116 protein-coding genes and 3 tRNA genes (2 of these 119 only partly in view) are annotated in these 113,776 nt (G+C 67.9%); 100 read left to right on the plus strand and 19 right to left on the minus strand.

Annotation, left to right across the window (positions count from 1 at the left end):
• Window positions 1–806: the 5' portion of a GNAT family N-acetyltransferase gene (locus DMH01_RS26160; RefSeq protein ID WP_125679928.1), read on the minus strand. 133 nt of this gene lie to the left of the window's left edge; only the first 806 of its 939 coding nucleotides appear in the window; its start codon is at window positions 804–806; its stop codon lies beyond the left edge, outside the window.
• A gap of 280 nt (window positions 807–1,086) precedes the next feature.
• On the opposite strand from DMH01_RS26160, the gene DMH01_RS26165 reads away from it, so the two are divergent.
• From DMH01_RS26165 to DMH01_RS26190, 6 genes are all read left to right on the plus strand, one after another.
• A complete protein-coding gene (locus tag DMH01_RS26165; RefSeq protein ID WP_034304169.1) occupies window positions 1,087–3,702 on the plus strand; it encodes a bifunctional diguanylate cyclase/phosphodiesterase in 2,616 nt (871 codons plus the stop codon).
• Between the two features lie 79 nt (window positions 3,703–3,781).
• Window positions 3,782–3,854, plus strand: a tRNA-Thr gene (locus DMH01_RS26170).
• A gap of 49 nt (window positions 3,855–3,903) precedes the next feature.
• A tRNA-Met gene (locus tag DMH01_RS26175) sits at window positions 3,904–3,976 on the plus strand.
• 45 nt (window positions 3,977–4,021) lie between these two features.
• Window positions 4,022–4,186, plus strand: coding sequence for a 50S ribosomal protein L33 (gene rpmG / locus DMH01_RS26180; protein ID WP_005152047.1), 165 nt, complete (start codon window positions 4,022–4,024; stop codon window positions 4,184–4,186).
• Between the two features lie 88 nt (window positions 4,187–4,274).
• Window positions 4,275–4,724: a MaoC family dehydratase N-terminal domain-containing protein gene (locus tag DMH01_RS26185; protein ID WP_125679929.1), complete on the plus strand. Its 450-nt coding sequence runs from the start codon at window positions 4,275–4,277 to the stop codon at window positions 4,722–4,724.
• Window positions 4,721–5,125 (plus strand): MaoC family dehydratase, encoded by a 405-nt coding sequence (locus DMH01_RS26190; RefSeq protein WP_125679930.1) that lies wholly within the window; start codon window positions 4,721–4,723, stop codon window positions 5,123–5,125. The genes DMH01_RS26185 and DMH01_RS26190 overlap by 4 nt, the downstream gene beginning before the upstream one ends.
• 338 nt (window positions 5,126–5,463) lie before the next feature.
• Here the strand turns inward: DMH01_RS26190 and DMH01_RS26195 are convergent, their stop codons facing one another.
• Complete coding sequence (locus DMH01_RS26195) at window positions 5,464–6,396, minus strand: SGNH/GDSL hydrolase family protein (RefSeq protein WP_125680384.1); 933 nt, start codon at window positions 6,394–6,396, stop codon at window positions 5,464–5,466.
• A gap of 117 nt (window positions 6,397–6,513) precedes the next feature.
• Here DMH01_RS26195 and DMH01_RS26200 point away from each other — a divergent pair, with 117 nt between their 5' ends.
• On the plus strand, window positions 6,514–6,729 hold the full coding sequence (locus DMH01_RS26200) for a hypothetical protein (protein WP_125679931.1): 216 nt from the start codon (window positions 6,514–6,516) through the stop codon (window positions 6,727–6,729).
• 33 nt (window positions 6,730–6,762) lie between these two features.
• Here DMH01_RS26200 and DMH01_RS26205 read toward each other — a convergent pair whose 3' ends face one another.
• Window positions 6,763–7,659 (minus strand): TIGR03619 family F420-dependent LLM class oxidoreductase, encoded by an 897-nt coding sequence (locus DMH01_RS26205; RefSeq protein ID WP_125679932.1) that lies wholly within the window; start codon window positions 7,657–7,659, stop codon window positions 6,763–6,765.
• Window positions 7,656–8,885, minus strand: a complete 1,230-nt coding sequence (locus DMH01_RS26210) for a pyridoxal phosphate-dependent aminotransferase (protein WP_125679933.1) — start codon at window positions 8,883–8,885, stop codon at window positions 7,656–7,658. Before DMH01_RS26210 ends, DMH01_RS26205 begins: the two co-directional genes overlap by 4 nt.
• A 206-nt stretch (window positions 8,886–9,091) precedes the next feature.
• Between DMH01_RS26210 and DMH01_RS26215 the strand changes: the two genes are divergently transcribed.
• The 6 genes from DMH01_RS26215 (at window position 9,092) to DMH01_RS26240 (ending at window position 12,715) form a co-directional block, all read left to right on the plus strand.
• Window positions 9,092–9,164, plus strand: a tRNA-Trp gene (locus DMH01_RS26215).
• Between the two features lie 27 nt (window positions 9,165–9,191).
• Window positions 9,192–9,644, plus strand: a complete 453-nt coding sequence (gene secE / locus DMH01_RS26220) for a preprotein translocase subunit SecE (protein WP_007031001.1) — start codon at window positions 9,192–9,194, stop codon at window positions 9,642–9,644.
• Window positions 9,645–9,720: 76 nt separating this feature from the next.
• Window positions 9,721–10,563 carry a transcription termination/antitermination protein NusG gene (gene nusG / locus DMH01_RS26225; RefSeq protein ID WP_125679934.1) on the plus strand — a complete coding sequence of 281 codons (843 nt, stop codon included), beginning with the start codon at window positions 9,721–9,723 and terminating at the stop codon, window positions 10,561–10,563.
• Between the two features lie 78 nt (window positions 10,564–10,641).
• Window positions 10,642–11,076, plus strand: a complete 435-nt coding sequence (gene rplK, locus DMH01_RS26230) for a 50S ribosomal protein L11 (protein ID WP_020633284.1) — start codon at window positions 10,642–10,644, stop codon at window positions 11,074–11,076.
• Window positions 11,077–11,159: 83 nt separating this feature from the next.
• Window positions 11,160–11,873, plus strand: coding sequence for a 50S ribosomal protein L1 (gene rplA, locus DMH01_RS26235; protein ID WP_007031003.1), 714 nt, complete (start codon window positions 11,160–11,162; stop codon window positions 11,871–11,873).
• 77 nt (window positions 11,874–11,950) lie between these two features.
• Window positions 11,951–12,715: an alpha/beta fold hydrolase gene (locus DMH01_RS26240; RefSeq protein WP_125679935.1), complete on the plus strand. Its 765-nt coding sequence runs from the start codon at window positions 11,951–11,953 to the stop codon at window positions 12,713–12,715.
• A gap of 87 nt (window positions 12,716–12,802) precedes the next feature.
• Here the strand turns inward: DMH01_RS26240 and DMH01_RS26245 are convergent, their stop codons facing one another.
• Entirely contained in the window at window positions 12,803–13,648 is an 846-nt protein-coding gene (locus DMH01_RS26245) for a hypothetical protein (RefSeq protein ID WP_125679936.1), read from the minus strand.
• A 328-nt stretch (window positions 13,649–13,976) separates the two neighbouring features.
• On the opposite strand from DMH01_RS26245, the gene rplJ reads away from it, so the two are divergent.
• The 13 genes from rplJ to DMH01_RS26310 all read left to right on the plus strand — a co-directional run bounded on the left by rplJ (window position 13,977) and on the right by DMH01_RS26310 (window position 26,863).
• The gene (gene rplJ, locus DMH01_RS26250; RefSeq protein ID WP_125679937.1) at window positions 13,977–14,528 is read left to right on the plus strand and encodes a 50S ribosomal protein L10; all 552 of its coding nucleotides are present in this window, start codon (window positions 13,977–13,979) and stop codon (window positions 14,526–14,528) included.
• 47 nt (window positions 14,529–14,575) lie between these two features.
• Window positions 14,576–14,962, plus strand: coding sequence for a 50S ribosomal protein L7/L12 (gene rplL, locus DMH01_RS26255; protein WP_061979981.1), 387 nt, complete (start codon window positions 14,576–14,578; stop codon window positions 14,960–14,962).
• A gap of 501 nt (window positions 14,963–15,463) precedes the next feature.
• Window positions 15,464–16,633: an ABC transporter ATP-binding protein gene (locus DMH01_RS26260; RefSeq protein ID WP_125679938.1), complete on the plus strand. Its 1,170-nt coding sequence runs from the start codon at window positions 15,464–15,466 to the stop codon at window positions 16,631–16,633.
• A 38-nt stretch (window positions 16,634–16,671) separates the two neighbouring features.
• Window positions 16,672–17,424 (plus strand): ABC transporter permease, encoded by a 753-nt coding sequence (locus DMH01_RS26265; RefSeq protein ID WP_020633292.1) that lies wholly within the window; start codon window positions 16,672–16,674, stop codon window positions 17,422–17,424.
• 3 nt (window positions 17,425–17,427) lie between these two features.
• Entirely contained in the window at window positions 17,428–18,264 is an 837-nt protein-coding gene (locus DMH01_RS26270) for an ABC transporter permease (protein ID WP_016331063.1), read from the plus strand.
• On the plus strand, window positions 18,261–19,604 hold the full coding sequence (locus DMH01_RS26275; protein WP_199745634.1) for an MCE family protein: 1,344 nt from the start codon (window positions 18,261–18,263) through the stop codon (window positions 19,602–19,604). Before DMH01_RS26270 ends, DMH01_RS26275 begins: the two co-directional genes overlap by 4 nt.
• Complete coding sequence (locus tag DMH01_RS26280) at window positions 19,601–20,632, plus strand: MCE family protein (RefSeq protein WP_125679939.1); 1,032 nt, start codon at window positions 19,601–19,603, stop codon at window positions 20,630–20,632. Before DMH01_RS26275 ends, DMH01_RS26280 begins: the two co-directional genes overlap by 4 nt.
• Window positions 20,629–21,615, plus strand: a complete 987-nt coding sequence (locus DMH01_RS26285; protein WP_034304202.1) for an MCE family protein — start codon at window positions 20,629–20,631, stop codon at window positions 21,613–21,615. The genes DMH01_RS26280 and DMH01_RS26285 overlap by 4 nt, the downstream gene beginning before the upstream one ends.
• Window positions 21,612–22,790 carry an MCE family protein gene (locus DMH01_RS26290; protein WP_125679940.1) on the plus strand — a complete coding sequence of 393 codons (1,179 nt, stop codon included), beginning with the start codon at window positions 21,612–21,614 and terminating at the stop codon, window positions 22,788–22,790. The genes DMH01_RS26285 and DMH01_RS26290 overlap by 4 nt, the downstream gene beginning before the upstream one ends.
• Window positions 22,790–23,992, plus strand: a complete 1,203-nt coding sequence (locus DMH01_RS26295; protein ID WP_125679941.1) for an MCE family protein — start codon at window positions 22,790–22,792, stop codon at window positions 23,990–23,992. The genes DMH01_RS26290 and DMH01_RS26295 overlap by 1 nt, the downstream gene beginning before the upstream one ends.
• On the plus strand, window positions 23,992–25,257 hold the full coding sequence (locus DMH01_RS26300) for an MCE family protein (RefSeq protein ID WP_125679942.1): 1,266 nt from the start codon (window positions 23,992–23,994) through the stop codon (window positions 25,255–25,257). The genes DMH01_RS26295 and DMH01_RS26300 overlap by 1 nt, the downstream gene beginning before the upstream one ends.
• A gap of 31 nt (window positions 25,258–25,288) precedes the next feature.
• Entirely contained in the window at window positions 25,289–25,810 is a 522-nt protein-coding gene (locus DMH01_RS26305) for a hypothetical protein (RefSeq protein ID WP_125679943.1), read from the plus strand.
• Between the two features lie 84 nt (window positions 25,811–25,894).
• Window positions 25,895–26,863 (plus strand): hypothetical protein, encoded by a 969-nt coding sequence (locus tag DMH01_RS26310; RefSeq protein ID WP_125680386.1) that lies wholly within the window; start codon window positions 25,895–25,897, stop codon window positions 26,861–26,863.
• Window positions 26,864–27,045: 182 nt separating this feature from the next.
• Here DMH01_RS26310 and DMH01_RS26315 read toward each other — a convergent pair whose 3' ends face one another.
• Window positions 27,046–28,284, minus strand: coding sequence for a hypothetical protein (locus DMH01_RS26315; RefSeq protein ID WP_125680387.1), 1,239 nt, complete (start codon window positions 28,282–28,284; stop codon window positions 27,046–27,048).
• Window positions 28,285–29,071: 787 nt separating this feature from the next.
• Here DMH01_RS26315 and DMH01_RS26320 point away from each other — a divergent pair.
• From DMH01_RS26320 to DMH01_RS26365, 10 genes are all read left to right on the plus strand, one after another.
• Window positions 29,072–32,572, plus strand: coding sequence for a DNA-directed RNA polymerase subunit beta (locus DMH01_RS26320; protein ID WP_125679944.1), 3,501 nt, complete (start codon window positions 29,072–29,074; stop codon window positions 32,570–32,572).
• Between the two features lie 91 nt (window positions 32,573–32,663).
• Window positions 32,664–36,575: a DNA-directed RNA polymerase subunit beta' gene (locus DMH01_RS26325; RefSeq protein ID WP_125679945.1), complete on the plus strand. Its 3,912-nt coding sequence runs from the start codon at window positions 32,664–32,666 to the stop codon at window positions 36,573–36,575.
• Between the two features lie 248 nt (window positions 36,576–36,823).
• A complete protein-coding gene (locus DMH01_RS26330) occupies window positions 36,824–38,527 on the plus strand; it encodes an SdrD B-like domain-containing protein (RefSeq protein ID WP_125679946.1) in 1,704 nt (567 codons plus the stop codon).
• A gap of 391 nt (window positions 38,528–38,918) precedes the next feature.
• Window positions 38,919–40,463: an SdrD B-like domain-containing protein gene (locus tag DMH01_RS26335; RefSeq protein WP_233621672.1), complete on the plus strand. Its 1,545-nt coding sequence runs from the start codon at window positions 38,919–38,921 to the stop codon at window positions 40,461–40,463.
• A gap of 717 nt (window positions 40,464–41,180) precedes the next feature.
• Window positions 41,181–43,025, plus strand: coding sequence for a selenium-binding family protein (locus DMH01_RS26340; RefSeq protein WP_233621673.1), 1,845 nt, complete (start codon window positions 41,181–41,183; stop codon window positions 43,023–43,025).
• 81 nt (window positions 43,026–43,106) lie between these two features.
• Window positions 43,107–44,855, plus strand: a complete 1,749-nt coding sequence (locus DMH01_RS26345; RefSeq protein ID WP_125679947.1) for a hypothetical protein — start codon at window positions 43,107–43,109, stop codon at window positions 44,853–44,855.
• Between the two features lie 32 nt (window positions 44,856–44,887).
• The gene (locus DMH01_RS26350; RefSeq protein ID WP_125679948.1) at window positions 44,888–45,112 is read left to right on the plus strand and encodes a hypothetical protein; all 225 of its coding nucleotides are present in this window, start codon (window positions 44,888–44,890) and stop codon (window positions 45,110–45,112) included.
• 26 nt (window positions 45,113–45,138) lie between these two features.
• Entirely contained in the window at window positions 45,139–45,372 is a 234-nt protein-coding gene (locus DMH01_RS26355) for a hypothetical protein (RefSeq protein ID WP_125679949.1), read from the plus strand.
• Window positions 45,373–45,427: 55 nt separating this feature from the next.
• Window positions 45,428–45,919, plus strand: coding sequence for a hypothetical protein (locus DMH01_RS26360; RefSeq protein WP_125679950.1), 492 nt, complete (start codon window positions 45,428–45,430; stop codon window positions 45,917–45,919).
• 72 nt (window positions 45,920–45,991) lie between these two features.
• The gene (locus DMH01_RS26365) at window positions 45,992–46,492 is read left to right on the plus strand and encodes a GNAT family N-acetyltransferase (RefSeq protein WP_125679951.1); all 501 of its coding nucleotides are present in this window, start codon (window positions 45,992–45,994) and stop codon (window positions 46,490–46,492) included.
• A 4-nt stretch (window positions 46,493–46,496) separates the two neighbouring features.
• Here DMH01_RS26365 and DMH01_RS26370 read toward each other — a convergent pair whose 3' ends face one another.
• The 4 genes from DMH01_RS26370 to DMH01_RS26385 all read right to left on the minus strand — a co-directional run bounded on the left by DMH01_RS26370 (window position 46,497) and on the right by DMH01_RS26385 (window position 49,347).
• The gene (locus tag DMH01_RS26370; protein WP_125679952.1) at window positions 46,497–47,102 is read right to left on the minus strand and encodes a hypothetical protein; all 606 of its coding nucleotides are present in this window, start codon (window positions 47,100–47,102) and stop codon (window positions 46,497–46,499) included.
• 3 nt (window positions 47,103–47,105) lie between these two features.
• Window positions 47,106–48,293 carry a hypothetical protein gene (locus tag DMH01_RS26375; RefSeq protein WP_125679953.1) on the minus strand — a complete coding sequence of 396 codons (1,188 nt, stop codon included), beginning with the start codon at window positions 48,291–48,293 and terminating at the stop codon, window positions 47,106–47,108.
• A gap of 15 nt (window positions 48,294–48,308) precedes the next feature.
• Window positions 48,309–48,668, minus strand: a complete 360-nt coding sequence (locus DMH01_RS26380) for a hypothetical protein (RefSeq protein ID WP_125679954.1) — start codon at window positions 48,666–48,668, stop codon at window positions 48,309–48,311.
• Between the two features lie 118 nt (window positions 48,669–48,786).
• Window positions 48,787–49,347 carry a YbaB/EbfC family nucleoid-associated protein gene (locus DMH01_RS26385; RefSeq protein WP_125679955.1) on the minus strand — a complete coding sequence of 187 codons (561 nt, stop codon included), beginning with the start codon at window positions 49,345–49,347 and terminating at the stop codon, window positions 48,787–48,789.
• Between the two features lie 326 nt (window positions 49,348–49,673).
• Here DMH01_RS26385 and DMH01_RS26390 point away from each other — a divergent pair, with 326 nt between their 5' ends.
• The 40 genes from DMH01_RS26390 (at window position 49,674) to truA (ending at window position 74,712) form a co-directional block, all read left to right on the plus strand.
• Complete coding sequence (locus tag DMH01_RS26390; protein WP_091597937.1) at window positions 49,674–49,820, plus strand: hypothetical protein; 147 nt, start codon at window positions 49,674–49,676, stop codon at window positions 49,818–49,820.
• Between the two features lie 323 nt (window positions 49,821–50,143).
• Window positions 50,144–50,518, plus strand: coding sequence for a 30S ribosomal protein S12 (rpsL, locus tag DMH01_RS26395; RefSeq protein ID WP_003102113.1), 375 nt, complete (start codon window positions 50,144–50,146; stop codon window positions 50,516–50,518).
• Entirely contained in the window at window positions 50,518–50,988 is a 471-nt protein-coding gene (gene rpsG, locus DMH01_RS26400) for a 30S ribosomal protein S7 (RefSeq protein ID WP_007031033.1), read from the plus strand. The genes rpsL and rpsG overlap by 1 nt, the downstream gene beginning before the upstream one ends.
• Window positions 50,989–51,051: 63 nt before the next feature.
• Window positions 51,052–53,151 carry an elongation factor G gene (gene fusA / locus DMH01_RS26405; RefSeq protein WP_125679956.1) on the plus strand — a complete coding sequence of 700 codons (2,100 nt, stop codon included), beginning with the start codon at window positions 51,052–51,054 and terminating at the stop codon, window positions 53,149–53,151.
• Window positions 53,152–53,275: 124 nt separating this feature from the next.
• Window positions 53,276–54,469: an elongation factor Tu gene (gene tuf / locus DMH01_RS26410; protein ID WP_125679957.1), complete on the plus strand. Its 1,194-nt coding sequence runs from the start codon at window positions 53,276–53,278 to the stop codon at window positions 54,467–54,469.
• Between the two features lie 397 nt (window positions 54,470–54,866).
• Entirely contained in the window at window positions 54,867–55,172 is a 306-nt protein-coding gene (gene rpsJ / locus DMH01_RS26415; RefSeq protein ID WP_003102098.1) for a 30S ribosomal protein S10, read from the plus strand.
• Between the two features lie 34 nt (window positions 55,173–55,206).
• Window positions 55,207–55,857 carry a 50S ribosomal protein L3 gene (rplC, locus tag DMH01_RS26420; RefSeq protein WP_007031036.1) on the plus strand — a complete coding sequence of 217 codons (651 nt, stop codon included), beginning with the start codon at window positions 55,207–55,209 and terminating at the stop codon, window positions 55,855–55,857.
• Window positions 55,858–55,859: 2 nt separating this feature from the next.
• Entirely contained in the window at window positions 55,860–56,546 is a 687-nt protein-coding gene (rplD, locus tag DMH01_RS26425) for a 50S ribosomal protein L4 (protein ID WP_034304244.1), read from the plus strand.
• The gene (gene rplW / locus DMH01_RS26430) at window positions 56,543–56,854 is read left to right on the plus strand and encodes a 50S ribosomal protein L23 (protein WP_005166778.1); all 312 of its coding nucleotides are present in this window, start codon (window positions 56,543–56,545) and stop codon (window positions 56,852–56,854) included. Before rplD ends, rplW begins: the two co-directional genes overlap by 4 nt.
• 16 nt (window positions 56,855–56,870) lie before the next feature.
• Window positions 56,871–57,704, plus strand: coding sequence for a 50S ribosomal protein L2 (gene rplB / locus DMH01_RS26435; protein WP_005166779.1), 834 nt, complete (start codon window positions 56,871–56,873; stop codon window positions 57,702–57,704).
• 18 nt (window positions 57,705–57,722) lie between these two features.
• Window positions 57,723–58,004, plus strand: a complete 282-nt coding sequence (rpsS, locus tag DMH01_RS26440) for a 30S ribosomal protein S19 (RefSeq protein WP_003102083.1) — start codon at window positions 57,723–57,725, stop codon at window positions 58,002–58,004.
• Window positions 58,005–58,033: 29 nt separating this feature from the next.
• A complete protein-coding gene (rplV, locus tag DMH01_RS26445) occupies window positions 58,034–58,450 on the plus strand; it encodes a 50S ribosomal protein L22 (RefSeq protein ID WP_005166780.1) in 417 nt (138 codons plus the stop codon).
• Window positions 58,450–59,301 (plus strand): 30S ribosomal protein S3, encoded by an 852-nt coding sequence (rpsC, locus tag DMH01_RS26450; RefSeq protein WP_037314663.1) that lies wholly within the window; start codon window positions 58,450–58,452, stop codon window positions 59,299–59,301. The genes rplV and rpsC overlap by 1 nt, the downstream gene beginning before the upstream one ends.
• Before the next feature lie 3 nt (window positions 59,302–59,304).
• A complete protein-coding gene (gene rplP, locus DMH01_RS26455) occupies window positions 59,305–59,724 on the plus strand; it encodes a 50S ribosomal protein L16 (protein WP_005166782.1) in 420 nt (139 codons plus the stop codon).
• On the plus strand, window positions 59,724–59,972 hold the full coding sequence (gene rpmC, locus DMH01_RS26460; RefSeq protein WP_007031040.1) for a 50S ribosomal protein L29: 249 nt from the start codon (window positions 59,724–59,726) through the stop codon (window positions 59,970–59,972). The genes rplP and rpmC overlap by 1 nt, the downstream gene beginning before the upstream one ends.
• A complete protein-coding gene (rpsQ, locus tag DMH01_RS26465; RefSeq protein WP_007031041.1) occupies window positions 59,969–60,250 on the plus strand; it encodes a 30S ribosomal protein S17 in 282 nt (93 codons plus the stop codon). The genes rpmC and rpsQ overlap by 4 nt, the downstream gene beginning before the upstream one ends.
• A 79-nt stretch (window positions 60,251–60,329) precedes the next feature.
• Window positions 60,330–60,698: a 50S ribosomal protein L14 gene (gene rplN / locus DMH01_RS26470; RefSeq protein ID WP_005166785.1), complete on the plus strand. Its 369-nt coding sequence runs from the start codon at window positions 60,330–60,332 to the stop codon at window positions 60,696–60,698.
• Between the two features lie 3 nt (window positions 60,699–60,701).
• The gene (gene rplX, locus DMH01_RS26475; protein WP_005166786.1) at window positions 60,702–61,016 is read left to right on the plus strand and encodes a 50S ribosomal protein L24; all 315 of its coding nucleotides are present in this window, start codon (window positions 60,702–60,704) and stop codon (window positions 61,014–61,016) included.
• Between the two features lie 2 nt (window positions 61,017–61,018).
• Window positions 61,019–61,582 carry a 50S ribosomal protein L5 gene (gene rplE / locus DMH01_RS26480; protein ID WP_016331092.1) on the plus strand — a complete coding sequence of 188 codons (564 nt, stop codon included), beginning with the start codon at window positions 61,019–61,021 and terminating at the stop codon, window positions 61,580–61,582.
• A gap of 4 nt (window positions 61,583–61,586) precedes the next feature.
• Window positions 61,587–61,772 (plus strand): type Z 30S ribosomal protein S14, encoded by a 186-nt coding sequence (locus DMH01_RS26485; RefSeq protein WP_005166789.1) that lies wholly within the window; start codon window positions 61,587–61,589, stop codon window positions 61,770–61,772.
• An 82-nt stretch (window positions 61,773–61,854) separates the two neighbouring features.
• Window positions 61,855–62,253: a 30S ribosomal protein S8 gene (gene rpsH / locus DMH01_RS26490; protein WP_005166791.1), complete on the plus strand. Its 399-nt coding sequence runs from the start codon at window positions 61,855–61,857 to the stop codon at window positions 62,251–62,253.
• 16 nt (window positions 62,254–62,269) lie between these two features.
• Entirely contained in the window at window positions 62,270–62,809 is a 540-nt protein-coding gene (gene rplF / locus DMH01_RS26495; RefSeq protein ID WP_125679958.1) for a 50S ribosomal protein L6, read from the plus strand.
• A 2-nt stretch (window positions 62,810–62,811) separates the two neighbouring features.
• A complete protein-coding gene (gene rplR, locus DMH01_RS26500) occupies window positions 62,812–63,210 on the plus strand; it encodes a 50S ribosomal protein L18 (protein WP_007031045.1) in 399 nt (132 codons plus the stop codon).
• 34 nt (window positions 63,211–63,244) lie between these two features.
• Window positions 63,245–63,889, plus strand: coding sequence for a 30S ribosomal protein S5 (gene rpsE, locus DMH01_RS26505; RefSeq protein WP_005166795.1), 645 nt, complete (start codon window positions 63,245–63,247; stop codon window positions 63,887–63,889).
• Window position 63,890: 1 nt separating this feature from the next.
• On the plus strand, window positions 63,891–64,076 hold the full coding sequence (rpmD, locus tag DMH01_RS26510; protein WP_007031047.1) for a 50S ribosomal protein L30: 186 nt from the start codon (window positions 63,891–63,893) through the stop codon (window positions 64,074–64,076).
• Window positions 64,073–64,519, plus strand: coding sequence for a 50S ribosomal protein L15 (rplO, locus tag DMH01_RS26515; protein ID WP_034304258.1), 447 nt, complete (start codon window positions 64,073–64,075; stop codon window positions 64,517–64,519). Before rpmD ends, rplO begins: the two co-directional genes overlap by 4 nt.
• A 484-nt stretch (window positions 64,520–65,003) precedes the next feature.
• Complete coding sequence (locus tag DMH01_RS26520) at window positions 65,004–65,624, plus strand: hypothetical protein (protein WP_233621674.1); 621 nt, start codon at window positions 65,004–65,006, stop codon at window positions 65,622–65,624.
• A gap of 50 nt (window positions 65,625–65,674) precedes the next feature.
• Entirely contained in the window at window positions 65,675–66,307 is a 633-nt protein-coding gene (locus tag DMH01_RS26525; RefSeq protein WP_125679960.1) for a LysE family translocator, read from the plus strand.
• Window positions 66,308–66,614: 307 nt separating this feature from the next.
• Entirely contained in the window at window positions 66,615–67,922 is a 1,308-nt protein-coding gene (gene secY / locus DMH01_RS26530; RefSeq protein WP_034304262.1) for a preprotein translocase subunit SecY, read from the plus strand.
• Window positions 67,919–68,473: an adenylate kinase gene (locus DMH01_RS26535; RefSeq protein WP_038519820.1), complete on the plus strand. Its 555-nt coding sequence runs from the start codon at window positions 67,919–67,921 to the stop codon at window positions 68,471–68,473. The genes secY and DMH01_RS26535 overlap by 4 nt, the downstream gene beginning before the upstream one ends.
• A gap of 44 nt (window positions 68,474–68,517) precedes the next feature.
• The gene (map, locus tag DMH01_RS26540; protein WP_125679961.1) at window positions 68,518–69,294 is read left to right on the plus strand and encodes a type I methionyl aminopeptidase; all 777 of its coding nucleotides are present in this window, start codon (window positions 68,518–68,520) and stop codon (window positions 69,292–69,294) included.
• 474 nt (window positions 69,295–69,768) lie between these two features.
• On the plus strand, window positions 69,769–69,990 hold the full coding sequence (gene infA, locus DMH01_RS26545) for a translation initiation factor IF-1 (protein ID WP_005166804.1): 222 nt from the start codon (window positions 69,769–69,771) through the stop codon (window positions 69,988–69,990).
• Between the two features lie 36 nt (window positions 69,991–70,026).
• Window positions 70,027–70,140, plus strand: a complete 114-nt coding sequence (gene rpmJ / locus DMH01_RS26550) for a 50S ribosomal protein L36 (RefSeq protein WP_004558882.1) — start codon at window positions 70,027–70,029, stop codon at window positions 70,138–70,140.
• Window positions 70,141–70,345: 205 nt separating this feature from the next.
• On the plus strand, window positions 70,346–70,726 hold the full coding sequence (gene rpsM / locus DMH01_RS26555) for a 30S ribosomal protein S13 (protein ID WP_005166805.1): 381 nt from the start codon (window positions 70,346–70,348) through the stop codon (window positions 70,724–70,726).
• Entirely contained in the window at window positions 70,723–70,908 is a 186-nt protein-coding gene (locus tag DMH01_RS26560) for a hypothetical protein (RefSeq protein WP_034304268.1), read from the plus strand. Before rpsM ends, DMH01_RS26560 begins: the two co-directional genes overlap by 4 nt.
• Before the next feature lie 18 nt (window positions 70,909–70,926).
• Window positions 70,927–71,334 (plus strand): 30S ribosomal protein S11, encoded by a 408-nt coding sequence (rpsK, locus tag DMH01_RS26565; RefSeq protein ID WP_004558885.1) that lies wholly within the window; start codon window positions 70,927–70,929, stop codon window positions 71,332–71,334.
• Window positions 71,335–71,357: 23 nt separating this feature from the next.
• Window positions 71,358–71,963 (plus strand): 30S ribosomal protein S4, encoded by a 606-nt coding sequence (gene rpsD / locus DMH01_RS26570; RefSeq protein ID WP_007031054.1) that lies wholly within the window; start codon window positions 71,358–71,360, stop codon window positions 71,961–71,963.
• 127 nt (window positions 71,964–72,090) lie between these two features.
• Entirely contained in the window at window positions 72,091–73,164 is a 1,074-nt protein-coding gene (locus DMH01_RS26575; RefSeq protein WP_005166811.1) for a DNA-directed RNA polymerase subunit alpha, read from the plus strand.
• 77 nt (window positions 73,165–73,241) lie between these two features.
• The gene (gene rplQ / locus DMH01_RS26580) at window positions 73,242–73,805 is read left to right on the plus strand and encodes a 50S ribosomal protein L17 (protein WP_125679962.1); all 564 of its coding nucleotides are present in this window, start codon (window positions 73,242–73,244) and stop codon (window positions 73,803–73,805) included.
• Between the two features lie 73 nt (window positions 73,806–73,878).
• Entirely contained in the window at window positions 73,879–74,712 is an 834-nt protein-coding gene (gene truA, locus DMH01_RS26585) for a tRNA pseudouridine(38-40) synthase TruA (RefSeq protein ID WP_125680390.1), read from the plus strand.
• Here truA and DMH01_RS26590 read toward each other — a convergent pair.
• The 3 genes from DMH01_RS26590 to eccE all read right to left on the minus strand — a co-directional run bounded on the left by DMH01_RS26590 (window position 74,682) and on the right by eccE (window position 77,789).
• Window positions 74,682–75,644, minus strand: a complete 963-nt coding sequence (locus DMH01_RS26590; protein ID WP_125679963.1) for an endonuclease domain-containing protein — start codon at window positions 75,642–75,644, stop codon at window positions 74,682–74,684. The two genes, truA and DMH01_RS26590, sit on opposite strands and share 31 nt — an antisense overlap.
• Window positions 75,645–75,888: 244 nt before the next feature.
• On the minus strand, window positions 75,889–76,611 hold the full coding sequence (locus DMH01_RS26595; protein ID WP_125679964.1) for a hypothetical protein: 723 nt from the start codon (window positions 76,609–76,611) through the stop codon (window positions 75,889–75,891).
• Window positions 76,608–77,789 carry a type VII secretion protein EccE gene (gene eccE / locus DMH01_RS26600; RefSeq protein WP_199745636.1) on the minus strand — a complete coding sequence of 394 codons (1,182 nt, stop codon included), beginning with the start codon at window positions 77,787–77,789 and terminating at the stop codon, window positions 76,608–76,610. Before eccE ends, DMH01_RS26595 begins: the two co-directional genes overlap by 4 nt.
• 558 nt (window positions 77,790–78,347) lie before the next feature.
• Between eccE and eccB the strand changes: the two genes are divergently transcribed.
• The 3 genes from eccB (at window position 78,348) to DMH01_RS26620 (ending at window position 81,497) form a co-directional block, all read left to right on the plus strand.
• On the plus strand, window positions 78,348–79,961 hold the full coding sequence (eccB, locus tag DMH01_RS26610; RefSeq protein WP_125679965.1) for a type VII secretion protein EccB: 1,614 nt from the start codon (window positions 78,348–78,350) through the stop codon (window positions 79,959–79,961).
• 67 nt (window positions 79,962–80,028) lie between these two features.
• A complete protein-coding gene (locus DMH01_RS26615; RefSeq protein ID WP_034304288.1) occupies window positions 80,029–80,343 on the plus strand; it encodes a hypothetical protein in 315 nt (104 codons plus the stop codon).
• A gap of 5 nt (window positions 80,344–80,348) precedes the next feature.
• A complete protein-coding gene (locus DMH01_RS26620; protein ID WP_125679966.1) occupies window positions 80,349–81,497 on the plus strand; it encodes a WXG100 family type VII secretion target in 1,149 nt (382 codons plus the stop codon).
• Window positions 81,498–81,568: 71 nt separating this feature from the next.
• Here the strand turns inward: DMH01_RS26620 and DMH01_RS26625 are convergent, their stop codons facing one another.
• Together DMH01_RS26625 and eccD are read right to left on the minus strand one after the other, a co-directional pair.
• The gene (locus DMH01_RS26625; RefSeq protein WP_125679967.1) at window positions 81,569–83,218 is read right to left on the minus strand and encodes a S8 family serine peptidase; all 1,650 of its coding nucleotides are present in this window, start codon (window positions 83,216–83,218) and stop codon (window positions 81,569–81,571) included.
• Between the two features lie 23 nt (window positions 83,219–83,241).
• Entirely contained in the window at window positions 83,242–84,606 is a 1,365-nt protein-coding gene (gene eccD, locus DMH01_RS26630; RefSeq protein WP_125680392.1) for a type VII secretion integral membrane protein EccD, read from the minus strand.
• Window positions 84,607–85,076: 470 nt separating this feature from the next.
• Between eccD and eccCa the strand changes: the two genes are divergently transcribed.
• The 5 genes from eccCa to DMH01_RS26655 all read left to right on the plus strand — a co-directional run bounded on the left by eccCa (window position 85,077) and on the right by DMH01_RS26655 (window position 92,359).
• A complete protein-coding gene (eccCa, locus tag DMH01_RS26635) occupies window positions 85,077–89,084 on the plus strand; it encodes a type VII secretion protein EccCa (RefSeq protein ID WP_125679968.1) in 4,008 nt (1,335 codons plus the stop codon).
• 68 nt (window positions 89,085–89,152) lie between these two features.
• Window positions 89,153–91,093: a type VII secretion-associated protein gene (locus tag DMH01_RS26640; RefSeq protein WP_125679969.1), complete on the plus strand. Its 1,941-nt coding sequence runs from the start codon at window positions 89,153–89,155 to the stop codon at window positions 91,091–91,093.
• Window positions 91,094–91,105: 12 nt separating this feature from the next.
• The gene (locus tag DMH01_RS26645) at window positions 91,106–91,468 is read left to right on the plus strand and encodes a hypothetical protein (protein ID WP_125679970.1); all 363 of its coding nucleotides are present in this window, start codon (window positions 91,106–91,108) and stop codon (window positions 91,466–91,468) included.
• A gap of 232 nt (window positions 91,469–91,700) precedes the next feature.
• On the plus strand, window positions 91,701–92,021 hold the full coding sequence (locus DMH01_RS26650; protein ID WP_091597926.1) for a WXG100 family type VII secretion target: 321 nt from the start codon (window positions 91,701–91,703) through the stop codon (window positions 92,019–92,021).
• A gap of 53 nt (window positions 92,022–92,074) precedes the next feature.
• Window positions 92,075–92,359: a WXG100 family type VII secretion target gene (locus DMH01_RS26655; RefSeq protein WP_125679971.1), complete on the plus strand. Its 285-nt coding sequence runs from the start codon at window positions 92,075–92,077 to the stop codon at window positions 92,357–92,359.
• A gap of 125 nt (window positions 92,360–92,484) precedes the next feature.
• Here DMH01_RS26655 and DMH01_RS26660 read toward each other — a convergent pair whose 3' ends face one another.
• Window positions 92,485–93,228 (minus strand): DUF4333 domain-containing protein, encoded by a 744-nt coding sequence (locus tag DMH01_RS26660; protein ID WP_125679972.1) that lies wholly within the window; start codon window positions 93,226–93,228, stop codon window positions 92,485–92,487.
• A 59-nt stretch (window positions 93,229–93,287) separates the two neighbouring features.
• On the minus strand, window positions 93,288–94,178 hold the full coding sequence (locus DMH01_RS26665) for a hypothetical protein (protein ID WP_125679973.1): 891 nt from the start codon (window positions 94,176–94,178) through the stop codon (window positions 93,288–93,290).
• Between the two features lie 276 nt (window positions 94,179–94,454).
• Between DMH01_RS26665 and rplM the strand changes: the two genes are divergently transcribed.
• From rplM to DMH01_RS26695, 6 genes are all read left to right on the plus strand, one after another.
• Window positions 94,455–94,907 (plus strand): 50S ribosomal protein L13, encoded by a 453-nt coding sequence (rplM, locus tag DMH01_RS26670; RefSeq protein ID WP_005166833.1) that lies wholly within the window; start codon window positions 94,455–94,457, stop codon window positions 94,905–94,907.
• Window positions 94,908–94,921: 14 nt separating this feature from the next.
• Window positions 94,922–95,425, plus strand: coding sequence for a 30S ribosomal protein S9 (gene rpsI, locus DMH01_RS26675; protein WP_125679974.1), 504 nt, complete (start codon window positions 94,922–94,924; stop codon window positions 95,423–95,425).
• A 255-nt stretch (window positions 95,426–95,680) separates the two neighbouring features.
• On the plus strand, window positions 95,681–97,015 hold the full coding sequence (glmM, locus tag DMH01_RS26680; protein WP_125679975.1) for a phosphoglucosamine mutase: 1,335 nt from the start codon (window positions 95,681–95,683) through the stop codon (window positions 97,013–97,015).
• Window positions 97,016–97,093: 78 nt separating this feature from the next.
• Window positions 97,094–97,408 carry a type VII secretion target gene (locus DMH01_RS26685; RefSeq protein WP_233621676.1) on the plus strand — a complete coding sequence of 105 codons (315 nt, stop codon included), beginning with the start codon at window positions 97,094–97,096 and terminating at the stop codon, window positions 97,406–97,408.
• Window positions 97,408–99,804, plus strand: coding sequence for a hypothetical protein (locus DMH01_RS26690; RefSeq protein ID WP_125679976.1), 2,397 nt, complete (start codon window positions 97,408–97,410; stop codon window positions 99,802–99,804). The genes DMH01_RS26685 and DMH01_RS26690 overlap by 1 nt, the downstream gene beginning before the upstream one ends.
• Before the next feature lie 11 nt (window positions 99,805–99,815).
• On the plus strand, window positions 99,816–100,301 hold the full coding sequence (locus tag DMH01_RS26695) for a hypothetical protein (protein WP_125679977.1): 486 nt from the start codon (window positions 99,816–99,818) through the stop codon (window positions 100,299–100,301).
• A gap of 4 nt (window positions 100,302–100,305) precedes the next feature.
• Here DMH01_RS26695 and DMH01_RS26700 read toward each other — a convergent pair whose 3' ends face one another.
• Entirely contained in the window at window positions 100,306–101,238 is a 933-nt protein-coding gene (locus DMH01_RS26700; protein ID WP_125679978.1) for a cytochrome P450, read from the minus strand.
• 62 nt (window positions 101,239–101,300) lie between these two features.
• Between DMH01_RS26700 and DMH01_RS26705 the strand changes: the two genes are divergently transcribed.
• From DMH01_RS26705 to DMH01_RS26725, 5 genes are all read left to right on the plus strand, one after another.
• On the plus strand, window positions 101,301–102,962 hold the full coding sequence (locus tag DMH01_RS26705; protein WP_125679979.1) for a fatty acyl-AMP ligase: 1,662 nt from the start codon (window positions 101,301–101,303) through the stop codon (window positions 102,960–102,962).
• A complete protein-coding gene (locus DMH01_RS26710; RefSeq protein WP_229907950.1) occupies window positions 102,952–103,257 on the plus strand; it encodes an acyl carrier protein in 306 nt (101 codons plus the stop codon). The genes DMH01_RS26705 and DMH01_RS26710 overlap by 11 nt, the downstream gene beginning before the upstream one ends.
• A gap of 138 nt (window positions 103,258–103,395) precedes the next feature.
• A complete protein-coding gene (locus DMH01_RS26715) occupies window positions 103,396–103,710 on the plus strand; it encodes a hypothetical protein (protein ID WP_034304329.1) in 315 nt (104 codons plus the stop codon).
• On the plus strand, window positions 103,710–106,112 hold the full coding sequence (locus DMH01_RS26720; RefSeq protein ID WP_125679981.1) for a hypothetical protein: 2,403 nt from the start codon (window positions 103,710–103,712) through the stop codon (window positions 106,110–106,112). The genes DMH01_RS26715 and DMH01_RS26720 overlap by 1 nt, the downstream gene beginning before the upstream one ends.
• Before the next feature lie 29 nt (window positions 106,113–106,141).
• Entirely contained in the window at window positions 106,142–106,678 is a 537-nt protein-coding gene (locus DMH01_RS26725; protein ID WP_125679982.1) for a hypothetical protein, read from the plus strand.
• 60 nt (window positions 106,679–106,738) lie between these two features.
• Here the strand turns inward: DMH01_RS26725 and DMH01_RS26730 are convergent, their stop codons facing one another.
• Complete coding sequence (locus DMH01_RS26730) at window positions 106,739–107,563, minus strand: dienelactone hydrolase family protein (protein WP_125679983.1); 825 nt, start codon at window positions 107,561–107,563, stop codon at window positions 106,739–106,741.
• A 171-nt stretch (window positions 107,564–107,734) separates the two neighbouring features.
• Between DMH01_RS26730 and glmS the strand changes: the two genes are divergently transcribed.
• From glmS to DMH01_RS26755, 5 genes are all read left to right on the plus strand, one after another.
• Window positions 107,735–109,597, plus strand: a complete 1,863-nt coding sequence (glmS, locus tag DMH01_RS26735; RefSeq protein WP_125679984.1) for a glutamine--fructose-6-phosphate transaminase (isomerizing) — start codon at window positions 107,735–107,737, stop codon at window positions 109,595–109,597.
• 14 nt (window positions 109,598–109,611) lie between these two features.
• Complete coding sequence (locus DMH01_RS26740; RefSeq protein ID WP_125679985.1) at window positions 109,612–111,051, plus strand: NAD(P)H-hydrate dehydratase; 1,440 nt, start codon at window positions 109,612–109,614, stop codon at window positions 111,049–111,051.
• 234 nt (window positions 111,052–111,285) lie between these two features.
• A complete protein-coding gene (locus tag DMH01_RS26745; protein WP_125679986.1) occupies window positions 111,286–112,101 on the plus strand; it encodes a DeoR/GlpR family DNA-binding transcription regulator in 816 nt (271 codons plus the stop codon).
• A complete protein-coding gene (gene xylB / locus DMH01_RS26750; RefSeq protein ID WP_125679987.1) occupies window positions 112,091–113,518 on the plus strand; it encodes a xylulokinase in 1,428 nt (475 codons plus the stop codon). Before DMH01_RS26745 ends, xylB begins: the two co-directional genes overlap by 11 nt.
• A 4-nt stretch (window positions 113,519–113,522) precedes the next feature.
• Window positions 113,523–113,776: the 5' portion of an ABC transporter ATP-binding protein gene (locus tag DMH01_RS26755; RefSeq protein WP_034304347.1), read on the plus strand. The gene runs 838 nt beyond the window's last position; the window shows 254 of its 1,092 coding nt (coding positions 1–254); the start codon lies at window positions 113,523–113,525; its stop codon lies off the right edge, out of view.

Consider the following 113,776-nt stretch of genomic DNA (forward strand, 5'->3'; position numbering starts at 1 on the left):
ACCTGGTGCGCGTGCGCGGCGAGCGCCGTCCCCACCCCGCTCGAACGCGCCGGTTCGGCCACCGCGAGCGACGACAGGTAGCCGACCTTCTCGGCCGCGACCCGGCCGCCGATCCACCCCGTCTCGCCGGGGAACTGCACCCGGACCATGCCCAGCGGGCGGCCGTACAGTTCGGCGATCCACAACGTCGGATTTTCGCGGCCGACGTGTTTCGCCAGCTCCGCCGTGATCGTTTCCTCCGCGCCCTCGCGCAAAGTGACAGAACCGAACTGCGCGTCGTAGCGCTGCAATTCCAGTTCGAGTCCGACGGCGGTTTCGAGATCATCCGCTTCGGCGGGCCGGATGTGCACTCCGGGAGTGGCGGGCGGTCCCGTCACGGCGAGCCGGTCGGCCGGGCGGACCGCGATCACCAGCACGGGCGCGAAGCCGCGGCGCAGCAGTTCGGCCGAGCCGGGGGAGTCCCGGCTGGGCCGGACCACGGTCGCCGCGGTCTCGACATCCCCAGGTGGGGCCACGGTCTTCAGATGTTCATCCCATCGGGTGAGTAATGCGTCAAGGGCCGCTTCCGGGCGCGGTCCGGTGAGCCGCGCTTCGAGGCGATGCTCGACGAGCGCCCGCCACGGAGAGTCAACAGAATCGGGAGCCGCCTCAGTCCGTACCGACAATCCGGCGGCGGCCGAGTCGCCTGCTGTCGCGGAGAGTGACACGGAGCCCTCGACAGGCTCCAGTGCAGGCATTTCGGGGAGCAGGGCGTCCACGGTGGCGAGCCGCTCGGCATGCCCGGCGGCGATGGCGTGGCTATTCATAGGGCTATTCAAGCCCCTACTCACGGGTCCGCCGGGAACTTCACGGGATTGGCCGGGGCGTGGCGCCAGGTGACTTCCGGTAGTCGGAAGGAACGCGAATAACGCTCCCATTTCACCCCTTGGTCCACGCAGGTCAGCGCGACGCGCCCATTGTTAACCCTGGGGTGATCTCATACTGTCTCGAATGGGACTCGGGTACGCCCTCCGGGGTACTGTATTGCCCTCGTCCCCGAGGTCGCGGTAGGACAAGACCGGTTGGGCAGCCGGGAAGGAAGGTCGGATGCCGGACACGAACGGCAGGCCCGGGAGCGCCGCACAGGCGGCAGCGGGCAAGGGAGGCGCCGTTACGGAGGCTCGTACCGACGAGCGACGATTCCGCGTCTACACCTTCGCGGTCCTCACCATGGGCATCGCCGCCGCGGCCGCGGTCAGCCTCTGGCTGGACTTCGAGGCTTCGGACGACCTGTTGTGGATCGGGCCGATCCTCGCGCTCGCGTTCCTGCTCGCCGAACAGCTCGGCATCAACGTCGACGTCCGCAGCGGTATCTCGTGGACGATCTCGTTCACCGAGATCCCGCTGGTCATCGGTTTCTTCGTCGCTCCCTTCGAAGTCGTGCTCGCCGCCCATCTCGCGGCGGGCATCGGGACCTTGCTGGCCCGCAAGGTCGCGGGCCGTGTGCTCTACAACGCCGGCGCCTTCCTGCTGGAGATCACCGGCGCGTTCGCCGTGGCAGGACTGGTGAAACAGGCTTCCGGCGCCCACGACATGACCTGGATCGCCGCGCTGGCGGGCACTTTGACCGCGCCGCTGGTCAGCACGCTGCTCGCGCTCGCCGCCGTCCGCGTGCTGCGCCGCCGCATGCGGGTCAGCACCGCGATCCGGCTGACCGGCCGCATCCTCGTCGTCGGCTTCGTCAACGCTTCGGTCGGTCTTTCCGGATATTTGGTCATTTCCGGGACGCCGAAGGCCTGGCCGCTCGTGCTGGCCGTCTTCCTCGGCCTCACCGCTTTGTACTGGGCGTACTCCGACCTGCTCCGCGAGCAGCGCGACATGGAAGCGCTGTCCGACGTGAGCCTGATGGTCGCGCGGTCCGGGCAACAGGCCGCCGCGCGGCCCGCCGGACGAGCCGACGAACTCGTCGGCGGGGTCGACGTCCGCGAATGGGCGACCATCGCCGAACGCATCAAGGACCAGCTCGCCGCCGGCCGTGTCGTGCTCAGGCTGCGGCTGGAACCGAAGGACACCATGCGGATGGTCGTCGCGGGCGACGAACTGCCGCCCGTCGACCCGGCCGCCGACGACCCGCTGCTGCGCCTGCCCGGCGCGCACGTCCGGCATTTCCGGATCACCGAAGCCAATCCCGACGTCCGCTCCGCGTTGCTCGACCGCGGCGCGCAGGAGGCGCTGGTCGTCCCGTTGCGCAGCGCGAACCAGCTCCTCGGCGTCGTCGAAGCGCACGACAGGCTGTCCCGCTGGCGCGGATTCGGCAAGTACGACGTCCAGCTGCTCGGCACGATGGCCAGCCACCTCGCGACGTCGCTGGACAACCGGCGCCTGCTCGCGACCCTGCGCCACGACGCCTACCACGACCCGCTGACCGGTCTGCTCAACCGGCCGGGCTTCCGCCAGGTCGCCAAGGAACCGTTGCGGGAACAGGTCGACGCGGTCGTGCTCCGGATCGACCTCGACGTCTTCTCCACCGTCAGCGACGCACTCGGCTACGTGTGGGCCGACCGGATGGTCATCGCCGCGGGCCGCCGGATCCGCGACGCGCTCGGCCCCGACGTCCCGCTCGCCAGGCTCGAAGGCGCGTCCTTCGCGGCGCTCCTCGTCGGCTGCGCGCCGGAACGCGCCCAGGCCGCCGCGGAACTGCTGCGCGCGGAACTCGTCGCCCCGTACCCGGTCGACCGGCTCTCCGTCGAAGCCAACGCGATGATCGGCTACGCCACTTCGTCGGCGGAAGACGACGACCAGGTCGACGTCGACGGGCTCCTGCAGCGCGCCGACGTCGCCGTCCGCGCGACCAAGGGCGGCGAAGAGGTCCGCGGCTACATGGCCAGCATGGGCCAGATCTTCATGCGCCGGTTCCAGATGGTCACGCAGTTCCGGCAGTCGCTGGAAGAAGGCCAGCTGAGCGTCCACTACCAGCCGAAGATCACCTTGCCGAACCGGCAGATCCAGGGCGTCGAGGCGCTCGTGCGCTGGGTGCACCCGGAGTTCGGCAGGCTCGGCCCCGACGAGTTCGTCCCGGCGATTGAAGCGGCAGGCCTCATCGGCGTCCTGACGTCGTTCGTGCTCGAAGAGTCGTTGAAGCGTGTGCGCAAATGGCTCGACGAGGGCCTGCGCATCTCCGCCGCGGTGAACCTGTCGGTGCGGAACCTGGCCGACGAGGACTTCCCGACGAAGGTCGCGCGCGAACTCGACCGTTTCGGCATCCCGCCCGAGCTGCTCACCTTCGAGCTGACCGAGTCCGGTGTGATGTCCGACCCGCAGAAGGCGCTGCCGATCCTGCGGGAGCTGCACTCGCTCGGCATCGTGCTCGCCGTCGACGACTTCGGCACCGGCTACTCGTCGCTGGCGTACCTGCGGCAGCTCCCGGTCGACCAGGTCAAGATCGACAAGAGCTTCGTCCTCGGCATGGGCACCGACCTCGGCGACCTCGCCGTGGTGCGCTCCATCGTCGAACTGGGCCACTCGCTCGGCCTCACGGTGGTGGCGGAGGGCGTCGAGGAGGACGTCGCGCGGGATCAGCTCGAGGCGATGGGGTGTGACGTGGCACAGGGCTACCTCATCTCGCGGCCGCTGCCGGAGGACCGGCTGGAGGCGTGGCTGCAGGCCCGCACGGCACGCTCGCCGGGGCGGCACTCCGAGACCGTCCTGACCCTGCTGACCTGAGGTTTTGCGGTAAGGGGACCCCCCTGAAATCGGGGTCCCCCGAAGTTGGTAATCTTTCCAAGTCCTCGCGAGAGGCAAGGCCCCTTTAGCTCAGTCGGCAGAGCGTCTCCATGGTAAGGAGAAGGTCTACGGTTCGATTCCGTAAAGGGGCTCGCGACCTCAGCCGCGTCACGTAAGCGTGTCGCGGCCAGGTTCATGTAAGGCGGTGTAGCTCAGCTGGCAGAGCAAGCGGCTCATAATCGCTGTGTCGCCGGTTCAAGTCCGGCCACCGCTACGCGGTAATCCTGGGTATCCCAGGCCTAGTAGAGAAGGAAATGCTGTGGCTGCCACTGACGTGCGACCGAAGATCACGCTCGCGTGTGAGGAGTGCAAGCACCGCAACTACATCACCAAGAAGAACCGGCGCAACAACCCGGATCGCCTGGAGATGAAGAAGTTCTGCCCGAACTGCGGTACGCACCGGACTCACAAAGAGACCCGCTGAGCGTCTAGCGGTTCTACCTGTCTCACCCGAAGCCGTCCTGGTCACCAGGGCGGCTTCGGGTATTTTCCGGGTTCGGTAGCCTGCTCGGGTGGCCTTGGACCAGTCGTTCACCGGGCGGGTGTACCCGCCGACCAGTACCTATGAAGTGAGTCGCGAGAAGATCCGGGAGTTCGCCGACGCGCTCGGCGACGCGAACCCGCTCTACCGCGACACCGAAGCGGCGAAGGCGGCCGGCTACCCCGACGTCATCGCCCCGCCGACGTTCCTGACGATCATCAACCTCGCCTCGATCAACGCGATCGTCACGGACCCCGAGCTGGGTCTCGACTATTCGCGGATGGTCCACGGCGACCAGCGGTTCACCTACACGCGGCCGGTGCACGCGGGCGACGTCCTGTCGCTCACCACGTACATCGACAACATCATGACCCGCGCCGGGAACGACTTCATCAACCTGCGCGCCGAGATCTCCGGCGCCGACGGTGGCCCGATCGCCACCACGTACGCCCAGCTCGTGGTCCGAGGGGAGGGCGCGTGAGCACGTTCACCGCCGGGGAAGAACTGACGCCCCTGACGATCGACGTCACCAGGGAGCAGCTGGTGCGCTACGCCGGCGCCTCGCTGGACTTCAACCCCATCCACTGGAACGAGGCCTTCGCCAAGGAGGTCGGCCTGCCCGACGTCATCGCGCACGGGATGCTGACCATGGCGCTCGGGGCGCGGCTCGTCACCGACTGGCTCGGCGACCCCGGCCGCCTCGTGGACTACTTCGCGCGCTTCACGCGCCCCGTGGTCGTGCCGAACGACGGCGCGGCGACCATCGAGTTCACCGGGAAGGTCGCCGTGGTCAACGACGACGGCACCGCCCGTGTCGACATCACCGCCAAGTTCGAGGGCAAGGCCGTCCTGGGCAAGGCCCAAGCGGTCGTCCGCACCTGACCTCGACGCGAAGCAAGGGACCTTTGCTACCGCTCGCTTAGCATGCCTAAGTAAGTGAGAGCAAAGGTCCCTTGCTCTCTTTTCGCAGGTCAGCGCGTCCGTGAGGGATCCACGCCGGCTCGCGTAGGGACGCGAAGAGGCTTCGCGAGCTTCAGAAGGGTCGCTTCGCGGCCTTAAGCCGCCCGTACGCCGCATGACCGGACCGATGGCGCCCACTGTGTGGATTTTGGGACGTTGGATGACCCGAAACCCACACAGTCCCGCGTGACAGGTCCGGTCATGCGGGCTCGGCCCCCGCCAGCCCAGGGCCCGCCACTGAAGCAAGACCCGAAGAACCCCTACGCGACCTTGAGCAGCTTCTCGATGACCTCCGCCATCCCTTCCTCGCCCCGCGCGTTCGGGTGCAGCGGCGCCGCGGGCACGGAGGGAGCTGGGCCTTCGACCCATCGCCGGTTCGCGGCACTGCACATGTCCCGCCCCTTGCTCGCTGTCGACATGTCGGCGAAGCCCGCTTCGTGTGCCTTCGCCGTCTCTTGCAGTGCGGTGTTCAGTCGTTTCAGCGAGTCGCGGAAGTAGGCCACGTCCCCCGCGCCGACCGGCAGGACCGGCCAGCAGCCGGCGTCGTCGTCCGGAAGCACCGTCGGGTATCCCACGACCACGATGCGCGCCGAAGGGGCTTTCGAGCGGATCTGGTCCAGGATCCCGCCGAGCCGATCCGCCGCGGCGGTGATCCGCTCGGCCAGCTGGTCGCGCCCGCCCGCGGTCAGCTGGGTCTTGCAGGGCGAAGCGGTCTGCACCTGCGTCGCGCACTGGCTCGCGAAGCCGACGAAGCCCACGTCGTTGCCGCCGATCCCGACGGTCACGAGAGTCGTGTCGCCGTCGACGGCGTCGAGCTGCGGAGCGTTCGTGCCGTCGCGGGTCTTCTGCTCACCGGTGAGATGTTCGGTCGTGGCGCCGCCGCAGCTGGCGTCGACGAACTCGGCCGGGCGCAGCTTCGCGGCGAGCAGGCTCGGGTAGTTGTTGTCCGAACGGTCGCAGCCCGGCGGCGCGCCCACGGGCCGTCCGGTGCCCGGCGAAGCCGTGTAGGAATCCCCCAGCGCCACGTACCGGCCCGTGCCGTCCGAAGTGGTGACGCCCGCAGGTGTCACCGACGTTCCACGCTCCCACAGGTGGTAGGCGATCCCCAGGGCGGACAGCACGATCACCAGGAAGAGGCAGCCTCCGCCCGTTCTCCGCTGCGTCACCCGTTCGTTGTACGCGACCTGGGTCACGTTTGTCATCGGTCCGCTCGTCGGTGAACGACGCGTGAACGGGTGATCTCCGGTTGCCTGAGACGTGGATCACGTTCAGGGTGGTGCCCGTACCTGCCCCGAGGAAAGGCGAAAACCGTGAGCCTGAACTTGAACAAGCTGGTCGACAAGGCCTGGGAGGACAAGGGGATCAGTGAGCTGCTGGACGCGCCCCCGTCCGCCCTCGAAGGCCTGACCAAGAAGCACGACGAACTCCTCGCCGAGCTCAAGATCAAGACCGTCCGGGACCTCGGCAACTGGAAGTACGCCGCGAAGGCCCACGCGCTCGTCCAGCTCGCCGACGGCGAATCCTGACCTCTGAAGGCCCTTCCTGACAGGGGAGGGCCTTCAGTCGCGGGGGACGAGGTCGCGCAGCTCGGCGGCGAGGTCGAGTGCGTGGCCGACGTCCCTGGCGAGGTAGTGCGGGTCCACGAAGGCTTCGGTGATCCCGGTTTCGGCGGCCGCCTTCAGCTGGGTGGCGACGTCTTGGAGATCGGTTCCGGGCTTCGGGTTGATCCGCAGGACCCGCCGCAGCGTGCCGGGATCGCGGCCCGCCTTCTCGGCCGCGCTCACCACGGTCTCCCAGAGCTTCGCCAGATACGGCGCGGGCAGCCCCGCGGGAAGCCAGCCGTCCGCGCGGCGGCCGACGCGGTCCAGCGCCACCGGCGACAGCCCGCCCAGCAGCACCGGCGGATGCGGGCTCTGCACCGGTCGCAAACCCACCTTCGACGCCGGGATCCGCCAGCGTTCGCCTTCGTGCTCGACCGGATCGCCGGTCCAGAACTTCCCGAGGACGTCGAGAAGCTCCTCCAGTTGCCCGCCACGCCCCTTCCAGGGCGTGCCCGTCGCCGTGTACTCGTCGCGAAGCCAGCCGATGCCCAGGCCGACGTCCAGACGGCCACCGCTCACCTGATCCAGCGAAGTGAGCATCCGGGCGAGCACGACGGCCGGATACACCGTTCCGGTGAGTGTGCTGGTGCCCAGCCGGACCTTGTTCGTGACGCTCGCGGCGACGGTCAGCAGGATCAGCGGATCGGCGAAGGTGACGAACTCGGGCGGGTACGGCCGTTCCGGCGTGCCGCCGGGGTAGAAGTCCGACGGCGACACCGGGGCCAGCACCCGATCCCCGACCCACAAGGACTCGTACCCGAGTTCTTCGGCGGCCGCGGCGAAACCCGTGACGGCGTCCATCGACGCGAGGGGACCGTACTGCGGAAGGGCGATTCCGAGGCGCATCACGGTCACCGTGCTTCCGCGAGCAGACGGCCCATCCTGGAGATCCCTTCGGTGAGATCGTTTTCGTCCAGCGCATAGGAGATCCGGAAGTACCCGGGTGTCCCGAACGCCTCGCCGGGCACCACGGCGACCTCGGCCTCGCGCAGGATCAGATCGGCCAGCGCCACCGTGTCCGCCGGTCGCTCGCCGCGAATCTCCTTGCCCAGCAAGGCTTTCACCGACGGGTAGAGATAGAAGGCGCCGAGCGGCACCGGGGTTTCCACGCCAGGGATCTCGGACAGCAGCGAAAGTGCCTTCTTGCGCCGGGAATCGAAGGCTTCGCGCATCGCGAAAACGGCGTCGAGCGGACCGCTCACCGCGGCCAGCGCGGCTCGTTGCGCTACGTTCGAAACGTTGCCGCACAAGTGCGACTGGTACGCCGTCGCCGCCTTCACCACGTCTTGCGGACCGAGCAGCCAGCCCACCCGCCAGCCGGTCATCGAGTACGTCTTCGCGACCCCGTTGAGGACGATCGTGCGATCGGCGAGCTCCGGGACCAAGACCGGCATCGAGGGCGCTTCGGCGCCGTCGTAGACCAAGTGCTCGTAGATCTCGTCGGTGATCACCCAGAGGCCGTTCTCGTGCGCCCAGCGCCCGATCGCCTCGACCTGTTCGCGCGGATACACCGCGCCGGTCGGGTTCGACGGCGACACGAACAGCAGCACCTTCGTGCGCGGCGTCCTGGCGGCTTCGAGCTGCTCGACGGTGACCAGGTAACCCGTCGTCTCGTCCGCCGTGACCTGCACCCCGACACCGCCGGCGAGGGCGATCGACTCCGGGTACGTCGTCCAGTACGGCGCGGGCAGCAGCACCTCGTCGCCGGGGTCGAGCAGCGTCGCGAACGCCGAGTAGACCGCCTGCTTGCCGCCGTTGGTCACCAGGACGCGGCCCGGGTCGACCTCGAACCCGGAGTCGCGGACGGTCTTCGCCGCGATCGCCTCGCGCAGCTCCGGGAGCCCGCCCGCGGCCGTGTAGCCGTGATTGACCTTGTCCCGGACGGCCGCTTCGGCGGCTTCGAGCACGTTGGCCGGGGTCGGGAAGTCCGGCTGCCCGGCACCGAACCCGATCACCGCGCGACCCTGCGCCTTGAGCTCCCGGGCCTTCGCGTCGACGGCCAGCGTGGCCGAGGGCGTGATGCCGCCGATGCGAGCCGAGACGCGGTCGGCCGTCGAAGGCGAGGGTGCGGGAGCGCTCATGGCGACATCGTGGCACGATCATGGGGTCGGCCGTGGGGGAGTTTCCCCGCGGAAGGCTGCTCCGCGCCGCTTTGAGGGGCGCGGTTGCGAAGCTGTTCGGGGGTTGCCGTAGACTTCTGGTCTCGGAACGCACTACGGTCATCCCCGCCACGGCGGTGGGGACGATGGAATGCGTCCTCGGGAGCTCCAGAGCATCGGGGCTCCAAAGGGGTGTAGCTCAATTGGCAGAGCAGCGGTCTCCAAAACCGCAGGTTGCAGGTTCAAGTCCTGTCACCCCTGCGTTAGCGAACTGGTGAAGGCGGAGGAGTGGTCGTGAGCGACAGCGACGCCAGCGGTGAGAAGGCGCAGGACGGCGCCGGGCAGAAGCCCGACGAACAGTCCCGCCCGGTGACCGCCGCTGCCCGGCGTGAGCGCCGTGCGTCCGCGCGCCCGTCCGGTAAGGCCGACGCCAAGTCGGACGACAAGACCCGCCCCGCCGGCAAGGCGAAGGCCGGGGACAAGACCGAGAAGTCCAAGGACGCCAAAGGCACGGCGACCCCGAAGCGCGACCGCAAGCCGAAGCAGGCGTCGATCTTCGCCCGGCTCATGCGCTTCATCCGTGAGGTCTGGGCCGAGCTGCGCAAGGTCATCTGGCCGAACCGCAAGCAGATGGTCACCTACACCGCGGTGGTGCTGGTCTTCGTGGTGTTCATGGTGGCGCTGGTGAGCGGCCTCGACCTGGCCTTCAAAGAGGTCGTCGGTGCCGTCTTCGGCAGCTGAGGCAGCCGGTCGCGGGGCCTGAGCGCACCGCTGGCTGCCCTGCGCCACGGCAACCGATCAACTGAGAGGACGGAACGTGACCTCCGACAACGGCACAGCAGCCGGTCATGAGCTGACCGAGCTTTCCGACGAGCAGGTGCACGCGGCACTCGGCGACGAGCAGTCCGAGCACCTGGACTCCGTCGAGGTGCCCGCCGCAGGCGACGAGGTCGACGAAGCCGGAGATGTCGCGGACGCCGACGAGGCGTCCGACGAGACCGCAGCCGACGACGCCGCCGAGCCCGAGGCCGACGAGGACGCCGACCCGGTCGCGAAGATGCGCGCGGAACTCAACGCCGCTCCCGGTGAGTGGTACGTCGTGCACTCGTACGCGGGTTACGAGAACAAGGTGAAGACCAACCTCGAGACCCGGACCCAGACGCTGGACGTCGAGGACTACATCTTCCAGATCGAGGTCCCGACCGAAGAGGTCACCGAGATCAAGAACGGCCAGCGCAAGCAGGTGCAGCGCAAGGTGCTGCCCGGCTACATCCTGGTCCGCATGGACCTGAACGACGCCTCGTGGAGCGCGGTGCGCAACACGCCGGGTGTCACCGGGTTCGTCGGTGCCACGTCGCGTCCGTCGCCGCTGACCGTGGACGAGGTGCTCAAGTTCCTCGCGCCCAAGGTCGAGACGGCCGCTCCCGCCAAGCCCGGCAAGGGCGAGGCTGCCGCTTCCGAGTCGCAGCTGGGTGGCCCCGCGATCGAGGTCGACTTCGAGGTCGGCGAGTCGGTCACCGTCATGGACGGCCCGTTCGCGACGCTGCCCGCGACGATCTCCGAGGTCAACGTGGACGGACAGAAGCTGAAGGTCCTGGTGTCGATCTTCGGCCGGGAGACCCCGGTCGAGCTGTCGTTCAACCAGGTCTCCAAGATCTGACGGCCGCCAGACGGCCGGCAGTCCCCGCGTACTGGCAGGTGTGCGGGGGACTCAAGTCAGTAAGAAGGAACAAACGAAATGCCACCCAAGAAGAAGAAGCTTGCGGCGATCATCAAGCTGCAGATCAAGGCGGGTGCGGCCAACCCCGCGCCGCCGGTCGGCCCCGCGCTGGGTCAGCACGGCGTCAACATCATGGAGTTCTGCAAGGCCTACAACGCCGCGACCGAGTCGCAGCGCGGGGACGTCGTCCCGGTCGAGATCTCCGTGTACGAAGACCGTTCGTTCGACTTCAAGCTCAAGACGCCGCCGGCCGCGAAGCTGCTGCTGAAGGCCGCGGGCGTGGAGAAGGGTTCCGGCGAGCCGCACAAGACCAAGGTCGCCAAGGTCACCTGGGACCAGGTCCGCGACATCGCGAAGACCAAGGAATCCGACCTGAACGCGCACGACATCGACCAGGCCGCGAAGATCATCGCCGGCACCGCCCGCTCGATGGGCATCACGGTCGTCGACTGAGCTCCACCCAAGCACCACCGTGGGAGAGCCGAGTGCTGGCTCCAACACCACACTGATCCGTTGAAGAGTTAAGGACAGAAGCAATGCCCAAGCACAGCAAGGCCTACCGCAAGGCTCTTGAGCTGGTGGACCGCGAGCGGCTCTACGCCCCGCTCGAGGCCGCGAAGCTGGCCAAGGAGACTTCCTCCGCGAAGATGGACGCCACCGTCGAGGTCGCCATGCGCCTCGGTGTCGACCCTCGCAAGGCCGACCAGATGGTCCGCGGCACCGTGAACCTGCCGCACGGCACCGGTAAGACCGCCCGCGTCATCGTTTTCGCCGTTGGTGACAAGGCCGCCGAGGCCGAGGCCGCCGGCGCGGACGTGGTCGGCACCGACGAACTGATCGAGCGCATCCAGGGTGGCTGGCTCGAGTTCGACGCCGCGATCGCGACGCCGGACCAGATGGCGAAGGTCGGCCGTATCGCCCGCATCCTCGGCCCGCGTGGCCTGATGCCGAACCCGAAGACCGGCACCGTGACCCCCGCGGTCGCGAAGGCCGTGACGGACATCAAGGGCGGTAAGATCAACTTCCGCGTGGACAAGCAGGCCAACCTGCACTTCGTCATCGGCAAGGCCTCGTTCGACACCGAGAAGCTGGTGGAGAACTACGCGGCCGCGCTGGACGAGATCCTCCGCGCCAAGCCGTCGTCGGCGAAGGGTCGCTACCTGAAGAAGGTCACGATCTCCACGACGATGGGCCCGGGTGTCCCGGTCGACCCGGCCCGCACCCGCAACCTCCTGTCCGAGGACGCGTGAGTCTGAGTTAGACATCACTGAGAAGGGGGCGGTCCCGCTACGGCGGGGCCGCCCCCTTTTCGTGTTTGCTTGAGGGCATGCCTACCTTCGCGTCGTTCGACGGGCTTCAGCTGAGCTACACCGTTTGGGAAGGCCGAGGGCGTCCGGTACTGCTGCAACACGGCTTCGCCGCGGACACGAACGCCAACTGGATCGCGCCGGGCGTCGTCGACACCCTCCAGGACGCGGGGCTGACCGTGATCAGCCTGGACGCGCGCGGCCACGGACGGTCGGCGAAACCGCACGACGAGGCGAGCTACGGCGACGACGCGATGGTCCGCGACGTTTCGGCGCTGCTCGACGCGCTGAACCTCGACGAGGTGTCGATGGTCGGCTACTCGATGGGCGCGATGATCGCGCTCGGCGCGGTGGCCGCCGACCCGCGGATCCGGTGTCTCGCGATCGGCGGCGTCGGCTCGGGGATCGTCGACTTCGGCGGCGTGGACACCCGCGTCGTCACGCCGGAGGCGATCAGTGAGGCGCTGCTCGCTTCGGACCCTTCGACGCTTCCGCAGTCTTCGGCGCCTTTCCGGGCGCTGGCCGACGCGTTACGGGCGGACCGGATCGCGCTGGCGGCTGTAGCGCGCGGCACGGCGAACCCGAAGCTGGACCTGACGGCGATCGCGGTGCCGACCCTGATCCTGGCGGGGGACACCGACCCGCTGGCCGCGGAACCCGAACGCCTGGCCGCCGCCATCGCCGGCGCCCGCCTCGTCCGCGTCCCCGGCGATCACATGGCCGCCGTCATGCACCCCGCCTTCGGCTCCGCGCTGACCGGCTTCCTCACTTCGCACGACCTCTGACCGGCCCTGCGTTTAGCCCCCTAATCGCGATCCGGCGCGCACTTGCGTTTCGCGGGCTAATCGCGATCCGGAGGCAGGAAGCCCAGGTCAGTTGCCGGTGGGCGGGGCGGGGCAGGGGTCGGGGGAGTTCGCGTGCCCGGTGATCAGCCACTGGCCCATCTCGACTTCCTGCAGGGTGAAGCTGCCCAGCAGGGGGCCACCGCGGATGGTGTACCAGCACGAGTGGATCGTCAGGTTCTGCCGCGGGACCACGCTCGACATCGGGCGTACCGCGTAGATGTACGGCGTGATGTCGGTGACCTTCGCGTTCAGGGCCGGGACGGCGGTCGCGCAGTCGGGGTAGCCGAGGTCGCGGGCGAACTGGGCCTGCGCCTGTTCGCTCATCGACAGGCAGACCTTTTCGACGCGGGTTGCGGGCGGGTACGGCTTGCCGATCGTGTCGTAGATGGCTCGCACCGCCTCCCACGGGTTGGTCGAAAGCACCTGGTTGGTGCGGTGCTTGCCCCCGCCACCCTGGACGAATGTCGCCGTGTCCTCTCCGGCGTCGCTGGGGAAGATCTGCCGGTAGGCGATGGTCGCGCCGATGCAGATCAGCAAGATCACGATCACCCAGGCGAGGAGCTTCCCGCCCAGGCGGCGCAGCCAGCGCGGCGCGCGCGGCCGAGGTGCTTTGACGAGTTCGCCGTGCGGCGGTCCCGGGGGCACCGGAGGCTGTCCTCCGTAGTGCTGGGTCATGGGCTGCGTGGGCTGCTGCGGCACGAGGCCCTGCTGCTGCGCCTCGGTGAACTTCAGATAGTCCTGGAACTGCTGAAACTGCTGGAACTGGCGCAGTTGCTCTTCGTCCAGCCGGGGCGCGGGCCGACCTCCCGCCTTGGGCTCGATGTCCGTGCCGGGCTCGTTGTCCGGCTTTCCGTCATCACGCTGCTCCGCCACGTCACCATGATGCCTCGCGAGCCCTCCCGCGCACTCCGCCGGTCGCGTTTAGCCCGCTAAACGCGATCTGACCGGGCCCCGGTGCGAAGGCCGGGAGAGGGTCACGTATTCTTGTCAAGGTTCTACCGAAGACCGCTGGTCTTCTCCCGGTCATCTGGCCTGGAGAACGAAGGCCCCGCTAGGGCGGGCGACCCGCGCAGGAGGAACGAGGCTCGTCCACGACGCATGTCGTCGTGTGCCCTGACGCCCCGCGCCTGTCTGCGCTGGGCGTTTCGTCGTTTCAGGGCTCTCAAGGCCAGTGGACCACTAGCCAAGAGAGGAGGCGACCATGGCGAAGCCCGACAAGGAGGCGGCCGTCGCCGAGATCGCGGAGAGCTTCCGCAGCAGCTCGGCCACAGTCGTTACCCAGTACACCGGCCTCTCCGTGTCCCAGCTGTCCCAGCTGCGCCGCGCTCTCGGCACCAATGCCAAGTACCGGGTCGCGAAGAACACCCTCGTCAAGCGTGCCGCCACGGACGCCGGAATCGAGGGTCTCGAGGACCTGTTCGTCGGCCCGACCGCGATCGCCTTCGTCGAAGGTGAAGCTGTTGACGCCGCGAAGGCGCTTCGCGACTTCGCGAAGGACAACAACGCGCTTGTGATCAAGGGCGGCTACATGGACGGCAAGACGCTGTCCGTGGACGAGATCACCAAGATCGCCGATCTCGACAGCCGTGAGGTCCTGCTCGCCAAGGCGGCGGGCGCGTTCAAGGCGAAGCTGTCCCAGGCCGCCGCGCTGTTCCAGGCGCCGGCGTCCCAGGTCGCCCGCCTGGCTGCCGCGCTGGAGGACAAGCAGCGCAACGCCGGTACCGAAGCAGCCGAAGCACCCGCCGAGAGCTGAACACCCCCACCCCGAACTTTTAGTTCGTTTCAGAGAGGAAAGCCACCATGGCGAAGCTGAGCACCACCGAGCTGATCGACGCCTTCAAGGAGCTCACCCTTCTTGAGCTGTCCGAGTTCGTGAAGGAATTCGAGACCACCTTCGACGTGACCGCGGCCGCCCCGGCTGCCGTCGTCGCCGCCGCCCCGGGTGCCGCCCCCGCCGCGGCCGCCGAGGAGCAGGACGAGTTCGACGTCGTTCTCGAGTCCGCCGGTGACAAGAAGATCCAGGTCATCAAGGTCGTCCGTGAGGTCGTCTCCGGTCTGGGCCTGAAGGAGGCCAAGGAGCTGGTCGAGGCCGCTCCCAAGGCCCTCCTGGAGAAGGTCGACAAGGAGGCCGCCGAGGCCGCCAAGGAGAAGCTCGAGGCCGCGGGCGCCAAGATCACCATCAAGTGATCCCGGGCGCGTCAGCGCCTACCGCAGCACCGTCGAAGGGGCGGGCATCCACACGGATGCCCGCCCCTTCGCTGTCTCCGGCCCCGACCTGCGTTTAGCCCCCTGATCGCGACGCGTAGCCACGCTAAGCATCTGGGCGCGCCCAAGGCCCCGGATCGCGTTTCGCCCGCTAAACGCGATCCGGGTGGCGCGGAGGGCGGCAGGGGCCCTGACCTGCGTTTAGCCCCCTAATCGCGATCCGGCAGGGGCGGGGAACGTTGTGGATCTGCGCGCCGGAGTGACGTGCACTACGGTGCTGCAAGCGGTGCACGGGCAGGCGGCGGGCTGCGCGAAAAGTTACCCGCGGGTCTGGCCAGAAAAGAAAACTGGTGAGTAACCTGTTCGCACTCAGCTCGTTGCACCTGGTTGACGCGGGTATCGCTGCGCGAACGCATGCGTCCTCCCGGGCCAGTGGCACGGGAAGGCAGTGCGCGACGACGCGGAACAGCTCCTGGAGGTGCGATGGGTGCCGAGGTGGTCATCGAAGGTCTTTCCAAGTCCTTCGGTAAGCAGGCCATCTGGCGGGACGTCACGCTGACCCTGCCTCCGGGCGAGGTTTCGGCGATGCTCGGCCCGTCCGGAACCGGTAAGTCCGTCTTCTTGAAGTCGATGATCGGTCTGCTCAAGCCGGACCGTGGCCGTTGCATGATCAACGGCGTCGACATCGTGACGTGCTCCGAACACCAGCTCTACGAGGTGCGCAAGCTCTTCGGCGTCCTTTTCCAGGACGGCGCGCTCTTCGGCTCGATGAACCTCTACGACAACGTGGCGTTCCCCCTGCGGGAGCACACGAAGAAGTCGGAGACCGAGGTCCGCCGGATCGTGCTCGAGAAGCTCGAGATGACCGGCCTCAACGGAGCCGACAAGAAGCTGCCCGGCGAGATCTCCGGCGGTATGCGCAAGCGCGCCGGGCTCGCCCGCGCCCTGGTGCTGGACCCGCAGATCATCCTGGTCGACGAGCCGGACTCCGGTCTCGACCCGGTCCGCACCACCTACATCTCGCAGCTCTTCCTGGACGTCAACGCGCAGATCGACGCGACGTTCCTGATCGTCACGCACAACATCAACCTCGCCCGCACCGTCCCGGACAACCTGGGCATGCTCTTCCGCAAGGAACTGGTCATGTTCGGCCCGCGCGAGGTGTTGCTGACCAGCGAGGAGCCGGTCGTCAAGCAGTTCCTCAACGGCAAGATGGACGGCCCCATCGGCATGAGCGAGGAGAAGGACTCGGCCCAGCTCGCCGCGGAGCGCGCGATGTTCGAGGCCGGTCACCACGCGGGCGGTGTCGAGGACGTCAGCGGGGTGCCGCCGCAGATGCAGCCGACGCCCGGCGTGCCGACCCGGATGGGCGCGGTCCGCCGCAAGGACCGGGTCATGCAGATCCTGCACGGCCTCCCCGCCGAGGCGCAGCAGAGCATCATCGAGTCGCTCTCCCCGGAGGAGCAGCAGCGCTACGGTGTCCGCCCGCAGCGGCTCGCGGCGGCGGGCCACCGGTCGGCGCCCGCCGAGAGCTCGATCCCGAACCACCACCAGGGCCAGTTGCCCGACGATCAGGTCGCCCACATCCCGCACCCCGGGAGAGCGGGCAACCACCGCTTGCGGCCACAAGATCCGGGGTCAGGTGGCGCGTGAGCTCTTCCGCTTCATCGGCGAAGATCCCCGGGATCGGCATGTTGCGCGAGACCGGGAACCTGTTCGCCCTCGGCCTCGACATCGTTCGTGGCATCTTCCAGCGCCCGTTCCAGCTGCGGGAGTTCATCCAGCAGGCCTGGTTCATCGCGAGCGTCACGATCCTGCCGACGGCGCTCGTCGCGATCCCGTTCGGCGCGGTCATCTCGCTGCAGTTCGGTTCGCTCGCCCGCCAGCTCGGCGCCCAGTCCTACACGGGCGCCGGGTCGGTGCTCGCCACCGTGCAGCAGGCCAGCCCGCTGGTCACGGCGCTGCTGGTCGCGGGCGCCGGCGGTAGCGCGGTCTGCGCGGACATCGGCGCGCGGACGATCCGCGAAGAGATCGACGCCATGGAGGTCCTCGGCGTCTCCGCGGTGCAGCGGCTGATCGTGCCGCGGGTGCTCGCGATGATGCTGGTGGCGCTCCTGCTGAACGGCATGGTCAGCGTCATCGGCGTGCTCGGCGGGTACTTCTTCAACGTCGTCCTCCAGGGCGGGACGCCGGGCGCGTACCTGGCGAGTTTCTCCGCGCTGGCCCAGCTGCCGGACCTGTGGGTCGGCGAGCTGAAGGCGCTGATCTTCGGCTTCATCGCCGCGGTCGTCGCCTCCTACCGGGGACTGAACCCGTCCGGCGGCCCGAAGGGTGTCGGGGACGCGGTGAACCAGTCGGTCGTCATCACGTTCCTCATGCTGTTCGTGGTGAACTTCGTGATCACGCTGATCTACCTGCAGATCGTGCCCGGAAAGCTGGACTGACGCATGACCTTCCTCCAGGGCGCCAAGCGGGTCGCCAACCGTCCTTTGCAGACTCTGGACAACCTCGGTGACCAGATGTCGTTCTACGGCCGCGCGTTGCTGTGGACGCCGAGGACGCTTCGCCGCTACATGAAAGAAGTTCTGCGGCTGCTGGCCGAGGTGAGCTTCGGTTCCGGCTCGCTCGCGGTCATCGGCGGCACGGTCGGCGTGATGGTCGGCCTGACGCTGTTCACCGGTGTCCTCGTCGGTCTTCAGGGTTATTCGGCGCTGAACTCGATCGGCACGTCGGCCTTCACCGGCTTCCTGACCGCGTTCTTCAACACCCGCGAGATCGCGCCGCTGGTCGCCGGTCTCGCGCTTTCGGCGACGGTCGGCGCCGGATTCACCGCCCAGCTGGGCGCGATGCGGATCTCCGAAGAGATCGACGCGCTCGAAGTCATGGGCGTGCCCAGCCTGCCGTACCTGGTAACGACGCGGATCATCGCCGGTTTCGTCGCGGTCATCCCGCTGTACGTCATCGGCCTGCTGAGTTCGTATCTCGCGTCCCGGTTGGTCGTTATCTACATCTACAACCAGTCAGCGGGTACCTACGACCATTACTTCGACCTGTTCCTACCACCACAGGATGTGTTGTATTCGTTCATCAAGGTGCTGTTGTTCAGCGTCTTGATCATCCTGTCCCATTGCTATTTCGGATACCGGGCCTCCGGTGGTCCCGCCGGTGTCGGCGTGGCCGTCGGTAAAGCGGTCCGGCTGAGCATCGTCACGGTGTCCATCATGAACTTCTTCATCGGTTTCGCGATCTGGGGAACCGACGTCACGGTGAGGATCGCAGGATGATCGCGACAGTCCGGCGCAGGCTACTGGGCCTGCTTCTGGTCGCCGTGCTCATCGGCGGAGTGGCGCTGAGCATCGCGCTGTACCAAAGGGCGTTCACGCCCGTCGTCAGCGTGAAGCTCCAGTCGGGCAACATCGGGAACCAGTTGCTGAAGCAGTCCGACGTGAAGGTCCGCGGGCTGATCGTCGGCTCGGTCAAGGAGATCACCGCGACCCCGGACGGCGCCGAACTCACGCTCGCGCTGAATCCGGAGTCGGCGAAACTGATCCCCCAGAACGTTTCGGCGCGATTCCTGCCGAAGACGTTGTTCGGTGAGCGTTTCGTTTCCCTCGAGATCCCGGACGTGCCTTCGGAGAAGACGATCGCCGAGGGCGACGTGATCACCCAGGACCGCACTTCCGGCGCGGTCGAGCTGGAGCAGGCCTTCGCGCATCTGATGCCGGTCTTGCAGGCCGTCCAGCCGCAGAAGCTGTCGAGCACGCTTTCGGCGATCTCGACCGCGCTCAACGGCCGCGGCGACCAGCTCGGCGACACCCTCGCGCAGCTCGGCAGCTACGTCGGGGAACTGAACCCGCACGAGCCCAAGCTCCAGCAGAACCTCAAGGAACTCGCGAAGTTCTCGGACAACCTCGGCGCCGTCGCCCCGGACCTGGTGCAGACCTTGGACAACCTGAGCACCACCACCCGCACCGTGGTGGACCAGAAGATGAACCTGGCGAACCTCTACGGCAGCGTCACCCAGGCTTCGGTCGATCTGCAGACGTTCCTGCAGAACAACGCGGACAACCTGATCCGGCTCGCCGACACCGCCCGCCCGACGGCGGAGCTGCTGGCGAAGTACGCGCCGGAGTACCCGTGCGTGATCGGGCAGATGGCGGCCAACCTGCCGAAGATCGACAAGGCCCTCGGCAAGGGCACCGACCGGCCGGGTCTGCACGCGACCATCGAGGTCACCGTCAACCGCGGGCCGTACCTGCCCGGCAAGGACGAGCCGCGGTTCGAGGACAAACGCGGCCCGCGCTGCTACGACCTGAAGCAGTTCCCGGACCCGTTCCCGCAGTACCCGCCGGACGGCCCGATCAAGGACGGCAGCACGGTCAAGGCGCCTGCCCGCTCGGCGAACGACGGTCTCTCGCCGTCGAACGGCTTCGCGAACTACGGCGGCTACAACGGCAACGGCGGGGGAGCGCCCGGCGGTAGCCCGTCCTACAGCGCGTCCGAATCGGACTTCCTCGCGCAGCTGGTCGCCCCGCAGGTCGGCATGTCCGCCTCGGACGTGCCGGGCTGGGGCTCGCTGCTCGTCGGCCCGCTCTACCGAGGGGCGGAGGTGCACGTCAAATGAGGGGTCTCCTCGCACCGCTGATCAAGCTTTGCGCCTTCATCGTCGTCACCGTGCTGTTCACGACGATCCTCGGGATCAGCATCGCCAACGTGAACACCACCAGCACCAACGCCTACAAGGCGCGGTTCAGCGACGCGACCCTCGTGCTGCCCAACGACGACGTCCGCATCGCCGGTGTCCGGGTCGGGCAGGTCAAGGAGGTCCGCATCGTCGACCGGCGGCAGGCCGAGATCGAGTTCGAAGTGGACGCCGGCCGCAAACTGCCCGCCGGGGTGACCGCGCAGATCAAGTTCCGGAACCTGGTCGGCCAGCGCTACCTCTCGCTCGGGCAGGGCACCGATTCCTCAGGCAAGACGCTGGAGCCCGGCGGGAACATCCCGCTGGAGCGGACCACGCCCGCGCTCGACCTGACGCAGTTGTTCAACGGGTTCAAGCCGCTGTTCACCGCGCTCAACCCGGACGACATCAACAAGCTGTCCTACGAGGTCATCCAGGTCCTGCAGGGCGAGGGCGGCACGGTCGAAAGCCTGCTGAAGCACACCGCGTCGCTGGCCACCACGATCTCCGACAAGGACAAGGTGATCGGCGAGGTCATCGACAACCTGAACTCGGTGCTCGACACGGTCAACGCGCACACACCGCAGCTGAACGACCTGATCGTCAAGCTGCAGCAGCTGGTCTCCGGGCTGGCCGCGGACCGCGAGCCGATCGGCGACGCCATCGACTCGCTCGGCACCCTCGCCCAGACGACCTCCGGTCTGCTCGGCGAGGCCCGCGAGCCGCTCAAGCAGGACATCGCCGCGCTCGGCACGCTGACGAAGAACCTCAACGACAGCCAGCCGATCGTCGAGCACTTCATCCAGTTCCTGCCGCAGAAGGTGACGGCGCTGACCCGCACCGCCGACTACGGCTCCTGGTTCAACTTCTTCGCGTGTGAGATGACGGGAGCCGTCGCCCTGCCTCCGCTGATCAACGAACCGATCAACCTGCCGCTGCTGCCGGTGAACCGGGCGAGGTGCACGGCATGAAGTCGTTCCAGAAACGCAATCCGATCCCGATCGCGCTGGTCGGCATCTCGGTGCTGCTGCTCGGTTTCCTCGCCGCGCTCAACTCGGAGGACCTGCCGGTCATCGGCGGCGGGACGACGTACTCCGCGGACTTCAGCGAGGCTTCGGGCCTGCAGGAGGACAACGACGTGCGGGTCGCCGGCGTGAAGGTCGGCAAGGTCTCCGAGATCAAGCTCGACGGCGACAAGGTCCGGATCTCCTTCAAGGTCAAGGACGCCTGGCTGGGCGACAAGACCAGCGCCGCCATCAAGATCAAGACCGTGCTCGGCCAGAAGTACCTGGCGCTCGACCCGCAGGGGCAGCGCACGCTCGACCCGAGCGCGACGATCCCGCGTGAGCGCACGATGTCGCCGTTCGACGTCCTCGACGCCTTCCGCGGGCTTTCGCAGACCGTCGACGACATCGACACGACTCAGCTGGCGAAGAGCTTCGACGTCATCACGGAGACCTTCGCGGACACCCCGGCCGACGTGAAGGGCGCCCTGAACGGCCTTTCCCGGCTTTCGGACACCATCGCCAAGCGTGATTCGCAGCTGTCGAGCCTGCTCGCGAACACGCGGCAGGTCTCGCAGACGCTCGTCGACCGTGACGCCGAGTTCCAGAAGCTCCTGGCCGACGGCAACAAGCTGCTCGGCGAGGTGGCCAAGCGCAAGGACGCGATCTCCGCGCTGCTGGACGGCTCGCGCAACCTCGCCACCCAGCTCAAGGGCCTGGTCGACGACAACGACGCGCAGCTCGACCCGGTGCTCACCCAGCTCGACCAGCTGACGTCGATGCTCCAGCGCAACCAGGACGCCCTCGGTCAGGGCATCGCGCGGTTCGCGCCGTTCATCCGGGTGTTCACGAACACGATCGGCAACGGCCGCTGGTTCGACAACTACATCTGCGGGCTGGTCCTGCCGTCGTTCGGGCCGATCAACGACAAGGGGTGCTACGAGAAATGAGTACCCGTCTCGGACAGAGTCTCGCGCGTGGTTTCACCATCGCGATCGTGCTCGCGCTGGTCGTCGCAGGCGCGCTGTGGTGGACGCTCAAGGACGCCGGCCGCAACCACGTGACCGCGTATTTCGCCGGCACCGTCGGCCTCTACGAGGGCAACAGTGTCCGCATGCTCGGCGTGGACATGGGCACGGTCACCAAGATCCAGCCCATGGGCAACCAGGTCCGCGTCGAACTCGAGTACGACCGTTCGGTGCCCGTGCCCGCCGACGCGAAGGCGATCATCGTGTCGCCGTCGCTGGTCAGTGACCGCTACGTGCAGCTCGCCCCGGCCTACAAGGGCGGCCCGCGGATCGCCGACGGCGCGGTCATCGGCCTCGACCGCACCGAGGTCCCGCTGGAAGTCGACGAACTCGCCGCCAGCCTCTCCCGGGTCAGCAAGTCGCTCGGGCCCAACGGCGCCAACAAGAACGGTTCGCTGTCGAACCTGCTCGACACCGCCGCGAAGAACTTCGACGGCAACGGGCAGGCGCTGCACGACACGATCACGAAACTCGGCCAGGCCGCGGGCACGTTGTCCGGCAACAAGGACGACCTGTTCAAGACGGTCGAAAACCTCGGCTCGTTCTCACAGACGCTGGTGAACAGCGACAAGCAGGTGCGCGACTTCGAGCGGCAGCTCGCCGACGTCAGCGGATTCCTCGCGGGCGAACGGGAAAACCTTTCGGCCACGGTGAAGCAGCTGTCCGACACGCTCACCGCGGTGCAGGCCTTCATCGAGAAGAACCGCGACCGGCTCAAGTCCAATGTGGACAAGCTGGCCAGTGTGACCAAGGTGCTCGTGGACCAGCGCGGCGCGCTCGCCGAGATCCTCGACGTCGCCCCGGTCGGCCTCGGCAACCTGGTCAACACCTACAACGCCTCGTCGGGCACGCTCGACGCGCGGGCCAACCTCAACGAGCTCACCCAGCCGCCGCTGGTGATGGTGTGCAACCTGCTCAAGCAGACCCCGGACGCGCTCGACGCGCTGGGCGACGCCTGCAAGGGGGTCGCCGGACTGGTCGACGGGCTGGTGCCGCTGCCTTCGATCGCGCAGGTCATCCAGTCCTCGCAGGCGGGCCAGTTGCCGCCGCTGCCGCTGCCGATCGCCGGTCAGCTCTACGGAACGGCGGCGAAATGATGCGTACGAAACTTGCCTTCGCGGCCGTCGGAACGATCGCGGCGCTCACGTTGAGCGGCTGCGGGTTCAACGGGATCTACGACGTCCCGCTGCCCGGCGGCGCCGAACTCGGCGACCACCCGTACACGGTCAAGGTGCAGTTCCGGGACGTCCTCGACCTGACCCCGCAGGCCGGGGTGAAGGTCAACGAGGTCGCCATCGGCCGCGTCGAAGCGATCGGGCTGACCCCGGACGGCTGGAACGCCGAGGTCACCCTCCGGGTCAACGGCGACGTGAAGCTGCCGGCGAACGCGCTCGCCAACGTCAAGCAGTCGAGCCTCCTCGGTGAGAAGTACGTCGAGCTGGCGGCGCCCGCCGACGGACAGGGCAAGCTCGCCGACAACGCGGTGATCCCGCTGGCCCGCACGAACCGCAGCGTCGAGGTCGAAGAGCTGCTCGGCGCGCTCTCGCTGCTGCTCAACGGCGGCGGGGTCGAACAGCTCAACACCATCACCAAGGAACTCAACAACGCCACCCACGGTCGTTCGCCGGAGCTCAAGGCGCTGCTGAACAACACCAACGAGCTGGTCACGAACCTGGACAAGCAGTCCGCGAACATCACGCGGGCGCTCGACGGGCTGAACCGGCTCTCGCTCACCCTGAACGGCCAGAAGGACAAGCTGGTCGGCGCGGTCGACAACCTCGGCCCCGGCCTCGGCGTGCTGGAGCAGCAGCGCGGTCAGCTGGTGACCATGCTGAACGCGCTCAACCACCTGTCCGGCGTCGCCGTCGACACGGTGAACAAGAGCAAGGAAGACCTCGTCGCCGACCTCAAGGCGCTGCAGCCGACGCTGCAGAAGCTCGGCGAGGCGGGCTCGGATCTGCCGAAGGCGCTGGAGATCCTGCTGACCTTCCCGTTCAGCGACGCCGCCTACGACGGCGTCAAGGGCGACTACTTCAACCTGTTCGCGAAGATCGACCTGAACCTGAACGAGATCCTCAAGAACCTCGGCCGCAGCCGTCAGAACCCGCTCCAGGACGTCGTCCCGGTGCCGGGGCTGACCGGCGGCACCGAGGGGCCGGGCGCGAACCCGCCGCTGCCGATCCCGGACAGCGTCGGCGGTGTCGCGGGCGGCCAGGCGAGCGCGCCGCAGGGCGGCGGACAGCCGCAACAGACCGGACCCGCCGGGATCTTCGGCGTGCTGTCGGGAGGTGCCGGCTGATGCTGGTCCGTAGGACGAAGATCCAGCTGGTCGCCTTCGCGATCATCTCCGTGGTCGCCATCGTGTACGCGCTGATCCGGTTCGCCGGGCTCGGCCAGGTCTTCGGCGACGAGGGCTACACGGTGAAACTGCAGCTCAAGCAGTCGGGCGGCATCTTCCAGAACGCCGAGGTCACGTACCGGGGCTTCAACATCGGCCGGGTCGGCGAGCTGCGCCTGACCAAGACCGGGCTGGAAGCCGACCTCAACATCTCGCCGGACGCCCCGCAGGTGCCCGCCGATCTCGACGCCGTCGTCGCGAACCGGTCGGCGGTCGGCGAACAGTTCGTCGACCTGAAGCCCAAGAGCGAGAAGGGACCGTTCCTGAACTCGGGTTCGGTCATCCCGGCCGACAGGGTCAAGACGCCCGTGCCCACCGAGCAGCTCATCGGCGACCTCGACAGCCTCGCGGCTTCGGTGCCGACCGACTCGCTGCGCAAGGTCGTCGACGAGTCGTACAACGCCTTCAACGGCACCGGCCCGGACCTTCAGCGGCTGCTCGACACCGCGCGGAGCTTCACCGCGACCGCGCGGGAGTACCTGCCGCAGACCGTCCAGCTGCTGGAAAAGGGCGGGCAGGTCCTCGAAACGCAGAACGACATGGCGAGCTCGATGAAGTCGTTCAGCGCGGACCTCAACAAGCTCTCCGGCACCCTGAAGAACTCCGACGCCGACATCCGGAAGCTGATCGGGATCACCCCGCAGGTGGCGAACCAGATCAGCTCGGTGCTCGCCGAATCCGGGCCGGGGCTGGGCGCGCTGACGGCGAACCTGCTCACCACGTCGAACCTGCTGGTGACCCGGCTCGACGGGCTCGAACAGGGCCTCGTGACCTACCCGATGCTGGCCGCCGGCGCGAACAGCGTCGCCAACGACGGCACCGCGCACCTGGGTCTCGCGCTCAACCTGTTCAACCCGCCTTCGTGCACCAAGGGCTACATCGGCCTCGACAAGTACCGCGAAGGCACCGACACGACGCCCCGCGCGCCGAAGGACGACGCGTACTGCGCCGAGCCGAAGGGCAGCCCGATCAACGTGCGCGGTTCGCAGAACGTGCCGTACAACGGGGTCCCGCAGATCCCGTCGGAAGGCGACGTCGCGGCGAACGCCGGCCGCTCGGCCGAGGAACTGGCCAGCCTGCGCGCGGCACAGGGCATGCCGAGCGTCCTGCAGAGCCCCGGGGTCAGCCTGCCCACCCTCGGCACGCTGCTGGGCCTGCCCGGCTGACGCCGAGACCGTATATCTAACCTGGAGTGTCATGAGTTCTTCTCGATCGCGGACCCTGGTCCTCGGGGCGGCGGCGTTCGCGCTCGCCGCCTTCGTCGCCGCGGCGATCTTCGGTGTCATGTGGGCCGTGGCCGCGTCGGACGACAACGCCGACCTGGCGCGCTCGCGGGACGATGTGGTCAAGGCGGGCGGCACCGCGATCAAGGCGTACACCGAGGTCGACTTCGAGAAACTGGACGAGTTCTTCGCCAAGCAGAAGGCCGTCTCCGACGACAAGATGAGCCAGCAGCTGGCCCAGCTGGAGCCGACCTACCGCAAGGCGCTCGGCGACGCGAAGACCAAGGTCGTGACCACCATCCAGGACATCGCGGTCGAGGAACTCGACGACCACGAGGGCAAGGCGAGCTTCCTCGCCGCCATCTCCACCCAGGTCACCCAGGGCGACAAGGCGAGCTCGAAGGCGCTGCGCCTGGAGGTCTCGATGACCAGGGTCGGCGATGAGTGGAAGCTGTCCGGGATCGACAACGTGCCCCTCGTCGCGGCCGGTCAGTAAGAGCGTCACCTAGAACGGAGCCACGTAGTGCCCCCCTCCCGTCGCCAGCCCCCTCGCAGCACTCCGCCGGTGCGCCGCCCCCGGGTGGCCGGCCTGCGACGGCCCGGTGCGTCTCCTGCTCCCGCCTCTCCGGAAGGCTCTGCTTCCGAGGTCGAGGTCGACGAAACGCCGACGCCGGTTCGCCGCCCGTCGCCGCGGCCGGCTCCGCGTCCTGCGCCTGCGCCTGCGCCGGAACCCGAGCCTGAGCCCGTTGAGGCGGCTGAGCCTGAGCCTGAGGTGGCCGCTGTCGAGGCCCCTGAAGAGCCCTCCGAAGCTCCCGAAGCCGCCGAAGTCTCCGAAGCTCCCGAAGACGAGGTTGTCGCGAAGCCGAGCCCGCGTGCGAAGGTCCGCGCGGCTGCCGAAGACAAGCCGGACGACCTCGAAGAGGCCGAAGCCGAGGTCGCTTCCGATGAGGATTCGGAGCCCGGGAAGAAGCCGGCATCGAGGCAGCTGATCCTGGCGGGCGCGCTGGTCGTCGTCGGACTGCTGCTGGCCGCGACCGCGGTGCTCTTCAAGATCCAGGCCGACGAGGTGTCCAGCTCGACGAACAACACCGCGCTGCTGGACGTCGCGAAGACCGCGCAGGTCAAGGACCAGGTCGCGAAGGCGACCGAGGCGCTGTTCTCGTACGACTACAACAACATCGCGAAGACCGAGACCGCGGCGGGCGACCTGCTGGTCAACGACGAGGTGCGGGCGAAGTACAACCTGCTGATGGGCGAGGTCAAGCGGCTGGCCCCGCAGCAGAAGATGGTCGTGACCTGCAAGGTCACCCGCAGCGCCGTCATCCGGCTGGAAGGCGACCGGGCCGACGTGATGGTGTTCGTCGACCAGAGCTCGACGCGGGCCGACACGAACAAGACCACCGCCGGGAGCGCGCAGCTGCACTTGAACGCGGAACTGCAGGGCGACAAGTGGAAGATCACGGCGATGAACACCTACGCCGCTCCGCCCAACCCGGCCGCCTCTTCGGCCCCCGCCTCACCCCCCGCTTCCCCGGCCCCCTCCAAGTGACCCCCGGATCGCGTTTAGCCCGCTAAACGCGATCCGGGTCCGCGTCGTGCGCCCTATTCCGTGAAGGCCTCCTTAAGGGACCCAGAGTCCCTCAAGGAGGCCTTCACGGCTTCCCGGTGCCTGCCCCGCTGACCTGCGTTTAGCGGGCTAATCGTCACGCGTCGGCGCGCTGACCAGGGGGCCTACGCGTCGCCGCTGGACCGGAGCTTGTAGCTCGCCTTTCGCGCCTTCTTGGCCATATTCCGGTCCGGGTGTTCCGCGCCGACGACCTTCAGGAGTTCGAGTCTGTCCGGGTGGCGGGAGGACGTCAGCAGGTCCACGATGTCGAAGCCGCCGTCCATGTCGGCGAGTTGATGGACGAACGCGCCGAGCGCGTGCATCGCCGCGAAATGGTCGACCATCCCGAGGACGACCTCCTCGCGCGTGACCGTTTCCGGGTCGGCCGCTCCCTGTTCGGACAGCCACATCGCGGCGACCGCGCCGATCAGACCGCCTTCGGCTCGGACTCCCACAGCGGCATCGAGGCCGAGCTCGCCGGTTTCCCCGAGTGCGATCAGGGCGAACAGCCGTTCTTCGGGCAGCCGGGCCGCGCGGAGGAACTCGGTCGCCTCCGCTGCCGCGTCGGAAGGTGACCTGTGCTGGACCCAGGCCTTCAGCTCCGCGTCGATGATCTCCGGCGCGGTGTCGATAAGGCGTGGGCTCAGCTCGCCGAGGCTCTCTTCCGCGGCGTCACCGATGACCGGTGCATCCATTCCGGCCTCGCGGAGTTCCCTGTTGATCGCCCAGACCGCGATCGGGGTGAGGCTGACGAGGACAGGGGAGGGATCGGGCCTGCCGGAGATCTCGGCGATCCTCGCGAGCCCGGCCGGGTCTGCGGTGCCCTGTTCGATCGCGCCGAACCGGTGCAGCAAATCCAGCGTGACGGCTGTCGCGTACCGAGTCGACTCGTCAGGTGCCTGCCCAAGACCGAGTGCCGAAGCCAAGACCTCGAAGAGGAGTTCGACCGGCACCGGGACCGGACCCGACTGGTAGAGCGTGAGGGAGATCGATGAGACGAGGTGGGGAAACAGGATCCCGAAGGCCGGTGGCACGGCATCGTCTTGGGAGGCGATGCCGAACCCGGCTTCACCGATCGTCGAGTACAGCCGCTCCCAGAGCTGGAGCGGGTCGTCGAGGAGCTTCGCGTTCTTCTTGACGGGCACGTGCTTGCCCTTGAAGACCCGGACCAGCCCGGAAGCCTCCGCCCACCGAGGGATCAGCGTGTAGCCCGGCTCGCTGTTCTCGTCCAGCCCGGCGACGTATTCGCGGAGATCGTCGAGGAGGGGGCTCCGCTCGGCGGCCAGCCGTAGCTCGGCCTCCGGCCGCAAGAAGACCGGGGGCATCGACGGCGGCATCTCGGCACTGGCGTCCTGCTCGCACATTTCGCACACGCGGCCAGTCTGGCAGCGCCCGGCGGATCGCGTTTAGCGGGCTAAACGCGATCCGCCGGGTCCAGGGCCTCCGGTGGGCTCGTGAGTGCTTCGGGTCGTTAGAACGACCCAACGCACTCACGACCTCCCGACCCCACCCAGTCCCCGCAGCCACGCCCCGACGCGTCGCGTTTAGCCCGCTAAACGCGATCCGGGCGGCCCTCCCTGTGCGCCGCACCAGAAGACTCACCGATCACAGCCGCCACACGCCCCGAAACGCCGAGTGCCGCCCCCAAGCACCCCGCCGCCCGACCCAGCGGCCCCCGAAGCGCCTCGGGTCAGGATCGCGTTTAGCCCGCTAAACGCAGGTCGGCGCCCCGGCGCCGTCACCTGCGCGTACCGGACGGTAACCAGGATGATCGTCCTGTGAAGCACCCCGCCCGAAGCTACTTCGACGCTGCGCCAACCGGCGGGACCACCGCGCGGCATCTTGACTCAGAGCCCCTGTGGGGTCACGCTTACTGGCAACGGTGAGAACCGGCGGTGCCCTTGCGGGAGGGACGGTCCGGGGAGGCCGAGGAGAGGCATACCTGAAGACGTTGCGATGCAGGCTGGGCCCCATCGGGAGCGCCCCCTGGACAGACCGCGACGTTCGGGCTAGACTGCTTCTTTGCGCTGCCCTCTTTCAGGCTGCCCGGAGCCGGTAGTTAGGATAGTGGGCACACGGCACCCTTGACAGACCGCATCAGCTGTTGCTGACGCGGCTGCTCACCGCTCATTGTCCCCGGAAGGACGCATCTTGGCAGTCTCTCCCGCGAACCAGGCCACTGCTGCGACCACCTCGGCTGTATCTCGCTCGGAGTCCACGGGAATCCCGGGAGCCCCCAAGCGGGTCTCCTTCGCAAAGATTCGCGAGCCGCTCAGCACCCCGAACCTGCTCGACGTGCAGATCAGGTCCTTTGAATGGTTCACCGGCGACGAGGCGTGGTTCGAACGCCGCGTCGAAGAAGGTGAAGAAAACCCGGTCGGCGGCCTGGAAGAGGTCCTCAACGAGATCTCGCCGATCGAAGACTTCTCCGGATCCATGTCGCTGTCCTTCTCCGACCCGCGCTTCGACGAGGTCAAGGCCTCCGTCGAGGAGTGCAAGGACAAGGACATGACGTACGCGGCCCCGCTGTTCGTGACCGCCGAGTTCGTGAACAACAACACCGGCGAGATCAAGAGCCAGACGGTCTTCATGGGCGACTTCCCGGTGATGACCGACAAGGGCACCTTCGTCATCAACGGCACCGAGCGTGTCGTCGTGTCCCAGCTGGTCCGTTCGCCGGGTGTGTACTTCGACACCAGCGTCGACAAGACCACCGACAAGGACGTCTTCAACGTCCGCGTCATCCCGAGCCGGGGTGCCTGGCTCGAGTTCGACGTCGACAAGCGCGACACCGTCGGCGTCCGCATCGACCGCAAGCGCCGCCAGCCGGTCACCGTGCTGCTGAAGGCGCTGGGCTGGACCACCGAGGCGATCCGTGAGCGCTTCTCGTTCTCCGAGACGCTGCTCGCCACCCTCGAGAAGGACCACACCGCCGGCACCGACGAGGCGCTGCTCGACATTTACCGCAAGCTGCGCCCGGGCGAACCGCCCACGAAGGAGAGCGCGCAGACGCTGCTGGAGAACCTGTTCTTCAAGCCGAAGCGCTACGACCTGGCGAAGGTCGGCCGGTACAAGCTGAACAAGAAGCTCGGCCTGACCACGCCGTACGACACCGGGACACTGACCGAAGAGGACATCGTCTCGACGATCGAGTACCTGGTCCGCCTGCACGCGGGCGAGGACAAGGCGACCGTCGGCGACCAGGTCATCCCGGTCGAGACCGACGACATCGACCACTTCGGCAACCGTCGTCTCCGCACCGTCGGCGAGCTCATCCAGAACCAGATCCGCGTGGGTCTGTCCCGGATGGAGCGCGTCGTCCGCGAGCGGATGACCACCCAGGACGTCGAGGCGATCACGCCGCAGACCCTGATCAACATCCGTCCCGTCGTGGCGGCGATCAAGGAGTTCTTCGGTACTTCGCAGCTGTCGCAGTTCATGGACCAGAACAACCCGCTGTCGGGGCTGACGCACAAGCGTCGTCTGTCCGCCCTCGGCCCGGGTGGTCTGTCGCGTGAGCGCGCCGGCATGGAGGTCCGTGACGTCCACCCGTCGCACTACGGCCGCATGTGCCCGATCGAGACGCCGGAAGGCCCGAACATCGGCCTGATCGGTTCGCTCTGCTCGTACGCGCGGGTCAACCCGTTCGGTTTCATCGAGACCCCGTACCGCAAGGTCGTCGAGGGCCGCGTCACCGACCAGGTCGACTACCTCACCGCGGACGAGGAAGACCGCTACGTGAAGGCGCAGGCGAACGCGCCGATCTCGGAAGACGGCACCTTCGTCGAAGACCGCGTCCTGGTCCGTAAGAAGGGCGGCGAGGTCGAGCTGATCGACCCGCTGGACGTGGACTACATGGACGTCTCGCCGCGGCAGATGGTCTCGGTCGCGACGGCGATGATCCCGTTCCTCGAGCACGACGACGCGAACCGCGCGCTCATGGGCGCGAACATGCAGCGTCAGGCCGTTCCGCTGCTCCGCAACCAGGCGCCGTACGTCGGCACCGGTGTGGAGCTGCGCGCCGCGGTGGACGCCGGTGACGTGCTCGTCGCCGAGCAGGCCGGTGTGGTCGAGGAGCTCTCGGCCGACCTGATCACGATCATGCACGACGACGGCACGCGGAAGAGCTACGGACTGTACAAGTTCCGTCGCTCGAACCACGGCACCTGCTTCAACCACCGCCCGATCGTCAACGAGGGCGACCGGGTCGAGCAGGGGCAGGTCATCGCCGACGGCCCGTCCACCGAGAACGGTGAGATGGCGCTCGGCAAGAACCTGCTCGTCGCGGTCATGCCGTGGGAGGGCCACAACTACGAGGACGCGATCATCCTCTCCGAGCGCCTGGTGCAGGACGACGTGCTCACGTCGATCCACATCGAGGAGCACGAGATCGACGCCCGCGACACCAAGCTGGGCGCCGAGGAGATCACCCGGGACATCCCGAACGTCTCCGAGGAGGTCCTCGCCGACCTCGACGAGCGCGGCATCATCCGCATCGGTGCCGAGGTCCGCGACGGCGACATCCTGGTCGGCAAGGTCACGCCCAAGGGTGAGACCGAGCTGACCCCGGAGGAGCGCCTGCTCCGCGCGATCTTCGGCGAGAAGGCCCGTGAGGTCCGCGACACCTCCCTGAAGGTGCCGCACGGTGAGACCGGCAAGGTCATCGGCATCCGCGTGTTCTCGCGCGAGGACGACGACGAGCTGCCCCCGGGCGTCAACGAACTGGTCCGCGTCTACGTGGCCCAGAAGCGGAAGATCCAGCCGGGCGACAAGCTCGCCGGCCGCCACGGGAACAAGGGTGTCATCGGCAAGATCCTCCCCGCCGAGGACATGCCGTTCATGGAGGACGGCACGCCCGTCGACATCATCCTGAACACCCACGGTGTCCCGCGTCGTATGAACATCGGCCAGGTCCTGGAGCTTCACCTGGGCTGGCTGGCGTCGCAGGGGTGGAAGATCGAGGGCAACCCGGACTGGGCGAAGAACCTCAACGAGGAGCTCTACGACGTCGACCCCGGCACGAACACCGCGACCCCGGTGTTCGACGGCGCCAAGGAAGAGGAGCTCACCGGGCTGCTCGGCGCGACCAAGCCGAACCGCGACGGCGAGCGCATGGTCAAGCAGAACGGCAAGGCCACGCTGCTGGACGGCCGCTCCGGCGAGCCGTTCCCGTACCCGGTCTCGGTCGGCTACATGTACATCCTGAAGCTGCACCACCTGGTCGACGACAAGATCCACGCCCGGTCCACCGGTCCGTACTCGATGATCACGCAGCAGCCGCTGGGTGGTAAGGCGCAGTTCGGTGGCCAGCGATTCGGCGAGATGGAGTGCTGGGCGATGCAGGCGTACGGCGCCGCATACACCCTGCAGGAGCTCCTGACGATCAAGTCGGACGACGTGGTCGGCCGCGTCAAGGTGTACGAGGCCATCGTCAAGGGGGAGAACATCCCCGAGCCGGGTATCCCCGAGTCGTTCAAGGTGCTCCTGAAGGAGCTCCAGTCGCTCTGCCTCAACGTCGAGGTGCTGTCCAGCGACGGCGCCGCGATCGAGATGCGCGACTCCGACGACGAGGACCTCGAGCGTGCCGCGGCCAACCTCGGCATCAACCTGTCCCGCAACGAGTCGCCCTCGGTGGACGACGTCGTGCACTGACCCGCGATGAGGCGGGAGCCTGCCTCCCGTGGGCTCCCGCCTCCGCTCGCCAACTCCTCTAGTCGCATCAACCCCAAGGGGATGTAAAGACGTGCTGGACGTCAACTTCTTCGATGAGCTCCGCATCGGCCTCGCCACCGCCGACGACATTCGTCAGTGGTCCTTCGGCGAGGTGAAGAAGCCGGAGACCATCAACTACCGGACGCTCAAGCCCGAGAAGGACGGCCTCTTCTGCGAGAAGATCTTCGGCCCGACCCGGGACTGGGAGTGCTACTGCGGTAAGTACAAGCGAGTCCGCTTCAAGGGCATCATCTGCGAGCGCTGTGGCGTCGAGGTCACCCGCGCCAAGGTGCGTCGTGAGCGGATGGGCCACATCGAGCTGGCCGCTCCCGTCACCCACATCTGGTACTTCAAGGGTGTTCCCTCCCGCCTGGGCTACCTGCTCGACCTGGCGCCGAAGGACCTCGAGAAGATCATCTACTTCGCGGCCTACGTGATCACCGGTGTGAACACCGAGCTGCGGCACAACGACCTGCCGACCCTCGAGAACGAGATCGGTGTCGAGCGCAAGAACCTCGAGACCAAGCGCGACGCGGACATCGAGGCACGGGCGCAGAAGCTGGAAGCCGACCTGGCCGAGCTGGAGGCGGAGGGCGCCAAGTCCGACGTCCGCCGCAAGGTCAAGGAAGGCGGCGAGCGCGAGATGCGTCAGCTGCGTGACCGCGCCGGTCGCGAGCTGGACCGTCTCGAGGAGGTCTGGACGACCTTCACGAAGCTCGACACCCGTCAGCTGATCGCCGACGAGCTGCTCTACCGCGAGCTCGTCGACCGCTACGGCGAGTACTTCACCGGCGGCATGGGCGCGGAGGCCATCCAGAAGCTGGCCACCGAGTTCGACGTCGCCGCGGAGGCCGAGAGCCTGCGCGACACCATCCGCAACGGCAAGGGGCAGAAGAAGCTCCGCGCGCTGAAGCGGCTCAAGGTCGTCGCGGCCTTCCAGGCCACCGGCAACGACCCGCGCGGCATGGTGCTCGACGCCGTCCCGGTGATCCCGCCGGACCTGCGCCCGATGGTCCAGCTCGACGGTGGCCGGTTCGCCACCTCCGACCTGAACGACCTCTACCGCCGGGTGATCAACCGGAACAACCGGTTGAAGCGGCTGATCGACCTCGGCGCGCCCGAGATCATCGTCAACAACGAGAAGCGGATGCTGCAGGAGGCCGTCGACGCGCTGTTCGACAACGGCCGTCGCGGCCGCCCGGTCACCGGTCCCGGTAACCGTCCGCTGAAGTCGCTGTCCGACCTGCTCAAGGGCAAGCAGGGCCGGTTCCGTCAGAACCTGCTCGGCAAGCGTGTCGACTACTCGGGCCGTTCGGTCATCATCGTCGGTCCGCAGCTGAAGCTGCACCAGTGCGGTCTGCCGAAGGACATGGCGCTCGAGCTGTTCAAGCCGTTCGTCATGAAGCGGCTGGTCGACCTGAACCACGCGCAGAACATCAAGTCCGCCAAGCGGATGGTGGAGCGGTCGCGTCCGCAGGTGTGGGACGTGCTCGAAGAGGTCATCACCGGCCACCCGGTGATGCTGAACCGTGCGCCGACCCTGCACCGCCTCGGTATCCAGGCCTTCGAGCCGCAGCTGGTCGAAGGCAAGGCCATCCAGCTGCACCCGCTGGTCTGCGAAGCGTTCAACGCGGACTTCGACGGTGACCAGATGGCCGTGCACCTCCCGCTGTCCGCGGAGGCGCAGGCCGAGGCCCGCATCCTGATGCTGTCGGCGAACAACATCCTTTCGCCGGCGTCGGGCCGTCCGCTCGCCATGCCGCGACTGGACATGGTGACGGGTCTGTTCCACCTGACCCGCCTGAACGAGAACGCCGAGGGCGCGGGCAACGCGTACTCGTCGCCCGCCGAGGCGATCATGGCGTTCGACCGCAAGGCGCTGAGCCTGCACGCCCCGGTCAAGATCCGCATCACCGACCGTCAGCCCGCCAAGGCCGACGAAGCGGCGCTCGCGGAGAAGGGCTGGGAGCCGGGCAAGATGTGGCTGGCCGAGACCACCCTGGGCCGCGTGCTGTTCAACGAGCTGCTGCCGGCGGACTACCCGTTCATCAACGAGCCGATGCCGAAGAAGCGTCAGGCCGCGATCGTGAACGACCTCGCCGAGCGCTACTCGATGACCCAGGTCGCGCAGACCCTGGACCGCCTGAAGGACGCCGGTTTCTACTGGGCGACCCGTTCGGGCGTCACGGTCGCGATCTCCGACGTTCTCGTCCCGACCGGCAAGAAGGCCATTCTGGACGAGTACGAAGGCAAGGCCGACCAGGTCGAGAAGCGGTACCAGCGTGGTCAGCTGTCGCACGCCGAGCGCAACAACGAGCTCGTCAAGGTGTGGACGCAGGCCACCGAAGAGGTCCACAAGATCATGGAGACGGCGCTGCCGGACGACAACCCGATCGCGATGATCGTGAAGTCGGGCGCGGCGGGCAACATGACGCAGGTCCGGTCGCTGGCCGGTATGCGTGGTCTGGTGTCGAACCCGAAGGGTGAGTACATCCCGCGTCCGATCAAGGCCAACTTCCGTGAAGGCCTGTCGGTGGCGGAGTACTTCATCGCGACGCACGGTGCCCGTAAGGGTCTGGCGGACACGGCGCTCCGTACCGCCGACTCGGGTTACCTGACCCGTCGTCTGGTGGACGTGTCGCAGGACGTCATCGTCCGCGAGGTCGACTGTGGCACCACCCGCGGCATCAACATGCCGATCGGCGAGGACATCGGCGACGGCAAGGTCCTGCGCGACCAGCACGTCGAGACCAGCGTGTACGCGCGGAACCTGGCGACCGACGCGGTCGACGCCAAGGGCAACGTCGTGCTCAACGCCGGTGACGACATCGGTGACCCGGCGATCGACAAGCTCATCTCGAGCGGGATCTCCAAGGTCAAGGTGCGCTCGGTGCTGACCTGCGAGTCGGCCGTCGGTATCTGCGCCACCTGCTACGGCCGGTCCATGGCGACCGGTCAGCTCGTCGACGTCGGCGAGGCCGTGGGTATCGTCGCGGCCCAGTCGATCGGTGAGCCGGGTACGCAGCTGACGATGCGTACGTTCCACCAGGGTGGTGTCGCCGGTGACGACATCACGACCGGTCTGCCCCGTGTCCAGGAGCTGTTCGAGGCCCGGGTCCCGAAGGGCAAGGCGCCGATCGCCGACGTCGATGGCCGGGTGCGCATCGAGGAGAGCGAGCGGTTCTGGAAGATCACGCTGATCCCGGACGACGGCAGCGAAGAGATCGTCTTCGACAAGCTGTCCAAGCGTCAGCGGCTCGCGAACACCCCGAACGGCCCGCTGGGCGACGGTGACCGGGTCAACGTCGGTCAGCAGCTGCTCGAAGGCACGCCGGACCCGCACGAGGTCCTGCGGGTCATGGGACCGCGCGAGGCGCAGATGCACCTGGTTGACGAGGTCCAGAAGGTGTACCGGGCGCAGGGTGTGTCGATCCACGACAAGCACATCGAGGTCATCGTCCGGCAGATGCTGCGCCGGGTGACGATCATCGACTCCGGTGCCACGGACTTCCTGCCGGGCGAGCTGCCCGAGCGGACCAAGTTCGAGGCGAAGAACCGGGCGTCGGTCGCCGAAGGCGGCGAGCCCGCCTCGGGTCGTCCGGTGCTGATGGGGATCACGAAGGCCTCGCTGACCACGGACTCGTGGCTGTCGGCGGCCTCGTTCCAGGAGACCACGCGTGTCCTGACCGACGCGGCCATCAACGGCCGCTCGGACAAGCTCGTGGGCCTCAAGGAGAACGTGATCATCGGTAAGCTGATCCCGGCCGGTACCGGGATCAACAAGTACCGCAACATCCAGGTGCAGCCGACCGAGGAGGCGCGGGTCGCCGCTTACGCGATCCCGTCCTACGACGACGGCTACTACACCCCGGATGTGTTCGGCTCCACGCCGGGCGCCGCGGTGCCGCTGGACGACTACGACTTCGGCCGCGACTTCCGCTGACCGAAGCGAAATCCACGAGAAGGGCCCCCGCCGATCCGGCGGGGGCCCTTCCCGTTCCCGGAATGTTCCAGTTTGAACCCCTTCACCCGAAATAGGTAGGCGCCCCCTGCGGAACTCGTTAAATTGATCTGGTTCCACGCGGCTCGGGGGCTGTGCGCATTCCATTGGGTTATCTGGGGAGACTCTGCGTGAGCAAAAGACCTGGCGCGAGATCCATCGCGCGTACTGGGGTTGTCCTTTTCGCCGCCATGGCGGCATTGACCGGCGTGTACGCCACGCCCGCTGTAGCGGATCCGGAGCCTTCGGCGCCTGTCTCCACCACACCGGCGACATCCGAGGCGCCGTCGAGTTCCACGACTCCGTCGCCCAGCGTGCCACCTGCGGAGAGCTCGGCTCCCGCGGCGCCGAAACCGCAGGCCGAGCGAGCGAAAATCGAGGCCTCGGCCGTCTTCGACAAGCTGTCTTATCGGACCGACGAGGACGTCCGTTTTACTTTCAAGATCAAAAATGTCGGCACCGTCGACGCGAACGGGATCTGGGTCTCCCAGTCGTTCAGTGAGCCGACCGATTTGGTGGTCCCCCACGAACCGGGCTGGGGACCGCTCGTGCTCGGACGGGAGAAAAAGAACCTCAAGCCGGGCGAGAGCTTCGAGCTCCCGATCGCCGGGAAGGTCAAGGACCTCGAGAGCTCCTCCGCCGTCGTGCAGGGAAACATCTTCGACGACAGCAGGTTCAGGGTCGGTGAGTTCTCCGGCACCACGAAGATCACCAAAGAGACCGGCCGCGTGACGGGTGTCGTCTATGGCGACAAGAACGGCAGCGGCACGCTCGACGACGGGGAAAAGCTGGACGGCATAACCCTCAAGCTGCAATACAACTATGGCCCCACCAATTTCACCGCCACGAGCGATGCGGGCGGTCGGATCGAGTTCGGTGATGTCCCCGCTGCCGAGTATCGCTTCGGTGGCGAGGTGATCAAGGGCTGGTTGTTCCCGTCCAAGCTCGTCAAGATCGAGCCCGGTGAGAAGGACTTGCTCCTTCGAGGCTCGCCGCCGTTGAACGGCGCGTTGAAAGCATCGCTGGCCTTCGCCAAGGACACCTATCAGCCTGGTGAGACCGCGCATGTCTCCGTGACGCTGACCAACTCCGGAACGGTCCCGCTCAGCGGCATCGTGGCCGCATGCAATCGCGCGGGTGCCGACCATGCTCTCAAAGGCAGGTCCGGTTGGGGAGAACTCGACTCCGGCACGGACGGCGCCACGATCGCTCCGGGACAGACGAGGACGTTCGACGTGTCGGAGAAGGTGCCGGGCGCCGCGCTCAACGTCGGCTATGTCGGGGTGGAGTGTGACTTCGGCTATGGCGAGGTCGACATCGACAACCACGCCACGGCCCATGCCAGAGCGGCGGTGCCGGGTGGTGTCGCCTCCGTCGTCGGGGAAGTCGTGCACAACGCAGGCCCGGACAAGCCCCGAGAAGGTCTTTCCGGCGTCAAGGTCGTACTCGTCTCCAAGGGTGACTGCCCGGTCGCGGGTGAGACGACGACCGACGAAAAGGGACACTTCGAGTTCCGCAAGGTAGCGCCTGGGCCGGACTACAGCCTGTACTTCCTGCCCCCTCAGGGCTGGCGGATCAAGTACGACAATCCGACGTCGATCCTTGTCGTGGGCCCGGAGGACAACGTCGGCCGGACGTTCGTCGAGGCCGAGAAAGGCGAGGCTCCGCTTCCTGCCGTGCCCGCCCAGCCTTCGACCTGTGGCAAGCCCGGTACCACCACTCCGGTACCTGGTGCGCCGGGCGGAGAGCAGGGTTCCGGCGGCGGACAGGGCGGTTCGGGGCTGGCCAGCACCGGAGCCGACGTGATCTGGCTCGGTGCGCTGGCGCTGGCCGCGCTGGGTCTCGGCGCGGTTCTGATCTTCGGTGCCCGCCGCCGTCGCAGGCCTGTCGAGTAAACAGCGACCATCACGAGAAAGCCCCCGGTCTCACACCGGGGGCTTTCTCGTATGCCGACAACCTAAGCCACTTGAAATAGGTACTGGCTCTTCGTGAACCCCGATAGGGTGATTCAGTTCTACGCGGTTCGGGGGCTATGCGCATTTCCATCTGGGTAATCAGGGGTGACTCTGCGTGAACAAATCACCAGGCGGTAGATCGAGCTTTCGTACTGGGGCGGTCTATCTCGCGACCTTCGCCGCGGCGGCGGCATTGACGGGCGTATTGGCCACGCCCGCCGGAGCGGATCCGGCACCTTCGTCACCGGCATCGAGTGCGCCGGCGACATCCGAAGCACCGGCGAGTTCCACTCCGCCGCCTAGTTCGTCGGTTGCGGAAAGCGCACCTCCGGTGGCGCCGAAGCCGCAGGCCGAACGGCCGCAGCTCGTATCTTCACTGGTCTTCGACAAGAGCGAATTCCGGACCGACGAGAACGTCACCTTCACTTTCAAGGTCAAGAACACCGGCACCGCCCGCGCTGTGGGCCTCAAGGTGGTCCCTTTCATCAGCGATCCGTCCGACCTGTCGGTCCCGTCCGATCCCGGCTGGGGAGAACTGGACCGCCTCAGGTCCGGTAAGACGCTTGAGGCAGGAGAGACTTTCGAGGTCAAGGTCGCCGGGCAGATCCAAGATCTCACCGCTGCCAAGACCGTCGTCCGCGGCTACGTTCAAGACGGCACCGGGGCAGGCGCCGGGGAATTCAAGGAGTCCGTCGACATCGTCAAGGTCTCCGGGCACGCGAAGGGCGTCGTGTTCGGCGACAAGAACGGCGACGGCCGAGCCGACGACGGCGAACAGCTGTCCGGAATCACCCTCACCCTGAGGTACTTCAACGGCTCCACCACGTACGAGGCCACGAGCGACGCGGCCGGGAAGATCGACTTCGGCGATGTCCCGGCCGCGAAGTTCTACCTCGGCGGCGTCGAACTCAAGGGTTGGCACTTCCCGTTCGAGATCGTGCGGATCGGGCCGGACTTGAAGGATCTGCTCGTTCGCGGAGCACCGCCGCTGAACGGCGCGTTGAAAGCGTCGATGGCCTTCACCCAGGACAGCTACAAATCCGGCGATCTCGCGCACGTCACCGTGACCTTGACCAACTCTGGTTCGATCCCGCTCACAGGCATCGTCTCCGGTTGTGACCGCTTCGGATCCGGCTACGCGTTGAAGGGCGGCGCGAGTTGGGGAGACCTCGGATACCTCGGGAACGGGGTGACGATCGCGCCCGGCGAGACTCGCGCGATCGACGTATCCGAAAAGGTGCCGGACGCCACTGTCCACAGTGGCGTGGTCACGGTGAGCTGCGACTTCGGTTACCGCGACGTCGATAACGACGGTCACGCGAACGCCCACGACCAGGCGGCCGTCCCTGGAGCCTTGGCCACCGTCGTCGGTGACGTGGTTCACCTCGCCGGCCAGGGTGAGCCGAAGGGCGTGAGCGGGGTCAAGGTCGTGCTCGTCTCCGATGGGAAGTGCCCTGTCATCGGTGAGCGGACGACCGACGCCGAAGGCCGCTTCGAGTTCCGCAAGGTGGTGCCGGGGCCGGAGTACAAGGTGTACCTCCTGACGCCGCAGGGATGGCGGATCCAGTACGAGAACCCGAGGTCGATCCATGTCGCCGGGCCGGAGGACAAGCCGTGGCAGGTGCGAGTGGAGGCCGAACCCGGTGAGGCGCCCGCGCCCACCGTGCCCACACAGCCCGCGGACTGCGGCAAATCCGAAACCCTGGCTCCGACGACCACGCCCGCCGGACAGGGCACCGGTGGCGGACAGGGTGGTTCGGGGCTGGCCAGCACCGGCGCCGACGTGATCTGGCTCGGCGTGCTCGCGCTTGCCGCGCTGGGCCTCGGAGGGGTTCTGGCCTTCGGCGCCCGCCGCCGTCGTCAGCCTGCCGAATAACAGCTACACACCCCGAGAAAGCCCCCGGTCGATCCCAGACCGGGGGCTTTCCCTTTGCCCGGCCCGACCTGCGTTTAGCCCCCTAATCGCGATCTGCGTCGGGCGAGCGCAGGTCGGGGGCCGGGTGGGCGCAGCGCGACGGCGGCGCGAAAGCTCCGGTGTCGCGCTGCGCCCTGCAGGCTTCTCGGCATCAGAGTTCCCGGGATTGGGTAACGAACTCGTAACGCCGCTGCGGGGTGAGCGGGCGGGTTACTGGTCCGTTGTGACCTGCGGTAGTGCCGCCAGGTGGCCTAATTCCCACTACGCGGAAAACCGCCACCCGTTCGGCTCAACGGCCCATCCGCATCGTGGGAAATTCACCCTGCCGTGGGGTGTCTCATTCTTTGATCACGAGATTGACACTCCAGCGGCTTCACACGAGTATTTCGCCCATGCAATCCCCAGTCGCCTTGGTGTGGCGCCGGCACGTCGACTTGCGGCAGCAAGCCAGCGCGCTGTGTATGGATTCCTGACCCTTTCCGGGCTTACTTGATCAGCGTATTCGCAACGGCTGCGACGGTTCCTCGTACGCTGACGCTTTCCGCTGTGCCGCAACGGTTTCGTACTGGAACCGGCGGCTGATTGCTTTCCCTTGGATCCGTGCCGGTGACGCCTGTGCGAAAAGGGGGAGAGGTGTGCCAATTGTCTGGCGCTTCGGTAGCGAAACAGGGAGAAAGAATGCTATCCAACTCGCCAAAGTGGCGAAAAGTGGTGATCGGCGCCTTGGCGGCGGCGCTCGCCGTGGGAACGGTGACCTATACCGGCTCCACGACGAGCGCTTACGCCGACGTCCAGGTCGTCAAGGACGCGAAGAAGGCGGCCGACGGCAAGGAGTACTGGGTCCAGAACCACCTGGTGTCCAAGGACGTCGCGGCGTCCCGGAGCGCGGACGGCAAGCGCAAGAAGTGGCTGCTGGTCTGGGCCGGTGACGAGAACATCGCCGACACCCTGGTCAAGGACGTCAAGAACCTGCCGGGTTCGCTCGGCGGCGGCCTGAACAAGATCAAGAACGCGTTGCCCGGTCCGGACTTCCTCGCCGTGATCGATGCGACGCAGGGTTCGCCGACGTACGGCAAGGTCGTCAACACCGCCACCGTCGGACCGCTCGTCGAGAACGAGCCGCATCACATGCAGTACGTGTGGCACAAGGGAGACACGATCTACGCCGGCGCGCTGTTCGCCGCCGCGACGTACGCCTTCGACGTCTCCGCGTTGCCGCAGCTGAAGCTCAAGGGCGTCAGCCTCCCGACCCAGACCCTCGGCGGCTCCGTGCCGGACGCGTACTGGGTGCTCAAGGACGGCACCGCGTACGGCACGTACATGGGCGGTCCGGTCGTGCCCGGCCCGCACACCTACGCCAACGGTTCCACCGTGGTGGGCAACGGTTTCGCCGGAAGTCCCGGCGAGGTCGTCCGCTTCGACCAGAACGCGCAGGTGCTGTCCGAGTCCCCGGCGGCCACACCGCAGGGCGACAACAAGAAGCTGTGCGACAACCTCCCGCAGCTGGACAAGCCGACCTGCGCCAACCCGCACGGCATCCAGGCCCGCGAGGACCTCAACACCCTGGTCACCAGCGACTACGCCGAGCCGCGCAACATCATCCTCGACCCGGTGAAGCAGCCGTCGCCGTATCTGCGGCGGCCGACCGTCCGCACGTGGGACATCTCCGACCGCAACAAGCCGAAGCTCAAGGCGGTCTCGTACCTGCCGGACGGCCCGAGGGCCGATCCCGCGGACCCGCTGCATGCGGAAAGCCGCGCGGTCATGGAGACCACGGTGACCAACCTGCCCGGTCACAAGGGCGCGTTCGCCCAGACGATGCAGGGCGGCGCGGTGTTCTACACACCGGACATCACCGCCAAGGAACCGCACTGGATCCAGGTGTTCGACGACGGCGCCGCCAACAAGGCGATCCACCCGAACAACGACTCCAACGGCGGTGGCTCCAACGGTGGCTGGATCCAGACCAGCCCCGACGACAAGTACCTCTACCGCGCGATCACCGGACGCTCCAAGGGCGCCCTCGGCCCGCACGACCCCGGCACCACCGGCGGCGTGTACGTCCTCGACATCCAGAAGCTGGTCGCCGCCGGCGACAAGGTCGAGAACATCAAGGGCCGGATCGACACGAAGGAGAAGTCCCAGCAGGGCGGTGGCGGCGACCTGCCGACCGTCGTCGGCGCCGCGCCGATCAACCCGGGTACGCCCGGCGGCGGCCCGCACTGGGGCGCGTACGACAACTTCGTGCTCGGTGACGACGGCTTCTACCACGAAACCGACAAGCCGCAGCATCTCGCGGTGTCGAACTACTTCGTCGCACGGTCCGGTTTGGACGGTGACCACAAGGTCAATCTGCTGAACCTCGGCGAGGACGGAAAGGTCGCGGTCGACCAGAACTTCCGTGACGAGTTCACCGGACAGGTCGGGATCAACTTCAACCGGAAGACCTGGCCGCACGGGTCCTTCGGCAACGCCAAGCCGCACTCCGAACTGTTCGTCGTGGCGGACGCGGATCTCAAGTAACCCTGCTCGGCGCGGAAGGCCGTGGGCGGCGGGCACACCCCGCCGCCCACGGTTCCGCCGGACTACTCGGAGAAGGTCCCCATGGATCACCACGTCATACCGGCGAGCTCGGGTGCGGCCGGAGTCGGCATCGCACTGGTCCTGCTCCGGCTCGGCCTCCTGCTGGCGACCGCTTTCCTTGCCGGCACGGGAATCCTTCGTCCGCTGGTGGGTGAACTGCCCCGACGGCTCCGGCTCACCATCGCCGTCCTCGGTGGGGTTTCCGCCACGCTCGCCGCGGTTTCCGCCTTCGCGACCGACGTCAACGTCATCGCGCTGATCGTGCATCTCGTGCTCGCGCTGGCCATTCCCGTCCTGATCCGCAGGCCTTCGGCAGGCCGCTGGGCCGCCCTCGCTCTCGCCGCGCTGGTGGTGCTCGAAACCTCGCTCGGGCGGACAGGTGTCGAGTTCGCCATCGACACCGTTTATGTCGCGGCCGCGGCCTTGTGGTTCGGCGTCACCGTTCTCTCCGTCTGGGTTCCCGCCGATCAGTGGCGCCAGACGAACTTCCGGCTCGGCCCGCTTTCCCTGACACTCGGCGGACTTCTCGTCGTCGCGGGGACTGTCCAGCTGTTCACTTCGGGACTCGGTTTCGACCGCCGGATCTACGGCACACTTTTCGGCCTCACCTTGCTGGTGGCCGCTGTGCTGCCGGTCGCCGCCGGTTTCTTCTTCTCCCGCAACGATCCCACGCGCGCCTATCGGTTCGGCGCGGTCGCCGTGGCCGTCGCCTTCGTTGCCTGGAGCGCCCTCGCGGCCATTCCCAAACCGCCTGAGCTCCCGGTTCCCGGTGTCGCGCTGCTCGCCGACGCCTCACTCGGTGAGCAGCGATTCCCCGTGCTGGTGAGTCCGCAGCGGCCCGGCAAGAACCTCGTCCATTTCCCCGCGAGCGCGGGAGAAGACCTGTCCGCCGGAATCGAAGGCGGCCTGGTCGGCAAGGCCATCGTGCGGCCCGGCGCCGAGGGCACCTGGGCCGAGGTCGACTTGCCGAAGGGACGCAGCGACCTCGTCATCAGCCGCGGTGAGGAAAAGACGAAGATCGAGGTCGACGCGGGGGAGGAGGCGGGCCTCGCCATCGAGGACGCGGACGCACCGGAGTGTGCTTCGGCGGCGCTGGGCGGCCTGATCGCCGACCGTCGTGAAGTCCTCACCTCATGCCCTGCGGACGCGCTTTCGAGTGAGGACAGCGGTTCTCTCGTCAAGCTCGTCGAATTCCTCGCCGGGCGCAAACCTTCCGCGCTCACTCTCGTCGAGGACAGCTCGCGGCGCGGCGTGGCCGCCGCGAAGCTGGTCCGAGAGACCGCCGCGCGTTCCGGTCTGCCGGTGCAGGCCGAGGCGGGGCCGAACACCGCGCTGGTCGTCGTGTCCGGCTGGGCGGGTGGCTACACGGCGATGACCCGCGCGGCCGAGTCCCAACGGCTCAAGCCGACCCATCAATACGGCCTGTACCTGGCGCCTTGGCTCCTGAACGGGCCGATCGTCAACTCCGTCGCGAGTTCTTCGGTGCCGTTGAGGTTCGACCCGCGCGAGCAGGTCGCCGTGAGTTTCGCGGTCGCCGCGGGCAACGCCTTCGGCGGCGAAAGTCCCACGCTCGGCGGGTTCCGGAGCTGGCTGGGCGACCAGTGGAGGTCCATCAACGGCGATGTCCAGATCTTCGCGGCGGCGCAGGTCAACGCCATGCCGATGTACCCGGGCGAACCGCACGCCGTCGGGATGATCGCGGACCGGAACTACGCGGGGCAATGGATCCCCGACGGAACGATCGTGCCGGTCAGTTCGGTACTGCGGTGAAGTTCGATTTCAACGAAAGAATGGGAGAAGAAATGAAGCGAATCACGGCCCGTGTGCTGCTGCCGCTCGCCGTCGCGGGCGCGCTGTCCGGACTCGCCGGCGGGGTCGCCTCGGCCGACCCGCTGCCGACCGGTGGCGACGGCCCCGCGGTCTGGCTGATCCCCGGTCTCGACCTCGGCGGACTGCTCGGCCCGACCGTCCCCGTGCCCACCGACGTCCTCGCCCCGATCTACGGGATCATCACGCCGATTTCGTAAAACCGTTACCAGCAAAGGAGAATCTCATGAAGAAGACCTTCGTCCGCGCGGTCACCGGCGCGGCGCTCGCCGGCCTCGTCGTGCTCGGCTCGGCCGCTCCGGCGCTCGCCGTCCAGGATGCCCCGAACGATGTCGTGGTCGTCGACGAACCCGACACGAGCGACCTCGACAACATCTGGACGTTCGCGCCGCTCGGCGTCCCGGTGCTGGGCCTCATCCAGTCCCTCAACGGCGTACCCGGCCGGCTGCTGCCGTCCTGACTTCCGCGGCGGCGCGGCTCTCGGGCCGCGCCGCCGCTTTCGGACAGGAGGACCGATGGCCGACAGACAACTGATCGGGCGCATCGCCATCGCGGGGATCGTGGTGGCCGCGCTCGCGACCTGTGTGGTGCTGCTCAACGGCGGCGAGGAGCCGCAGGCCGAGACGGTGGCCGTGGTCGGCGAGCCGATCGAGGCCGCGCCGTCGCGGGGGCCGGATCGCACGATCACGCGGACGCTCAGCCAGGCGCAGCCGCAGCCGGTGTCGAACGACTGGCGGATCGCGTACGAACTCGCCGGGACGGGGACCGCGACCGTGGTCTACGACTCGAACGGGCTTGGGCTCGTGCATCAGGAGCTGCAGGTGACACTGCCGTGGCGCAAGGAGCTCACGTGGAAGAACACCGGCACCCCGCCGACCGTCCAGCTGATGGGGCAGGGCGAGGGCGCCGTCGAATGCCGGGTGGCCGTGGGCGGCGCCGTCGTCACCTCGGAGAAGTCCGCTCCCGGCGAGGTCGCCACCTGCGCCGGCCGCCTGGCCCCCTCCTGACCTGCGTTTAGCCCCCTAATCGCGATCTGGCGCCCAGCGAAAACCGGTGGCCAGGATAGGCAGAATGTAGGCATGACCTGGAGCTTCGAAATCACCCCCGTCGATCACCCGGACGCCGCTCAGCTGCTGCGTGAGTACCTCGACGAGATCGCATCCCGCTACTACGGGCGCCAGGTCAGCGAGGAGGAACTCGACGCCGCGCTCGAGGAACACCACAGCCGGAACCTCGTCCCGCCGACCGGCGCCTTCCTGCTCGCGTGGCGCGACGGGGTCCTCGCCGGGTGCGCCGGGCTGCGAGTCGCGACCCCCGACATCGCCGAGCTCACCCGCGTCTTCCTGCGGAAGTCCGAACGCGGCAAGGGCGGCGCGGCGCTGCTCGTGGCCGCCGCGGAAGACGTCGCCCGCGGCCTCGGGGCCACACTGATCCGCCTCGACACCCGCGACGACCTCGTCGAGGCGAGGGCTCTGTACGCACGCCTCGGCTACGAGACGGTCGAGCCCTTCAACGAAGACCCCTTCGCGGACCACTACTTCGCTAAGTCCCTGGCCCCGGCCGTGCCGGATCGCGTTTAGCCCGCTAAACGCGATTGAGGGGTGCCTGGCCGGCGACGTCGGTCAGGTAGTCCAAGGTGCGCAGCAGCCGGGGGCCGCTCGGCAACGACTTCGGCACCACCGCCACCGTCCGGCCGGACGTGTGGAACTCGCGGCACCGGCCCACGTTCGCCAGCAGCCATTCGCGGACCTCGGGACGCAGCACGAATCCGGGATTCGAGCAGTCCACTTCGGATCCGCTGATCGAGAGCGTGCAGTCGGGCATGGCCGCCCCCACCTCGACGTGCACGACCGTCCGCAGCGAACCGGACTCCCGGGTGCCGTCCTGACGGAACCCGGCACCCGGCTGGTGGTACCGGTAGACGCCGAAGGGCACCCCTCGGTGGGTGCCCACCACGGCCTGGTCGATCGACTCGCCGGTCCGCCGCAACGGGGCGGGCGCCCGGCCCGTCGCGGCCTGCTCGTGCCGCCCGCCCGAGGACCCGAGCCGGGCACCGCTGAAGAAGTCCCAGCCCCGGTCCTTGGCCAGCTTGGCCAGCCCGCGCTTCTTCGCCGCCCCGGCGGCGATCCACCAAGCGGCCAGCACGAGGGGCAGCGCCACCGCGGCGATGGCGACGATCCATCCGGTCACGGCTCAGAAGTCCAGATTGTCGCTGGTCTCCTCGGTCGTCTGCTCGTCGTCACCCACGGAACCGTACTCGCCGGCCTTGATCCCGCCCGACGTGTACGTGCCGACCTTCCCGGTGACGCCGGCCGCGACCTCGCCCTTCTCCCTGCCTGTCTCCGGCGTCTTCCAGCTGCCGTCCGGATTCGTGGCCTTGCCGAGCCCGACGGTGTTCAACGCGGCCTTCTTCGTGGCCGACGTCATCCGCTCACCGAACCCGTCCGCGAGCCTGCCGCCCATGGCGCCGTCCTTCGAGGCGAACTTGCCCCACGCGGACGCGCCCGGCCCGGCCGCCAGCTGCGCGGTGGCCTTGTTGTTGGCCATCAGGTCCTTGTAGTTGCCCTTCCACTTGCCGAAGAACTCCTTGAGCTTGCCCAGGAACTGCTTGATCTTGTCGAGCAGCTGGCGGAGCTTGTTCAGGAACTTCTGCACCTTCGACGTCGTGGAGACCGCGCGGGTGGCCGTCAGCCCGCCCGCCGTCGCCGTCGAGCCGCCGCAGGTCGGGACGGCCGCGGCCAGCGCGGGGATCCAGATCATGACCAGCCAGGTGATGAACTCGGTGAGGATCGCCTTGATGAACTCCTCGATCACCGTCATCACCATGCTGGAGATCTGCAGCAGCTGCGCGATGTCCCCGGCCTGCGCCGCGATCCCGTCGATGCCCTGCCCGAACTTCGCCAGCTTCTCGCCCGCCGCGTTCGCCGCGTCACCGTCCCATTGGGACAGTGACTTCACCGCGTTGTCGCCGAATTCCTTGCTGTACTTCTGCAGCCAGACACCGATGTTGTTGAAGTTGCTTGCCGCGTTGGACAGCGCCGGGCCGTCGCCGCTGACCATGTGGATGGCGTCCTGGATCGGCTGGCACACGTTCATCAGGAAGCTGAGCCCCTGGCCGACCAGCCAGCCGATCGGGTCGCTCGCGATGTCCGCGACGCCGGCGCAGGAGCTGATGAACCCGGCCCCGCTGGCGGCGATGGTGCCGATGTCGCTCGCCTGGAAGCCGTCCGCGGTCGCGCTTTTGACCGTGTTGAAGGTGCTGACCCCGCTGCCGAGCGGACCGGGCAGGGACGTCAGCATCTTGTCCGTGCGGATGACGTCCGGGTTGTAGTCGTTGATCTTGATCCCGGTGTGCTCGCCGGTGATCTTCTGGTCGGCCACGATCGTTCCCCCTTGTTACTTGGCCGGTCCGATTTTCGGTGTCCGCGACTGCGCGGGCTGCTCGAGCATCTTGAGGATCTCGTTGAGCGACTTGACGTTGTCCTCTTCGTTGCGTTCGTAGATGGTGGCCGCGTTGCCGAGCTTCTCCGACGCCGCGGTCAACCCCGCCGACATCTCGATCAGCAGATCCTGCAGATCGGTGAGCATCCCCGTGTATTCGTTCTTCACGAACAGGCCGACCACGCCCCAGGATTCGTCACCGACGTCGGACTGCTGCACCAGCCGCCCCACCTCGGCCGGGACCCGGACGTCCTGCGCGAGCTCGCCCGAGTAAGTGCGCAGAGCGCTGATGACAACCGCGTGTCCCTCGCCCATCAGTGACCCCTCCTCAAGCACCTTTCCGGTGCGGATCGTCGTGATCGGCCCCTTGGACCCGGAGGCGCCGTGCCCGGTTCCCTGGACCTTCGAATCGCGTTCAGCCCGCTAAAGGCGTTCAGCGGTCGTCTTCGTCGAACAGGTTCTTCAGGAAACGGTCGCCGTCGGACGCGACGGCCGGCGGCGCGGTGGGCTGCTGCGGCTCCGCTTCGGACCGCAGGACCGAGCGCTCGGAGTAGTCGTCGGGCTGCTCGGCCCGTTCCCGCGCGGGAACGTCTTCCATCTGCGCCTTCAGGTCCTCGACCGTGGTCCCGAACAGTTCCGCCTGAGTCTCCAGCACCTGGTCGACGAGGTGGAGGTCGTCGCCCATGTGCTCTTCGACGATGGTGGCCTGCTTGCGGGCCGATTCGGCCACGGCCTGCTGGATGGTCGACATCAGCGCGGCCGAGAGGCCCTCGGGACGCTGGCGCAGGGCCTCCTCGGTGAACCGGACGTCCATGATGGCGCCGCCGGGGCCTGCCACCACGGTCACCGAACGGTCGGGCGATGTCGCCGTCGCCTCGAGCCTGCTCAGCTCGTCTTGCATACCGCCGATGTTCGCCAAGCGATCGTCGACGTTCTGAAGCTTGGACTGGAACTTGTCGAATTCCGCGACCAGCTGTTCGAACTCGGCCGACATGGGACCTCCCGTGCATTACGTGTGACCGGTGTCATCGTGACCTATTCACCGGTTCGACGCGACGCCGTCAGTCCTGGATCCACTTCGGCTCACCCGTTAGGAAGAGGGCATCGTCCAGGCCTCTCCGCCGCAGCCCAGAGCGCGTTTAGCCCGCTAAACGCGCTCTGGGGCGGTCGTCCCAGAGGTCAGGTCGCCCGTCCTGAAAGATTCACGGGAGGCCTTTCGGTGCGGGTGTCCTTTCCGGATCCATCCGGCTCACCCGATAGGGGAATAGGTAGCGTGGTTCGCCGAGCAGGGCGGTATCAGTACGAACGAGGGGAGGCGTCGTGGACGCCGAGCAGAAGGAAAGCAGCGAAGAACCCAGGCGGGGGAGTCACGCGGCGCCGGAGGGGGCACCCGTGCATCCGTTGATCGACCTTTCCCGGGACCCGCATCCGGGCCGGGCGGACCACGCCAAGCCCGACGAGGAATGATGGTGGCCGAAACGCCGTTCCATCAGGGTCGCCGCGGCGTGACGCCCGGCACGATATAGTTATCGACCCCCCGATTTGGCCGGTCCGGAAGTGGCCGGGTATCTTTGGAGACCGTGCCCGGCAGGCGTCGGGCCGTCCCGTGTGCCGTGCGGCATGGACGGGGTGCTCAGGCATCCGGTCCGAAGGCTTCGCCCACGCGGGATCCGACGGAAAATCCCTACGGGAAGTTACCGGTCGCAAGACCGTGACGCGGGCCGACACGCCCGACCGCGGGGGCCGGAGACAACACGTAGTAGCAAGATCGCGAACAGAAAGCTGGTCCATTGCCCACGATCCAGCAGCTGGTCCGTAAGGGCCGCCAGGACAAGGCTGCCAAGCAGAAGACCGCGGCCCTCAAGGGGAGCCCGCAGCGGCGTGGCGTGTGCACTCGCGTGTACACCACAACCCCCAAGAAGCCGAACTCGGCGCTTCGCAAGGTCGCTCGTGTGAAGCTGACCAGCGGCATCGAGGTCACCGCCTACATTCCCGGTGAAGGCCACAACCTGCAGGAGCACTCGATGGTGCTCGTGCGCGGTGGTCGTGTGAAGGACCTGCCGGGTGTCCGTTACAAGATCATCCGCGGTTCGCTCGACACCCAGGGTGTCAAGAACCGTAAGCAGGCGCGCAGCCGGTATGGCGCGAAGAAGGAGAAGAGCTAATGCCCCGCAAGGGTCCGGCCCCGAAGCGGCCGCTGATCTCTGACCCCGTCTACGCATCCCCGCTGGTCACCCAGCTGGTGAACAAGGTGCTGAAGGACGGCAAGCGGTCCCTGGCCGAGCGCATCGTCTACGGCGCCCTCGAAGGCGCTCGCGAGAAGACCGGCACCGACCCGGTCGTCACGCTGAAGCGCGCCCTCGACAACGTGAAGCCCACCATCGAGGTGAAGAGCCGCCGCGTCGGTGGTGCCACCTACCAGGTGCCGATCGAGGTCAAGCCGGGACGCTCCACCACGCTCGCGCTTCGCTGGCTGGTCTCCTTCTCGCAGGCCCGTCGCGAGAAGACCATGATCGAGCGTCTGCAGAACGAGCTCCTCGACGCGAGCAACGGCCTCGGCGCCAGCGTGAAGCGGCGCGAGGACACGCACAAGATGGCCGAGTCCAACAAGGCCTTCGCGCACTACCGCTGGTGATGTCCGCCCGGCTGCCGATCAAAGCCTTGCCGGGCCCCAATTTTGAGACAGGGGAACACTCTCGTGGCACGTGAAGTGCTGACCGACCTGAACAAGGTCCGCAACATCGGCATCATGGCCCACATCGACGCCGGTAAGACCACCACCACCGAGCGGATCCTGTTCTACACCGGGGTCAACTACAAGATCGGTGAAGTCCACGATGGCGCCGCCACCATGGACTGGATGGAGGAGGAGCAGAAGCGGGGTATCACCATCACCTCGGCTGCCACCACCACTTTCTGGGCCGATCACCAGATCAACATCATCGACACCCCGGGTCACGTCGACTTCACCGTCGAGGTGGAGCGTTCGCTCCGCGTGCTCGATGGTGCCGTCGCCGTCTTCGACGGCAAAGAGGGTGTCGAGCCGCAGTCCGAGCAGGTCTGGCGTCAGGCGGACAAGTACGAGGTTCCTCGTATCTGCTTCGTCAACAAGATGGACAAGCTCGGCGCGGACTTCTACTTCACCGTCCGCACCATCGAGGAGCGCCTCGGCGCCCGCCCGCTGGTCATCCAGCTGCCGATCGGCGCCGAGAACGAGTTCGAAGGCGTCGTCGACCTGGTCCGCATGAAGGCGCTGACCTGGCGCGGCGAGGTCCAGAAGGGCGAGGACTACGCCGTCGAGGAGATCCCGGCCGAGCTCGCCGACAAGGCGGCCGAGTACCGGGAGAAGCTGGTCGAGGCCATCGCCGAGACCGACGACTCCCTGATGGAGAAGTTCCTCGAGGGCGAGGAGCTGTCCGAGGCCGAGATCAAGGCCGGTATCCGGAAGCTCACCGTGAACCGCGAGGCGTACCCGGTGCTCACCGGTTCCGCGTTCAAGAACAAGGGCGTCCAGCCCATGCTCGACGCGGTCATCGACTACCTTCCGTCGCCGCTGGACGTCCCGGCCGTCGAGGGCACGCTGCCCGACGGTGAGACCGTCGTGTCGCGCAAGCCGTCGACCGAGGAGCCCTTCTCCGCTCTGGCGTTCAAGATCGCCGCGCACCCGTTCTTCGGCAAGCTGACCTACATCCGGGTGTACTCGGGCAAGGTCGCCTCCGGCGCGCAGCTGATCAACGCCACCAAGGAGCGCAAGGAGCGCATCGGGAAGCTCTTCCAGATGCACTCCAACAAGGAGAACCCGGTGGACGAGGCCCAGGCGGGCCACATCTACGCGGTCATCGGCCTGAAGGACACCACCACCGGTGACACCCTCGCCGACCCGCAGAACCCGGTCGTCCTCGAGTCGATGACGTTCCCGGCGCCGGTCATCCGCGTCGCGATCGAGCCCAAGACCAAGGCCGACCAGGAGAAGCTGTCCCTGGCGATCCAGAAGCTGGCCGAAGAGGACCCGACGTTCCAGGTCAACCTGGACGAGGACACCGGCCAGACGATCATCGCCGGTATGGGCGAGCTGCACCTCGAGGTGCTGGTCAACCGCATGAAGTCCGACTACAAGGTCGAGGCGAACATCGGTAAGCCGCAGGTCGCCTACCGCGAGACGGTGCGCAAGACGGTCGAGAAGCTCGACTACGTGCACAAGAAGCAGACCGGTGGTTCCGGTCAGTTCGCGAAGGTCATCGTCAAGCTCGAGCCGCTCGAGTCCACCGACGGTGCCCTCTACGAGTTCGACAACAAGGTCACCGGTGGCCGCGTGCCGCGGGAGTACATCCCGTCGGTCGACGCGGGCGCGCAGGACGCCATGCAGTACGGCGTGCTGGCCGGCTACCCGCTCGTCGGGTTGAAGTTCACCTTGTTGGACGGCGCGTACCACGAGGTCGACTCTTCGGAAATGGCCTTCAAGATCGCCGGCTCCATGGCGATGAAGGAAGCCGCGAAGAAGGCCGGTCCGGTCATCCTCGAGCCGCTGATGGCCGTCGAGGTCACCACGCCCGAGGACTACATGGGCGATGTGATCGGCGACCTCAACTCCCGCCGTGGCCAGATCCAGGCCATGGAGGAGCGCGCCGGTACCCGTGTCGTCAAGGCACTGGTCCCGCTGTCGGAGATGTTCGGTTACGTCGGCGACCTGCGTTCGCGTACGCAGGGACGTGCCAACTACTCCATGGTGTTCGACTCCTACGCCGAGGTTCCCGCGAACGTCGCGAAGGAAATCATCGCGAAGGCGACGGGGGAGTAGTTCCCGTCCGCTCGCGGGCATAAGGAACACTCCTGAACGTCCGCAGCATCCGTCAAGAAACGAATCCCCGTCCGACAGCCACGTTGGCCGGTGAGTAAGCAAAACAGTCCAGGAGGACATTCCAGTGGCGAAGGCGAAATTCGAGCGGACCAAGCCGCACGTCAACATCGGGACCATCGGTCACGTCGACCACGGTAAGACCACTCTGACCGCGGCGATCACCAAGGTTCTGCACGACAAGTACCCCGAGCTGAACACGGCGTCGGCGTTCGACCAGATCGACAACGCGCCGGAAGAGAAGCAGCGCGGTATCACGATCAACATCTCGCACGTCGAGTACCAGACCGAGAAGCGTCACTACGCCCACGTGGACGCCCCCGGTCACGCGGACTACATCAAGAACATGATCACCGGTGCGGCGCAGATGGACGGCGCGATCCTCGTGGTCGCGGCGACCGACGGCCCGATGCCGCAGACCCGTGAGCACGTGCTGCTCGCGAAGCAGGTCGGCGTGCCCTACATCGTGGTCGCGCTGAACAAGGCCGACATGGTCGACGACGAGGAGATCCTGGAGCTCGTCGAGCTCGAGGTCCGCGAGCTGCTGTCCTCCCAGGACTTCCCTGGTGACGACGCTCCGGTCGTCAAGGTCTCCGGCCTGAAGGCCCTCGAGGGCGACGCCAAGTGGGGCGAGAGCGTTCTCGAGCTCATGGCGGCCGTCGACGAGAACGTGCCGGACCCGGTGCGTGAGCTCGACAAGCCGTTCCTGATGCCGATCGAAGACGTCTTCACGATCACCGGCCGTGGCACGGTCGTGACCGGCCGTATCGAGCGTGGCCGCGTCAACGTGAACGAAGAGGTCGAGATCGTCGGCATCAAGGAGAAGTCGACCAAGACCACCGTCACCGGTGTCGAGATGTTCCGCAAGCTGCTCGACCAGGGTGAGGCCGGCGACAACGTCGGTCTGCTGGTCCGCGGTATCAAGCGCGAGGACGTCGAGCGCGGCCAGGTCGTCGTGAAGCCGGGCACCACCACCCCGCACACGGAGTTCGAGGGCTCGGTCTACATCCTGTCGAAGGACGAGGGTGGCCGTCACACCCCGTTCTTCAACAACTACCGCCCGCAGTTCTACTTCCGTACCACGGACGTGACCGGCGTCGTCACCCTCAAGGAGGGTGTCGAGATGGTCATGCCGGGCGACAACACGGACATCAGCGTCGTGCTGATCCAGCCGGTCGCCATGGACGAGGGTCTGCGTTTCGCCATCCGTGAGGGTGGACGGACCGTGGGCGCCGGCCAGGTCACCAAGATCATCAAGTGATTTAACGCCGACCCGGGGGTCTGATACACCCCCGGGTTCAAGGCGTCAAATCACGTGTGCGACACTATTCAGGTTGCTCGTCCTGGGGCGGCCGAACTCTTCGGGGTTCCGGCCGCCCTGGTATGAGCGGCCACGGTCCGCGGAGCACTTCCTTCGGGTGAGGCTAGCGGGCAAGGGCGTTTGAGACGGCGATTCAAGCTTTTCCGCCGGCTCGATGCCTCCTCACGTTGAGGAAGACCAGGCAAGACGAAGATCCCGCGGGATCCGTCTGTGCGTCGGGCTCGACACGCCCGACCGCGTGGACCGGGGACAGGGCCGTTGAACTGGGAAAACCTCAGTCAGACTGAGGTTTGAAAAGACAAAAGCGGCACGAGACGACAAGGAACGAGCAGCCACCATGGCGGGACAGAAGATCCGCATCCGGCTCAAGGCCTACGACCACGAGGCGATCGACACCTCGGCGCGCAAGATCGTCGAGACGGTCACGCGCACCGGCGCCCGTGTTGTCGGGCCGGTGCCGCTGCCCACCGAGAAGAACGTTTACTGCGTCATCCGCTCGCCGCACAAGTACAAGGACTCGCGCGAGCACTTCGAGATGCGCACGCACAAGCGTCTGATCGACATCCTCGACCCGACGCCGAAGACGGTCGACGCGCTCATGCGCATCGACCTGCCGGCGAGCGTCGACGTCAACATCCAGTAGCAGCGGCTGGCGAGCGGCGGAGAGTAAGAGACTCATGTCTGACAGGCAAGTGAAGGGCATCCTGGGCACCAAGCTCGGCATGACCCAGGTCTTCGACGAGAACAACCGGGTCGTCCCGGTGACCGTCGTCCAGGCCGGGCCGAACGTGGTCACCCAGGTTCGGACCCAGGAGAACGACGGCTACAAGGCCGTGCAGCTGGCTTTCGGCGCGGTCGACCCGCGCCGGGTGAACAAGCCGCGCACCGGCCACTTCGACAAGGCGAGCGTGACCCCGCGTCGTTACCTTGCGGAGCTGCGTACCACCGACGCCGAGACCTACGAGGTCGGCCAGGAGATCACCGCCGAGGTGTTCGAGGCCGGTATCGAGGTCGACGTGACCGGTACCAGCAAGGGCAAGGGCTACGCCGGTGTCATGAAGCGTCACGGCTTCAAGGGCCAGGGCGCGAGCCACGGTGCCCAGGCCGTGCACCGCAAGCCCGGCTCGATCGGTGGCTGCGCCACCCCGGGCCGTGTCTTCAAGGGCCTGCGCATGGCGGGCCGGATGGGCAACGACCGGGTCACCACGCAGAACCTGACCGTGCACGCGGTGCGTGCCGAGGACGGCCTGCTGCTGATCAAGGGCGCCGTGCCCGGTCCCAAGGGCGGCCTGCTGTTCGTTCGCAGCGCCGCGAAGGGTGGTAACTGAACATGACCAGCGTCGAGCTGAAGACCCCGGCCGGTAAAGCCGACGGCACGGTCGAGCTCCCCTCGGAGATCTTCGACGTGCAGGCCAACGTGCCCCTCATGCACCAGGTCGTGGTGGGCCAGCTGGCCGCCGCTCGCCAGGGCACGCATGACACCAAGACCCGCGGTGAAGTCCGCGGTGGTGGCAAGAAGCCGTACCGCCAGAAGGGCACCGGCCGCGCCCGCCAGGGTTCGACCCGTGCGCCGCAGTTCACCGGTGGTGGCGTCGTCCACGGCCCCACGCCGCGTGACTACACCCAGCGCACCCCGAAGAAGATGAAGGCCGCCGCCCTGCGTGGCGCCCTCTCCGACCGGGCCCGCGCCGGACAGCTGCACGTCGTCACCGAACTGGTGACCGGCGAGAAGCCGTCCACCAAGTCCGCCAAGGCCGCCATCGCCGCGGTGACCCAGGCCAAGCGCGTTCTCGTGGTGCTGCACCGCGACGACGAGCTGAGCTGGAACTCGCTGCGGAACCTGGCCGAGGTCCACATCATCACGCCCGACCAGCTCAACACCTACGACGTGTTGGTCAACGACGACGTGGTGTTCACCAAGGCCGCTTACGACGTGTTCGTCGCCGGCCCCGTCCGGGGCAAGGGCGCGAAGGCTTCGGCCCGGTCGAGCGAGGTTGAAGGGAGTGACGAGCAGTGAGTGCGATCGCCATCCCCGATCCCCGCGACATCTTGCTCGCGCCGGTGATCTCCGAGAAGTCCTACGGGCTGCTCGAGGACCACAAGTACACGTTCATCGTCCGCCCGGACGCCAACAAGACCCAGATCAAGATCGCGGTCGAGAAGGTGTTCGGCGTCAAGGTGGTCAGCGTCAACACGGCCAACCGCCAGGGCAAGCGTAAGCGGACTCGCGCCGGCTTCGGCAAGCGCAAGGACACCAAGCGCGCCATCGTGACTCTTTCGGCTGAGAGCAAGCCGATCGAGATCTTCGGCGGACCCACCGCGTAAAGGACTGAGCTGACACATGGGCATCCGCAAGTACAAGCCGACGACCCCGGGTCGTCGCGGTTCCAGCGTCTCCGACTTCGCCGAGATCACTCGGTCCACCCCGGAGAAGTCGCTGCTGCGTCCGCTGAGCAAGTCCGGCGGCCGTAACTCCAGCGGCAAGATCACCACCCGTCACAAGGGCGGTGGCCACAAGCGCGCGTACCGGCTGATCGACTTCCGCCGGAACGACAAGGACGGCGTTCCCGCCAAGGTCGCGCACATCGAGTACGACCCCAACCGGTCCGCTCGTATCGCGCTCCTGCACTACGCCGACGGCGAGAAGCGCTACATCATCGCCCCGGAGAAGCTCAAGCAGGGTGACACGGTCGAGAACGGCCCCCGCGCCGACATCAAGCCGGGTAACAACCTGCCGCTGCGCAACATCCCGGTCGGCACCGTGATCCACGCGATCGAGCTCCGCCCCGGTGGCGGCGCGAAGATGGCGCGGTCCGCCGGTGCCAAGGTGCAGCTGGTGGCGAAGGACGGGCCGTACGCCCAGCTTCGTCTCCCGTCGGGCGAGATCCGCAACGTCGACGTGCGCAACCGCGCCACCATCGGCGAGGTCGGCAACTCCGAGCACTCCAACATCAACTGGGGCAAGGCGGGCCGTAACCGCTGGCGCGGCAAGCGCCCCACCGTCCGTGGTGTCGTCATGAACCCGGTCGACCACCCGCACGGTGGTGGTGAGGGTAAGACCTCCGGTGGTCGCCACCCGGTGAACCCGAACGGAAAGCCCGAAGGCCGCACCCGCCGCCGCAAGGCCTCCGACGCCATGATCGTCCGCCGCCGGCGTACCGGCAAGAAGCGCTGAGCAGGGAGGTAGAAGAACATGCCACGTAGCCTCAAAAAGGGCCCCTTCGTGGACGACCACCTGCTCAAGAAGGTGGACGCTCTCAACGAGTCGGGCAAGAAGACCGTGATCAAGACGTGGTCCCGTCGGTCCACGATCATCCCGGATTTCCTGGGTCACACGATCGCGGTGCACGACGGCCGCAAGCACGTCCCGGTGTTCGTCACCGAGGCGATGGTGGGTCACAAGTTGGGCGAGTTCGCCCCGACTAGGACCTTCAAGGGCCACATCAAGGACGACCGCAAGTCGCGCCGCCGCTGAGCGGGCACGAGAGAACAAGGAAGCTAGCGATGAACGCCCAGAACGACGTGGCCGAGGCTCTGCCGACGGCTTACGCGCGGGCTCGCTTCGTCCGGGACTCGCCTACCAAGGTGCGCCGGGTGATCGAGCTGATCAAGGGACGTAGCGCCGCCGACGCCTTGGCCGTGCTCCAGTTCGCCCCGCAGGCGGCAAGCGAGCCGGTCGCGAAGGTGCTCGCCAGCGCCGTGGCCAACGCCGAAAACAACCTCGATCTCGACCCGGACACCCTCTGGGTCAAGAACGCCTACGCCGACGAGGGCCCGACCCTCAAGCGCATCCGTCCGCGGGCCCAGGGCCGCGCGTACCGGATCCGCAAGCGGACCAGCCACATCACCGTCGAGGTGGAGTCGCGTCCGAAGGCCGAGGCCAAGAAGGCACAGGGCAAGAAGAAGGCAGGTGGCCGGTAGTGGGCCAGAAGATCAACCCGCACGGCTTCCGCCTGGGTATCACCACGGACTGGAAGTCGCGTTGGTACGCCGACAAGCAGTACGCGGAGTACGTGGCCGAGGACGTCAAGATCCGGAAGCTGCTGTCCACGGGCATGGAGCGCGCCGGGATCTCCAAGGTCGAGATCGAGCGCACCCGTGACCGGGTCCGCGTCGACATCCACACCGCCCGGCCGGGCATCGTCATCGGCCGTCGCGGCGCGGAGGCCGACCGCATCCGCGGCGCGCTGGAGAAGCTGACCGCCAAGCAGGTCCAGCTGAACATCCTCGAGGTCAAGAACCCCGAGGCCGACGCCCAGCTCGTCGCTCAGGGTGTCGCGGAGCAGCTGAGCAACCGTGTGGCGTTCCGCCGCGCGATGCGCAAGGCGATCCAGACCTCCATGCGTTCGCCGCAGGTCAAGGGCATCCGCGTGCAGTGCGGCGGTCGTCTCGGCGGTGCCGAGATGTCCCGCTCCGAGCACTACCGCGATGGCCGCGTCCCGCTGCACACGCTGCGTGCCGACATCGACTACGGCTTCTTCGAGGCCAAGACGACGTTCGGTCGCATCGGCGTGAAGGTGTGGATCTACAAGGGCGAGCTCGTGGGTGGCCTCAAGGCCAAGGAGGCGCGTGACGCCGCCGCGGCCGCCGAGCGCGCCCCGCGCCGTGACCGTGGTGACCGTCCGTCCCGCCCGCGCCGTTCCGGCGCGTCGGGCACGACGCCGACCTCGACCGAAGCCGGTCGGGCCGCTGCCGCCGCCAAGAGCGACGACACCGCCCCCGCGGCCACCGAGGCCCCGGCTGCTGAGACTGCAGAAAAGACGGAGGGCTGACACGTGCTCATCCCGCGCAGGGTCAAGCACCGGAAGCAGCACTCCCCGAAGCGCCACGGTGCCGCCAAGGGCGGTACGAAGGTGAACTTCGGCGAGTACGGCATCCAGGCGCTTGAGCACAGCTACGTGACCAACCGGCAGATCGAGTCCGCTCGTATCGCCATGACGCGTCACATCAAGCGTGGCGGCAAGGTGTGGACGACCATCTACCCGGACCGCCCGCTGACCAAGAAGCCGGCGGAAACCCGCATGGGTTCCGGTAAGGGTTCGCCCGAGTGGTGGATCGCCAACGTGAAGCCGGGCCGCGTGATGTTCGAGATCTCGTTCCCGAACGAGGAGACCGCCCGTGAGGCGCTCCGTCGCGCGATCCACAAGCTGCCCATGAAGTGCCGCATCGTGACCCGTGAAGGTGGTGAGTTCTGATGGCGAAGGCAGGTGCCGCCCAGGCATCGGAGCTGCGTGAGCTCACCGCGGAAGAGCTCGTTCTGCGTCTGAAGGAATACAAGGAGGAGCTCTTCAACCTCCGCTTCCAGATGGCGACCGGACAGCTCGACAACAACCGCCGTCTGCGCACCGTCCGCACGGACATCGCGCGGATCTACACGGTCATGCGCGAGCGTGAACTCGGCCTGTCCGTTTCCCCTGACGCCGAGAGTGAAGGTGCCGCATGAGCGAGCAGCCCAACGCTGAGGCGGCCCCCCGCAACGACCGCAAGGTCCGTGAGGGTTACGTCGTCTCGGACAAGATGAACAAGACGATCGTGGTCGAGCTCGAAGACCGCAAGAAGCACCGTCGTTACGCCAAGGTTCTCCGCAGCACCAGCAAGGTCAAGGTGCACGACGAGAACAACGAGGCGGGCGTGGGCGACCGGGTCACCCTGATGGAGACCCGCCCGCTGTCGGCGACCAAGCGCTGGCGTCTGGTGCAGATCGTGGAGAAGGCCAAGTAAGTAGGGCTCTTTTTGAGTCCCTTAGTTCCGCAAGGCTCGCGCTTCAACGCGAGAACCAGCGCGACATACAGGAGTAGACGTGATCCAGCAGGAGTCGCGGCTTCGGGTTGCCGACAACACGGGCGCGAAGGAAATCCTTTGCATCCGCGTTCTCGGCGGCTCGGGGCGGCGCTACGCGGGCATCGGCGACATCATCGTCGCCACCGTGAAGGACGCCATGCCGGCCGCCGGCGTGAAGAAGGGTGACGTCGTCAAGGCCGTCATCGTTCGCACGCGCAAGGAGCGCCGTCGTCCGGACGGTTCTTACATCCGCTTCGACGAGAACGCTGCTGTGCTCATCAAGAACGACAATGAGCCCCGCGGCACCCGCATCTTCGGGCCGGTCGGCCGCGAGCTGCGCGACCGAAAGTTCATGAAGATCATTTCGCTCGCGCCGGAGGTGTTGTAGAGCATGAAGGTGAAGAAGGGCGACACGGTCGTCGTCATCGCCGGCAAGGACAAGGGTGCCAAGGGCAAGGTCATCCAGGCCTACCCCGAGCGCGAGCGCGTGCTGGTCGAGGGCGTCAACCGGATCAAGAAGCACACGCGGATCTCCCAGACCCAGCGCGGCGCGCAGTCCGGCGGCATCGTCACGCAGGAGGCGCCCATCCACGTCTCGAACGTGATGGTCGTCGACTCCGACGGCAAGCCGACCCGGGTGGGCTACCGCATCGGCGAGGACGGCAAGAAGGTCCGGGTCTCGCGCCGGAACGGTAAGGACATCTGATCATGACCACCGCAGAGAAGATCGCCCCGCGCCTCAAGGTGCGGTACCGCGAGGAGATCAAGGGACAGCTCCAGGAGGAGTTCTCCTTCGAGAACGTCCACCAGATCCCGGGCGTCGTCAAGGTCGTCGTGAACATGGGTGTCGGAGACGCCGCCCGTGACAGCAAGCTGATCGAAGGCGCCATCCGCGACCTGGCCGCGATCACCGGGCAGAAGCCCGAGGTTCGCAAGGCTCGCAAGTCCATCGCGCAGTTCAAGCTGCGTGAGGGCCAGCCGATCGGTGCGCGCGTCACGCTGCGCAACGACCGCATGTGGGAGTTCCTCGACCGGCTGCTGACCATCGCGCTGCCGCGTATCCGTGACTTCCGCGGGCTTTCGCCGAAGCAGTTCGACGGCAACGGCAACTACACGTTCGGTCTCAACGAGCAGTCCATGTTCCACGAGATCGACCCGGACGCCATCGACCGCCCGCGCGGTATGGACGTCACTGTCGTCACCACCGCCAACACCGACGACGAGGGCCGCGCGCTGCTTCGCAAGCTCGGCTTCCCGTTCAAGGAGAACTGAGTCGATGGCCAAGAAAGCACTGGTCCACAAGGCCGCGAAGACGCCGAAGTTCAAGGTTCGCGGTTACACGCGCTGCCAGCGGTGCGGTCGCCCGCACTCGGTGTTCCGCAAGTTCGGGCTCTGCCGGATCTGCCTTCGCGAGATGGCACACGCGGGCGAGCTGCCCGGCGTCCGCAAGTCCAGCTGGTAAGAGTCTTTTTTAACTCCCACTTCGCCACAGGCCTTGCAGTGAAAGCGCAGGGAACCAGGGCGAGAAAGGTTGACAGGTCACCATGACGATGACCGACCCCATCGCAGACTTCTTGACCCGTCTGCGTAACGCGAACTCGGCTTACCACGACGAGGTCGTGCTTCCCCACTCGAAGATCAAGGCGAACATCGCCGAGATCCTCAAGCGCGAGGGTTACATCTCGGGCTACCGCGACGAGCCGGGCGAGAAGCACAAGAACCTCATCGTGGAGCTGAAGTACGGCCCCAACCGTGAGCGCAGCATCGCCGGCCTCCGCCGCGTGTCCAAGCCCGGCCTGCGGGTCTACGCAAAATCGACCGAACTGCCGTCGGTTCTCGGTGGCCTCGGCGTCGCGATCATCTCGACGTCGTCCGGCCTCCAGACCGACCGTCAGGCCAAGCGCAACAGCGTGGGCGGCGAAGTCCTCGCCTACGTCTGGTAAGGAAGGGGGCACAGACATGTCACGCATTGGAAAGCTGCCGGTCGCCGTCCCCTCCGGGGTCAAGGTGACCATCGACGGTCAGCAGATCAAGGTCGAGGGGCCCAAGGGCACCCTCGAGCACACCATCGCCGAGCCCATCACCGTCGAGCAGGCCGAAAACGGCACGCTCGAGGTCAAGCGGCCCGACGAGGAGCGCGCCAGCCGTGCCCTGCACGGTCTCACCCGGACGCTGGTCAACAACCTCGTCGTCGGTGTGACCGAGGGCTACGAGAAGAAGCTCGAGATCCACGGTGTCGGTTACCGCGTGCAGGCCAAGGGCTCGGACCTCGAGTTCGCCCTCGGCTACAGCCACCCGGTGAAGATCGAGGCCCCGGAAGGCATCACCTTCAAGGTCGAGACCCCCACCCGGTTCTCGGTCTCGGGCATCGACAAGCAGAAGGTCGGCCAGATCGCCGCGGTCATCCGCAAGCTGCGCCGCCCGGACCCGTACAAGGGCAAGGGCCTGCGCTACGAGGGTGAGAAGATCCGCCGCAAGGTCGGAAAGACGGGTAAGTGATCATGAGCGACACGACTACGAAGCGCAAGCCGGTCGGCAAGGACATCTCGACCCGCCGCCGCGTCGCGAAGGCCCGTCGGCACTTCCGCCTTCGCAAGAAGATCAACGGCACGGACCAGCGTCCGCGCCTGGTCGTCAAGCGTTCGTCGCGGCACATCGCCGTGCAGCTGATCGACGACCTCGCCGGCAAGACCCTGGCGTCGGCGTCCACCCTCGAGGCGGACGTCCGCGCGCTGGAAGGCGACAAGAAGGCCAAGGCCGCCAAGGTCGGGGAACTCGTCGCCGCCCGCGCCAAGAACGCCGGTGTCTCGACCGTGGTGTTCGACCGTGGTGGCAACGCCTACCACGGCCGCATCGCGGCGCTCGCCGACGCCGCACGTGAGGCGGGGTTGGAGTTCTGATGCAGCAGATGCTCGTGAATGGAAGGAAAGCCTGATGCCGGGACGTACACGGCAATTCGGCGGCGGCCAGGGCGGACCCGGCGGACAGGGCGGCAACGACCGCAATGACCGTCGCGACCGCCGTGACCGGCGCGACAGCGGCCGTGGCGGGGCCGGCCAGGAGAAGACCCCGCACCTTGAGAAGGTCGTGACGATCAACCGCGTCGCCAAGGTCGTCAAGGGTGGTCGTCGCTTCAGCTTCACCGCCCTGGTGGTCGTCGGTGACGGCGACGGTCAGGTCGGCGTCGGCTACGGCAAGGCCAAGGAAGTTCCCGCGGCCATCGCCAAGGGCGTCGAGGAAGCGAAGAAGAACTTCTTCCGCGTTCCCCGCGTCGGTGGCACCATTCCCCACCCGATCCAGGGTGAGGAAGCCGCCGGTGTCGTGCTGCTGCGTCCGGCTTCCGCCGGTACCGGTGTCATCGCCGGTGGCCCGGTGCGCGCGGTGCTGGAGTGCGCGGGCGTCCACGACGTGCTGTCGAAGTCGCTCGGCTCCGACAACGCGATCAACATCGTGCACGCGACCGTGGCGGCCCTGAAGGGTCTGCAGCGTCCCGAAGAGGTCGCGGCCCGCCGCGGTCTCCCGCTCGAGGACGTCGCCCCGGCTCGGATGCTGCGCCAGCGCGCTGGCCAGGGGGTCTGACATGACTCAGCTCAAGGTGACCCAGGTCAAGAGCAAGATCGGCACGAAGCACGCTCACCGCGAGTCGCTGCGCACCCTCGGGCTGCGCAAGATCCGCCAGAGCGTCGTGCGTGATGACACTCCCGAGGTGCGCGGCCTTATCCACACCGTCCGCCACCTGGTGGAGGTCGAGGAGGTCAAGGCATGACTGCCATCAAGATCCACCACCTTCGTCCGGCTCCGGGCGCGAAGCGCGACAAGATCCGCGTCGGCCGTGGTGAGGGCTCGAAGGGCAAGACCGCCGGTCGCGGTACCAAGGGCACCAAGGCCCGGAAGAACGTGCCCGCCGGTTTCGAGGGTGGGCAGATGCCCATCCACATGCGGCTCCCGAAGCTTCGCGGCTTCAAGAACCGCTTCCGTACCGAGTACCAGCCGGTGAACGTGGGCGACATCGCCCGCGTCTTCCCGGAGGGTGGCAAGGTCGGCGCCGAGGAGCTCGTCGCGAACGGTCTGGTCCGCAAGGGCAAGCTCGTGAAGGTGCTCGGCAACGGCGACGTGAACGGCGTCAAGCTGGACGTCACCGCCGACGCTTTCTCCGGCTCCGCCAAGGAGAAGCTCTCCGCTGCCGGTGGCTCCGCCACCACGCTCTGAGCTTTCTTCGCTCGCTTCACCGAAAGGCCCGCCCGGCTCCGCCCGGCGGGCCTTTCGCTTGCGCTCACTCCGCCTGGCGGCGACCTGCGTTTCGCGGGCTGATCGCGATCTGGCCCCTCGGGCCGGCGCTCGCGCGCGGACCTGCGTTTAGCCCCCTAATCGCGATCCGGGCGCGGCGAGCCCTCCCTATGCCCGACTTGCGTTTCGGGGGCTAATCGCGATCCGCCGGTCGCCCAGGTGCCCGGCGTCCAGATCGCGATTAGGGGGCTAAACGCAGGTCGGCCGCCAGGCCGCGGGCGTGGCGGAAGGGGGCCTGGGCTGGAAGGATCGCTAGGTGGCCATACCTCCCGGGCAGGATCCGCAGCCCTTCCAGCAGCAGCCGGACGCCCCGCCGATGGTCGTATCGGTTTCAGGGCCCATTGATCCCCCGGACGAACCGACGCGGTCCGGCCGGCTCGAGCCCCGCAGGCTCATCGCGGCGGGCTTGGCCGCTCTGGCCACAGTGCTGACTCTCGTAGGCTGTTTCTTCCCGCACTTCAAGACCGACCATCGGTTCGGCTTCGATTCCAGCGACCAGATCGTGATCGTCTTCGTGCAGGGCGCTTGGGACACGACGGCTTATCAGAGCAACCAGCCTGCCTTCACCACGTCGACGGCGCCTATCGGTATCCCGCTCCTGATCGCTGCGGCGCTCCTGCTTGCGGCCACGGTCGTCAGTGCGCGGGTTGCCGGGCGTCAACGTCCGGGCACTTTGGACAGGTGGCTCACCACTATCGCGGCGGTGTTCCTCGCCGGAGTCGTCAGCAGCGTCGCCACGCTGGGGTCTGGACGCCAGTTGGGCGACGACATCAAGGTGACTCTGACTCTCGAAGCGGGTATGTGGGCACTCTTCGCCGCGGTCGTCGCGGCGGCGAGCGCGGCCGTCATGAGTCACCGCGTCCAGGATGACGAAGTCCCGATGACCGGGGACCCGAGCCTCGCGGATATGCCCACACCGAAGGACGGCATCTCCATCACGGTGCTCCCACCGGAGCCCCAGCCCGAGAAACCGGACTATTCAGCCTTCGCGCCGCCGCCGGATCCTGGCGCGAAAGAGCGCGATTAGCCCGCTAAACGCGCTCGCGATCGCCGATACGGTGGGGGAGGAGGTGGCCGATGACTTGGGCGCTGGTCTTTTTCGGAGCGGCGGTCCTCGTGGCTTTTACGCCAGGGGCGAACAATCTGCTCGGCATGCACCACGGCATGACACAGGGTGCTTGGAAGGGGCTCGCCGGCCTGTTAGGCCGATTGGCCGCATTCGCGGTGCTGATCGCGGCCGTCGCCGCCGGGCTCGGGCAGCTCCTCGCGGCTTCGGAGCTTGCACTCACAGTGATCAAATGGGCCGGCGTCGCCTACCTGGTCTGGATCGGTGGGCGCCTGCTGTGGTCGACGCTCCGTGGCGGGCGGACCGCGCTGGTCCAAGCGCCGAGCGGCGCTGAATCCGTACCCGCGCTCCGGATCGCGAGGAAGGAATTCGTCGTCGCGATCACGAATCCGAAGGCGATCCTCATCTTCACGGCGTTTGTGCCCCAGTTCATCGACGCAGCTCACGGCTCCTTTCCTGTCCAGATCGCGATTCTCGGCGCTGTCTACCTGCTCGCCGAGTTCGTGGCGGGCGCGACCTATGTCGGTGCGGGCGCACTCGTGAAGTCACTCCGGCTGTCCCGCCGGGCGACACGGAACGTCGATCGCGGCACCGGCGTAGTGCTCCTCGGCATGGTGGGCGCCCTCGCCGCTTCGAGCTCCTGATCACGGTGCGTTTAGCGGGCTAAACGCGATCCGGCGGCCGGAAAGTGAGGAACGACAAGGTGATCTGTCAAGGTTCCGGGGCGAGAACGGCCAGCCGATCAACCCCGCGGACCAACCTTCGTCCGGAAAACCCACACGCACTGCGGACACGCCCTGTGAAGCTGTTAGAGTCGGCGACACGCTTCGGGACGAGTGTGCCCCGAAGCGTTCCTGGCTTGTGCCAGAAAGCTGTGTGTTCCCGCCGGCCCCCGGGCCGGCCAAGCCGATCGTCGGTAAGACAGCCGACGACGCCGAGGAGGTTCCCCGCGTGCTCAGCGCCTTCCGCTCGGCTCTAGCGACGCCGGATTTACGTAAGAAGATCCTGTTCACGCTAGCCATCGTCGCGGTCTACCGAATCGGTGCCACCATCCCGGCCCCGGGCATCTCGTATTCCGCCGTGCAGCAATGCACGGAGACCGGGTCGCAGGAGGGCGTCTATCAGCTGCTGAACCTGTTCAGCGGCGGTGCACTGCTGCAACTGTCGCTGTTCTCGACCGGCATCATGCCGTACATCACGGCGAGCATCATCGTCCAGCTCCTCACCGTGGTCATCCCGCGGTTCGAGGAACTGAAGAAGGAAGGCCAGGCCGGCCAGGGCAAGCTGACCCAGTACACCCGGTACCTGACGATCGCCCTCGCGATCCTGCAGGCGACCGGTGTGGTGGCACTCGCCGACCGCAAGCAGCTCTTCCCGCAGTGCGACACCGCGATCATCCCGGACAACAGCGTCTACACGCTGGCCATCATCGTCATCACGATGACCGCCGGTACCGCCGTCATGATGTGGCTGGGTGAGCTGATCACCGAGCGCGGCGTCGGCAACGGCATGTCCGTCCTCATCTTCCTGAACATCGCGGCCCGGATCCCGATCGAGGGTGGCAACATCCTCAGCAGCGCCGGCCCGGTGGTCTTCACCCTGATCTGTGTGTTCGGCCTGGTGATCATCGCCAGCGTCATCTTCGTCGAGCAGGGTCAGCGCCGGATCCCGGTGCAGTACGCCAAGCGCATGATCGGCCGCCGTATGTACGGCGGGACCTCGACCTACCTGCCGATCAAGGTGAACCAGGCCGGTGTCATCCCGGTCATCTTCGCCTCGTCGCTGCTCTACCTGCCGGACCTGATCAGCCGCCTCGTCGGCGACGCCAACAGCAACGCTGGCTGGCAGGTCTTCATCCAGAACTACATCGTCAACCAGTCCAGCTGGGCGCACGTCCTGCTGTACTTCGCGTTGATCATCTTCTTCACGTACTTCTACATCACGATCACGTTCAACGTGGACGAGCGTGCGGAAGAAATGAAGAAGTTCGGTGGCTTCATCCCGGGTATCCGCCCGGGCCGACCCACCGCGGAGTACCTCAGCTACGTCCTCGGCCGGATCACCCTGCCGGGCTCGCTGTACCTGGGCATCATCGCGATCCTTCCGAACTTCTTCCTGTCCGTCACCGGTAGCGGGAACAACCAGAACTTCCCGTTCGGTGGCACGGCTGTGCTGATCATGGTGGGTGTCGGTCTCGACACCGTGAAGCAGATCGAAAGCCAGCTGATGCAACGTAACTACGAAGGGTTCTTGAAGTGACGCGCCTGGTTCTCGTTGGCCCTCCTGGCGCGGGCAAAGGTACTCAGGCGGTAGCACTGTCGGAGAAGCTCCGGATCCCGCACATCTCGACCGGCGATCTGTTCCGCGCCCACGTGGGCGAGCAGACGCCGCTGGGTCAGGAAGCCAAGCGCTACCTGGATTCCGGCGAACTCGTGCCCGACTCGGTCACGAACGAGATGGTGCGTGAACGCCTCGCCGAACCCGACGCCAAGGTCGGTTTCCTGCTCGACGGGTTCCCGCGGAACACGAAGCAGGCCGACGTGCTCGGGGAGATCCTCGGCGAGGTCGACACCAAGCTCAACGCGGTCATCCAGCTCCAGGTCTCGGAAGACGTCGTCGTCGATCGGCTGCTGTCCCGCGGCCGTTCGGACGACACCGAAGAGGTCATCCGCCGCCGTCAGCAGATCTACGTGTCCGAGACCGCTCCGCTGCTCGAGTACTACGCGGACATCCTGGTCACGGTCGACGGCGTCGGCTCGGTCGACGAGATCTCCGCCCGCGTGCTGGAAGCGCTGCGCGACCGCACGTGAATCTCGGAGGACTGCGTGTACTGCAACGGCTTCGTCGTGGGCGCATGATCGAAATCAAGACCCCTGGCGAGCTCCAGGCGATGCGGGCCGCCGGACTGGTCGTCTGGCGCACCCTCACCGCGGTGCGTGAGCTCGCCAAGCCGGGGGTGACCACGGCCGATCTCGACGAACTCGCCGAGCAGACGATCCGTGACGCGGGCGCGGTGCCCTCGTTCAAGGGGTACCACGGCTTCCCGGCGTCGATCTGCGCTTCGGTGAACGAGCAGATCGTGCACGGCATCCCGTCGAAGACCCAGGTCCTGAACGACGGCGACATCATTTCGGTGGATTGCGGCGCCATCCTCGACGGCTGGCACGGCGACTCCGCGGTCACTCTCGCGATCGGCGAGGTGTCGAAGGCGGATCTCGCGCTTTCGGCCGCCACCGAGGCGGCGATGTGGGCGGGGATCGCCGCGGTGGCGTCCGGTGGCCGGCTCACTGACATCTCGCACGCGGTGCAGACCGCGGCCGAGAAGGCGGGCCGGGAAGACGGCGTCGATTACGGGATGATCGTCGAGTACGGCGGCCACGGCATCGGGCGCCAGATGCACATGGACCCGTTCCTGCCGAACCTGGGCAAACCGGGCAAGGGGCCGCGGCTCAAGACCGGTATGGCGCTCGCGATCGAGCCCATGCTCACCGGTGGCGGCGGGGAGACCGTCGAGCTCGAAGACGGCTGGACCGTCGTGACCGCCGACGGCTCGCGTGCGTCGCACTGGGAGCACACCGTCGCGATCACTGACGACGGCCCGTGGGTGCTGACCGCCCCCGAAGACGCCTGACCTCGCCTTTCGCCCTCCAGATCGCGATTAGCCCGCGAAACGCAAGTGCGCCGCCGGATCGCGATTAGGGTGCTAAACGCAAGTGCGCCCGCGGGCCGGTGGAGCTTGCCAGCCCGCCGGAGGGGTGCCCGCCCCGATGTCTCCATCGGGTGCACATCGCCCGCCGAGCGCCCCAGGTCACGGGCCCGCCGGATCGCGATTAGCCCGCTAAACGCAGGTCGGCGAGGGCGTACGATGGTGGAGGCCGCAACCGGCGGGCTCAGGGGTCACCTAACACAGTCACCCCCGTTTGGGGCTCGCGACACGGGTTGCGTACACTGTCAAGTCGGTGTACTCATCGCGCCCGGATCCTGCGCGCTCGTGAATTCTCGCGAACGGACATTGGACCCGGGCAGGAGTGTGCCGATGCACCACCCAGCCAAGCACTCAAGCTCTGACTGATAACACAGCGTAGCGACAGGAAATGCGGAGGACATGGGCAAGAAAGACGGGGCCATCGAGGTCGAAGGCCGCGTAGTCGAGCCGCTCCCCAACGCGATGTTCCGCGTCGAGTTGGAGAACGGCCACAAGGTCCTTGCACACATCAGCGGCAAGATGCGGCAGCACTACATCCGCATCCTGCCCGAGGACAGGGTTGTCGTGGAGCTCTCGCCCTACGACTTGTCACGTGGTCGCATCGTCTACCGCTACAAGTGATCACGACGAGTTAGCACAAGCAGGAGAGCAGGAGACGTGAAGGTCCAGCCGAGCGTCAAGAAGATCTGCGACAAGTGCAAGGTGATCCGCCGTCACGGCCGGATCATGGTGATCTGCGAAAACCTGCGGCACAAGCAGCGGCAGGGCTGATCACTCGCACTCGTACAGAGTGGATTGACGGCTACACAATCTCCCCGCACCTGCCGGGCCGTGCGAACGGCCCGGTTCACCCTCGGACTTCAGGCCGAGGCCGGGACACCCGAAGCGCAAGCAGAGGGCACGACAGGCGAGTCGGTCCCGGGACCGGACGGGGAGCAGACCTGAAGATGAAATCTATGAAGGAGCATCAACGCCAATGGCACGACTCGCTGGCGTAGACCTCCCCCGCGAAAAGCGGTTGGAGATCGCGCTGACCTACATCTACGGCATCGGCCGTACCCGCTCGAAGCAGCTCATCGCGGCTGCCGAGCTCAACGCGGACACTCGCGTCAAGGATCTGAGCGATGACGACCTCGCCAAGCTGCGGGTCTACATCGAGGAGAACTTCAAGGTCGAGGGTGACCTTCGCCGCGAGGTGAACGCCGACATCCGTCGGAAGATCGAGATCGGGTGCTACGAGGGCCTTCGCTGGCGCCGCGGACTTCCCGTCCGTGGTCAGCGCACCAAGACGAACGCCCGCACCCGTAAGGGTCCGAAGAAGACGGTCGCCGGCAAGAAGAAGGCTGGCAAGAAGTGAGCGTCCAGGGCAAGAAGGTCGTGCAGATGGGCGGCGTCCGCCGTCGTGGCTCGGCTTGTGTCTCGCCCAAGGCGCTCTACGCCCGCCCGATGGCGCTCCGCAACCTGTACACCGACGCCGGTTCGATCATCCGGCGCGGACAGGCCGAAGCGGTCGCCGCTCACCAAGAGAACGCGCGCTAACAGGAGAACCCTCAAAACATGCCACCGAAGTCTCGTACTGCGGCGGGGGCCAAGAAGGTCCGCCGTAAGGAAAAGAAGAATGTCGCGCACGGTCACGCGCACATCAAGAGCACCTTCAACAACACCATCGTCTCGATCACGGACCCGACCGGTGCCGTGATCGCGTGGGCGTCGAGTGGTCACGTGGGCTTCAAGGGCTCGCGTAAGTCCACCCCGTTCGCCGCGCAGATGGCCGCCGAGAACGCCGCCCGCAAGGCTGCCGAGCACGGCATGAAGAAGGTCGACGTTTTCGTGAAGGGCCCGGGTTCGGGCCGCGAGACGGCGATCCGCTCGCTGCAGGCGGCCGGCCTCGAGGTCGGCACCATCCAGGACGTGACCCCGCAGCCTCACAACGGCTGCCGCCCGCCCAAGCGGCGCCGGGTCTGAGGAACGGGGAGGAGTAAGAAGAAATGGCTCGTTACACCGGCCCCGCGACGCGTATTTCGCGTCGCCTCAAGGTTGACCTCATCGGCGGCGACCAGGCTTTCGAGCGTCGCCCCTACCCGCCGGGCCAGCACGGCCGCGGGCGCATCAAGGAGTCCGAGTACCTCCTGCAGTCGCAGGAGAAGCAGAAGGCTCGCTACACCTACGGCGTTCTCGAGCGTCAGTTCGTCCGGTACTACAAGGAAGCCGTCCGGCGTCCGGGTAAGACCGGTGAGAACCTGCTGCAGATCCTCGAGTCCCGGCTGGACAACGTGATCTACCGCGCCGGCATCGCCCGCACCCGCCGTCAGGCGCGTCAGCTGGTGAGCCACGGCCACTTCCTGGTCAACGGCGTCAAGGTCAACGTCCCGTCCTACCAGGTCACGAAGTGGGACATCATCGACGTGCGGCCGAAGTCGTTCGCGATGCTGCCCTTCGTCGCGGCCAAGGAGTCCTTCGGCGAGCGTCCCGTTCCCGCGTGGCTCCAGGTCGTTCCGTCCAACCTCCGTGTGCTGGTCCACCAGCTCCCGGAGCGCGCTCAGATCGACGTTCCGGTCCAGGAACAGCTGATCGTCGAGCTCTACTCGAAGTGATCCACCATCGGGCCGGGGTTTCCCCGGCCCGATGTGGGCACGGGCGGCGGCGCCCGGAGTGCGCCGCCGTTTCGCCATCCCTTTCGGTGTCATATGGCGGGCGCCGTTTGGAAAGGAATTAGGAAAGATGCTGATTTCCCAGCGACCGGCTCTCGGCGAAGAGACGGTCAACGAGACCCGCTCCCGGTTCACCATCGAACCGCTGGAGCCCGGCTTCGGCTACACGCTCGGCAACTCGTTGCGGCGCACGCTGCTGTCGTCCATTCCTGGCGCGGCCGTGACGAGCATCCGCATCGACGGCGTGCTGCACGAGTTCACCACCGTTCCCGGGGTGAAGGAAGACGTCACCGACATCATCCTGAACCTCAAGGAGCTCGTGGTCTCCTCGGAAGAGGACGAGCCGGTCACCATGTACCTGCGCAAGCAGGGCCCCGGTGAGGTCACCGCCGCCGACATCGTGCCCCCGGCCGGTGTCACCGTGCACAACCCGGATCTGCACATCGCGTCGCTGAACGGCAAGGGCAAGCTCGAGATCGAGCTCGTCGTCGAGCGCGGCCGCGGTTACGTTCCGGCCCTGCAGAACAAGCAGGCGGGCGCGGAGATCGGCCGGATCCCGGTCGACTCCATCTACTCCCCGGTGCTGAAGGTGACCTACAAGGTCGAGGCGACCCGTGTCGAGCAGCGCACCGACTTCGACAAGCTGATCCTGGACGTGGAGACGAAGCCGTCGATCACGCCGCGGGACGCTGTCGCGTCGGCCGGTAAGACGCTGGTGGAGCTGTTCGGTCTCGCGCGCGAGCTGAACGTCGACGCCGAAGGCATCGAGATCGGCCCGTCGCCGCAGGAGGCGGACACCATCGCCGCCTACGCGATGCCGATCGAGGACCTGGACCTCACCGTCCGGTCGTACAACTGCCTCAAGCGCGAGGGCATCCACACCGTCGGCGAACTGGTCTCGCGCAGCGAGGCCGACCTGCTGGACATCCGCAACTTCGGTGCGAAGTCGATCGACGAGGTCAAGCTCAAGCTCGTCGGTCTCGGTCTCGCGCTGAAGGACAGCCCGCCCGGGTTCGACCCGACCGCGGCCGCGGCCAGCTACGACGGTGAGGGCTGGTCCGAGGGCGTCGACAGCATCACGGACGGAATTTCGGACAATGGCCACGACGATGGCCAGGACTACGCAGAGACGGAGCAGCTGTAAGGCCAGCTACGGCTCCCTCACACCAGTAGGGGTGGGGGAGCGACGGCCTCCAGCTGTGAGCTGAACGAGGAGAACCGATGCCCACCCCCACAAAGGGACCCCGTCTCGGCGGGTCGCCCGCGCACGAACGGCTGATCCTGGCCAACCTGGCCACCCAGCTGTTCGAGCACGGCAAGATCACGACGACCGAGGCGAAGGCCCGGCGGGTGCGCCCGCTGGCCGAGAAGCTGATCACGAAGGCGAAGCGGGGCGACCTGCACAACCGTCGTCAGATCCAGCGCATCGTGCGCGACAAGGACGTCGTGCACAAGCTGATCGCCGAGATCGGTCCGTTCTTCGCGGAGCGTCCGGGTGGCTACACCCGGATCACCAAGACGATGGCGCGCAAGGGCGACAACGCCCCCATGGCCGTCATCGAGCTGGTGGCCGAGAAGACCGTCACCGCCGAGGCCGAGGCCGCGCGCAAGACGAAGTTCGCCAAGGACGAGCCGAAGGCTGCCGCCCCGGCCGCCGAGGAGACCGCCGACGCCCCTGAGGCTGCCGACACGGCCGCCACCGAGGCTCCGGAGGCCACCGAGGCTCCCGCCGCCGACGAGGCCGCTGAGGCCCCCGCCGCGGACGCGGACAGCAAGAAGGACTGACGTCCTGACGGCACCGAACACCCCGGACGAGCCCGCCACTCCCACTGCGGAGGGCGGGCTCGTTCGTCTGCGTCTGGATGTCGCCTACGACGGCACCGATTTCTCCGGCTGGGCGCGGCAGCCCGGGCAGCGCACCGTTCAGGGAGTCCTCGAAGAGGCGCTCGCGAAGCAGCCTCCAGGAGCCTCGGTCCCGAAGTCCGTCGTCGTCGCCGGCCGCACCGATGCCGGTGTGCACGCGGCCGGCCAGGTGGTCCACGTCGACGTGTCGCCTTTAGGGGGCAAAACGCGATCCGGTCGCCTGGAAGTGGACGAGCGGGGCATTCCTGACCTGGGGCGGATGCGTCACCGCTGGAATCGGTACCTGCCGGGCGACGTGCGGGTGCTGGCCGCCCGGGTCGCGGCGCCTGGGTTCGATGCGCGGTTCTCGGCCGTGCGGCGTCACTACCTGTACCGCGTTTCGGATGCGCCCTGGGGCGTGGATCCGTTGCGGCGTCACGACACTCTGGCCTGGGGCCGACCGCTCTCGATCGACGCGATGAACGAGGCGTCGACGGCTCTTCTAGGCCTTCAGGACTTCGCGGCCTTCTGCAAGCAGCGCGAGGGCGGGACGACCATCCGCGAGCTGCAGCGGCTCGAATGGCGGCGAACCGGGCCGCACGCTGTCGAGGTTGCTGTCTCCGCCGACGCGTTCTGCCACTCGATGGTGCGCAGCCTGGTGGGGGCACTGCTCTTGGTCGGTGACGGCCGCCGTCCGCTGGACTGGCCCGGCGACGTCTTGGAGAGCCGGACGCGCGACAGCGCTGTGGCTCCCGCGCATGGCCTGACGCTGATGGCGGTCGACTACCCGCCGGACGCGGAACTCGCCTCTCGTGCCGATCAAACGCGCGCCATGCGTACTCCCTCCTGATCCGGCCGCGGCGCGGTTAGCGGGCTAAACGCGCCGCGGCGGCGTGCCCGCCAGACGGACTCGACGATGCCTTTGAAGTCGTTCGCCAGGTCCTCTGCGGTGACGATGACGAAACGCCAGCCTTCGGCCTCCACGCGTCTTCGGCGTTTGCGGTCGTGGGCTCGTTGCTTCGCTGTGTTGTGCCATCGGCCGTCGTATTCGACGGCGACCTTGAACTTCTCGTCCCCCAAGTCGAGGCGAGCGAGGAAATGGCCGGTTCGGGCGGTGACCTCAAGCTGAGGCGTCGCCGTGATGCCGCCGGCGGCCAGCACGATGCGAAGCTCCGACTCCGGGGGCGACTCCGCGCGTGGGTCGGACAGTCGTAAAGCATGCCTGGCCAAGCGGATTCCCCTGTTGCGGCGGCCGTAGAACTCCCTGTTGAGGTGCAGATCGGTCAGGCTCTCGGCCCGCATGAACTGATCCAGATCCGGCACGCCGATGCGGAGTCGCCGTACCCAGCCGGATTTGCGGGGAGACAGCCGGAGGAGCAGATCCAGCGCGATTCGGCTTCTCCGAGCGATGCGAATACCGTTCCACGGCCTCGATTCCTCGGGTTTGACTTCGGTACGCCGAACCTTGATACCGACTATCGGGCCGAAGCGTTGTTTCTCCGGTACGACCATCTCGACCGGATCGTTGGGTTTCGCCAACTCGACGCCTTGAACGGTCGCGGCCGATCGTCCGGTCAGCACCGCTTCGGGAGGCGCCAGCAACGCGGCTCCTCGGCAACGTAACTCATGCGTGACGTCGACATCAGCGCGTGTGTAGACGTCCTGGAACAGCCGCCGGACGCTTGAGCCACGTAGCTGGCTGGCCGTGATGAGGCCTGCCTTGCGCGCCTCGGAGCCGCGGAAGACGTCGGGGAGATGAGATGAATCGAAGGGTTTGGTCATATGGACACAGTGATCGACAAGACCGACAACCCATGGCCGTGACCGCCTATTCGAGGGTGGTTTATCCACAACCCCCGTCCTATCCACAGCCGTCGCGATTGCCTCTTGACGGAGAAAACTCACGCCCCGGATCGCGTTTAGCGGCCTAACCGTGACGCGGGCAGGACGCAAAACGGGGGCACTGTCCGAAAAGGACAGTGCCCCCGCAGAGCACGATTAGCCCGCTAAAGTCGACGCGGGCGGGTTAGTCGCCGCGGCGCACGGGCCCCAGGATCTGCTGCTCTTTCGCCGTGGTGACCAGGCGAAGAGGGCGCCAAAGGTTCCGGCCCAGAGCGACGACCTGGTCGTCCTTCAACGTCGTGAGCTGCTTCATCATCTGGGGCGGGAGCCGCCAGATCCGGGCGGCCAGCTCGGCCTGTCCCGGCGGGAGCCGCTGCATCAGCACCAGGTCGGCCGCGTTCGCGGTCGCCCCGGCCTGCGGGTGCAGGTACGGCAGCACGTAGATCGTCGTCTGCCACGGCGATCGCGGCGGGAACAGGTCCTGCGGCGTCGGGCCACCATCGGTCACCACGAGCAGCGGCGCGTCCTCGGAGGGCCGCGGAAGGTCCACCGGTGACAGCCGCCGGATCTGCACCAGCGGCGAAGGCCTGCCGTTGGGCTGGTTCCCCGCAGCCTGCGGGAGCACCTGCCACGCGGCCGGCCGCCCGGTCGCCACGACGACCCACGCCCCGACCGCCATCGCCCGCAGCGCCACCTGGCGAGCCAGGTAGAGACCGCCGACGAGCACGATCCGGGTCGGTGTCGAGCGCAGCGCGGAGATCGTCAGCGGCTCGCCCTTGAGCCCGGAGCCGAGGACGATCCCGCCGCGATCGCCGGACGGGCTGATCGCGTCGAGCATCGCCGGGTCGACGGTGAATTCCGGGGCGACACCGGCGTTCTGGCCGGCGTCGCGCATGCGGGTGCTCATGCCGTGCCTCCGATCGGCAAAGTCGCGGAGAACCCGGAGATCTGCAGGCCGCGCAGCGGCGTCAGCGTCACACCCAGCCGGTCCGAGATGCCCTGCAGCCGCTGGTCGGCCGCGTCCAGTTCACGCGGGTTCCGCGCGCTCAGGCGAACGATCCCCCGCAGGCCGATCTTGCCTTCGTCCGCCGACGGCGAGATCGACATCGCCACCGTCGCCGACAGCGCGCGCACACTGGTCAGCGCGTTCAGGCTGCCGCTGATCTTGCCCTTCGGCCAGCTGGTGATGGCGTAGCTCGCGTGTCCGATGCCGGCTGCGGTGACGCCGGTCCAGCGTTCCTGCAAACCGACCTTGCCCTGCGAACCGGCGACCGCGGTCAGTTCCGCGGCCGAAATGCTGGACCGCAGCAGCTCATCCGGGTCGAGCGGCCGGGTCGGCACGCCCTGCGATTCCAAGGCGTTGCGCACCCGCGAGAGCGCGCCGATCAGGGCGCGATGCGCACCCACGACGCCGCCGCCGCGTTCACGGATGGCCGCCGGGCACCGGCGCGGGTCGAGCCGGATGGCGACCCACGTCGTCCGCCGCGCCGCCGCGGGGAGCGGGCCGAGCACCTCCATGTAGGAGCTGAGCGCGGGCGAGTCCGACGGAAGCGCGGCGCTGCCCGGGTAGCAGTGCCAGATCATCTGGATCGAGTCGAGGACCACACCGCGGTCTTCGAGACACGGCGCGAGCGCGGACAGCGGCAAGCTCGGCGCGCCACCCGCCTGGGTGATCAGCGCGGGCGCGGGTTCGACGAGCAGGACGGCGGTCCACGTCCCGTCGTTCCACGCGATGCCGACCTGCTGGCGTTCGTGGTCCACGCCGTGCGCGACGACGAGGTCGGGAACGGCGAGGCGAAGCAGGTTCACGCGGGCGTCGTCGGGACCGGTGACGGCGTCCTCTTCGGCCGCGAGCGACTCGATGCTGCTCGGCGGAAGCGGATTCGCCACCCGATCGTGCGAACGGAACGTGTACCGCATGGTGAGTCCAGCCCATTGGGTGAACCAGCGGCCGCCCCAGCGCAGGAACGCGATGATGATCGCGAACGCGAGCACGCCGATCGCGATCCACTTCATCTTCATGTCGATCGCGAGCAGGACGAGGCCGATCGCGAGCCCGAGTTCGAGCACGACCAGGTTTGCCACGGGCAGCGGGCCGAGGTTGATGCCGCCGGTCCGGCGTCGTGCGGGCGCGGCGATCCGTACCGCCGGAGCGGGCGGAGGACCGGACTGCGGGCCGGGACCGCCGGACGGAGGACCGCCCGGGCCGCCAGGCCCTCCAGGGCCACCGGGCCCACCCGGACCCCCAGGCCCGCCGGGCCCCTTGGGCCCGCCAGGACCACCGGGGCCGCCAGGACCCTGTGGTCCGCCAGGCCCTCCAGGGCCGCCTGGGCCCCCGGGACCGCGCGGAACACCGGGACCTCCCGGGCCTCCGGCCGGGCCGCCCGGACCACCCGGTCTGCCGGGCCTTGGCGGCGGCCCCGGCGGACGGCCAGGAGGTTGCGACCCCGGAGGGCCGGGCGGACGTGGAGGAGTGGTGACGGACATCCGCGCTTTCTCTTCCCCTCGTGCTTGCTGCGTACCCGGAAAGCCGGTCCCGAGGAACTTGACACTAGCTGGAGTTGGTAGAAACCCCACACCAGACGGTCCCCGTACGGCTATCCTGCGGAACCGTACCGCGACGGGGAGGACTGTAGGTCGAGAATGCCATCAACACCGACTACTAAGTCTCAAGTTCAGGCTTATCAGTTCGTTCTGCGACGGATGCAATCCGCGCTGGTCCGTCGCGACGCCGTCATGCTCCACGACCCGATGCGCACGCACACGCGGGCCACCATCGTGGGTGTCGTGCTGGCCGCGCTGGGCGTCCTGGTCTTCGTCATCTGGGGCCTGTTGAGCCCGAAGCCGTCCGTGCCCGAAGCGGGCAACATCGTCATCGGCGAGCAGTCCGGAACGGTCTACGTCGTGGCCGGGAACCCGAAGAAACTGATCCCGACCTTCAACCTCGCCTCCGCGCGGCTGCTGATCATCGCGCAGTCGAAGCAGGGGGCGCAGCAGGCGGGCGCCAAGCCTGCCGGGCCTACACAGGCCTCCGAAGTGAAGAACCCCACAGTCGTCTCCGACGAACAGCTGAAGAACATCCCCCGCGGTCAGCTCATGGGTATTCCGAACGGCCCGCAGTTGATGCCGACGGATACCCAGCGGGTCTCCCCGGACTGGGGTGTGTGCGACGAGGTCATGTACGACCCGTCGGTGCCCCAGCCGGACCTCACGAAGACGGAGACGACCGTCTACGCGGGAGTGAAGCAGCTCGGAAGCCGGGAACTCGGGCAGAACGAAGCCTTGCTGGCCAAGGGCGCCAACGGCCGCGAGTACCTGATCTACCGGCAGAAGCCGGACCCGAACGTCCGGAACGCGAACGCGGTCAAGGCAGAGATCCAGCCGGACGCCGACGCCGTCCGGTCCGCGCTGAAGCTGCCCAATCAGCCCCGCGGTATCTCGCAGGGTCTGCTGGACGCGATCCCCGAGGTGCCGGAGCTGAAGCTCCCGGACGTCCCGGGCAAGGGCGAGAGCCCGAGCTACGAGATCGAAGGCATGAGGGTCGGCGACGTGTTCTCCACGGAGCAGGCCGAAGGGCGGAAGGACTTCTACCTCATCACGAGGGAAGGCATCCAGTCCATCTCCCCGGCCGTCGCCGACATCGTGCAGACCGGGAAGAACGACGGCAGCACGTCGGTCAAGTCCGTGCCGCTCGGCGCGATCCGCAACCTCACGCGGGTTTCCCAGGTCGTCGAGCTCGACGCTTACCCCCAGACCGTGCCGACGGTGCTCAACGCGACCCAGGGTTCCCGGGTCTCCTGCCTGGGGTGGTCCATCGCCGGCGACGGCGCCTCCCGGGATGCGCACACGGCCGTGTTCGTCGACGACAAGCTGCCGAAGGGCAGGAACGCCGACGGATCCGCCCCTGGCGTCAAGATCGGTACCCCCGGCCCGGTCGGCGCGCCGATCAACAGCTTCTACATGGAGCCCGGTTTCGCGGCGGTCGTGCAGTCGGCGACCGGCAAGGAGACCTTCGACAAGGGGCCGATCCAGCTGATCTCCGATCGCGGGATCCGGTACGGCGTCCCCGACGCCGTCACAGCGGATTCGATCGGGCTGAACAAGCGGGTGCCCGCGCCCGAGTCCATCATCAGGATCCTGCCCACCGGCGCTTCGCTGAACACGCAGGATGTGCTCCGGACGTTCGACACGGTGCCGATCGACGACAGGGCCGGTTCGGTCGCCACGCAGTCGCAGCAGGCTCCGGCGGGCAACTGATCACGGGAACCCCTCGGACGGCGCGAGCGTCTCAACGCCCGAGCGGAATCGGGTGAGTGGAGGTGCAGTGGCCGGCCTGAAGATCGACGGCGACGTCGTCGGTGACTACGCGAAACGGGTGGACGCGGCCGCCGGAGAGCTCGACCTGGCGGCCGCGGAGGTGACGGGTGAGGGCGTCACCGTCGAGTCCCACGGCACGCTGGGCGAGGAACTGGGCCTCGGCGCGTCCTACGGGCGTGCGGCCGAGGCCATCCGGCGTCAGCTGGTGGAGGGCGCGGCCGCGCTGAGGTCTGCGTCCGAGGCCCTGCACACGGTGACCGCGCGGCACGCCGGGCACGACGACGAGGCCGCGCAGACGATCAAGCGCGCAGTGGAGCTCTGAACCGCATGATCGCCGAATCGGAAAATCCGACGGATTCCATCCCGCACCCGATGGCGGCCGCACGCCCTGTGGCTCCCGCGGCGCCCCCGATCGCGGTTAGCCCGCTAAACGCGACGGGGTCGGGCGGTGAGGAGCTGGTCGCGGCCGCGGCACCGCATCTCGCCTTCGTTTCGGAGCTGTCCGGGCATCTGGGGCTGATCGATCCGGTCGAGGCCTACCTGACCCCGCTGGCGGGGCGCTGGGAGGACTTGAAGGTCGAGGCGGATCTGCTCCGGAAGGCGGCGAAGGCCGCGGGCAACGTTTCGAAAGAACTGTCGGAGGACCTCGGACGTCTCGACGCCGGGTGGTCCGGCAAGGACGCTGACGCCTTCGTCGCGTACATCGTGGACATCAACGCCGCGGGTTCCGACGTCGAAGACGCTCTCACCACGCTCGCGAGCTCGCTCGACGAACTGGTGCTGTCGATCCGCCGGATCCTGACCGACCTCGTCGAGGTCCTGGTCGACACGGCCGAATTGACCTCCGAGACCGCGATGCTGCCGGTCGGCGGTGTCCGGCGGGCGCGGACCCAGCTGGAGGAGGCGCAGGAGTCGGCCAAGGCGCTGTACGAAGCCGCGCGCAATGTCCTCGAAGGCTTCGTGCGGTTTTGCGACGGCGTCGACGATCCCGACGCCGGCTCGCGGAGCATTTCGATCGCGCACCGGTACCCGCAGGACGAGTTCAAGCTTCACGACGAATCCGAGGCGCAGGGTGCGCCGGTGCCCGAGAAGGCCCCCGCTGAGGCGGATTCCGGTGCGGCGGCCGAGGAGCAGTCGACGTCTCCGTCCGCGGCCGACGGCAGGCAGACCGGGTCGCACGAGCCGCTGATCGAACAAGGGCAGGCGCTGGTCCCGGAGATCGCGCCCGTTCAGGCTGCTCCGGCTCATGGGCAGGGGGTCGCCGGGGCCGGATCGGCGATGATGCCGATGGGGATGGCGCCGATGATGGGGATGGGCGGTATGGGCGGGGGCGGCCAGACGGCGCACCAGTCCAAGACCCGGCCCGCCTCGAAACCGTCCGATGTGGTCGGTGAGCCCGGCCAGGTCGTCCCGCCTGTGATCGGTGAGGACGAGAAGCCGGCGAAGCCCGCTCCGAAGCCCAAGCCCGCCAAGTAGGCGGAGCGACTTTCGCGGGCTAATCGCGATCTGGGTGGCCCAGATCGCGATTAGCCCGCGAAACGCAGGTCCTACGGGGTCTTGCGGCCTGGGGTGGTGGTCGGCCGGTTGCGGCGCACCGAGTGCACCACGAACAGCGTGACGAGCAGCGCCACCAGACCCCCGCCGGTTCCGGCGAGCGCGACGATCATCGGGGCCGGGTCGCGGTCGTTCGCGGGCGGCAGGTTCGCGGGCAGTTGGATCGGCTTGGCCTTGTCCGCCTCCGACGGCACGATCGCCGTCAGCGCCGCGATCGGGTCGATGACGCCGAAACCGACGAAGTTGTCCCGCCCGCCCGGAGCCGCGGGATGCTGCGCCGTCGCCATGATCCGGTTCATCACTTCACGGGCATTCAGTTCCGGGAACTTCTGGCGCACGAGCGCGGCCACGCCGGCGACGTACGGGGCGGCGAAGCTGGTCCCTTGGATGGGACCGGGGTCCTTGCCGCCCTCGATGGTCAGGTTGGCCAGGCTGCTGGATCCCTCCGCGGGGTCCAGCGAGATGATCTTGGTGCCCGGAGCGGCGACGCTGACCCACGGCCCGTGGACGCTGAACTCCGCGACACCGCCGGTGTCGTCGATCGCCGCGACCGACAGCACGTCTTCGGAGAACCAAGGCGGAGTGACGATCGTCTTGGGGGCCTTGGGATCCGGTTGATCGTTCTGCGGGCACTTGTCGCCGACGTTGCCCGCCGCCGCGACGACGACCACATTGCGATTGACGGCGTAGTTCACCGCCGCCTGAAGCTCCTGCTCGCCCCTGGTGATGCTGCCGCTGGCCGCGCGGCAGTTGTCGACCGACATGTTGATGACGTTGGAGCCCTGATCGACAGCGCGGACCACCGCCTGCGCGAGCGTGGTCAGCGTGCCGGCGGTCTTGCCCTGCTCCTGCTGCCGTCCGCCCTTGTCCTGGCCGGGTGCGGTCCCGTCCGCCGCGCCGCCGACAGCGCCATTCCCTTGTGAGGACGGCGGAAGCTGCGATCCCGGGTTGTTCGACGAAGGCGGCGGACCCGAACTGGACGCGGGCGGCGGCTCTTCCTTCTTCTCCGCTTCCTCGTAGTTCTGGCTGGATTGGCGGATCGACAGGATCGTCGCGTCCGGCGCCACCCCTCGGAACCCGATGCTCGCGTCGGGCGGGTTCGCGGCGATGATGCCCGCCACCTCGGTGCCGTGGCCGTCGCAGTCTTCGAGCCCGGGTGGCTTGCCTCCACCAGGGGTCGCGACGTAGTCACCACCCGATTCGACCCGGCCCCCGAAGTACGGGTGCGCGGACACGCCGGTGTCGATCACGGCGACCTTGATGCCCCCGCCGACCGACTTCTTGGCACCGCGCATCAGCTGGTGCACCTTTTCGATCTGCAGGTACTCCTGGCCCCAGGGCCGGTTCTTGATGTCGACCTGGTCGCCGCCGAGCTTGCTGCGCTGGACGCACTCGGTCTTCTTCTCGTAGGTCTTGTCCGGCTTCCCCGAGTCGTTCGGCTTCTTGGACGGGTCCACCCGGGGCGGGGTCGCGTAGTAGCCACCGGCGTCCGGCGCGACGCTGCTTTGCTGCGCCCACGCGGGAAGAGCCACCGACGCCGGCGAGAGAACACCGATCCCGGCCGCCAGCAGCACCGTTCCGGTACGTCCGGCGAGGCCGAGGTGGCGGACGCGCGTCCCCCTGGACTTCCGCGCTACGGCCATCAGAACATCATCCGATCGGGTCGTCACTTGAAGTTGAGGTGGCGCAGCGTCGTGTAGAGATCCATGACGCCGAGCGCCAGCGGGAGCACCGTCGCGATGAAGACGGCCTCGAAGATCTCCACCGTCCGCCGCAGCGGCGGCGAGAAGCGCTGGTTCGGGAAGATCACGCCGACCACGAGCGCGCCGGCGCCGATCAGCAGCAGCGCGCCGAACACGAACAGGACGCGGTTCAGCGGGCTCGCCGACCACATCCAGCCGAGCAGGATGCCCGCGCCGGACACCATGCCGGTGGTCAGCAGGGCGATGGCCTGCGCGCCGTTCGCGTACGCCCGCGCCCTGAGGAGCAGGACCAGTGTGGCGATCACGCCGAGGATCGGGCCGAAGACCGTCGGCGAAGACGAGGCGATGATCGCGAACAGCGCGGTGGCCGCGCCGCAGCCGGTCAGCAGGCCGGTCATGTACTCGTGGGCGACCGCCGTGCGGCGCTCGATCGCGCGGTAGTCCGGGAAGCCCGAGTCTTCCTTGAGTTCTTCGGCGCTGCCGGGAACGTGCGGCGTCGGAAGGGCCGCGAGCTTGATCGTCGCGCGCGGCAGGATCGAGATGCACGCCAGCGAGAACGCGGTGGCGCCGGCAGCGATCCCGGCGATCGGGGTGTCGATGAGCGTCGCGGCCAGGAAGGTCAGCGCCGAGATCGTGGCCGTCGTCGCGGCCGCGATGAAGGTGGTGATCCCGTGCCCGATGACGAGGATGCAGACCGCCGCCACGATGATCACGAGCGCGCTCGCGAGCAGCAGGTTCGCCCACACGGACAGCCCCGGCACGATGTAGAACCCGCTGACGAACGCCAGCGGCAGACCGCCCGCGGCGGCGATCAGGACACCGGTCGCCTCGGCCTGGTAGGCCTTGGCCAGCGTCGCGCCGATCGCGACGCACGCGATCGCGCCGACACCGCCGGCGATCGCGGCGGCGAGCGCGTTGCCGCCGTAGAAAGAGCCACTGGTGAAGAGCGCGAGGGCCGCGAAGAACAGCGACAGGCCGCCCGCGATGTGCCCGAAGCGGCGTGCCGTCTCCTTGGTCCACGGACGGAAGCTGTCCGGGGACGATTCGGCGATCGCGTCGACGACGTCGTCGTAGAGCGGAGGTGGCGGGTTCTCGTTGCGCTTGCGCAGCTGCAGCAGCTCGCCGTCGACCACGCCGAGGGATGCGAGGGTCCGGCTCGGGTCGAGCGGTGCGTCGCCCAGCTTCGCCAGCGCCCAGCCGCCGTGGCGGGCGCCGCCGTCCGGCGTCGCCTCCTTCGCCATCTCCAACAGCATGGGCAGCAGGTCCGCCACCGCGACGTCAGCCGGCAAAGCCACGTCGATCCGGGTGCGTGGCGCGACCACCGTCACCCTGCTGAATACCGTCGTGCCCGTTGCCACTGCCTTCCCCCTGCCCTGAGAGTCTGCTCCCGGGGGAACCTATACCGAACCCGGGTGCCCACATCATCGACTGTCGGAAAAAGACCGGCAAAAGTAGGAGAGGCGACCTCCGAGCCCCCTCGGATCAGCTGCCGGCGCGTCGACTTTAGCCCCCTGATCGTCACGCGGCCGGAGCCCTGGCACCTGAGCGGGCCCCGACCACCGGATCGCGATTAGGGGGCTAAACGCACGTCGGGCGTCCGGGCCGCCGGATCGCGATTAGCCCGCTAAACGCACGTCGGCGGAGCCGGAGCCCTACACTCCCGACATGCGTACGGCCCCGGCCGGGGCCGTTCTCGGCGTTGTCCGGATTTCGTCGGCCACGTTCGATAGGTTGTCTCGCGCACCCGTACGCGCACCAACGGTGGCCGCCATCGTCGAGTTTGAAGAGGGGTCCTTCGATGAGCACGCTGCAGTTCAAGAAGTCACCGCGCCTGGCGGCGCCGCGGCCGCCGGGCGGCGAGGTGCATCTCGAACCGCCGCCTGAGGTGCCGCGCACCATCCCGGGCAACATCGTCATGAAGCTGCTCCCCGCGGTGATGATCGTCGCTTCCCTCGGGATGATGGTCTTCATGTTCACCACGGGTGGACGCAATCCCATGATGATGATGATGGGCGGCATGATGGTGCTCAGCACCGTCGGCATGATGGCCGGCGGCGCGGGCAAGGGCGGCGGCGCCAAAAAGGCCGAGATGGACGAGGACCGCAAGGACTATCTGCGCTACCTCGGCCAGATGCGCGACAGGGCCCGCGAGGCCATGGTCGACCAGCGCGCCGCGCTCGAATGGGTCCACCCCGACCCGCAGACGATGTGGTCGCTGGCCGCGAGCCGCCGCATGTGGGAACGCCGTCAGAACGACCAAGACTTCCTCCACCTCCGCGTCGGCCGCAGCTCGCACCGCCTCGCGACGCGGCTGGTGCCGCCGCAGACCGGCCCGGTCGACGAGCTGGAGCCGATCGCGACGCTGGCCCTGCGCCGGTTCGTCCGCGCGCACTCGATCGTCCCGGACCTGCCGACCCAGATCACCCTCCGCGGGTTCGCCGCGGTCAGCATGCAGGGCGACCGTGGCCTCACACGCGGCCTCACCCGGGCGATGCTGGCCCAGCTGGTCACCTTCCACAGCCCCGACGACGTCCTCATCGCGGTCGCGACGGCGGGTCGCGCCAAGGAGGAGTGGGAGTGGGCGAAGTGGCTGCCGCACGCCCAGCACCCGGCGCTCGCCGACGGCATCGGCCAGCTGCGGATGATGGCCGGTTCCCTCGCGCAGATCGAGCAGTGGCTCGACGAAGAACTCCGTGATCGCCAGCGGTTCTCCCGCAACGCGACGCCCGCCCCGGACCAGCCGCACGTCGTCATCATCGTCGACGACGCCGAGGTCACCCGCGAGGAACAGATCATCCTCGAAGAGGGTCTGGTCGGCGTCACCCTGATCGACCTTTCCGACTCCATCGGCAACCTCGCTGCCCGTCGCGGTCTGCGGCTGGTCGTCGAGGAAGACCGCCTCGGCGCGCGCAGCGCAGGCGGCGTCGAATGGTTCGGCCGTCCCGACACGCTCAGCGTGGTCGAGGCCGAAGCGCTGGCCCGGCTCCTCGCCCCGTACCGCGTCGGCACCGCCGCGCAGGACGCCGCCGAGGAAGAGCCGCTGCTGTCCAACCCCGGTCTGTTGGAGCTGCTGGGCATCCCCGGCGACCCGATGACCTTCGACGTCCAGCAGGCCTGGCGGCCGCGTCCGGTGCGAGACCGCTACCGCGTCCCGTTCGGTGTCGGCGAGTACGGCCAGCCGGTCGAGCTGGACATCAAGGAAGCCGCGATGGAGGGCATGGGCCCGCACGGCCTGTGCATCGGGGCGACCGGTTCCGGTAAGTCGGAGTTCCTCCGCACGCTGGTGCTGGGCATGCTCGCCACGCACTCGTCGAGCACGCTGAACTTCGTCCTCGTCGACTTCAAGGGTGGTGCGACGTTCCTCGGGTTGGACGCCGCTCCGCACGTCTCCGCGGTCATCACCAACCTCGCGGACGAGGTCACGCTGGTCGACCGCATGAAGGACGCGCTGGCGGGCGAGATGAACAGGCGCCAGGAGGCGCTGAAGAACGGCGGTAACTTCAAGAACGTCTGGGAGTACGAGAAGGCCCGCGAGAACGGCGCCGACCTCGACCCGCTGCCCGCGCTCTTCATCGTCTGTGACGAGTTCTCCGAGTTGCTGGCCGCGAAGCCGGACTTCATCGATCTGTTCGTCGCCATCGGCCGTCTGGGCCGGTCGCTGCAGATGCACATGCTTCTCGCGTCGCAGCGGCTGGAAGAGGGCAAGCTGCGCGGTCTCGACTCGCACCTTTCCTACCGCATCGGTCTGAAGACCTTCTCCGCCGCGGAATCCCGTGCCGCGATCGGCGTGCCCGACGCGTTCGAGCTGCCGTCCGTGCCCGGTGGCGGTTACCTCAAGTACGACACCTCGACACTGGTCCGCTTCAAGGCCTCGTACGTCTCGGGCCCGTACCGGCCCGCGGGTATCAAGGCCGCCGGCCCGGTCGCGACCGTGGTCCGCGCGGACAAGCGCCCGCAGCTGTTCGTCCCGGACTTCGTCGAACTGCCGAAGGAACCGGAGCCGCAGCAGATCGAGGCCGCTCCGGTGGAAGAGGCCAAGTCGGAGGAGGCCGTCGAGCCCAGTGAGCTCGACGTGATCGTCTCCCGGCTGATCGGCCAGGGCCCGCCCGCGCACGAGGTGTGGCTGCCGCCGCTCAAGGAGCCGAACTCGCTCGACACCCTCCTGCCGAACCTGAACCCCACCGACGACCGCGGTCTTTCCCCGGTCGGGTTCTTCGGCAACGGACGGCTCCAGGTGCCGATGGGCATCGTCGACCGCCCGTACGAGCAGCGTCGTGACCTGCTGTGGGCCGACTTCTCCGGTGGCGCCGGGCACGGTGTGATCGTCGGCGGTCCGCAGTCGGGCAAGTCGACCATGCTCCGGACGCTGATCATGTCGATGGCGCTGACCCACACCCCCGAGGAAGCGCAGTTCTACGCGCTCGACCTCGGTGGCGGTACGTTGGCCGGTCTCCAGGGCTTGCCGCACGTCGGTGGCGTCGCGGTCGCGCGGCGCGAGCCGGACAAGGCCCGCCGGATCGTGGCCGAGCTGACCACCCTGCTCACCGAGCGGGAAGGCCGGTTCGGTGCGATGGGCATCGACTCGATGAACGAGTTCCGCAATCGCAAGCGGCGCGGCGAGATCAAGCCCGAGGAAGACGCCTTCGGTGACGCCTTCCTGATCGTCGACAACTGGAAGGCGCTGCGGGACGACTTCGACGAGCTGGAGACCTCGATCACCAAGCTCGCCACCCAGGGTCTTTCCTACGGTGTGCACGTCATCATCGCGGCGAACCGGTGGGCGGACATCCGCCCGGCGATCAAGGACATGATCGGTACCCGGTTCGAGCTGCGCCTCGGTGACCCGAGCGAGTCGGACATCGACCGCCGGGTCGCGGTGAACGTCCCGGCCGGACGCCCCGGCCGTGGTCTCACCAGGGACAAGCTCCACCTGCTGACCGGACTTCCCCGGATCGACGGATCGAGCAACCCGGACGACGTCGCCGCCGGTGTCGCCGACGCGGTCGCGAAGATCAAGGCCGCGTGGAAGGGCCGCCCGGCGCCGCAGGTCCGCTTGCTGCCGGAGATGGTCACCTACGACGAGGTCCTGTCCATCGACACCAAGCGCAACACGAAGCTGGTGCCGATCGGCGTCAACGAGGAAGACCTCCAGCCGATCTACCTCGACTTCTCGGCCGATTCGCACTTCTACGCGTTCGCGGACGGCGAGTCGGGCAAGACGAACCTGCTGCGCCAGATCACCAGGGGCATCACCGAGCGGTACACGACGCAGGAAGCGGTCATCATCCTCGTCGACTACCGGCGCACGATGCTCGGCTTCGTCGGCGGGGACCAGTTGCTCGGTTACGCGGTGTCCGCCGCGCAGCTCGACAGCATGGTCAAGGACGTCCACGGGTCGATGACCCGGCGGCTCCCCGGTCCGGACGTCACGCAGGAACAGCTCAAGACCCGGTCCTGGTGGACCGGTCCGGAACTGTTCATCATCGTCGACGACTACGACCTTGTCGCCACGCAGACGAGCAACCCGCTGAAGCCGCTCGCCGAGTTCCTCGCGCAGGCGAAGGACGTCGGTCTGCACGTCATCGTCGTGCGCCGCAGTGGTGGCGCGAGCCGGGCGATGTTCGACCCGATCCTCGGCAAGCTCAGGGAGATCGCGGCGCCCGGTATGGTCATGAACGGCTCGCGTGACGAGGGCAACCTCGTCGCGAACGTGAAGCCGAGCCAGATGCCGCCGGGCCGAGGCAACCTCGTGACCCGGAAGCACGGCAAGCAGCTCATGCAGGTCTCGTGGATCCAGCCGGACTGACCTCCCGCGGAACCAGGTGAGGTCCCGGCTGGGCGAGGGGTGACGACGACGATCTGCGGGAGTGGCTAGTGACTGTGCGGGTAGCGGTGGACTTCGGGACATCGAGCACCTGCGTAGTCGCCTCGATCAACGGCCGCGAGCCGCAGGTCGTCGTGGTGGACGGGCAGCCCTTGATGTCGTCGGCGGTCTACGCCGCGCCGGACGGGACGCTGTTCGTCGGCCAGGAGGCGGAACGGCAGGCGGCGGTCGACCCGTCGCGCTACGAGCCGAATCCGAAGCGCCGGATCGACGAAGGCGACCTGCTGCTGGGCGACAACGTCCTGCGCGTGACCGACGTCGTCCGCGCCGTGCTGAAACGCGCGGTGACCGAGGCGCGCCGGCTCGCCGGTGACGCCGAGGTCGAGCTGCTCGTCCTGACCCACCCCGCCGATTGGGGCGCGACCCGGACCCGCCTGCTCCGGCAGGCGGCGGGCGGACTCGCACGTCAGGTCGCGCTCGTGCCGGAGCCGGTCGCCGCGGCGGTCTACCACGCGGCGACGTTCGCGCCGGCCGACCTCAACTCCGAGCGCACCGTCGAGTTCAGCGGCCGTCCCGGCGACGCGCTCGCGGTACTCGACCTCGGCGGTGGCACCGTCGACGTCTCCGTGGTGCAGCGCATGCCCGGCAGCCCGGCGGATCGCAGTTCGCCCGCTAAACGCGCCGGGTTCCAGGTGCTGGCCACCCGGGGAGATCCGAGCTTCGGGGGAGCGGACGTCGATCAGGCGCTCCTGGAACACGTGGGTTCGCTGGTGTCGTCGGCGGATCCGCCGGAATGGCGCAAGCTCGTCGAGGGTCGTGAGCTCACGGACAGACGGCGGCGCCGCGTCCTGCGGCAGGACGTGCGCGGCGCGAAGGAGACGCTCTCCCGGCACGCGTACACCGACGTCCCGATGCCGCCGCCGTTCGCCGACGCGCATGTGACCCGGGAAGACCTCGAGCGGCTCATCGCGGGCCCGCTCGGCCGCGCGGTCGAGCTGACCGTGGCCGCGATCGGCGATTCCGGGCTGCGGCCGAAGCAGCTGACGGCGATCTTCCTCGTGGGCGGGTCGAGCCGGATCCCGATGGTGTCCCGGCTGGTGCACGAGCGGACCGGTGTCGTGCCCACGACCCTGGACCAGCCGGAGACCGTGGTCGCCCGTGGAGCCCTGCGCGCGGTGCTGATCGATCCGGACCGGACGGGTTCGCTCGCGGGCTCGGCGGTGTCCCGCGTCGGCGGCGGCCCCGCACCGGCCCCGGCCGACCGGCGTCCCGATGCCCCGCGTCCCCCGTTCCCGCCCGGCCCACCCCCGCAGAGCGCGTTTAGCCCGCTAAACGCGACGCGGCAGGGGCCGCCGTCGCCGCCGCTGGGACAGCAGGGGATAGCGGCACCGCCGCCGTGGCGGCCGGGTGAGCCCGCCCGGGAACCCAAGGCCGCCGAGAAAGGCGGGAAGAACAAGAAGCTGCCCTGGATCATCGCCGGGGCCGTGGTGGCCGTCGCGGCGGTCGTGACAGGCATCCTCTTCGCGGTCAACGGCGGGGAGGCCGAGCCGGAGGGCCGCACGCTCGCCCAGTACGACTACCGCTTCATCGCGCCGCCGGACTGGACACAGACCGACGACCGCGTCGCCAAACGCCAGGTGGTGATCCACCCCAGCGACTCCCTCACCGGCGACGACCTCGTGGTCGCCCAGGAGAACGTGATGGACTACGACGCGACGGCCGACAGACAGAAGCTCGTCGACGAACTCGCCGCGCTGGCGCGGCTGGAGCCGGAGAAGTACAGCGGCTTCAACGGCTCCGCGCAGTACGCCGGGAAGACCGTCATCTACTACCGCGAGACCAAGCCGAGCGCGCGCGTCGACTGGTACGTCGTCGTGCAGGGAAAGACTCGCGTCCACATCGGGTGCCAGTACGGCACCGGCTCGCCGCTCGAACAACGCGTGAGCGCGGCCTGCGAGCAGGTCGTCAAGACGATGGTGGTCATCAACTGAAGGGGGAGGCACATGCCACCCGAACCCGAGACCGCCGCCGAACACTTCGCGCGTACAGGGCGCGACGCGGTCACTTATGCGCGGCAGGTCGCCCGCACGGCCAAGGCGCGCTACGAACGCCGCCGGGGTGAGAACGCCGAACTGGCGAAGCAATTCGGCAAGGGACGGCTCGCGGGCGGCGAGACCGCGCCGACGCCCGCCGTCGTCCGGAACGCCGCGAAACGGTTCCGCGTCGGCGCCGGTCTTCCGGTTCCCGCTTTGCCCTCCGCGGCAGACTTGGTTCCCCTTCGGCCAGAACGGGCGTCCCGACGGCCACGTGTGGGTGACGACGACGAGGACTTTTCGCAGTCGCGAATCATGAGCCGCGGAGATTGAACCGCCTGTGTGCATTCGCTAAATCGCGTGGTGAGGGCCATTTTCTCCGCGTGGAACGCGGCGTGCGCGCCGAGTTCCCGCGTCCGGTTCCCACCGGGAGCGTTAACGCAAGCAACTACTTGAAACCAACGAGCGACAAGAGGGAACCAGACGTGGCAGTGTCTCCGTCGTAGGTCCGTACCAAACGAACTTCACCAAGTACGGATAACCACGAACGAAGGGGGTAGCTCCCATGGCTGGCGGTTTTCAGGGGAATGTCGAGCAGTTCACCCAGGCTGAGAAGCGGGTGACCGAGGTTCGCGTTTCGATGGACCAGAACCTGAGCAAGCTTCGCGACAACATCGAGGCCACCCGCGCCGGCTGGACCGGCGACGCCTCGATCGCGTTCAACAACGTGATGAAGCGCTTCGACGAGGCGGGCCGTGGGCTCAACCAGGCCCTCCAGAACATCGGTGACCTGCTCGAGCAGGCCGGCTCGAAGTACAACGCTTCCGAGCAGCAGCAGCAGGAACTCATCAACTCGGTCAACAAGGGCTTCGGCGTCCTCGGCTGATCTGGCTCCACCCCGCAACAATCCAAGACTTTTCTTAATCACTGGAGGAATTCATGGGCGAGATGAAGGTCGATTACGCCACGATCCACGCGGCGGCCGACGACTGCAAGAGCACCGGCGGCGAGCTGGAGTCCCTCTTCGGGCAGCTGAAGAGCGACCTCGCTCCGCTGGTCAACACCTGGCAGGGTGACGCGCAGACCGCGTACATCGCCGCGCAGACCGAGTGGGACAACAAGTTCGAGGAGCTCAAGCAGCTGCTCGCGCAGGTCGCCGGCGTGCTGCCGCAGCTGGCCGACGGTTACCAGGCCACGGAACAGGGCGTCACCGGCCTGTTCTGAGTCTTCCGGGCTCCGAACGAGCAACGGCGGGCAGGCATCTTCGGATGCCGAGCCCGCCGTTTCGTTTGTGTCAAAGGAAAAGCCGCGACGGAAACCGTCGCGGCTTTTCTTGTCCGGCAGGGGGCTCAGTGTGGCGAGCCGACCTCGAATTCCGGCGTGGTGTTCAGCACGCGGACGGTGACTTTCTTCTGCTGCCCCGAAAGATCGATCGAGCAGTCGAACGTGGTGCCGTTCTCCGCCGGCTGGCCGGAGGGGCAGGACACGTTCTTCACGTCCGGCTCCCCGTAGTGCTCGTTGAGCACCCGGACGACACCGTCCTGGACCGACTTCTGGTCGAGCGTGTCACCCGCGAACGCGCCGAGCAGCCAAGCGCCGACGCCGCCCGCGATCACGACGGCCGCGGCGACCCCGCCGATCAGCAAGGTCTTCTTGGACGCCTTGGGCTTCTTCGGCGCTGCCCCGAAAGCGCCGAGCCCGCCGTACTGAGAAGACTGTGTCTGCTGGGCGGGCTGGAATCCGCCGCCGTACTGTCCCTGCGGGGGAGTGCCCGGAACCTGGTGCGGTGCCTGCCAATCCTGCTGCTGCGGCGCGGGCTGCTGCTGCGGTTGCTGCCACGCCGTCCCCGGCGCGGGGGCACCGCTTTGCTGCCAGGGCCCGGAAAAGGAGCCGGTGACGCCGGGCTGCTGCTGCCACTGTCCCGTGTAGGAACCGGTGGTCGCCGCGTTCGGGTCGTTCTGCTGCCACTGCCCGGAATGCGGTCCGGTGGCCTGCCCTTCCTGCTGCCAGCCCTGCTGCTGGTTCGCGGGATTCGCGGGCGGCTGCCACCACTGCTGCGGCTGGTGCGGCTGCTGTTCGGGGGGCTGGCTCATCGGTGGTCACCTCGGGACTTCGGGAACTTCACGGCGTCGGGACGAAAGGGGGCCATGCCTCAGACGCCCTTCAACTCGCTGAAGCGGCGGTTGAAGTCCTCCTTGGCCGCCTTGTCCGGCAGCACGGTGATCTGCGAGGCGTCGGGCAGTCTGGGCAGGTCCTGCGCACTCGCCTTGCCGGTGAAGCGGAAGTCGTAGCGCAGCTCGATCTTGTGCCCGCCGCCCTCGATCTTGGCGTCCATGACGATCTGGTTCAGCGTTCCGTCCGAGTTGAGGGAGACGGTGGTGCGCACCGGCGCCTTCTTCATGTCGGCCGTGACCGCCCCGCTGATCGACGGCGGCAGGATCTCCACCCGCCGTTCCATGAACTTCCCGAACGGGATGTCGGCGGTCAGCTCGATCCGGTTCTCCGGAAGGCTTTTGGCGCCCTTCACGATCTTCTTGTCCGCGTTGTAGGACACGGCGATCGCGTCGGCCATCTTGCAGGCGGTGATGATCCCGACCCAGGCGCACGGGATCGCCAGCCCGGCCTCCGACTTCGGCATCGAGACCCACGGTGTCGGGGCGAGGCTCTTGTAGACGGGGCCGAGGTACACGTACTCGACGGTCCCGTCGGCGGGCGTGTACCAGTCGATGCTGTCGTCCGGGTTCTTCTGCGAGCGCTGACGGCTGACCCGGCCTTCCGGCGAACCGGTGCGGGCCGAGGAGATCGTGCTGCGGATGTACTTCTCGTCGAACCGGAAGTAGGCGCCCGACTCGCTGGTGACGTCGCGCTGCTGGCCGATGGTGTCCTGGAGCTTGTTCATCGCCGTTTCGAACTTCGTGCCGACGTAGGACGCCGCGTCGTCACCCTTCGGCACGGCGGTGCCCGCCCGCCCCTGGCCGCAGGCGGTGGTGAGGGCCAGCACGGCGCTCAGCACGCACAAGATGGTCGTTGGACGTTTGTTCATCGCCGTTCCCCTGATCGAGTCCCCCGCGCGCGGTGCGCGTCCGGATCGTCTCATCCTCTCCCGCGAAGGACGATGCCGTGGGCGGTTCCGCCACACCGGCGAGGTACAGTTGCGGGGCGCCCGCCGGGCGCCGGTCCTAGTATGGGACCCCGGACCGACCCCCGCTTCGCAGTAGGGTCGGGCGTGGGGGTATCTTCATATGTCGTTGTGCGCTGCGGCGCGTAAGCGCTAGGCCCGCACAGAACCCACACGCAATGTTGACGACGAGGTAGACCCTTGCCCACGTACAGCCCCAAGCCCGGCGACGTCACTCGTGCCTGGCACGTGATCGACGCCGAGGATGTCGTGCTCGGCCGGCTCGCGACCGAGGTCGCCACGCTGCTGCGCGGCAAGCACAAGCCGACCTACGCCCCGCACGTGGACACCGGTGACTTCGTCATCATCGTCAACGCCGAGAAGGTCGCGCTCACCGGTAACAAGCGAGAGCAGAAGTTCGCGTACCGGCACAGCGGTTACCCCGGTGGTCTGCGTAAGCGCTCCTTCGGCGAACTGCTCGACACCAAGCCCGAGCACCTGCTCGAGAAGGTCGTCAAGGGCATGCTCCCGAAGAACAAGCTCGGCCGCGCCCAGGCGAAGAAGCTCAAGGTCTACGCCGGTGCCGAGCACCCGCACGCCGCGCAGCAGCCGCAGGCGCGCGAGATCACCAAGATCGCGCAGGTCGCGCAGTGAGTGAGGAACAGACTGTGACCAGCACCGAGACCGAGGCCGTCGAGGCTGTCGCGACCACGGAGACCGCTCCGGTCGGCGACGCCGTCGCGACCAGCGAGACCCCGGCCACCCCGCGCCCGTCGCGTGCCGCCGGTGGCAACGCCCAGACCGTCGGCCGTCGTAAGGAAGCCGTCGTCCGGGTGCGCGTCGTTCCCGGTACCGGTGAGTTCAAGCTCAACGGCCGCACGCTCGAAGAGTACTTCCCGAACAAGGTGCACCAGCAGCTCATCCGTGAGCCGCTGGTGACGGTCGACAAGCCCGACTCGTTCGACATCTTCGCCAACCTGCACGGTGGCGGGATCTCGGGCCAGGCCGGCGCGCTCCGTCTCGCGATCGCCCGTGCGCTCGTCGAGGTCGACGCCGACGACCGTCCGGCCCTGAAGAAGGCCGGCTTCCTGACCCGTGACGCCCGCGCCACGGAGCGGAAGAAGTACGGCCTCAAGAAGGCCCGTAAGGCTCCGCAGTACAGCAAGCGCTGATCGCGCCTCTGGCGCAACCCGCGGAAGCGCCCATCCGTCTCTCGGATGGGCGCTTCCGTGTTTCCGGGGTCCTTCGGTCCCCGCTCGCCCCAGTCCCACCAGTCACACCCGCCCCATGCGCCCCACCCGTGTCACGTTTAGCCCGCTAAAGTCGCGCGCGTCGCGATTAGCCCGCTAAAGGCGAGACGGGGGCGCGGGCGGGCAGGCAGGGGGACTGGCTAGGTTGTCGTGGTGGTTTTTCAAGGAGGTCGACAGATGGCTCGTCTATTCGGTACCGACGGCGTACGTGGCCTCGCCAACGAGGAGCTGACCCCGGAGCTGGCGCTCTCGCTCGCCGCCAGCGCCGCCCGCGTCCTGGCCGCCCACGACCGTTCGCACCGCCCGGTCGCGGTCGTCGGCCGTGACCCGCGCGCCAGTGGCGAGATGCTCGAGGCCGCCGTCGTGGCGGGCCTCACCTCCGCGGGCGCCGACGTGCTCCGCCTCGGCGTCCTCCCGACGCCCGCCGTCGCCTACCTGGTCGGCGCGCTCGAAGCGGATCTCGGCGTGATGATCTCCGCCTCCCACAACCCCATGCCCGACAACGGCATCAAGCTCTTCGCGGCGGGTGGCCACAAACTGCCCGACGGGATCGAGGACGAGATCGAAGCCGGTCTCGCCGCTCCCGTCACCCGCCCGACCGGCATCGGCGTCGGCCGGGTGAAGGACGTCCCCGACGCGGGTGACCGCTACATCCAACACCTGCTGTCGGCCACCCCGCACCCGCTCGCGGGTCTGCGGGTCGTCGTCGACTGCGCGAACGGCGCCTCCTCCTTCGCCGCCCCCGAGGTGTACCGCAAGGCCGGCGCCGAGGTCATCGCGATCCACGCGGACCCGGACGGCGTGAACATCAACGAGCACTGTGGTTCGAATCACCCGGAAGCGTTGCGCGCCGCCGTCGTCGAGCACGGCGCCGACCTCGGGATCGCGCACGACGGCGACGCCGACCGCTGTGTCGCGGTCGACGCCTCGGGTGAACTCGTCGACGGCGACCAGATCATGGCCGTCCTCGCGCTCGCCCTCGCCGAGACCGGCGAGCTGACCAAGAACACCCTGGTCGCGACCGTGATGAGCAACCTCGGCCTGCACCTGGCGATGCGCGCGCACGACATCAACCTCGTCACCACCGCCGTCGGCGACCGCTACGTCCTCGAGGAGCTCCGCGCGAGCGGGTTCGCGCTCGGCGGCGAGCAGTCGGGCCATGTCGTCCTTCCCGCCTACGCGACCACCGGTGACGGCCTTCTCACCGCGCTGCGTGTGATGAGCCGAATGGCGTCGACCGGCAAATCGCTCGCCGAGCTCGCCTCGGTCATGAACCGTCTGCCGCAGGTGCTGGTGAATGTCCCGGTGGCGGACAAGGCGGCGGTCGCCGTCTCGGCCGCGGTCCGCGACGCCGTCGGCGCCGTCGAAGCGGAACTCGGCGAGGAAGGCCGTGTCCTGCTGCGCCCGTCGGGCACCGAGCAACTGGTCCGTGTCATGGTCGAGGCCCCCGCCCACGACACCGCACAGGCGGCCGCCGACCGGCTCGCGGGAGTCGTCTCCTCCGCCTCGTAACCCCTCTCACGATCTCCCCAAGTCGCTGCGCTGGGGTTACCGGCCCGGTACATTCCGTGTGCGGATACCTAGGGGAGGGTGACGGTGGCCGGTCAAGGGCACAAGGTCGATCCAGCGCAGCTGAACGAGGCAGCCAAGGTCCTGCAGGACCTGCCCAAGCAGGCTTGCGAAGGGCCGATCGGGGCGGTCGAGCAGATCAACCTGAGCGCCGCGAGTTTCGGCCCGGCGCACGGGGATTGCTTCAGCGGGTACTCCGCGAGCATCCAGCGCCTGGCGAAGTGCGCGCGCAGTTATCTCGCGGCTTCGGACGAGTTCGGCCGCAAACTCGCGGCGTCCAAGGACCTTTACCAGTCCAATGAGGACTCCAACGCCGCCGAGATGAGGAAGCACTGATGTCTCTCGCGGACGTCGGTGGTGACACCGGGCACGACATTCCCAGCCGGGCCGAAGTCGAGAAGATCCTCAACGACCCGAACATCGATCGCGACACCAAACGCGAACTCGCCCTCAACTACATCGACTACATCGAGGACGAGACGCCGGAAAGCTGCGGGTTCGCCAGCGAAGCCGAGCGGAACGGCTTCCGGGACTACATCAAGTCGATGAACGGTGACTGGATCACCGAAAGCGACATCGGTGACAACAACGCCTACCTCGAAGACGTCCATGCGGCTTACAAGACCGCGCACGAGAAGTACGACGCGAACCAGGCCGCGGGACGGCAGGGTGACCGCGACGCGCTGAACCGGGACGCGGCGAAGACCCAGGAGATCGCCGGGCGCGCCACCGAGACGGACCCGGGCTGCGCGAATTCGAACGACATCATGGTCCCCGGCCTGTCGGGCTTCAAGGTCTACGAGGTCTTCCACCCCTTGTACGTCCGCGCGCTGAGCCTGGCGGGTGGCGGAGCGGCGGTTTCCCTCGGCGAACTTCAGCGGCTTTACCACGAGCAGGACAACATCCCGTTCAACCTCTTCAAGGCGAGCGCGGATGAGCTGACCGCGGTCGGCACGGCCATCGCCGGTTCGGCGCAGGACGTCTCCGGGAAGCTGGGCAATTCGCTCGGTACCTGGGAAGGCGCCGCGGCCGAGCAGGCGCGTGCTTACCAGAAGGCCTATTCGGACAAGACCGGCCTGGTCGCCGAGGCCTTCAAGGCCGCAGGTGACGGACTTCTGCGGACCAACGCCTCGGTGAGCAAGTTCTGCCGCGAAAAGGTCGAGTGGCTGCAGAAGTGGTACACCGACAACATCGACGGTGCGACGGCGCAGGACATCGAGCGGATCATCCGCATCGCGGACGGCTCGTGCAGCCATAACGACATCGTCCACTGCATCAAGTTCCTGAGTATCGACGCCAAGAACGCCTACAACAAGGACTGGGGCGACATCGACCAGAGCACCATCGACGAGGTCCTCAAACCTCAGGCGGTGGCCTGGTTGAAGAACGTCTTCCTCGGCTGGTTCGGCCAGCACATCGGGAACTTCCAGCTGGTGTGCAAGAACACGCGTGAGGCGATCAACGGCGCGTGGAAGGCGTACTTCGATTCACTCGGCCAGGTGGTCGAGAATCCGTTCGCGGATCTGGGCAAGACCCCGGAAACGGGCGGCGAGAAGCCGGTCGAAAAGCCCGTCGAGAAGGGCGGTGGCGGCCCGCCCGCGGCCGGTGGCGGTGGGCCGTCGGCCGGTGGTGGTGGCGCTGGGCGCATGACGCCGAGCAACACCGTGCTCCCGGAGCCGGAAAAGCCCGAAGTTCCGGGCCAGGAGAAGAACCCGGTCACGGACAAGCCGCTCGACGTCGACCCGGCCACCGGCGAGCCGTATCCGATCGACCCCCGCACGGGTGAGGCGATCAAGACCGGCAGTGACGGCACGCGGCCCGAAACGGTGACGGTCGAGCAGGGTGACCGCAAGATCTCCATGGCCGAGCCCGGCGCCGACGGGAAGATGGGCATCTCCGTCCAGGACGGCACCGGCCAGGCCAAGGACTACGACCTCGACTTCGGCGACGGCAAGGCGACACCGGACGCGGCGGGCGGCCCAGCGAACCGGGACGGGGCCGAGCAGCCGGCCTCGCGTCCACCGGCGACTCCGGGCCCCGACGGCAAGATCCACATCGAAGACGGCGGCCTCAAGATCACCGCGGAACGGCCGAACGGTCCCGACGGGCCGACGCTGGTGACCGTCGACGACGGTTCAGGACAGCCGTCGAAATACACCCTGGGTGAGGACGAATCCGCGGGTTCCCGTCACGCGAGCCCGGACGCAACGCCGCAGCCGGCCGGAAAGCACGCCGCGGCACAGCCTGTCGAAGAGGCGGCGCGCCAACACGCTGAGCAGGATGTTCGTTCGCACGACGGTGGGGCTGGTGGTGGAGCACCCGCGCCGGTGCCCGCTCAGCAGGCCGAACCGGTGGCGGCGGGGGACGGTGATTCCGAAGCGACGACGGCCCAGTCGCTGAGCGACCCGTTCGAGGGTGAGGAGAACGGCCTCGGTGCCACGTCGGATCCGGCCGGAACCGGCGGTGGCGCGGCCGCTCCCTCGCCGTCGTCCGGACTCGGTTCCGCTCCGGGAGGGGGCGCCCAGGATCCGGCCGCGGCCGGTGCGGGGATGATGGGCGGCATGGGCATGATGGGCGGCGGCGCGGCCGGAGGCGGGCAAGGGTCCGGTGAAGACCAGCAGCGCACGTCCAGCGGGTACCGGGTCGACGGCGGCCTGTTCGACACCGAGACGACGACGGGCAGCCGGATCAGCGGTTCGCTCGACGACGACGGCGTCATCGGCTTCCGCTAGGGGAGGGGTCAGTGAATCCTGAGGAGGATCTCGCCAGACTCCGGCACAAGCTGGCCGGGCTGGAGCGCGAGAACGGCGACCGGATGTACCTGGTCGACAATCGTGCGGCCAAGGCGATCGAGGAGAGCCGGACCGCGGGCGACAAGCTCAAGCAGGAGACGGGCGCGGCGCTCGCGGCTCGAAGCGAGGAGAAGCGGCGCGCGGAGGCCGCGGGTGGCTGGGCGACCGAGTCGACGCTCAGCGAGAAGGTCGAGGACGACGGCGACTTCGGGTTCGAGGAGGACGAGACCGAGAACGAGCGCCGTGCCGGGTATCGGACGGCCGAGGAGCCGCCGATCGCGTACCGGCCGCCTGCTCCGCCCGCTCCCGTGCCGCCGCAGCCTCCGGTACCTCCGGCGCCTGTGCAGGAGGAGCGTCCGGCCGGGCGGCACCGGCGGGCGGCCGGCGCGCGGGGTGACGACGACGATTTCGCCAACACCGACTGGCTGGCGACCTGAACCGTCAGGTTCGCAGCGCGACGATGGCTCGCTCGACGCCGTGGAAGACGGCGTGCGTCTTGTGCCGCACTTCCTCGACGACGTGGTCGGGAGTCAGGATCTCGGCGAGGGCGCGAAGCGCGGCTTCGCCCTCGGCGACCGCGACTCGCGAGCCGGGGCAGGTGTGCCTGCCGAGGCCGAAGGCGAGTTCGGCGTCGGGGCCCAGCGGGATGGCCAGTTTGTCCCCGGTCGTGAAGTCCTTGCCCGCCAAGGAGAACGGCGCGATCACGCGGCGGGCGGCGAAGCGGGTCGGGGCGATTTCGTGGATCAGGCCGCGTACGTCGTCGAGGACGTCTGGGCGGCGTAGGAGTTCGAGACCGGCGAGGGCGAGGAAGTTCATGGAGTTCTCGTACGCCGCGTGGGCGAGCATCACCGGCGTGATCATCAGCTCGTCTTCGGTGATACGGCCCGCTTCGTGCGCTTCGCGGAGCAACGCCAGCCCGCCGCCTTCGACGGCCGTCGCCTTGAGGAAGAACATCGCGACCCTGAGCGCGGCGGTGTCGGCCCCGGCGGGCCCGCCCGACCAGACGTCCAGATTCGCGGCGGTCTCCGAAAGGTTCGTCAACAGCTTCTCGCCGAGTGGCTCGACCGTGCCCAGCACCGCCTCCGTCACCCTGGCCGCCACCGGCCTGGCAAAGTCGGCCACGAGGTCGAACCGCGCACTCGACTTTAGCGGGCTAATCGTGACGCGCAGGTCTGTGACCAGGGCATTCGGCAGGGGCTCGACAAGGGCGATGACCTCCTTGACGACCGCGCGGAGCCGCCGGTGGTCGGCGCCGTCCATCAGCAGGAGGTTCGGCGTCTCGGCCGCGGCACCGCCCGGGTTCGAGCTGAGCTCGCGGTCGCGCAGGGCCTTGACGCGATCCGCCGGATCGTCCAGCACGAAGAAGTCGTCCACGTTCGTATGATGCCCATGCGCGGCCGGAGGATGTGCCAGTGCCTTCAAAACCGTCACCAGAAGTGCCCGACGAAGTGTTGCGGACGCCGCTCGTGCGCCGCCTGCTCGAACGCGCCGAGGTCGATCGTCCGGCGTACACGCACCTCGACTGCTCGAACCGGCACGAGCCCATCGAGGACACGCTGACCTGGGCCGAACTGCTCGTCCGCGTCCGCGCTGTCGCGGCGAAGCTGCGTGAGGTGATCCAGCCGGGAGACCGCGTCGCGATCACGGCGCGGCAGGACCTCTCTTACGTCGTCGCCTTCTTCGGCGCGCTGTACGCCGGGGCTGTCGCGGTGCCGCTGTCCGCACCGGACGTCCGCGCTCACCGCGAGCGGCTCGTCGGAGTCCTCAACGACTGCGACGCCGACCTCTGGCTCACGTCGGAAGCCCTGGTCGAGCGGTTGACCGAGTTCGCGGAGGCCGAGCCGGTTCCGGCGCCGCGCGAGATCATCGCCGTCGACACCCTGCCGCTGGACCCGGCCGACCAGTCGCCGCCCTCGCCGGTCGCCCCCGAAGACCCCGCCTACCTGCAGTACACCTCCGGCACGACGCGATCGCCCGCCGGCGTGATCATCACGCATCGGGCGTTGTCGGCCGCCTGCTGGCAGATCTGCGACGCCTACGACGTCGGCGAGCACACCACGTGCGTCGGCTGGATCCCGTTCTTCCACGACATGGGGCTGGCGCAGTTGCTCGCCGGGACGATGCACGCCGGCGGCCGGACGGTGTTCATCGCGCCGCTGGAGTTCATCCGGCGCCCGGAGCGCTGGCTGCTGCTGATGTCGTCGTATCCGAACACGCTCACCGCGGCCCCGAACTTCGCGTACGACCTGGTGACCGAGGCCGTGCCCGAGTCGAAGCGCGCCGAGTACGACCTCTCGACGGTGTCGATCGCGCTCAGCGGCAGTGAACCGGTCCGGGCGGCGACCGTCCGGGAGTTCCTCGCCGCTTATGAACCCCACGGCTTTCCGCGGGGCGCGTTCCGGCCGTCCTACGGTCTGGCCGAAGCCACGGTCTACGTCGCCAGCGGCGATTCCGGCGGCCCGGTGGTGACCGAAGTGGACGGCCGGGAAATCGTCGAAATCGGCTGGCCCAGGGGACAGAAGGTCCGCGTCGTGCCTCCGCCGGATCGCGTTTTGCCCGCTAAAGTCGACATGGGCGAGATCTGGGTCAAGGGGCCCAACGTGGCCGCCGGGTATTGGCGCCGTCCGGAGCTGACCGCCGAGGTGTTCGGCGCCGAACTCGACGGCGAAGGCGGCTGGCTCCGCACCGGAGACCTGGGCATGATCCGCGACGGCAGGCTGTCGGTGACCGGCCGCATCAAGGACCTGATCATCATCGACGGCCGCAATCACAGCCCCCACGACATCGAGGAGACGGTCGCCGCCGCGCACCCCGTTCTCGGGCCCGAACGAGTCGCCGCGTTCTCGGTCGACGGCGACGAGGGGGAGGGCGTCGTCGTGGTCGCCGAGCGCGCGCGGAAGGCGCCCGACTTCGACGAAGCCGAGATCGCGCGGGCCGCCACCCGCGCCGTCGCCGAGCGGCACGACGTGCGGCTTCGTGCTTTCCTCCTGGTGAAACCCGGTGGCCTGCCGAGGACGTCCAGCGGCAAGGTCGCGCGTTCCGCGGCCAGAACGCGGTACTGGACCGCGGATGGGACAGAATTCCCCCATGGCAGCTGACGGGAGCGAGTACGTCGACGAGATCAAGGCCCTCGTCTGCGAGACCTTCGACGTCGATCCGGACACCATCGACGAGAACACGCCCTTCGCCGAGATGGGCGTCGACTCCCGGCGCCGCGTCCGGCTCCTGGCGACCGTCGAGGTGGAGTTCGGCATCGACATCGACCTCGACGAGCTGGATCGCCTGGTCGACATCCGCGGCGCGGCCACCGTGCTCGCCGAAGCCATCGAAGCCGGCGCGAAACCGCGAAAACGCGGTCTACCAGGCTTCTTGCGCCGAAATCGTTTGAGTTAGCAAAGGTGTGAATGTCCCTGCGGTCCGGGTGACCGGTGGGTACATTCTGTGTGCATATGCGATGGCACCTGATGCCGCCGGCGTGCGTCGTAGGTAGGTCAACGAGGCGGAAACAGCGGGACGAAGGGGGCACCGGTCATGCCGGACGGGGGCTACAAAGCCGATTCAGAGGCGATGCTCACGGCGTCGACGTCGTTGGAGCGCGCAGCTGAGAACACGACGTCCGAGGCGGGGAAGGTGGGGCCGACTCAGGTCCAGCCCGCCGACTTCGGCCGGATCCACAAGGACTACCAAAAGGGCTACGCCACCGGGATTCTCGCCATTTCCGACGCGATGAAGGGCTACGCGGGCCAGCTCACCCAGCTCGCCGGCGGGGTCAGCACCGCGTCGACCCGCTACACCTCATCCGACCAGGCGAACGCCGCGGCTGCCAACAAGGCGGGAACCCAGTAATGAGCGAACCGACGCCCGCACAGATCAAGGAAATCCTGAACGACCCGTACGTCACGCAGGGCACCAAAGACGCGTTGCTGATGCCGTTCGGCAACCGGGAAGAGGCCTACAAGAAGGCCGTCGCCGAACGTGACTCGAACGCGGCGGGGGACAAGAAGCAGGCGGCCGAAACGAAGCAGGCCGACAAGGATCTCGACTCCATGTCCCGGCCTGCCGCGGGTGGTTCCACCACCAAGTCCGACCAGGTGCTCGACCTCGGGAAGCCGGCGCTGGACTTCTTCTCGGACTGGGCCGAGCAGGTCTGGAACAAGATGCCGGACAAGCCGTACGAGATCAGCTACAAGACCGATATCTGGGACCGGTTCCACGAGAACCGCGAGATCAACTTCCAGAAGATGTTCGACGAGGTCGAAGATCTCGGCGACGCGAAGAAGGCCGTCGAGCAGACTCAGAAGGACGCGTCGGCGGCGCTGACCACGCTCTTCCACGACTGGAAGGGCGAGGGCGCGACGGCCGCGAAGGTCAAGTACGAGCAGCGGATCCAGCCCGACGCGAAAGAACTCATCGCGCAGATGGACGGCGCCATCAAACTGGTGCCGTCGACCATCGACAAGATCTACAGCGCGCTCAAGCTGAAGGTCGACGAAACGCTGAAGCTGCGAGTCGACAAAGTCGCCACGGCGCCGCTGTTCACGGCGAAGCAGGTCGTCGAGATCGCGAACGGCAAGGTCGATTCCAAAGAAAAGCTCATGGACGTCGCGATCTGGCTCGACTCCGCGTGTCCGGGCAACAACCTCGCCGAACGGCTGCGTGACGACGACTGCAAGCTGAACGACGAGAACAAGGACTACGCGATCGGGGCCGCGAAGCAGTGGCTGAAGGGCTCGTTCGCCACCGAGTTCGGTGAGCGGTTCGAGAACTTCAAGAAGCTCTGCAAGAACGCGACCGAGACGATCAACACGCAGTATCACGAGCTGTCGCGGTTCATGGAGGATTACACGAATCCGTTCCCCGCGCCCGGTTCCGAGAAGCCGCCCGCCGACGACGGCAAGGGCAAGGGCAACGACACCGGCGGCGGAACTGGTGGCGGCAGCGGCAGTGGCGGCGGAAGTGGAAGCGGGAGCGGTGGTGGAAGCGGCAGTGGCGGTGGTGCCAGCACGCCGCCTGCCGCGTCGGTCCCCGAGGCGCCGAAGCCGGAGGACAAGCCCGCCGAAGGCATGAACCCGGTCACCGGCAAGCCGCTCGAGCTGGACCCCGAGACCGGCAAGCCGTATCCGATCGACCCGGCGACGGGCGAGGCGATCAAGGACGGCATCGACGGTCAGGACACCATGACCGTCCAAAAGGGCGACAACAAGATCGAGATGACCGAGCCGGATAAAGACGGCAAAATGGACATCAAGGTCGACGACGGCAAGGGCAACGAGAAGGACTACAAGCTCGACTTCGACGACCCGAAGGGCGAAGAGGGCAAGGACGGCAAGCCCGGCGAAGAGGGCAAGGACGGCGAGTTCGGGCCGAAGGGCACGGCCAAGGAGGGCGAGCCCGGCGCCGACGGCGTCTACCGGCCCGGCCCGGACGGCAAGATCCACATCCAGGACGGCAACCTCAAGATCACCGCCGAGCAGCCGCAGGGACCGAACGGCCCGACCGTGGTGACCGTCGACGACGGCAAGGGCGAGCCGACCACCTACACCCTCGACGAAAAGGGTGAGAAGAAGGAGCTCAAGCCCGGCGACACCCTCGAGACCGACGACATCAAGAACGGCCTCGACGACCGGAACCCCGGCAACCCGCAGCCCGGCAAGGTCGAAGAAGTTCGTCCGATGCCCGCCCCGGCCGACGGCATCGCTCCTCCCGGTGGTGGCGGCGGTGGTGGCTTCAGCGCTCCGGGCGGAGTCGAGGTCGGCGTCGGCGCCGAAGGGACCGCTTCGGTGTCCGCGGGGGCCGAAGCCGCCGCGGGCGGCGCGTCGGGTTCCGGCGGCGACGGCACCGTGCCGACCGCGGGAGGCGGCGGCAGCTTCGAAGGCGCGATCGGCAGCCCCCTCGAAGGTGCTTCGTCGGGGTCGCTGAACGAAGCCGGTTCCCTGGAAGCGGGCATGCAGTCCGGAGGCGGCGCGCAGCCTGCCGGGGCCGAGGGCGGTCTCGGGATGGCTCCGGGCGGGATGGACCCGGCGCCCGCGAGCGCCGGTGCCGCGAGCTCGCCCGCCGGAATGGGCGGCATGATGGGTGGAATGGGCGCCATGGGCGGCGCGGCCGGTGGCGGCGGGGGTGACACGCAGCGCGGGTCGAGCCAGTACCGCGTCGAGGGTGGCATTTTCGAGACCAGTGGCGCGGGCGGCCGGATCAGCGGATCGCTCGACGACGAGGGCGGCGACCGTTCGATCAGTTACGAGCGATGATCGCCTGACCGGGGAACGAGGGAGGACAGATGAGCGCTGTTGACCGGCTGGCGGCCGCCATGTCCAGGCAGGACGCCGCCATCACGGAGCAGTTGGAGCAGCGCGGGCTGCGGGAGCGGCATCTCGCCGATGCCAAGGCCCAGGCGGCGGAGACCATGCAGAAGGACGCCGCCATCCACGACAAGTACGCCGCGCACATGCAGGAGCTGGGGAAGCGGAGCAAGGAGGCGGGCGGCTGGCTGACCGGCAAGACGACCGCCGACCGCAGCCACACGATCGGCTTCGACATCGAGGACGACGACAAGCCGGACGCCCGGTTCGCCGAGTTCGGTGCCCGTGCCGACGTGTCACGGCCGGCGCCGCCTCCGCCGCCGCTCCCGGTCGCGCCGGGGGTGCCCGGCATGCCGGCGACGGTGGACGTCCCGCCCGCGGCGCCGACGCCCGCTCCCAGTGCCGCGGCGCCCGAAGAGCCTGGCACGCCCACGCGTCGCCGCGGTCGTCACGCCCGTGACGACAAGGGATTCGACGACGACGATTTCTCGAACAACTCGTGGATGGTCGACTGACCGGCTTACCCCCGGATCGCGTTTAGCCCGCTAAACGCGATCCGGGGGTCAGGGTCACGGTCAGGCGGCGGGTTCGTCCTGGAGCTCGATGGGGGCGCGTTTGACGTCGGCGTCCAGCAGGGGCTGGTACTTCGTCGTCCCCGTCAGGTGAGTGAGAAAGAACGCGGTGAACAGTGCCCGCGTCAGTTGCTGGGTCCCGCGGTGCGGCTTTCCGTGCAGCAGCAGCTGGCTCCAGTGCCTACCCTCGGTGACGCCGAGGTGCGACGACTTGCCGAGCGTCCGCAGCTGAACCGGCCCGCCCCATGCGTCCGCGATGGCCTCGGCATGTCCGACGGGCGGCGCGACCAGGTCTTCGCCCGCCGCGAGGTGCAGGCCGGGCGCGGTCACCGAGCGGGCCGACACCGTCGCCGGCGGCAGCGTCTGCGCGGGGGTGATGGTCGCGACCGCGCGGATCTCGGGCCGCTCGTCGTTCTCGGCGGCCTGAGCGGCGGCCAGCACCGCCGAACCGCCGCCGGTCGAATGCCCGGCCAGGCCGAGTTTCGCCGGGTCGACGCTGATGCCGTCCGGTCCGAGGCGGACCGTCGTGATCAAGTCGAGCGTCGTGAGCAGGTCGCCGGCCAGTAGCCGGTGCGAAGGCAACGGACCGCGCTGGGTGGCCGGCGCCGCCGCGACGATGCCCCAGCTCGCGAGGTGCCGGAGCAGATGCCGGTAGCTCCCGGTCGGCTGCAACCAGCCGTGCCCGAACGCGATCGCGGGCAGACCGAGGCCCGAACGGGGGGTGAACACGACGCCGGGCAGTCCGACCAGGGCGAGGTTGCCGCGCAGAACCTCGTGCGGACCTGGGTGGGACAGCTCCGCGAGCAGCTGCTTGGGCTTGCTGGCCATGCTCGTGACCTTACTGCCCGCGCCCCCGTCCGGCCCGCGCGCCGCCCCGGCGTTCGCCTTTAGCGGGCTAACCGCGCTGCTTAGCGTGCCTAAGCGTCGCGTTTAGCCCGCTAAACGCAGGTGCGGGCGCCCGGGCGAAGGGGCCGAATTTCCGTCGTTAGGCTGGTGGCCGTGTGTGGAATCGTGGGATACGTCGGACACCGCCCGGCTCTGGACGTCGTCATCGGCGGGCTTCGCCGGATGGAGTACCGCGGCTATGACTCGGCGGGCGTCGCCGTCCTCGACGGCGCCGGCGCGCTGAACGTCGAGCGTAAGGCGGGCCGCCTGGCCAACCTGGAGACCCAGCTCGACACCGTCGGCAGGGACGCTTTCACCGGCACCGCCGGGATGGGCCACACCCGCTGGGCCACCCACGGCGCCCCGGTCGACCGCAACTCGCACCCGCACCGCGACGCCTCCCAGCGCGTCGCCGTCGTCCACAACGGCATCATCGAGAACTTCGCCGCCCTGCGCGCCGAGCTCGAGGCCGAAGGCGTCGAGATGGCGAGCGACACCGACTCTGAGACCGCCGCGCACCTGATCGCCCGCGCGTACACCGAGGGCGACACGAAGGGTGACTTCCCGGCCAGCGTCGCCGCGGTCTGCCGTCGTCTCGAAGGCGCGTTCACCCTGGTCGTGACCATCGCCGACCAGCCGGACACCGTCGTCGCCGCCCGTCGTTCTTCGCCGCTGGTCGTCGGTGTCGGCGAGGGCGAGCACTTCGTCGCTTCCGACGTCGCCGCGTTCATCGAGCACACCCGCGAGGCGGTGGAGCTCGGCCAGGACCAGCTCGTCGTGATCACCCGCGACGGTTACGAGGTCACCGACTTCCACGGCGACGCCGCGCAGGCCAAGCCGTTCACCGTCGACTGGGACCTCTCGGCCGCGGAAAAGGGCGGCCACGAGTACTTCATGCTCAAGGAGATCGAGGAGCAGCCGGAGGCGCTGGCGAACACGCTGCGCGGCCACTTCGACGGCGGCCGGATCATCCTCGACGAGCAGCGCATCTCCGACCAGGACCTGCGTGACGTCGACAAGGTCTTCGTCGTCGCCTGTGGTTCCGCGTACCACTCGGGCCTCGTCGCCAAGTACGCCATCGAGCACTGGTGCCGCCTGCCGGTCGAGGTCGAACTGGCCAGCGAGTTCCGTTACCGCGACCCGGTGCTGGACCGCGCGACGCTGGTCGTCGCCGTCTCCCAGTCGGGCGAGACGGCGGACACCCTCGAAGCCGTCCGCCACGCGCGCGAGCAGAAGGCCCGCGTCCTGGCCGTCTGCAACACCAACGGCGCGCAGATCCCGCGCGAGTCCGACGCCGTCCTCTACACGCACGCCGGCCCGGAGATCGGTGTCGCGTCGACCAAGGCGTTCCTGGCGCAGATCGCGGCCAACTACCTGGTCGGCCTGGCGCTCGCGCAGGCGCGCGGCACCAAGTACCCGGACGAGGTCGCCCGCGAGTTCGCCGAACTCGAGGCCATGCCCGCCGCGGTGCAGAAGGTCCTGTCCACTGTGGACCAGGTCCGTGACCTCGGCCGCCGGATCGCCGACTCGAAGGCCGTGCTGTTCCTCGGCCGTCACGTCGGTTTCCCGGTCGCCCTCGAAGGCGCGCTGAAGCTGAAGGAACTGGCGTACATGCACGCCGAGGGCTTCGCCGCGGGCGAGCTCAAGCACGGCCCGATCGCGCTGATCGAAGAAGGCCTGCCCGTCGTCGTGGTGATGCCGTCGCCGAAGGGCCGCGCGGTGCTGCACTCGAAGCTGGTGTCGAACATCAGCGAGATCCAGGCGCGCGGCGCCCGCACGATCGTGATCGCGGAGGAAGGCGACGAGACCGTCCGCCCGTTCGCCGACGAACTGATCGAGATCCCGGCCGTGCCGACGCTGCTGCAGCCGCTGGTCTCCACGGTGCCGCTGCAGGTGCTGGCCGCCGAGATCGCCCGCACGCGCGGGTACGACGTCGACAAGCCGCGTAACCTGGCGAAGTCGGTCACCGTCGAGTAGAGACCGGAGGCGTCGTGCAGGGAATCTGGACCACGGAACGGATTCGCGCGGCGGAGGACCGGTTGCTCGCCGTCACTCCCGACGGCGAGCTCATGCGGCGCGCGGCTTTCGGCCTCGCGGTACACGCCGCCGACATGCTCGCCGAGCACACGGGTTCGGTGTCCGGACGGCGGGTGACGCTGCTCGTCGGGTCGGGCAACAACGGCGGTGACGCCTTGTGGGCGGGCGCCTTCCTGCGTCGCCGCAATGTGGCCGTCTCGGCGATCCTGCTGAAGCCTGAACGCGCACACGGTCCGGGTTTGGCCGCCTTGAAGCGATCCGGCGGCAAGATCGTGTCCCTTGAGGACGGTCCACAGTGGATTCGGCGGGCCGACCTCGTCGTCGACGGGATCGTCGGTATTTCGGCGCGCGGGCCGTTGCGGCCGGATGCCGCGGCGTTGCTGGAGCACGTGTGTTCGCCGGTGCTCGCGGTCGATCTGCCGAGCGGAGTGGATCCGGACACCGGCGCCGTCGAGGGACCGGCGGTCGTGGCGGACCGGACCGTCACCTTCGGCGCGCTCAAGCCGGTGCACGCCCTCGCGCCCGCGTCCTGTGGCGAGGTCTCCCTGGTGGACATCGGGTTGCGGCTCACCGACCCCGACCTGCGGCGACTCGACACGGCGGACGTCGCCGCCGCGTGGCCGGTGCCCAGGCCGGACGACGACAAGTACAGCCAGGGCGTGGTCGGGATCGCCGCCGGGTCGGCGACGTATCCGGGGGCGGCCGTGCTCGCGGCCGGTGCGGCGGTGCGGGCGACGTCCGGGCTGGTGCGGTACGCCGGTCATGCCGCGGACGTCGTGCGCGGGCAGTGGCCCGAGATCATCGCGACGGGATCGGTGACCGACGCGGGGCGGGTGCAGGCCTGGGTCGTCGGGCCGGGGATCGGCACCGGGAACGAGGGCCGGGACGTCCTGCGATTCGTGCTCGGCCGCGGCGTGCCGGTGTGCGCGGACGCCGACGCGACGACGATCATCGCGCGTTCGCCCGACGTGCTCGACGCGCGCGACCCGGACACGCCGCTCGTGCTGACTCCGCACGCGGGAGAGTTCGAGCGGCTGATGGGTTCGCCGCCGGGGGCGGATCGGGTCGCGGCGGCGCGTTCGGCCGCGCGGAAGTACGACGCCGTCGTGCTCTTGAAGGGGCACTGCACGGTGGTCGCGGCGCCGGACGGGCGGGCGCTGGTGAACACGCCGCGGGGGTCGTGGCTCGCGACGGCGGGTTCGGGGGACGTGCTGTCGGGTCTGGTCGGCGCGCTGCTCGCTTCCGGGCTCGACCCGTGGCTGGCGGCCGGCGCGGCCGCGCACGTCCACTCCCTCGCCGGATCCCTCGCCGCCGCCGGCGCCCCGACCTCGGCCTCCGGCATCCTCGCCGCGATCCCGGACGCCATCCGGTCCGTCCGCCGTCTCACCTCCTGACCAAGGCCCGGACCTGCGTTTAGCCCCCTAACCGTGTTCTGCGGGCGCGTGCCATCAGAGCGCGATTAGGGGGCTAAACGCAGGTCCGGGGGCAGGGGAGGGAGGTGGCAAGAAATGCGAGAGTTATCGAGTTACGTGTTAACTCCGGGCGAATAATCTGGTAAGAAGCAGATGTGAGCGCCGACACCCACCCCGCCGAGACCGCGATGGTCCGGGTCGTGAACGGTGTCGCCCATGTCTAAGACCAGGCCCTCGGACGCCGCCGTCGAGCACCGGCGCCAGGAGATCCTCGACCACGTCATCGCCACCGGCGAGGTCCGCATCGACGACCTCACCACCCGCTTCGGCGTCAGCCTGATGACGATGCACCGCGACCTCGACGACCTCGCCGAGCGCCGCCTCCTCCGCAAACTCCGGGGCAAGGTCGAGGCCTACTCCGCGACGACCATGGAGTCCGCCGCGCGCTTCCGCGACACCTTCAACCAGGCCACGAAGGACGCGCTGGGCGAAGCCGCCGCGGCACACGTCCACTTCGGTCAGACGGTCTTCGTCGACGATTCGACGACGCTCTTCCCGCTCGTCCGCCGCCTCGGCCAGTTCGAAGACCTCACCGTCCTCACCAACTCGCTCGAAGCCGCCCGCATCCTCGGTCCGGCCAAGAGTGTCGAGGTCGTCCTGGCGGGCGGCCGCTACCACCACGAGTTCGACTCGTGCGCCGGTCCGGACGTCGTCGCGTTCCTCGACCGCACGCATGCCGACATCGCGTTCGTCTCGGTCGCCGCGGTCGCGGTCGGCCGCCTGTTCCACCCGGTCCAGGACTACGCCGAGCTCAAGAAGGCCGCGCTGCGCACCGCCGACCGCAACGTCCTGGTCGTCGACAACTCCAAGTTCGGCCGCACCGCGACTTACGCGTACGGCGACATCGGCGACTACGACCTCCTGATCACCGACGAAGAGGCGCCGACCGAGGAGATCGAGGCGGCGCTGACCGCGGGAACCGCCATCGAGCAGGTCGAATGCGCACCGGAGGGCCCGGAATATGAGTTCTGACCTCGTCGCCGGAATCGACTCGTCGACCCAGTCGACGAAGGTCGTCGTCTGTGACGCGAGCACCGGCGAGATCGTCCGCACCGGCCGCGCCTCGCACCCCGACGGCACGGAGGTCGCCCCCGCCGCGTGGTGGGACGCGTTCCGCGAGGCCACGGACGGTCTTCTTGACGGCGTCGGCGCCATCGGCATCGGTGGTCAGCAGCACGGCATGGTCGCCCTCGACGAGGCGGGCGAGGTCGTCCGGCCCGCGTTGCTGTGGAACGACACCCGGTCCGCGAAGGCGGCCGAAGACCTCAGCGGCGAGCTCGGTCCGGAGAGCTGGGCGAAGTCCGTCGGCTCGGTGCCGGTCGCCAGCTTCACCGTCACGAAACTACGCTGGATGGCCGAGAATGAGCCAGAGCTGGCCGATCGCGTCGCCCGTGTCCTGCTCCCGCACGACTGGCTGACCTGGCGACTGCTGGGCGACGGCGCCGAGCCGGTCACCGACCGCGGTGACGCCTCCGGCACCGGCTACTTCTCGCCCGCCACCGGTGAATACCGCAAGGATCTCCTCGCGCACGCCTTCGGTGGCCGCACGCCCGAACCGCCCAAGGTCATCGGCCCCGCGGAAGCCGCGGGCCACACCCCGGACGGGATCCTGGTCTCGGCGGGCACCGGCGACAACATGGCCGCCGCACTCGGTCTCGAACTCGCCCCCGGCGACGTCGTGGTCTCGCTGGGCACCAGCGGCACCGTCTTCGGCGTCTCCGAAACCGCGAGCGCCGACCCCTCCGGCATCGTCGCGGGATTCGCCGACGCCACCGGCCGTTTCCTCCCGCTGGCCTGCACTCTCAACGCGGCCCGCGTGCTCACGGCCACGTCCGCGATGCTCGGCGTCGAACTCGCGGAGTTCGACAAGCTGGCGCTCACGGCCGGGCCCGGTTCCGGCGGCCTCACCTTCCTGCCGTACCTCGACGGTGAGCGCACGCCGAACCTCCCGGACGCCAACGGCACGCTCTTCGGCCTGACCCGCGCGAACATGACGCCCGAGAACCTCGCCCGCGCCGCCGTCGAAGGCATGCTGTGCGGCCTCGCCGCCGGTCTCGACGCCCTGCGCGAGCAGGGACTCGAAGTCCGCCGCGTGCTCCTGATCGGTGGCGGCGCGCAGTCGGCCGCCGTCCGCGCGGTCGCGCCGATCGTGTTCGGCGTGCCCGTCGTCGTCCCCGAAGTCGCCGAGTACGTCGCGGTCGGTGCCGCGCGGCAGGCGGCCTGGGCCCTCGCTTCCAGCACGGAACCTCCCCGCTGGCAGGAACAGCACGGCTACACCCCACTCGAGCCGACCGAGGCGGACAACGCCGAGGGGCGCCGGATCCGGCGACGGCATCTCGAAGCCCGCGAACTCGGGCACGGCATTTCCGCGAAACCGAAAGAGGACTGAACCGATGGCCACGATCACCTACGACAAGGCGACCCGGCGCTACGCGGGCTCCGAGCGGCCCGCCGTGGACGCACTCGACCTCGAGATCGCCGACGGCGAATTCCTCGTGCTGGTCGGGCCTTCCGGCTGTGGCAAGTCCACCAGCCTGCGGATGCTCGCCGGCCTCGAGGACATCGACGAAGGCGCCGTGTGGATCGGCGACCGCGACGTCACGCAGCTGCCGCCGCGTGCCCGCGACATCGCGATGGTGTTCCAGAA

The sequence above is a fragment of the Amycolatopsis sp. WAC 04182 genome (genome assembly GCF_003947465.1).
Classification (GTDB): domain Bacteria; phylum Actinomycetota; class Actinomycetes; order Mycobacteriales; family Pseudonocardiaceae; genus Amycolatopsis.

Excerpts from the sequence above, each read along its gene's own strand:
- DMH01_RS26165 (WP_034304169.1), top strand. The coding sequence starts at position 1,087 with ATGCCGGACACGAACGGCAGGCCCGGGAGCGCCGCACAGGCGGCAGCG.
- DMH01_RS26210 (WP_125679933.1), bottom strand. The coding sequence starts at position 8,885 with ATGAGCGCTCCCGCACCCTCGCCTTCGACGGCCGACCGCGTCTCGGCT.
- rplK (WP_020633284.1), top strand. The coding sequence starts at position 10,642 with ATGCCACCCAAGAAGAAGAAGCTTGCGGCGATCATCAAGCTGCAGATC.
- rplA (WP_007031003.1), top strand. The coding sequence starts at position 11,160 with ATGCCCAAGCACAGCAAGGCCTACCGCAAGGCTCTTGAGCTGGTGGAC.
- DMH01_RS26240 (WP_125679935.1), top strand. The coding sequence starts at position 11,951 with ATGCCTACCTTCGCGTCGTTCGACGGGCTTCAGCTGAGCTACACCGTT.
- rplJ (WP_125679937.1), top strand. The coding sequence starts at position 13,977 with ATGGCGAAGCCCGACAAGGAGGCGGCCGTCGCCGAGATCGCGGAGAGC.
- rplL (WP_061979981.1), top strand. The coding sequence starts at position 14,576 with ATGGCGAAGCTGAGCACCACCGAGCTGATCGACGCCTTCAAGGAGCTC.
- DMH01_RS26260 (WP_125679938.1), top strand. The coding sequence starts at position 15,464 with ATGGGTGCCGAGGTGGTCATCGAAGGTCTTTCCAAGTCCTTCGGTAAG.
- DMH01_RS26265 (WP_020633292.1), top strand. The coding sequence starts at position 16,672 with ATGTTGCGCGAGACCGGGAACCTGTTCGCCCTCGGCCTCGACATCGTT.
- DMH01_RS26270 (WP_016331063.1), top strand. The coding sequence starts at position 17,428 with ATGACCTTCCTCCAGGGCGCCAAGCGGGTCGCCAACCGTCCTTTGCAG.
- DMH01_RS26275 (WP_199745634.1), top strand. The coding sequence starts at position 18,261 with ATGATCGCGACAGTCCGGCGCAGGCTACTGGGCCTGCTTCTGGTCGCC.
- DMH01_RS26280 (WP_125679939.1), top strand. The coding sequence starts at position 19,601 with ATGAGGGGTCTCCTCGCACCGCTGATCAAGCTTTGCGCCTTCATCGTC.
- DMH01_RS26285 (WP_034304202.1), top strand. The coding sequence starts at position 20,629 with ATGAAGTCGTTCCAGAAACGCAATCCGATCCCGATCGCGCTGGTCGGC.
- DMH01_RS26290 (WP_125679940.1), top strand. The coding sequence starts at position 21,612 with ATGAGTACCCGTCTCGGACAGAGTCTCGCGCGTGGTTTCACCATCGCG.
- DMH01_RS26295 (WP_125679941.1), top strand. The coding sequence starts at position 22,790 with ATGCGTACGAAACTTGCCTTCGCGGCCGTCGGAACGATCGCGGCGCTC.
- DMH01_RS26300 (WP_125679942.1), top strand. The coding sequence starts at position 23,992 with ATGCTGGTCCGTAGGACGAAGATCCAGCTGGTCGCCTTCGCGATCATC.
- DMH01_RS26305 (WP_125679943.1), top strand. The coding sequence starts at position 25,289 with ATGAGTTCTTCTCGATCGCGGACCCTGGTCCTCGGGGCGGCGGCGTTC.
- DMH01_RS26315 (WP_125680387.1), bottom strand. The coding sequence starts at position 28,284 with ATGTGCGAGCAGGACGCCAGTGCCGAGATGCCGCCGTCGATGCCCCCG.
- DMH01_RS26330 (WP_125679946.1), top strand. The coding sequence starts at position 36,824 with ATGGCGGCATTGACCGGCGTGTACGCCACGCCCGCTGTAGCGGATCCG.
- DMH01_RS26340 (WP_233621673.1), top strand. The coding sequence starts at position 41,181 with ATGCTATCCAACTCGCCAAAGTGGCGAAAAGTGGTGATCGGCGCCTTG.
- DMH01_RS26345 (WP_125679947.1), top strand. The coding sequence starts at position 43,107 with ATGGATCACCACGTCATACCGGCGAGCTCGGGTGCGGCCGGAGTCGGC.
- DMH01_RS26350 (WP_125679948.1), top strand. The coding sequence starts at position 44,888 with ATGAAGCGAATCACGGCCCGTGTGCTGCTGCCGCTCGCCGTCGCGGGC.
- DMH01_RS26355 (WP_125679949.1), top strand. The coding sequence starts at position 45,139 with ATGAAGAAGACCTTCGTCCGCGCGGTCACCGGCGCGGCGCTCGCCGGC.
- DMH01_RS26360 (WP_125679950.1), top strand. The coding sequence starts at position 45,428 with ATGGCCGACAGACAACTGATCGGGCGCATCGCCATCGCGGGGATCGTG.
- DMH01_RS26365 (WP_125679951.1), top strand. The coding sequence starts at position 45,992 with ATGACCTGGAGCTTCGAAATCACCCCCGTCGATCACCCGGACGCCGCT.
- DMH01_RS26380 (WP_125679954.1), bottom strand. The coding sequence starts at position 48,668 with ATGGGCGAGGGACACGCGGTTGTCATCAGCGCTCTGCGCACTTACTCG.
- DMH01_RS26385 (WP_125679955.1), bottom strand. The coding sequence starts at position 49,347 with ATGTCGGCCGAGTTCGAACAGCTGGTCGCGGAATTCGACAAGTTCCAG.
- rpsG (WP_007031033.1), top strand. The coding sequence starts at position 50,518 with ATGCCCCGCAAGGGTCCGGCCCCGAAGCGGCCGCTGATCTCTGACCCC.
- rpsJ (WP_003102098.1), top strand. The coding sequence starts at position 54,867 with ATGGCGGGACAGAAGATCCGCATCCGGCTCAAGGCCTACGACCACGAG.
- rplC (WP_007031036.1), top strand. The coding sequence starts at position 55,207 with ATGTCTGACAGGCAAGTGAAGGGCATCCTGGGCACCAAGCTCGGCATG.
- rplD (WP_034304244.1), top strand. The coding sequence starts at position 55,860 with ATGACCAGCGTCGAGCTGAAGACCCCGGCCGGTAAAGCCGACGGCACG.
- rplB (WP_005166779.1), top strand. The coding sequence starts at position 56,871 with ATGGGCATCCGCAAGTACAAGCCGACGACCCCGGGTCGTCGCGGTTCC.
- rpsS (WP_003102083.1), top strand. The coding sequence starts at position 57,723 with ATGCCACGTAGCCTCAAAAAGGGCCCCTTCGTGGACGACCACCTGCTC.
- rplV (WP_005166780.1), top strand. The coding sequence starts at position 58,034 with ATGAACGCCCAGAACGACGTGGCCGAGGCTCTGCCGACGGCTTACGCG.
- rpmC (WP_007031040.1), top strand. The coding sequence starts at position 59,724 with ATGGCGAAGGCAGGTGCCGCCCAGGCATCGGAGCTGCGTGAGCTCACC.
- rpsQ (WP_007031041.1), top strand. The coding sequence starts at position 59,969 with ATGAGCGAGCAGCCCAACGCTGAGGCGGCCCCCCGCAACGACCGCAAG.
- rplX (WP_005166786.1), top strand. The coding sequence starts at position 60,702 with ATGAAGGTGAAGAAGGGCGACACGGTCGTCGTCATCGCCGGCAAGGAC.
- rplE (WP_016331092.1), top strand. The coding sequence starts at position 61,019 with ATGACCACCGCAGAGAAGATCGCCCCGCGCCTCAAGGTGCGGTACCGC.
- DMH01_RS26485 (WP_005166789.1), top strand. The coding sequence starts at position 61,587 with ATGGCCAAGAAAGCACTGGTCCACAAGGCCGCGAAGACGCCGAAGTTC.
- rpsH (WP_005166791.1), top strand. The coding sequence starts at position 61,855 with ATGACGATGACCGACCCCATCGCAGACTTCTTGACCCGTCTGCGTAAC.
- rplF (WP_125679958.1), top strand. The coding sequence starts at position 62,270 with ATGTCACGCATTGGAAAGCTGCCGGTCGCCGTCCCCTCCGGGGTCAAG.
- rplR (WP_007031045.1), top strand. The coding sequence starts at position 62,812 with ATGAGCGACACGACTACGAAGCGCAAGCCGGTCGGCAAGGACATCTCG.
- rpsE (WP_005166795.1), top strand. The coding sequence starts at position 63,245 with ATGCCGGGACGTACACGGCAATTCGGCGGCGGCCAGGGCGGACCCGGC.
- rpmD (WP_007031047.1), top strand. The coding sequence starts at position 63,891 with ATGACTCAGCTCAAGGTGACCCAGGTCAAGAGCAAGATCGGCACGAAG.
- rplO (WP_034304258.1), top strand. The coding sequence starts at position 64,073 with ATGACTGCCATCAAGATCCACCACCTTCGTCCGGCTCCGGGCGCGAAG.
- DMH01_RS26525 (WP_125679960.1), top strand. The coding sequence starts at position 65,675 with ATGACTTGGGCGCTGGTCTTTTTCGGAGCGGCGGTCCTCGTGGCTTTT.
- map (WP_125679961.1), top strand. The coding sequence starts at position 68,518 with ATGATCGAAATCAAGACCCCTGGCGAGCTCCAGGCGATGCGGGCCGCC.
- infA (WP_005166804.1), top strand. The coding sequence starts at position 69,769 with ATGGGCAAGAAAGACGGGGCCATCGAGGTCGAAGGCCGCGTAGTCGAG.
- rpsM (WP_005166805.1), top strand. The coding sequence starts at position 70,346 with ATGGCACGACTCGCTGGCGTAGACCTCCCCCGCGAAAAGCGGTTGGAG.
- rpsK (WP_004558885.1), top strand. The coding sequence starts at position 70,927 with ATGCCACCGAAGTCTCGTACTGCGGCGGGGGCCAAGAAGGTCCGCCGT.
- rpsD (WP_007031054.1), top strand. The coding sequence starts at position 71,358 with ATGGCTCGTTACACCGGCCCCGCGACGCGTATTTCGCGTCGCCTCAAG.
- DMH01_RS26575 (WP_005166811.1), top strand. The coding sequence starts at position 72,091 with ATGCTGATTTCCCAGCGACCGGCTCTCGGCGAAGAGACGGTCAACGAG.
- rplQ (WP_125679962.1), top strand. The coding sequence starts at position 73,242 with ATGCCCACCCCCACAAAGGGACCCCGTCTCGGCGGGTCGCCCGCGCAC.
- DMH01_RS26590 (WP_125679963.1), bottom strand. The coding sequence starts at position 75,644 with ATGACCAAACCCTTCGATTCATCTCATCTCCCCGACGTCTTCCGCGGC.
- DMH01_RS26595 (WP_125679964.1), bottom strand. The coding sequence starts at position 76,611 with ATGAGCACCCGCATGCGCGACGCCGGCCAGAACGCCGGTGTCGCCCCG.
- eccB (WP_125679965.1), top strand. The coding sequence starts at position 78,348 with ATGCCATCAACACCGACTACTAAGTCTCAAGTTCAGGCTTATCAGTTC.
- DMH01_RS26620 (WP_125679966.1), top strand. The coding sequence starts at position 80,349 with ATGATCGCCGAATCGGAAAATCCGACGGATTCCATCCCGCACCCGATG.
- DMH01_RS26625 (WP_125679967.1), bottom strand. The coding sequence starts at position 83,218 with ATGGCCGTAGCGCGGAAGTCCAGGGGGACGCGCGTCCGCCACCTCGGC.
- eccCa (WP_125679968.1), top strand. The coding sequence starts at position 85,077 with ATGAGCACGCTGCAGTTCAAGAAGTCACCGCGCCTGGCGGCGCCGCGG.
- DMH01_RS26645 (WP_125679970.1), top strand. The coding sequence starts at position 91,106 with ATGCCACCCGAACCCGAGACCGCCGCCGAACACTTCGCGCGTACAGGG.
- DMH01_RS26650 (WP_091597926.1), top strand. The coding sequence starts at position 91,701 with ATGGCTGGCGGTTTTCAGGGGAATGTCGAGCAGTTCACCCAGGCTGAG.
- DMH01_RS26655 (WP_125679971.1), top strand. The coding sequence starts at position 92,075 with ATGGGCGAGATGAAGGTCGATTACGCCACGATCCACGCGGCGGCCGAC.
- DMH01_RS26660 (WP_125679972.1), bottom strand. The coding sequence starts at position 93,228 with ATGAGCCAGCCCCCCGAACAGCAGCCGCACCAGCCGCAGCAGTGGTGG.
- DMH01_RS26665 (WP_125679973.1), bottom strand. The coding sequence starts at position 94,178 with ATGAACAAACGTCCAACGACCATCTTGTGCGTGCTGAGCGCCGTGCTG.
- glmM (WP_125679975.1), top strand. The coding sequence starts at position 95,681 with ATGGCTCGTCTATTCGGTACCGACGGCGTACGTGGCCTCGCCAACGAG.
- DMH01_RS26690 (WP_125679976.1), top strand. The coding sequence starts at position 97,408 with ATGTCTCTCGCGGACGTCGGTGGTGACACCGGGCACGACATTCCCAGC.
- DMH01_RS26710 (WP_229907950.1), top strand. The coding sequence starts at position 102,952 with ATGGCAGCTGACGGGAGCGAGTACGTCGACGAGATCAAGGCCCTCGTC.
- DMH01_RS26715 (WP_034304329.1), top strand. The coding sequence starts at position 103,396 with ATGCCGGACGGGGGCTACAAAGCCGATTCAGAGGCGATGCTCACGGCG.
- DMH01_RS26720 (WP_125679981.1), top strand. The coding sequence starts at position 103,710 with ATGAGCGAACCGACGCCCGCACAGATCAAGGAAATCCTGAACGACCCG.
- DMH01_RS26725 (WP_125679982.1), top strand. The coding sequence starts at position 106,142 with ATGAGCGCTGTTGACCGGCTGGCGGCCGCCATGTCCAGGCAGGACGCC.
- DMH01_RS26730 (WP_125679983.1), bottom strand. The coding sequence starts at position 107,563 with ATGGCCAGCAAGCCCAAGCAGCTGCTCGCGGAGCTGTCCCACCCAGGT.
- DMH01_RS26745 (WP_125679986.1), top strand. The coding sequence starts at position 111,286 with ATGTCTAAGACCAGGCCCTCGGACGCCGCCGTCGAGCACCGGCGCCAG.
- xylB (WP_125679987.1), top strand. The coding sequence starts at position 112,091 with ATGAGTTCTGACCTCGTCGCCGGAATCGACTCGTCGACCCAGTCGACG.